The organism is Corynebacterium callunae, assembly GCF_046592015.1.
In the GTDB taxonomy this organism is placed as follows: Bacteria; Actinomycetota; Actinomycetes; order Mycobacteriales; family Mycobacteriaceae; genus Corynebacterium; species Corynebacterium callunae_A.
Map to the genome: position 1 here is coordinate 114,170 of NZ_JAWVOB010000005.1, position 102,334 is coordinate 216,503.

A 102,334-nucleotide genomic window follows, 5' to 3' on the forward strand; every position below is an offset into this window, starting at 1 on the left:
TCTTTCAGGGCTAGACTGTGAAGAAGTTATCGACACCCGAAGGGATCTTGGTTTATGCCTTTTCCAGCGCTGCTTATTCCGCTTATTTTTTGGACGGCGATTGCTGCTTTGTCTTCGTGGGCGGTGAGCCGTGCGCTGCCGCTGCGCGCGAGCAACACCATTGAAATCAACGCGCCGGCAGCCAAGGTCTGGGAGCTGATTAGCAATCCGCAGCGCGCCTCGGAATGGAATGAGCACATTGTGTATGCGCGCCCCAAGGAGAAGGTGGCGGCTGGTTCGCGGGTGATTATGAAGGCAAGGCACCCTGAGGCACCGCATTTGAGCGCGCGTTTGCGACCGCGGATTGAGATTTTTGAGCCCAATAGGGAGCTCAGTTGGACTGCCAAGATTATTGCGCCGTGGGTGCTGGCCGTAACCGATACCACTACTCTGCACGAAATTGATGAAAATCGCACAGAGGTCACCCAGACCATGGGGTTTAGTGGCTTCCTTTCCCCTGGCGTGCCGTTTTTGACGAGCATCGAGAAGCTCAAAGAGAGCTCAAATAAGAAACTAAAGGCCCTGCTGGAAACTTAAGCCCTTGCACAAACATATCGATTAACGATAGATTCATGCCTTGAAACGACAAGTGAAAGGCTTTTTAATGCACCCTCGCATTCTGCTCATCCTGCGCCTAATATTTGGGTTCGCCTTTATCGGCATCGCGGTCCTACAGTGCCTGCTGCTCCTCAAAATCTTCACAGATTCCCGCACCGGCGGCGAAATCTCTCCCCTGCCTCTAATTGTGCTGGCCACCTTGCTGGTTATCTGCATGGGCCTGGTGGAGTTTATTATTTTCTGCCTTTTTAAACTGCTCAAGCTGGTGGCTACAGATGAGATCTTCAATAAACAAGCCATCGCTTGGGTCGATCGCATCACCATAGTAATCGCCGCGGGCGCAATCCTGCTGCTGCCGATGTCTTATATCGTCGCCGAGGTTGATGACGCCCCCGGTGCCATCATCATCGCCCTTGTGCTCGCCATGCTGATCATGGGCGTGGCCTTGCTGGTCAATATCATGCGCGCGCTGCTCGCCCGCGCAATTGGCTTTTCGATAGAACTTGAGGCGGTCATCTAATGGCCATCATCGTTGATATTGATGTCATGCTCGCCCGCCGCAAAATGGGCGTAGGCGAACTTGCTCAGGCAATTGGCATTACTCCGGCTAATTTATCGGTATTAAAAAATGGCCGTGCCAAGGCGATTCGTTTTAGCACCTTGGAGGCCATTTGCCGGGAGCTTCATTGCCAGCCGGGAGATATTTTGCGCTTTGAGGAAGAGTAGCCAGACGCTGCGGGTTTGCGTCGAAAAGCAGAAAAGGCGCCCCGGAAGGCGCCTTGGTTGGTGTTACTCCGCTGCCTGGTATGGAGTCTGCGCGCGGGCTGCACGCAGGCGGAACAAGGTGGATTCCTTGCCCAGAAGCTCCATGGACTCAAATAGTGGAGGGGAAATTGCCTCGCCGGAAATACCCATGCGCAGGGCACCGAAGGCCACGCGAGGCTTTAAGCCGAGATCATCAATAAGCGCCTTGTGCAGGGCTGCCTCGATGTTTGTGGTGGTCCACTCCTCCACTGCCTCCAGCGCTGCAATGCCGGCGTCAAGTGGCTCAATGGCGGTTTCCTTGAGGTTCTTTTTGGCGGCCTTCTCGTTAAGCACCAGATCTTCATCGGCAATAACTAGGAACTTCAGCAGGTCCCAGGCCTCACTGAGCACCTTGATGCGGGTCTGCACCAGCTCAGCGGCGATGGCGAACTTCTCAGCTGGGTAATCCGCTGGGAACTCGGTGTACTCAGTCATGTAGGCGCGCAGACGCTGCTCAAAATCAGCTGGCTCCAGCAGGCGGATGTGATCCGCGTTGATGGACTCCAGCTTCTTCTGGTCAAAGCGTGCAGGGTTGCCCAGGACGTCAGCCACGTCGAAGTTAGCTACCAGCTCATCAACTCCGAAGACATCCTGATCGGCGGACAGGGACCAACCCAGCAGTGCCAGGTAGTTCAGCATGCCCTCAGGGATAATGCCGTTATCGCGGTGGTTAAACAGGCTGGACTGAGGATCGCGCTTGGAAAGCTTCTTATTGCCCTCGCCCATCACGAATGGCAGGTGACCAAACTGTGGGGTGACCTTGGCAACGCCGATGCGCTTAAGCGCCTCGTAGAGGGCCAGCTGACGTGGGGTGGAAGGAAGCAGATCCTCGCCGCGGAGCACGTAGTTAATCTCCATGAGGGCGTCATCTACTGGGTTAACCAGGGTGTACAAAGGCTCCCCGTTGGAGCGGGCAACCACAAAGTCAGGCTGGGTGAAAGACTTAAACTCCACTTCGCCGCGGACGAGGTCATTCCACTTCCAGTCCTGGTCCGGCATGCGCAGACGCCAAACTGGCTTGCGACCCTCAGCCTCAAAAGCTGCGACCTGCTCCTCGGTGAGATCGCGGTCGAAGTTGTCATAACCCAGCTTTGGATCGCGGCCAGCGGCCTTGTGACGCTCCTCAACTTCCTCAGCGGTGGAATATGCAGGGTAGACCTCGCCGGCGTCGATAAGCTTCTTCAGCACATCCTGGTAGATGTCCTTGCGCTGGGACTGGCGGTAGGGCTCATGCGGGCCGCCCACTTCCACGCCCTCATCCCAGTTGATTCCCAACCAACGCAGGGAATCAATGATGGCAGCGTAGGACTCCTCGGAATCGCGAGCAGCATCAGTATCTTCAATGCGGAAAATCAGCTTGCCACCGGTGTGGCGGGCATATGCCCAGTTGAAAAGTGCGGTGCGCACAAGTCCAACGTGTGGGGTGCCGGTGGGCGACGGGCAGAAACGAACACGAACATCAGTCATGCAGGCTATGGTAATCCCCCTAACCTTTAGCCCGCGCGTTTACCCCTTATGCGGTGGGATTAAAATGGGTCTACATGTCTGTCCACCGCGATCCCGCCGCCCCGCCAACAGCACCAGATTTCCTGCTTTCCCGAGGTCACGGCTCTATTCGCACCCAAGGTTCAGTGGAAACCTTCACCGACGCCTGGGCTGCGGTTTCTGCTTTAAAGGAAGGGCGCGTGCCACTCGTTGTGGGCGCCCTGCCTTTTGATCGCGATAAGGCGGCGGCCTTGACGGTTCCCAAAACCGTCATCCGCGAAGAGGGACCGCTGGAGCCCCACTCCTATTACCGATTCGGGCCGGGCTCAACCTTGCACGCCGAGGTTGCGGGGGTTGACCCCTCACCGCTTGAGCATTTACGACGAGTAAACGCCGCGATTGCCACCATTAAGAAAACTCCCCTGCAAAAGGTTGTTTTGGCACGCGCAGTGGACATCAAATTCGAACCACCTGTCGATCCTTTGCTGCTGGCTGCCCGCCTGATTGATAACTCCCACAATAAAGATGGCTTTATTGCCGATCTCTCCCCTGCTGGCGAGGAATTTTCCGGGCATATGCTGGTTGGTTCCTCCCCGGAGGTGTTGATCAAGCGCCAGGGCTCTACTGTCAGCGCCTATCCCCTCGCCGGTTCCGCACCGCGCCTGAACGATCCTTTACGAGACCTCGAGCAAGGCCAGAGTTTGCTTTCCAGCACCAAGAACCTAGAAGAACACAGCTATGTGGTTAATCATCTGCGCGCTGTTTTAGAGCCCATCTGTTCCCGCGTTGATGTGCTGGACACGCCAGAACTGACCAAGACCAATGAGATGTGGCACCTGGCGACACCTGTGGTTGGCACCCTCAAAGATCCTGCTATGAACGCCCTGGAGCTGGCGCTTTTGGTGCACCCCACCCCAGCGATTTGTGGAACTCCCACCGATGCCGCCGAGGGCTTAATCAAAACTGCCGAATCCCCCCGTAACTTCTATGCCGGTGCTGTGGGCTGGTGCGATTCTACTGGCGACGGCGAATACATGGTGGCGATCCGCTGCGCCGAAGTTTCTGGCGATGGCACCCACGCCCGCGCCTGGGCTGGCGGTGGCATTGTTGCCGATTCCGACGCCCAAGAAGAATTCGACGAAACCACCGCAAAACTGCGAACGATTATGCGGTCCTTGGGGCTTTAATTAGCTTGGGTGTGCGAGAACCTACAAGCAGGCTTTGTTAGGGACGGTTTTTGTAGGCTAAGGGACAAAAATGGGTGCTCATGTGTGCCTGAGCGAGCGCGCTGAGATAGTTCAAGCTTGAAATTGTAGATTCTGGCACACAACCCCTATGGGTGATACGGAAAACCTCCGCCTATGGCCACGTTGCCGCCGACAATCCCTCTCGGAAGAGCCAAGTGTGCCAGAACCTACAAGCACACACCCCAAGGATCGGTTTTTGTAGACTCACGGACAAAAGTGGCCCCTGATCCGTGCCAGAACCTACAGAACACGTGTTCTTAAAGCAATTCTTGTAGGCTCAGGGACAGATCGTGAATAAAACCCTCCCCCACGCCAAAAGTGCAAGAAAAAACGACGCCCCAGAAAGCCGTTTAAGGCGTTAAAGGGGCGTCATTAAGGTAAAAGTGTGGAAGCGCTATTTCGCCTTCACAGCAAGCAACACAATATCAACATGATGATGAGCACCAGCACCACTTTTTAAGTCACGCTCGAAAGCATCGAGAACCTCCACCTTAAAAGCAGAGCTCAAATGCGCACCAAGCCAACGAGTAGTCATCATGGACTCAGACTCAAAGTCATGATGGGTCACAAAGAGTGTGCCACCAGGAGCAACAAGACCTTCCAACTGCGCAAGAGAGGTTTCATTAGCTGGGATCTGTCCATAAGAGCAGGTCACCAAATCAAACTGGCGGCCAGACTCAATCGCAAACTCAGTGAAAGACACATCAAGCACTTCCGCCGAGAGCGAGTTGGCGTCGACAAGCTCTTTGGTGCGTGCTACGGCGGTGGGGGCAAAGTCAATGCCCGTTACCTGCCAGCCCTGTTGCGCCAGGTAGACAACGTCCGCGCCCTCGCCACAACCGATATCCAGCGCGGTGCCGGTGGCTTTGACCGAGCCGAAGTGGCGCACCAGGGCCTGGTTGGGGTTGCCACTCCAGACCTGATCGGCGGCGGTGTAGCGCTGCTCCATCATGTCTGGGGTGACGTCATCATAGGGGCTGCCTGCGGAATGGGAATGCACTTAAGCGTTCACAATCGGATTGCCCAGCTTACCGATGCCTGGGATTTCGATCTCGATGTAGTCGCCGTCGGCCATTGCTTCGGTGCCGGCTGGGGAGCCGGTGGCGATGACGTCGCCTGGGAGCAGGGTCATGGAGGCGGTGATGAACTCGATGATCTCGCCCATCTTCATGATCATCTGGGAGGAGTTAGAGTCCTGCTTGAGCTCGGTGACGCCGTCGTGGGTCAGGCGGGCCTTGATGGGGAGATCGTCAAGGTCGATGGAGTTGATGTCGGTCTGGATCCAAGGTCCGATGGGGCCGAAGGTGTCGATGCCCTTGGCGCGCGCCCACTGGCCATCGGCGAACTGCAGGTCACGGGAGGAAACATCGTTGATGATGGTAAAGCCCAAAACCACGGACTTCCAGTCAGCAGACTTGACATTCTTGCAGGGCTTGCCGATAACAACAGCCAATTCGCCTTCGAATTCAACCTTGGTGGCAAAGGAAGGGATACGGATTGGTGATTCCGGGCCGGTCACAGATGTTGGGGGCTTGAGGAACAGAGTTGGAGGCAGGTGCTCCGCAGACTTCTGAAAAACCTCGGCTACGTGGTCGGCATAGTTGCGGCCAATGGCGACAACCTTGCTGGGCAGCATTGGTGCGAGCAGGCGCACATCCTTTAGTGGCCATTCTTTACCGGTGAACTTTGGTTCGGTGAAGGGAGTACCTTCGATCTCACGCGCGGTGAGGTTGGCTACATCATCCCCTTCGCCGTCGATGGTGCAAAAACACATTCCCTCAGGGGTGGCAATTCTTCCAAAACGCATGGAGCCAATGTTACGCGGTGGGGTTCAGCCCTTGCACCTTGGGAACCCCTTCGAAGCCCCTTCCCCACGGCTTTTCCCACGTCATCGGCAACCTAGTTGGCCAATGAGCACCAGCACCACCCAGCGCATTGTGCTTTGCCCCCTTAAAACACCTAGCTGGAGATATCACGCAATACCTGCGCCCTCCCCTGCCTCGTTTGCGCCAAATACAACTCCGCGCAGGCCAGCGCATCGGTGAGCGCATGGTGGTTTGAATAATTGGGCAGCCCATATCTGCTGCGAACCCGGGCCAGACGCAGGTCCTCGCCACGCGGATAAGTGGACATATTTTCCATATGTTTGCGCTCCATGGCAAAGGTATCCACAATCGGCACCTGCAGTGGCGCGCCAAAAATCTGCTCACAAGCCGCGGAAATAAAGTCCTTTTCAATCGCTGCAAAATGCGCCAAAAGTGCGCGCCCCTGCAGCGCTGCGAGCAGCGTGGAAATAGCCTCCTCCAGGGAGATCCCAGCCGCGATTTCATCATCGGTAAGCTGATGAATCACCGCCGATGACCCTACTGAAAACCCCTCGCTACCACGGATTACACAATATCCCGCGCCACGCAAATCAATCTCCAGGCCATTTACCGGCACCCACCCAATAGAAACAATCTGATGTTCCTTAGGCTTCAGCCCCGTGGTCTCCACATCCACCGCCAAAAGTGGCAGGCTTTTTAGGCTTGTCGACGCCTCGGGGCAGGGTTGTTGGTAAAACTCCTGCAATGCGCCAGTGACGCGCCTAATTTTTCTTTTGGATTTCTGGGCGCCAAACATTAGATCGTCCGCACTGGGTATTTGGTGGCAAGCGCGGTTTGCATGGACTTAATAATTCCAAAGGCATCCCGCAGATGCTCGCGATCCATCTTGCTCAAGGTCTTGGGGTCAATATGGTAATTAGGCTCTTCCCCAGCCTTAAGCAGCGTGGACTGGTGCTGGAAGGTGATGGAATTGAGGAAGTCAAAGGCATCCAATAAGTCCTGCGCACCCTGCTTGGACACTTGCCCAAGACCTGCTGCTGCCATGAGGCGTTCCCGGGTTCCAATCGCAGCATTGCCGGAGGCCAGGGAGTACAGCCGCGCCATTTGCACAATGCCCGCAGTTCCGCCCTTTTTCACATTCAGCGTGGATCCATATTCACCCGATCGCTCCACCACCAAGCCGCGGAAGAATCCCAGCGGTGGGTCGCGGCGAGCAGCCAGCGTGGCCAGGTGCGCATGCAGGCGACGAGCGCCCTGAGCCATATCGACGGCTGCTTGGTGGACTTCCGTGGCCATGGAGACCTCGCCAAAGATGCCACGGAAATCAAAAAAGGTTTGGGCATGCAGCAGCGCATCAGGTTCCGGCGCGGTAATCCACTGGTGGAAGGTGTTAATCCACTCGGACTTTGTCATGCGCCACTGCGGATTACTGGCCATCATATCACCGGGGCATAGCACCTGACCTGCACTATCAAGGCCAGTGCACACAAAATTTGCCAGCTGCGCAAAGTAGGCTCCGTGCTGGGCTTCATCAAAACTATCGTCTAGCACAATGGCATTATCTTGATCAGAGGCCAGGCCCATTTCCTTGCGGCCTTGGGATCCAACCACGGCAAAGCAATATGGAATGGGAGCGGGTCCAAATTTTTGCTCGCCCAATTGCAGCAGGCGCCTGGCCAGGGAATCAGCCGCCACGGTAATAAGGCTGCTGATTTCTTGGGCGGATGCTCCCCTGTCTACAAATCGAGATGCCACCTCGGATGCCGATTTAAAGGTATCGGCAAGTTCCTCCACGGTGTTTTTGCGCGAGAGATCAGCGGTGAGATAAATCGGATCATGGCGCAGCAAACGCATAATATCGGCGGCAGTGACAATGCCAGTGATCTTGCCAGCATCCACAATGGGTAGGTGGTGAATCCGCAGTTCAGCCATCAAAAGCATAGCCTCAAAAGCGAGGTCATCAGAGGTGGCGCAGCGTGGATTGGCTGTCATGATCTCACTAACAGGCAGCTCCACATCGAGGTTGTGGGCTACTACCCTGCTGCGCATATCGCGGTCGGTAACAATGCCGTGGAGATCACCGTCAATATGGACCAGCAGCGAGGAGACGCCAAATTTATCCATCTTCAGGGCTGCATCACGGATGCTGGTATCGGGCTCGCAGCTAATTGGCTCAGCGATTTTAAATTCGCCCAATTTACTGCGCAGAACTTTGGTGCTGGATTCTTGCCGCAATTGATCCGCTGCTGCGCGGATGCGTTTAGACCAACTGGAAAAATAGCGCTTGAGCTCAGGATTCCTGGTGGCAAGTGCGCTAAATTCGGCGCGGTCCAAAAACAGCACCAGGCTATCTTCAACCGCCACCATGCTATAGCGCGCGATGGGATCATGCCCCATGGTGGAATGGCCAAAACAGCGGCCGGCATCGCGGCGGTCCAACAGCACGCCTTCTTCCTCCAGCACATCGATAGCGCCAGAACGGATAACACCCATGCGATCATTGGGCTTGCCGAGGGCAATAATTTCTTCCCCGCGGCGGAAGTACTGCATGGTCATTTTTGCTGGCAGCTGCTCAAGTTCATCCTTGGGCAGCTGCGCAAAGGGTTCAAAACTGGCTAGAAAATCCTGGATCTCCTCGAGTTCAACCGACATAGCTCAACCATAAAATATCCAGAACCCCTCCGGGCGGTTTTGGACAGAGAAAATCCCGCCACGCGGCCTTTCTCAGGCAACGCAGCGGGAAGCTCTCAAAAACCCTTAAGCCTGCAGTGCAGCTGCGATACGATCGCCTACTGCAGTGGTGGAAATTGGCGCAGTGTTATCGCGCTGTGCCACGTCTTCTGCAACTGCCTTTTCAATGCGGACAGCATTGTCCTCATCACCAAGGTGGCGCAGCAACATGGCTGCGGAAAGGATCGCTGCGGTTGGGTCAGCAATGCCCTTGCCTGCGATATCAGGTGCAGAACCATGAACTGGCTCAAACATGGAGGGGTTGGTGCCGGTGGCGTCGATATTGCCAGAGGCTGCCAGGCCAATACCGCCAGAGATAGCACCAGCTTCATCGGTGAGGATATCGCCGAAGAGGTTATCGGTAACAATCACGTCGAAGCGGGAAGGATCTGTGACCAGGTAAATGGTGGCTGCGTCAATGTGGCAGTAGTCAACGGCTATCTCTGGGTATTCGGTTGCTACCTCGTTGACGGTGCGCTGCCATAGGCCACCGCCGTGAACCAATACGTTGGTCTTGTGTACGAGGGTGAGCTTCTTGGAGCGGGACTGTGCCAGCTCAAAGGCGTAGCGGATCACGCGCTCTGCGCCATAGCGGGTGTTAACGGAGGTCTCATTGGCGATTTCATGAGGGGTGCCAACGCGGATTGCGCCGCCGTTTCCGGTGTATGCGCCTTCGGTTCCTTCGCGGACAACTACAAAGTCAATTTTGCCAGGGTTACGCAGTGGGGACTCGACGCCGTCGTAAAGCTTTGAAGGGCGCAGGTTGACGTGGTGGTCAAGCGCAAAACGCATCTTCAGCAGCAGCCCACGCTCGAGAACTCCTGGGGGAACGGAATCTGGTGCGCCAATGGCACCGAGCAAAATGGCGTCGTGCTCGCGCAGGGATTCGAGGTCTGCGTCGGTAAGCAACTCGCCGTTTTTTAGGTAGCGGCGGGCCCCGAGGTCGTAGTCGGTGGTCTCAATGTCGTCGCGGACAACGTTGAGGACTTTAAGGGCTTCAGCGGTAACCTCTGGGCCAATTCCATCGCCACCAATAACAGCAAGTTTCATTTTGCGGGATTCCTTTCTCACTATATGAACTTATTTAGTGTAGCGGATCACGGCGGACACTCAACGAAAATACGCCCAAAACTCCCCCAAAATACACCCTGAACTGCCCCTATCCCCCATTCAAAAAATGAAATAATCCTCACCAGCACGCAAAAACCGCCTCCCCCGCGGTTTCAAAAGAAGCCACAGAGAAGACGGTTAAGCAGCACTAGAAATTAATCCAGGCTGATGAGGAAGGAGGTAGCGCCGAGTTCTTCGTTGATCTCTGCGATAATTGCTTCAGGAACCTCGGACTCAACGCGCAGGATAAGAACTGCGCCGTCGCCCTTTTCAGCCTGGGTCAAAGCAGCAGCGACGATGTTGATGCCAGCTGCACCCAGCTTGGTGCCAACGGTACCCAGTGCGCCAGGAGCGTCGGTGTACTGGAGGAAGAGGTTCAGGCCCTCAGCGCGCAGATCAAGTCCACGGCCGTTGATGCGGGTGATCTTCTCAACGCGGTCGAGGCCGGTGAGTGCACCAACAACAGTAGCGGAGGTGCCTTCGCCGGTGATGACCTTGACCTGCAGCACGGAGCGGTGGGTCACGGACTCGGAGTTGGTCTTAACGGTAACTTCCAGGCCACGCTCTTCAGCGATGCGAGGTGCGTTAACGAAGGTGACGGATTCTTCGATGATGCCGGAGAAGAGGCCACGTACAGCGGACAATCCTAGTGCGTCAACCTTTTCGGTGGAGAGCTCGCCACGAGCCTCAACCTCAATGGCAACAGGTGCGGTATCAACAAGCTTGCCTGCGAGCAGACCCAGCTTGGCAGCAAGGCCGAGCCATACGGAAACTTCTTCGCCCACGCGACCACCGGAAACGTTCACTGCATCTGCAACGAACTCGCCAGCCAGTGCCTTGAGAACGGAGTCAGCAACGTCGGTACCAGCACGGTCCTGAGCTTCTTCGGTGGATGCACCCAGGTGAGGGGTAACAACGACCTGTGGCAGCTTGAATAGTGGGGAGTCGGTGCAAGGCTCGGTTGCATAAACGTCGAAGCCAGCGCCACGGATGTGGCCAGCCTCGATAGCGTCTGCCAATGCCTGCTCATCAACAAGGCCGCCACGTGCAGCGTTGATGATGATCTGGCCCTTCTTGGACTTAGCCAACAGCTCAGCATTGAACATGCCGGCAGTTTCCTTGGTCTTTGGAAGGTGAATAGTGACAAAGTCAGAGCGGCCCATGAGCTCTTCAAGCTCTACCAACTCAACGCCGAGCTGTGCAGCGCGGGCTGGGTTTGCGTATGGGTCATAAGCGATGATCTCGGTCTCGAATGCAGCAAGGCGCTGTGCAAAGAGCTGACCGATGTGGCCGAAGCCGACGATACCGATGGTCTTGCCGAAGATCTCAACACCATTGAAGGAGGAGCGCTTCCATTCGCCCTGGCGCAGGGTTGCGTCAGCAGCTGGAATCTGGCGTGCGGTGGAAAGCAGCAAGGAAATTGCGTGCTCACATGCGGAGTGGATGTTGGAGGTTGGTGCATTGGCAACCATGACGCCTGCTTCAGTTGCAGCAGGGATGTCAACGTTATCCAGGCCCACGCCTGCACGGCCGACAATCTTCAAGTTTGGGGCAGCGGCGATGACTTCTGCATCAACCGTGGTGGCAGAACGCACGAGGAGTGCGTCGGCTTCCTTGACTGCTTCAAGCAGTGCGGGGCGGTTTGGTCCGTCAACCCAACGGACTTCTACTGCATCTCCCAGCGCGTCAACAGTGGACTGCGCTAGCTTGTCGGCGATGAGGACTACCGGACGGCCATTCTGGCTCACAAGTTTCTCCTGGAAAAACTAGGAATGTCCGCCTGCAACAGGCACGACCGCGTCGGCTGCAGACGTGTCCACGCCGGGTTTTGGCGTGCGACTAGGGTTCATTCTAAACCCACTTCTAGGACTTGAGGCACCTTCACCCCATTTTCATGGGGTGGGATACACCCCCATTTGTGTCTCACCAGGCAGATTTCTGCTGTTCTTTGCCTGGTTTTAAAGCAACCCACTAAATGCCACGGCAGCAAGAAAGGGCCTTGAATTTATTTCAAGGCCCTCATCTCACACCTGGCACCCAACCGGAAAATCGGCCGCGCACACTGCGCACTACGCAGCGTGGCCGCGTCGACAAGCGTTACAGGCGTTTCAAGCGTTAAAAATTATTGATAAGACACAAACCATGGACGCGGATTAACCTCTTCATAGGTTTGCTGCGGGGTGAAGGTGGGGAAATCCTCGTCATAGAAATTCTTCCACGCCATGAAGTAATTGGGGCTTAGGCCCGCGCGCATGAGGTCCCAGGTGGCATATTTATCGCCTGCCATACCGTGTCCATCAGCGTGCAGTACAAAGGCCAGCTCGGCATAGTCGGTCTTAATGTTTTCACGATCCGGCAGCATCTGGGTTTGGAATTGGTGCAGCACCAGGGCCTTTTGCGGGAGCTGATTGGCCTCGGTAAGGTCTGCCAGCCACTGCGCGGTCTCATTAATTTCCGCAGCCGTCGCCGAACCCACGCGGGTCATCGGCTGCTCATCTGGGCCAATCTTCCACTCTGGATCAAGGGCCAATCCCACATTGGGGCGCTTCAGCAGATCCTCATAAAGCTTGGCCTGTTCCAAGAAGCTGGCGCGTCCAGGCTGCAGGTCAATCACGGCATAGCCGCCGGCCTCGGTAATGGCATCGATATAGCCAGTGAGCTCCTCGGCTGCGAATTCATTGGAGAAGTTGCCATCATCACCGGGGAATTCCGAGGCCACAGTAGCGATAACCTCAAAAGCTGGAATCACTGGCTGTTCTTCAAATTCCTGATATTGCGCAGCCATGTCTTTGACGCGGGCAACGGCCTCAGTTGGGGGCTGCTCCCCCATTGCGCCCAAGGCAGGACCGGAAGGATGCCCATAAAGAGCCACCATGCGGCGTCCTGGGAACACCAATCCGCCGCCACCGGGCAGCTCAGTGGTGATGGTTTCACCGCGCACAATTTTCTCCGACAGCAGCTCACTGCTGCCGAATTGATCACCCAGTGCCAGCAAAGGCTTATCGGAAAGCCCGGCCACCATGTTCATGGTGTCGGTATTAAGCCGCGGATCTGGGTAGTCCATAAAACGAACCTCAGCGCCATAGGCACGCGCGGTTGCAACAGCAGAAATGCCACTTTCAGGGCTGGCAATTACAACCGGCGCCATCTCCCCATCGCGCTTGGTCTGCACCGGGAAAGCCTCTACCTTCTCAGCAGAAGTATCCGCGGGCATCTTTTCCCAGGCTGGCACCAACAAGGTTTGCTCTTCCGGAACCAACTGTGCGGTCGCGCGGGTGACCTCGGAAATATCGACGACAGTTTTCTCCTCAAATTGCAGGGAGGTTAATTCCGCCAGTGCCTGCTCGGTGCCCGGATCTTGAATCACCGTTGTCACCTTTTCCAGGCTATTTTCATCAAATCCAGGCAGCGCATTGCCCACCAGCAGCACCGTCGTTGCACCCAGGCGCTCAATTTCCGCAATCACCGCAGCATCATCAGAGCCCGGCGCATGTAGCACCGGCGCATGTGCAACCACACCAATCGACGCCGCGCGCAGCTCCTGCGAAATTCCAGCACCTGCCACCACGACCGTTTCCGAGGAATCAAAAAACATCTTGCTCGTTTCAATTCCCGAATAACCCGGATCGCTAATCACGGTTGGTGTCTGCGGAAAATTCTCCGACACCACGCGCGCAAGGTTCTCAGTTTTTGCCTCGCGGTAGGGAGAATTATCTTCAACCGTGCTTGTCGACGCCGCCTCGGTCTCGGCTGGTTGCTGTTGTTCGGCGGAGGAACAGGAAACCAGGCCTAACACCAGGGCCGCTGAAGCGGCCACTGAAATCAGGTGGCGTACGGGAGTCTTTTGGAGTGCCAAGTGCTCGTCCTTCGTCGTGGTGGTTTTTATTTCTAGAACCGTCCGGCAATGGTAGCCGGTGGCAGGTTCTTAAACCTCCACCGTATCCTCAAAGGCATCGGGGCCGTCATGTCCCCCCGCTAAATCAGCTTCATCAACATCTCTAACCACTGGTTTGCCAATGGCTTCTTCCACCATTTTGATGAAATTGATGCGCCTATCAGCAAAGAAGCTGGTGGTATCGGAATTGTGCAGATCCTCGGCCTTGAGCAGGTGCGTATTGAGCATCTGATCAAATTCCTCATCTCCCATCAAGGACTTCGACTGCACGCGGGAGAGATAACGAGAAGGTGGAGTATCGCCAATAACCACCTCGGTGCGGCGTCCCATGGGAGTGCGGTTGAGTACAGATTCTGCGAGCACCGGATCAATACCGCGTTCTGCACACCACTTGGTGGGGAAAATCTGGTGGAAGCTGCACCCCAGTTCTTCAAAAGTCCAGCGATCGAATTGCTGGCCGGTGCGCCAGTCACGTGCACCGCGGCCCATCAGCAGCGCAAAAATTCCCTTCCACACGCCGGTGTCGGCGGTGGCACTGAGGAATCGCGATTCATGGAATTGGCAATCGCGGATCGTTTTTGGTGCCTCAACATCTTCGGCAGCACCTTGACGAATCCACGCCGTCACCTGATCGGTATCACGACCCGCACGTGCGATAATCGCTGGAGATCCATAAAGCTCACCCAGCACGCCACTCCAGAACCACTGGTTGAGGCGATCCCAGGAGCGAGTATTGGCCAATTCTTCGGATGTAAGCAGCGTCAAAATAACAGCTAGTGGCACAATTTGCGCAGTATAAGGCACCTGATCGACGCTCAAAATGCAGCGCTGGCGCAAAAACTCCGCAGCCTCATCAAAGCCATTGCGGATTTCTTCTGCTGCTGGAATGTACTCATCAAGGGTGAGGTTCAAAATATCTTCGCGATATCCAGAAGCACTTCCCTTGCGAGCACTAACCAATAGCGCAACAGCAGTTAAGAATTCAGTGCGGCCAATGCCGTCGAGAGCTGAGTGCTGGCGCAGGCGCTTTTCGGTGTGAGTCCACTCTTCGCGCAAGGAAAATTCGTTGTCGCGGGATTCATCGGCCGCAAAAACTGCAGTGAGTAGATCAAAGACATCCATTTGTAGACCAGAGGTATTGGCCTGGGCAAAGATGGAGCCCACTCCTCCCTTGGCGGTTTCACGATCCAGGCGGATCATGGGGATGTCATAGCTGACCAGAGTTTTAATAATCTGAGACTGGAATTTCTTGGCATGATCGCGGGCCTGTGGTCCTGCGAGATCGGCGAGGTCAAAAAGGATATCGGTGCCTTTATCGCCCAACAGCATGGAGATGGGCAAGCAACCATTGCGGAGGGCTGAATCAAGATCAGTGATGCCACCTTCGACGGTGGGGCCAAAGTGGGACATGATTTGACCATTTTCACCTACGGAGAACACTGCCTCATCGGGCATAACCGGAGATTCAATAGCCTTGGCAACATTGACGTAGAACTTGCGGATAACCTTTTTTGAACGGAAATCAACGGTATTGACAAATCCTTCGCCACTGAAGCAATGATAAAGAGTGGTGAGGCGCTGTTGTCCGTCGAGAAGCAAAAGGCCTGGGTCTAGGCCGGTATCAGGCGCGCCGGCCAGTGCGCGGGGCCGGAACCGCATCTCTTCGCCGCGGGTGTCGAGCGCCATGAGCACGCCGACGGGAAAACCGCGTAGAACAGTGATTATTAGGCTGCGGATGCGATCAACATCCCAGGCATAGTCCCGCTGGAAATCGGGAAGTTGAATATCGCCACGGTCGATGCGGGCGAAAAGGTCATTTAGCGCATAGCTTGGTGTGGAAAACCCCATAGGTCACACTCTATATCAGCACACACTCTCGTGACCGCTATGTTCGGCACTCTCTAGCTGAATGGTGGAATGATTGATTCCAAGTTTGGATAATTCCGCTTCTGCCCGATCCAACACTCCGCAGCTATAAACATTTTTCTCGGAGGTTTCCACCACTAAGTGGCAGGTAGCAAGGATTTCTTTGCCGTCAATGGTCCAAATATGAAGATCGTGGACATCGGCAACGCCGTCTACAGCCTTAAGTGCTGCTGTTACTTGTGCAGGCTCCGCATCGGTGGGAACGCGTTCCAAGAGAATATTAATAGCCTCTTTAAGCAAACCGAAGGCGCGCGGAATAATAATTGCGGCGATCACGATAGAGGCAACCGTATCGGCGGGCATCCAACCGGTGTAGCGAATGACCAACCCAGCAATGATGACGGCCACTGAGCCCAACATGTCACTAAGCACATGGAGGAATGCGCCACGCATATTAATATTGCCGTCTTGGTGGCGCATGAGGATCAGAGCTGACACTGCATTGGTGATAAAGCCAATTATTGCAACGATCAACATGACGCCGGTTTGGATTTCTACATCCCCACCCAAGCGCATGAGAGCCTCAACCACAATCCACACCGAGAGCGCTGCCACCACCACGGCGTTAGTCATGGCAGCGAGCACCTCTACCCTCTTAAAACCGTAGGTAGCGCGGTCGGTGGGAGCTTTGCGGCCAATGAGCATCGCCACAGCGGCAATAATCAATCCGGTGGAGTCTGAGAGCATATGCATCGCATCTGCCAGCAAGGCAAGCGAGCCAGAGATAAGGCCGGCGCTAAGTTCTGCCAAAAAGATGACAGTGGTAAGTGCGAGGACACCGAGCAGGGCTTTAAGAGAATTGGGGGCGTGGCTGTGACCCGCTACCCCGTGGTCGTGATCGTGGCCATCACTGTGGTTGTGGCTATGGCCGTGATCATCGTGGTGTGCATGCCCATGCTCGAGGGTGTCCTCATGCTTTTTCATATCTCTAGCTAAGCACAGTTTAGTGCTTATTGAAACCTTATTGAAAATAAAACATTTGGGTTGGAGCTTTTGGGGGCCACCTGAAGGGCAACTGGGGTCTTTTGGGGGTAAACAAAAACCACAGGTGTCAGCTGACGCTTGCCAGCTGACACCTGTGGTGGCAGTTTTTAAACCCTATTTAGAAGGGTTAATTATGCGGTTTCAGCGCGAGCATCAACCTTGACCCAGCTCATGAGGTCGCGGAGCTTAGCGCCGGTCTCTTCGATTGGGTGGTTGTTGTAGGAAGCGCGCAGATCCTCGAGCTCCTTGTTGCCACCTTCAACGTTAGCGATGAGGCGCTTGGTGAAGGTGCCGTCCTGGATATCGGTAAGGATGTCCTTCATGCGAGACTTAGTGTCTGCATCGATGACGCGTGGGCCGGAGAGGTAGCCACCGAACTCAGCGGTGTCGGAAACAGAGTAGTTCATGTTGCCGATGCCACCCTCGAACATAAGGTCAACGATGAGCTTGAGCTCGTGCAGAACCTCGAAGTATGCCATCTCTGGCTCGTAGCCAGCTTCGGTAAGAACCTCAAAGCCGGTCTTAACGAGTTCCTCGGTGCCACCGCAAAGAACAGCTTGCTCGCCGAAGAGGTCGGTAACAGTCTCAGCCTCGAAGGTGGTTGGGATAACGCCTGCGCGTGCGCCACCGATTGCGGAAGCGTAGGACAGTGCCAAAGCCTGGCCCTGGCCGGTTGGGTCCTGATCAACTGCGATCAAGCAAGGAACACCCTTGCCGTCAATGAACTGACGACGAACGAGGTGGCCTGGGCCCTTTGGTGCAACCATGCCGACGATGATGTTGTCAGCTGGCTTGATCAGGTCGAAGTGGATGTTCAGACCGTGGCCGAAGAAGAGTGCGTCACCTTCGTTGAGGTTTGGCTCAATGTCGTTGGTGAAGATTTCTGCCTGTGAGGTATCAGGAGCCAAGATCATGATGACGTCTGCCCAAGCAGCTGCGTCAGCGGTGGTCTTAACTTCGAAGCCGGCTTCCTTTGCCTTCTCTGCGGACTTGGAGCCCTCACGCAGACCGATAACAACCTCAACGCCGGAATCGCGCAGGTTCTGGGAGTGTGCGTGGCCCTGGGAGCCATAGCCAATAATGGCAACCTTGCGGCCCTGGATCAGGGAGAGGTCAGCGTCAGCATCATAAAGCAGTTCAATAGCCATGGGAGAAAATCTCGCCTTTCGTGAAAAATTGGTGAAAAGTAGCCTGTATTACTTCACTTTCGTGAGTGAACCCGAAAGTGAAGGCGTTGACACAGACAACTACATTATTGTTTCTACCACACACATGCGCTGAAACCATGTTTAGCCCATCACATTTATGCAGTATTTAGGGTATAAATTACGGTCTAGATTTTTGCTGGTGCCATGGTCTTTGGACCACGGTTCAGTGCGATCTGACCAGATTGGATCAATTCGCGGATGCCAAAAGGCTCCATGACGTCAAGCAAAGCGCGCAGCTTGCCTGGGGTGCCGGTGGCTTCAATAACCACGGAGTCTGGTGCGACGTCCACAACGCGAGCACGGAAGATGCTGGCGGCGTCGACAATTTGCGGACGGTTGGTGCTGTCCGCAGAGACCTTAACCAGCATGATTGCGCGGGCAATGGTGGTCTCATCATCTAGTCGAACGACTTTAAGCACTGGAATCAGCTTGTTGAGCTGCTTGGTGATCTGCTCGATGTTGAGCTCGTCGGCGTCAACCACAACAGTAATACGGTTGATGCCATCAGTTTCAGTTTTTGCTGAAACCAGGGAAACGAGGTTGAATGCGCGACGGGTGAACATACCCGAAACGCGGGAAATAATGCCGTCTACGTCCTGTACCAGAACGGACAGGATGTGGCGAGTGATGTCAGTGGTGGCCATCTTGAGCGCTCCTTAAATTCCGGTCGACTTTACTGCGGCGTCGATACCGTCGACGGCTTCATGGATGTCTGCAGGATCTTCTGCAGCGGACTCATCACCATCGAAAAATGGGCGCAGTCCTCGGGCATATTGGATTTCAGTGTTGGAGGCACCTGCAGAGACCATGGGCCATACTTGTGCGTCTTCTCCCACGATGAAGTCAATAACCACTGGTCGGTCGTTGATTTCACGGGCTTTTTGAATCGCAGGCAATACTTCTTCCGCTTTGGTGACGCGGATGGCAACACAGCCCAGACCCTCGGATAGGGTCACAAAATCGGGCATGTACTCGCCCTGATTACGCAGTTTAGTGTTTGAGTAACGGCTTTCATAAAACAGGGTCTGCCATTGGCGAACCATGCCCAGGTTTCCGTTGTTAATCAGCGCAACCTTGATAGGCATTCCCTCGACTGCAGAGGTGGTCAATTCCTGGTTGGTCATCTGGAAGCAGCCATCACCATCGATAGCCCAGACTTCCTTGTCAGGAGCGCCTGCCTTAGCACCCAGAGCTGCCGGAACGGCATAACCCATGGTGCCCAGACCGCCGGAGTTCAGCCAGGTACGAGGCTTTTCAAAGTCCAGGAACTGAGCAGCCCACATCTGGTGCTGGCCCACGCCGGCACAGTAAATTGCATCCGGTCCAACTTCCTTGGACAAGGTCTCGATAACAAACTGTGGGGACAGCATGCCGTCTGGCTGCTCGTCGTATCCGCGTGGGAAACGGCTACGCAGATCCTTGAGGTAGTTAACCCACTCGGAGATGTCCTCATTGGCAGAGGTCTTTGCCTTGTAGGTCTCCAGCAACTTGGACAGAACCTCGCGGGCATCGCCCACGATTGGAACCTCAACCTGCTTGATCTTGCCAATTTCGGCAGGGTCAATATCGGCGTGAACGATCTTGGCATCAGGAGCGAAGGTATCAACATCGCCGGTGACACGATCATCAAAACGGGAACCAATAGCAATGAGCAGATCGCTGCGCTGGAGAGCTCCAACTGCAGAAACGGTGCCGTGCATGCCAGGCATACCCATATGAAGGTCATGAGAATCTGGGAAGGATCCCAAAGCCATCAAGGTGGTGACAACAGGAATGCCGGTGTACTCAGCAAATGCCAGCAGTTCAGCGTGGGCATTAGCCTTGATAACGCCGCCGCCAACATAAAGAACTGGCTTCTTGGATTCACCGATCAGCTTTACTGCCTGCTCGATCTGGCGTGCATGCGGGGTGGTAACTGGGCGGTAACCTGGGAGATCAATAACTGGAGGCCAAACAAAGTCGAGCTCTGCGGTCTGAACATCCTTAGGAATATCAACCAAAACTGGTCCCGGACGGCCGGAGCTTGCCAGGTGGAAAGCCTCGGCAAGGGCCTGTGGGATGTCATTAGGGTTGGTAACCATGAAGTTGTGCTTGGTCACTGGCATGGTGATGCCGCGGATATCTGCTTCCTGGAAAGCATCAGTTCCCAGCAGCTTGCTGCCGACCTGGCCGGTAATAGCAACCAAAGGAACGGAGTCCAGGTTGGCATCAGCAATTGGGGTAACCAAGTTGGTTGCACCTGGGCCGGAGGTGGCAATACACACACCCACACGTCCGGTTACTTGGGAATAGCCGGTAGCGGCGTGACCTGCACCTTGCTCATGACGAACCAGGACGTGACGCACCTTGGTCGAGGAGTAAAGGGGGTCATAGAGAGGTAGCACTGCGCCACCTGGAATGCCGAATACGATTTCAGCATTAAGCTCCTCGAGCGATCGAACAATTGCCTGTGCGCCTGTCATCCGTTCCGGGGCTCCGGAACGACCACGGTTTGCAACCGTAGCGGGAGTGGGCTGTTGAGAAGCTGCCACGTTCACGACTAGTTGGCTCCTTTTCATAGAAGGATTTTCAGGGTTGCTCTCCCCTGCGGGAAAACAACCTTCTTAAATTGTTCCGACGCGGATGCGTGTGCACGCAGTGCGACAGATGTCTGTTGCGATGTTGAACACTTGGGTCATGTCCAACAAGAAAGCCCTCGATGCAACACTGTGGTGAGTGTTGTCGAGGGCGCTTGACGAGACGACTTGAAAGGCCGCTACGGCAGGCGCCGAGGGGTCACTAGTACAAGTCGAATAATGGTCATGTCGTGTAATGCTACACACACCAACCCATGCGTGCCAGTTTAAGCACAATTTTATGCGCCCCCTGCTTCCCCCCATTAACCACGCGCCAACCACGTGCCAACCACGACCAAAACAAGCACCCTAAAACCCAGTGAAATTCAGTGAGCTCACAAAGTCTCAACAGCAATCCCCTACGCACCGACGCTACTGTGGTGGCCATGCCCATTCCCGTGCTCTATTTACTTTCACAGTTTTGGTCCTGGGTTGTTGAAACCGGACTAGATCTCGCACTGCTTTTGGTGTTGGCATTTCTTATTCCGCGCATCGGCAGATTTTCCATGCGCGTTATCAAGCACCGAATTGAAAATAATGCAGATCCCGATACCACCAAGAATCAATTAGCCTTTGCCGGCGTGGGCGTTTATATCGCCCAAATCATTGCGTTTTTTATTCTGGTTGTCTCTGCACTGCAGCAACTGGGGTTCTCCCTCGCCGGCGCTGCGATCCCTGCCACCGTGGCTTCGGCAGCCATTGGTCTTGGCGCACAATCCATCATCGCGGACTTCCTCGCTGGATTTTTTATCCTTACGGAAAAGCAATTTGGTGTGGGCGACTGGGTGCGTTTTGAAGGCAATGGCATTGTTGTTGAAGGCACCGTCATTGAGATCACTATGCGCGCTACCCGCATCCGCACCATCAGCCAGGAAACGGTGATTATTCCCAATTCCACGGCCAAGGTGTGCATTAACAACTCCAATAACTGGTCCCGTGCAGTGGTGGTTATTCCGATCCCGATGCTGGGTTCGGAGAATATTTCCGAGGTCATTAGCCGTTCGGAGAAGGCCACCCGCCGCGCGCTGGCACAAGAAGATATTGCGCCGGAAGTTCTCGGCGAATTGGACGTGCACCCGGCAATTGACGTGACTCCCCCGACTGTTGTGGGTATGCCGTGGATGGTTACCATGCGCTTTTTGGTGCAGGTCACCGCCGGTAATCAGTGGCTGGTGGAGCGCGCCATCCGCACCCAAATCATCGCCGAATTCTGGTCTGAATACGGCTCGGCCACCACCACCTCCGGCACCCTCATCGATTCCCTCAACGTCGAGCATGAGGACCCCTACTACCGCGCCCAAAAACGCCCGCTTGTCGACGAAAAACTGGCGCGAACTAACGCTCAACCAAAAGCAGCTGCAGATAGCAGCGTGGTGTCCATGGCGGCCAGCTCAAAGGATGATCCAGATCCCGCAAAAGAGGTGTTAAGCCCCGGAAATCCAGAGAAATCCCTTGACTTGGAAGTTTCCCAGCCGGATCTCGCACCGGAAAAAGATGAGGATAAGGAAGAAAAAGATGGCTCAGTAAACGGCTTCTTCCGCACCGATTTTTACCCAAAGCGTTGGCAGAAAATCCTTTCCATTGGCGGTCGAGTGCGCATGACCACCTCAATTCTGCTGTGTATACTGGGCTTCCTCCTTTTGTTTAAGGGACTCACTGTGCAGACAGATCCGGAATGGCAGGGTTCTAGTGGATGGTTAGCCCCGGATGTGGCAACCACCACCCAGAGCTCTACTGTTGCCCCCACGACTGCTCCTACCACCAGCTCCGTGACACCGTCACAGGAAAGCGTCGAAACGCGCCCTGATACCTTTACCCCTGAGACCAGCACCTTTGGCACCTACTCGGAGGAGCCAACCCCCGCGGAGCAAAGCTCTGCGGCGCCAAGTACTGCGTCTACGCCACAGCAAACTACCGCTGCGCCAACTGCCCAGCAGTCCACCGCAAGTACGCCAACGCAGCAGCAAGCAACCCCTACGTCCACCCAGTAGGACGTTGATTGTTGGAACGTCCCATTTTTTGACTAGTATTGGAAACTATGAGTTCAGACGCAGGAAAGAGCACCGAGGCTAAAAACCCAGCAACCGCGGTGGAGCTTTCAGAAAAATTCCACCCCGAACGCACCCATATCCTCGGCGCAGTTGTCCTCGGACTGATCTCACTTTTGGTCATTGGAGCCGCTCCGCAGTACCTGTTCTGGCTCCTGGCCTTTCCAATTATTTTTATCTATTGGGTTCTGAAATCTGCCACCATCGTGGATGAATCCGGCATCAGCGCGCAGTATGCATTCAAGGGCAATAAGTTTGTGGCCTGGAAGGATTTTGCTGGCATTGGCTTCAAGGGCGCACGAACCTTTGCGCGCACCACCGCTGGCCAGGAAATCACCCTGCCAGGTGTCACTTTTAACTCCCTACCCCGTTTGCAAAAGGCCTCTTATGGTCGCATTCCTGATGCGCTTACTGCCGGTTTGGAAGCCCAGGATGGCAAAGTTGTGGTTGTTCATGAAGATGGTTATTCCGTCCTTTTGACCAAGGAGGAGTACCTGGAACGCCAGGCAGCACTTGGTAAAGAGGTGCAAATCAACTTTGATGAAGAATCCACTGCAAATAATGGGAATACTTTTAAAGCATCCGCCGTTGAGGAGGCTGGGGAGATCCCAAACCCAGCTAACCAGTCTCGTGCAGATGTTGCAGACACCTCACGCCGTGATAACCCCACATCACAAGCAGATTAGTAGCACAAAGAGTTGATTGCCCCGCCCGAACCAAAGGGCGCTAGCGCACACCAACCCCCAGAGCCTGTGACACACAAGTGAGCTCTGTTTTACCCCACCCGCCGCTCTTTCGAGCTGAAATGAAAAGCGCATCATGATTCCTCTTCGTTCAAAAGTCACCACTGTCGGTCGCAATGCAGCTGGAGCCCGTGCCCTATGGCGCGCCACCGGCACCAAAGAAAACGAATTTGGCAAGCCAATCGTTGCCATTGTGAACTCCTACACCCAGTTTGTTCCAGGTCACGTCCACCTCAAGGACGTAGGAGACATTGTTGCTGACGCTGTGCGCAAGGCAGGTGGCGTTCCCAAGGAATTTAATACCATCGCTGTTGATGATGGCATCGCCATGGGACACGGTGGCATGCTGTACTCCCTGCCTTCCCGCGAAATCATTGCTGACTCCGTGGAATACATGGTCAATGCACACACTGCTGACGCAATGGTGTGTATCTCCAACTGTGACAAGATCACCCCGGGCATGCTTAACGCTGCCATGCGCCTGAACATCCCTGTTGTGTTTGTTTCCGGTGGCCCTATGGAAGCCGGCAAGGCTGTTGTTGTTGATGGCGTTGCCCACGCACCAACTGACCTCATCACCGCAATCTCTGCTTCTGCAAATGACGCCGTTGATGATGCTGGCCTGGCTGCGGTTGAGCAGTCTGCCTGCCCTACCTGTGGTTCTTGCTCCGGTATGTTCACCGCAAACTCCATGAACTGCCTCACCGAGGCCCTTGGTCTTTCCCTGCCAGGTAATGGTTCCACCTTGGCTACCCACGCTGCGCGCCGCGCCCTCTTTGAGAAGGCTGGCGAAACCGTTGTTGAGCTGTGCAAGCGCTACTACGGTGAAGAAGACGAGTCTGTTCTTCCACGTGGCATTGCCACCAAGCAGGCTTTTGAAAACGCAATGGCCCTGGATATGGCAATGGGTGGCTCCACCAACACCATCTTGCACATCCTGGCTGCAGCTCAGGAAGGCGAGGTTGACTTTGACCTCAAGGACATCGACGCCCTGTCCAAGCGTGTTCCTTGCCTGTCCAAGGTTGCTCCAAACTCCGATTACCACATGGAAGATGTTCACCGCGCCGGTGGCATCCCAGCTCTGCTTGGTGAACTCAACCGTGGCGGACTGCTTAACAAGGATGTTCACTCCGTTCACTCCAACGATCTAGATAGCTGGCTTGAAGAGTGGGATATTCGCTCCGGCAAGGCTTCTGCGGAAGCAATTGAGCTCTTTCACGCTGCTCCCGGTGGTATCCGCACCACCCAGGCTTTCTCCACCGAAAACCGTTGGGATGAGCTGGATACCGACGCTGCCAAGGGTTGTATCCGCGACGTCGGGCACGCTTATACCGCTGATGGTGGTTTGGTCATTCTACGCGGCAATGTTGCTCCCGATGGAGCTGTGATCAAGGCTGCTGGTATCGACGAAGAGCTGTGGCACTTCTCCGGACCTGCACGCGTTGTGGAAAGCCAGGAAGAAGCCGTTTCTGTCATCTTGAATAAGACCATTCAGGCTGGCGAGGTTCTGGTTGTCCGCTACGAGGGACCTTCAGGTGGACCAGGTATGCAGGAAATGCTGCACCCAACTGCCTTCCTCAAAGGCTCCGGCCTGGGCAAGAAGTGCGCGCTGATCACCGACGGCCGTTTCTCCGGCGGTTCCTCTGGACTGTCCATCGGCCACATCTCCCCTGAGGCTGCTCACGGCGGTGTCATCGGCCTGATCGAAAATGGCGATATCGTCACCATCGACGTTCACAACCGTCAGCTTGAGGTTGAGGTTTCCGAGGAAGAATTGCAGCGCCGTCGCGATGCCATGAATGCCTCCGAGAAGCCTTGGCAGCCAGTTAACCGTAATCGCGTTGTCTCCAAGGCCCTGCGCGCTTATGCCAAGATGGCTACCTCTGCCGATAAGGGTGCTGTCCGCCAGGTAGATTAATCCCCTGCCCTAAAATTAAGAGCGCCTCCCACACACCGTTTGCGGTGCGTGGGAGGCGCTTTGGGCTTAAGAGTGCTTTTCGACGGATGCCTGAGGCTATTTTTGGTGGCTTTTAAGTCAGCTGCTAAACCAGCGTTTAAGCGGTGCCACTTACATGCTCGGCATAATACAAAGACTGTGCAACCAGTGCCTTGACGTGCGCATCGCTCGCGGAATAGTACACAAAGGTGCCTTCCCTCCTACTGTTTACCAGTCCGGCAAGGCGCAGTTTAGCTAAATGCTGGCTCACCGCAGTAGGAAGTGCTCCCACGTGTTCTGCTAAAGCATTAACGCTTAACTCCTCATGAAAAAGGGCCCACAAAATCCTCACTCGCGTAGCATCTGCGAGCATTCTAAAGGTTTCTGCTGCGATTTGTGAGTGTTCCTCATCTGGAATTGGGTTCACCAATTTTTCATGCATGTATCTATCTTAGCCCTTAAGCCTTATCTGCATACTTGCGCAGGTATGATGGCAATCATGAATACCACAGCCGACTTACACCACCACGGCGGCCACGGCCATGACCACCATCATCATGACAACCACGAGGATCATCACGACCATGAGCACGGTGGCGGACTCGCAGCAAAAATCCTGCATAGCTTCACCCCACATAGCCATGACCATTTGGAGCAAACTGATCTTGACACCACTTTCGATGAGGCCAGTAGAATCGGCATTCGTGCAGCCTGGATCAGCCTCATCGGTATGGGAATCACCGCCATTGTGCAGCTAATTATTGTGTACCTAAGCGGTTCGGTAGCACTTCTCGCCGATACCATCCACACTTTGGGACACTTGGCCACTACCATCCCGCTGATCATCGCTTTCCACATCAGTAGGCGCCCAGCAACCCGTAATTACACCTATGGTTTTGGTCGTGCCGAGGACCTGGTAGGCCTTGTTATTGGTGCTGCGATTGCGGTTTCTGTTGCCATCATTTTGTGGGAATCACTTATTGCCCTTAGCCATCCGCGCGATCTCAGCCACAGCTGGTGGGTTATTGCGGCTGCAATTGTTGGTGCGATAGGCAACGAAGCTGTGGCAATGTATCGCATCCGCGCTGGCAAACGAATTGGTTCTGCGGCGCTGGTGGCCGAGGGATATCACGCTCGCGCCGATGCACTAACTTCCCTAGCCGTAATTCTTGGCGTGCTGGGATCAATGGCTGGCTTGCATTGGATTGACCCACTTATCGGTCTCTTTATCGCCTTTGCCATTACTGCCGTGCTTTATTCCTCAATGCGCACAGTGCTGCGCCGTTTGATGGATGGCGTGGAAGATTCCGTGCTGGACAATATTGACCGCGCACTGCATTCCTTCGCGCCTGGATTAAAGGTCAATTCCATTCGCGCACGGTGGAGCGGTCATCAGCTCCTTGCCGATATTGAACTCCCCTGCGATACCCCAGCAAATACAGTGATGCTTAGCGACCACCTCTATCGCACCGTGCCTCACCTCTTTGAGGTGCGTATCTCCAAAGACCTCCCCCATGTCTAAAAAGAAAAATCCGGCGTGATCATTTTTTAAGGATCACGCCGGATTTTTTGCCTTGCTGCAGCTTCGAATTACATCAAAGAACTGGAGTTAAGTGGGTTGATACCTGCACCAAACCACCACAGTAGGCCAGCGAGAACAATGCCCACAACCACAAAGATCCAGGAGCTCACCAGCGGACGGCGTGCCCAACCACGGCCAGAATCCAAGGAAATCTTGCCCGGGCCAGTAAACTGCAAACCAATAACCACCAGAGTGAGAATCAGCGCGAGCATAATTGGTTCATCCAAATTGCCCCAACCACCTTCATGAATATTGACCTGGTGCAAGGTGGTAAAGGAGGTCGCAACGGTTGCCACAGCTGCAGCTACCGGAGTCATCAGACCCAGCAGCAAGAACACACCAGCGGCCAGCTCAATAGAAGGCAGCAAAATAGCCAGGATTTCAGGCCACTGATAGGTGGCAAATTCAGCTTCCAACCCGGCCAAACCTTCAGATCCACCCAAGGTGAAGAAGGTAAATACGCCGCGCACAATCAAATACAAACCAATGACGACGCGAATAATCAAAAGACCAAAGTCAAGGGTGCCACGGCGTGCATCCTCAATAATGGTGGGCTGTTCCTCAAGTGGCTGCTCTGCTACGGGCGCAGCCACAACGGGCGCAAAATCAGTATCCGCATAGGATTCCTGTGGTGCCGTATAGGCTTCCTCGCGCGCAATTTGGCGCGTGGGCTGCGGGGTCACTGTTGTTGGCGCATCAGAGGCCAGAGGACTGCTTGTCGACGCGCCCCCGGTGGCAGGGGTCGGCGCTACTGGCGCCAGCGGGGTGGACTGCGCTACTTCAGGACGCTCAAATGCAGAGGTCTCGGTATTATCCTGAGGGCTGCGGGGCGAGATGTTCTGCGGTGCTGCGCGACCAGTGCGGTCATACAGCTTATCGGAGGCGTTGGTGGAATTCGCCGTTGGTGATCCCCCACGGTAGGTAGGGATCACGGAATCATCATCTAGGTCACTGAGATCTGCCGAATCAAACTTAGGGTCGGAATTTCGCGAGTTGTCAGTCATGGTGCCCAGAATATGCGAAGTTAAGCCACGGGGGTGGATATTAACTCGGCGCGCCGGAATGCCGGCAGGAAAATTCGGATTTTCTTAAGCGGTACAGGTATCCAATTGGGTGCGCAGTGCGGTTTGCTCAGCGTCTGTTACCCACAGTCCATAGCGGGCTTTCACCGTGATAATAGATTTTGCATAATCACAACGCACAGCTTTGTTTGGTGGCAGCCAGGTTGCTGCATCTCCGGCGCCTTTTTGCTGGTTTAGCTCACCGTTTACAGCCCGGAGGTTATCTGGATCATTGGCAAAATTCCAGCGAGTTTGTTCATCCCACTGCTGCGCTCCCTTAGCCCACGCATCTGCGAGAGCAACAACGTGATCAATTTGTACCTCGCCTGAACGCGGTCCGCGGACAAAATCCATCACAGTTCCGGAATATGGATCATTCAAGGTTCCAGAAACCACTACGCAATCATTGGTTCCTGGGCGAATTTCGGTGTTTACAAGATCGCGGCGCAGGATGTCATTACGGGTGTCACAACCATTGTGGCCAAATTCCACATCAACATCATCGGTCCAAGCTTGGCCAAAATTATCGCGATCATATCCAGTAGACGGCGCACGGCCTTTAACATCCAAGGTTGCCAGCAGGGCGTAAAAATCTTTAGCCACTGCCCGTGCAGTACTCGTTGACACAGTTGTGGTGCTCTGCACAGTTGTGGTTGGCGCAGAGCTGCTGGTCGGAGCCGTCGTAGATGAGCGTGCCGTGCTCGTTTCCATGGTGCTTGTTTTTGTATTTGAGCTACTGCTCGTCGTCGACGGCGCTGCAGCTTCAGGGGTTGGTTCTGCTGCCCCATTTAAAAAGAATGCAACCAGCGCTATACCCACCACTACCAGCGTGATCGCTCCAGAGATAAGTGATTTTATCTTGCGGGTGGAGTGCGGTTTATTTAAATCTTCAAAACTAGAAATGCCTTTTGCCATGATGAGGGGTTACTTTAGCAATCAACTGGGACTCCCCTTCCTTTGGGAGTCGAAAACTCGTTCCCTTGCTAAGTTAGCGCCCTTCCCCTAAGGTTGTTGATATATCATATAAATCTTCAAGGAGGACTGACCATGGCTAAAGACACTTCCAATTGGGCCGGAGCCCCACAAAACGCCTCACCAGATGGCGAGTTTGTGCGCGATACCAATTACATCACCGACCGCATTGTCGCGGACGTTCCCGAAGGATCCGCCCCCGTCGCCCAATCTGATGGAACCTTCCATTGGCCTGTTGAGGCTGGACGTTACCGTCTCGTCGCAGCGCGCGCTTGTCCTTGGGCCCACCGCACTGTTATCACCCGACGTTTGCTCGGCCTAGAAAACGTCATTTCCCTCGGGCTTGCAGGTCCTACCCACGATGTTCGCTCCTGGACCTTTGATCTTGATCCTGGCGAAGTTGATCCCGTTTTGCAGATCCCACGTTTACAGGAGGCGTATCTCAACCGCTTCCCTGATTACCCACGTGGCATCACCGTTCCTGCCATTGTTGAGGAATCCTCCAAGAAGGTTGTCACCAATGACTACCCTTTCATCACCATTGACTTCAACCTCCAGTGGAAGAAATTCCACCGCGAGGGCGCTCCAGATCTCTACCCCGAGGAGCTGCGCGAGGAGATGGCGCCAGTGATGAAGCGCATCTTCACCGAGGTCAACAATGGCGTCTACCGCACCGGCTTTGCCGGCAGCCAGGAAGCCCACAACGAGGCATATGAGCGCCTCTGGGTTGCGCTGGACTGGCTGGAAGAACGCTTGTCGACGCGCCGCTACCTGATGGGCGACCACATCACCGAGGCTGATATTCGCCTTTACCCCACCCTGGTGCGTTTCGACGCCGTCTACCACGGCCACTTCAAGTGTGGACGCAATAAGATCACGGAGATGCCTAATCTGTGGGGCTATTTGCGTGACCTTTTCCAGACCCCAGGTTTTGGTGACACCACCGACTTCACCGAAATCAAGCAGCACTATTACATCACACACGCCGAGATCAACCCCACCCAGATCGTGCCAGTTGGCCCTGATCTCAGCGGCTTTAGCACCCCACACGGCCGTGAAAAGCTCGGCGGTTCACCTTTCGCTCCTGGCGTTACCCTGCCTGGACCAATCCCAGCCGGTGAAGAAGTTAAAAACCCAGAGCCTTTCCAAAAGTAATTAGGCTCTTAAACCACCTTTGGCAGCGTTGACAACAACCTCGGTAAGTCTAGCTAAAGACCTTGACTCCAGGCGCCAACGCTGCCAATACATGGGTGTATCAACAAAATTTTCATCCAATAACACCACGTCACCGGACTGTAGCATCGGCGCGGCTTGAGCCTCTGGCAATAGCCCCCAGCCCAATCCCAAACGTACCGCTTCCCCAAATCCTTCTGCTGAGGGCACAATTGATATGCGTCTGCGCGGAATTGGGCCTTTTACCCGGCCGATCAAGTCTCCATCTTGGAGCACATCCTTAGGGCCAAATCTCAACACTGGCATCGCAGCCCAGTCCAATCCGACTTCAGTGCGATAGGTATCGCGAAAAGTAGGCGTAGCTACAGGCAGATGACGCATCACACCCAGACGCACGGATTCGCATCCCGCCACGGGCTTTTCTTCAGTTGTCACCGCTCCCAGTACATCTCCACGCCTGAGCAAAGAAAGTGTATGGGCTTCATCCTCAATACGTAGTGATAATGTCGCCCCACCCCAGCTTCCCACCTCGGCAAAAACTGGTGAAAACCAAGTTGATAGAGAGTCCGCATTAATGGCGATGGTGAGTGGAATCTCCGCCAGCCGTCCCGATAGTTGCGCTTTGGTTTCTGCTTGTAACAATGCCATTTTGCGAGCTGCTTGGACGAGCACTTCCCCAGCATCAGTTGCTTTGGCAGGTTGTGACCTTGAAACCAGTACTCGACCCACGAAGTGCTCCAGCGCTTTAATACGCTGGCTCACTGCAGAGGGTGAAATCGACAGCGCCAATGACGCGCCTTCAAAGCTGCCTTCATCCACAATGGCCAGCAGGGTTTCTAGGTGCAAAGGGTTCATGAAGCAATTCTAAACCATGTTAAGAACCAATCATTTTACTTAACTTCGATTCTGAGTGACTATATCTGCATGGAAATCTTCATGACAGGTCTGCTTTTGGGAGCCAGTCTGTTGCTGGCAATCGGTCCGCAGAATGTACTGGTGATTAAACAAGGAATTAAACGCGAGGGCATCACTGCAGTAATTATTGTGTGTCTCTTATCCGACATCGTGCTTTTTAGCGCGGGCACTTTAGGCGTGGGCTTATTGTCCAATACCGCCCCGATTGTGCTGGATATTTTGCGCTGGTGTGGCATTGCTTATTTGCTGTGGTTCGCGGTCTTGGCTGCCAAGGATGCACTCCAGGCAAAAGATGATGCCACCACGATTATTGAAGAGACTGAACCTACTGTCCCTGAAGATTTCCCCACCGCAGGTGGGGGCGGTTCGGCGGTGGCCACTGATACCCGTCGCCGATTAAAGATCGACAGTAAGCAGGGATCCGTCGACAATCGTCCGGTGTGGATAAAGCCCATGTTGATGGCCATTGTGCTGACCTGGCTCAACCCCAATGCCTATTTGGATTCTTTTGTTTTTATTGGCGGCGTGGGTGCGCAATATGGTGAGACTGGGCGCTGGATTTTTGCGGCCGGCGCCTTTGCAGCCAGCCTCATTTGGTTCCCGGCGGTGGGTTATGGGGCGGCTGCGCTATCGCGCCCATTGTCCAGCCCCAAGGTCTGGCGCTGGATCAATGTGGGTGTGGCGCTGGTGCTTTCAGGACTTGCCCTCAAGCTGATTTTGATGGGTTAAACCCCTATTCAGCACGGGTTTTGGACTCGGTCGCCCGCGCCCACAGGTTAATACCGGCGTCGTGCGCAATCTCATCAATAGCCTCAAGCTCGGCATCGCTGAAGGTCAGGTTCTGCAAAGAATCAAGGCTATTGTCCAACTGTGGCACCGAAGATGCGCCGATGAGCGCACTGGTTACGGTATCGGCACCGTATTCGCCCTGTTCACGCAGGACCCAGGCCAATGCCATTTGAGCTAGGGTCTGACCACGTTCCTGAGCAATATCATTGAGACGGCGGACCATATCAATATTTTCCACGCTCAACATGCCCTCGGAAAGGGACTTTCCTTGGGAGGCGCGGGAACCCTCAGGAATGCCGTTGAGGTATTTATCAGTCAGCAATCCCTGCGCCAGCGGTGAAAAGGCAATCACACCAAGGCCATTATTAGCGGCAGTTTCCAGCAGGGATTCGCCGTCGTCACCAGGCTCCTCCACCCAGCGGTTAACCAAGGAGTAGCTGGGCTGGTGGATAAGCAGTGGGCAGCCTTCCTCCGCCATAAACTCTGCAGCTTCTGCCGTGAGTTCTGGGCCATAGGAGGAAATGCCAACGTAGAGAGCTTTGCCGGAGGCGACGATATCGCGCAGGGCGTAGAGGGTTTCCTCCAGCGGAGTATCTGGGTCTGGACGGTGGTGGTAGAAAATATCCACATAGTCCACGCCGAGGCGCTTAAGGGACTGGTCTAGGGAGCTCACCAAATATTTGCGGGAGCCGCCAAATCCATAGGGGCCAGGCCACATATCCCAGCCCGCCTTGGAAGAAATGATCAGTTCATCGCGGTGGTTTTTGAGGTCTTCTTGGAGAATGCGGCCAAAGTTGATTTCTGCAGATCCGGCGGGTGGACCGTAGTTATTGGCCAGGTCAAAGTGGGTTACTCCCCTGTCAAAAGCGCGGTGGATGATTGCGCGCTGGGTTTCCAAGGATTTGTCATCGCCGAAGTTGTGCCACAGGCCGAGGGAAATTGCCGGCAGTTTAAGCCCGGAGTTTCCGACCTTACGATAAAGCATTGAGTCATAGCGGTTGTCCGCAGGTTGATAAGCCATATGCCCCATTGTGCTCGGAAAATGTGCCCAATGCCAGAAAAACACCCCAGTTGGCTAAAAAGCCAGCTGGGGTGTTCTTTTTAGGAAGAAGTCTTACTTGATAAGACCAAAGCCGCCGGTCCAGGAGATCTTCTCGGAACCTGCAAGGGTGAGCTGCAGGAATCCAACAGCCTCCAGCTCGTGAGCGCGCTTGAGGGAACCTGCGTCAAGTGCGTCCAGGCCACCAGCGTTAACGTCGGTGATCAGAGCGGACTTAGCAGCCTCATTGTCACCTGCAACCAAAACGGTGGTGGTGAGGTCGCCTACCTTGCCGGTAGCCAAGGTAGCAGCAAAGTTGGTGTTGAAAGCCTTAAGAACGCGGGACTCAGGAAGTTGAGCCTGGATCTCTGCGGTTGCGGAGGAACCAACTGGTACTACGAGAGAATCGAAGGTCTCGAAGTTCAGTGGGTTGGTGATGTCGATAACGGTCTTGCCTGCAAGAGCAGCATTGTGGTTAGCGATAATGTCGTCTACTGCTGGGTAAGGAACAGCCAAGATAACAACGTCACCATTAATGGTGGCAGTAGCGGACTCTGCGGAGTCGATGTGCTCTACGGTTGCGCCGCCCTTGGTCAAAACGCCTGCAATAGCGGTTGCCATGTTGCCCTTGCCGAAAATGGTGTAGTTGGTCATGATTTTTGTCTCCTTATGAGTTTGAGTTTGAGATGGGGTCATTGCTGGGGAAACTTCTTTGTTTCCGAACAATTTGTTCAGCAGCTCTTTGATCATGCTCATTAGCGTAAGCCTAAATACTTTCCATGTCAAGTAATTATTTTGAAGTTAGATTTCAGCACTTCAGAGGTGGTCAAACACGATCCGGGAAAAAGCCTCCCAAGAGCACACTGCACTCCCAAAAGGAAAACTCCCTTAACTTGGTTTCTGCCCCTCGCCTTAACGAGCTAAAAGAAATTTGGCAGTCTCGGCTTCCAATTCAACTTCGCATAATCGCCGAAAATGACACTCCCCCACTGACTCCAGGAGCCATTTTTAAGCCCACCCCACACGCCCTTCATAGAAGGACTAGAAATATCACTTTTAAAGCCCGACAAAAGCCTCAAACGCACTTATTTGCCGTTTAAAAGCACTGGTAATCTCAAAATAAACTAAATATCAAAATAGATTCGTCACTTAGACGAAACTTTTAATGACGATCCAGCACCTCCTGCCCCAGTGCCCAAAAATCTCCTTCGATTTACCCAATCCGGTGACCTCGAAACGGTTCAAAAAAGTAGGCCAAAAATGATGAATAAAATTAGGTGGCAAGGTTGCCCAGAGGGCCAAAAGAAACGAAGAAACTACTTAATGCGAGTTCCCCTCCCTGATTGTGGCCCGCTGCTACTTAACCCGAAATGCGTCATAAGTAAAACAAAAGGTGCTTCCCATATGGGAAGCACCTTTTGGCGGGCGAGGTTAACGCTGTGCCACGCAGCGGATTTTAGAGCAGCTTCTCAGCCTAAAAACTTAGGCGAGCTTCTTGGCAATCAACTGATTTACCTGTGCAGGATCGGCCTTACCGCGGGTTGCCTTCATAACAGCACCCACAATCGCACCGGTCACTTTGGTGTTGCCGGCACGGTACTTCTCTACGATGTCAGGGTTTGCAGCCAAAGCATCATCAACGGCCTTTTCAATAGCTCCGTCATCGCGGACAACCTCGAGGCCACGAGCTGCAACAACTGCATCTACATCGCCTTCGCCAGCAATAACGCCATCGATAGCCTGACGTGCCAGCTTATTGGTGAGCTTGCCTTCAGAAACCAAGGCCACCACGCGGGCGACATGGCTGGGGCTAATTCCGAGGGCGTCCAATTCCACGCCAGCCTCATTGGCCTTTTGGGAAATGTAGGAAACCCACCAGGCGCGAGCCTCATCAGGAGTGGTGCCAGCCTCAACAGTCTCAATGATCAAATCAAGCGCATTGGCATTGATAAGGTCACGCATTTCAGCGTCGGACAGCTTCCATTCTTCCTGGATACGTGCACGGCGCACCCAAGGCAACTCTGGCAAAGTAGCACGGATTTCTTCCACCCACTCGCGCGGAGCAATCACTGGAGGCAGGTCAGGATCGTTGAAGTAACGGTAATCCTCTGCGGTCTCCTTTGGACGACCCTTAGAGGTAGAACCATCGGTTTCCTGGTAGTGGCGGGTTTCCTGATCGATAACTCCACCATTGTCCAGCACCTGAGCCTGGCGCTGCATTTCGAAGTAAATAGCCTGCTCAACAGACTTCAGGGAGTTAATGTTCTTGGTTTCGGTACGAGTACCAAACTCCTGCTGGCCGATTGGGCGCAGCGAAAGGTTTGCGTCGACACGCATAGAACCTTGATCCAAGCGGCCGTCAGATACCCCAAGGGCCTTAACCAGGTCACGCAGCGCAGAGACATAAGCCTTGGCGATCTCAGGTGCGCGGGCACCGGCGCCTTCAATTGGCTTGGTCACGATCTCAATAAGTGGAATGCCGGCACGGTTGCAGTCCACCAAAGAAGCGGTTGCGCCGTGAATACGGCCGGAAGTGCCACCCAGGTGGGTGAGCTTTCCGGTGTCTTCCTCCATGTGTGCGCGTTCGATCTCTACCCGCCACTCGGTGCCATCTTCAAGCACGACATCAAGGTAGCCATCATAAGCAATAGGCTCGTCATACTGGGAGATCTGGTAGTTCTTTGGCTGGTCTGGGTAGAAATAATTCTTGCGTGCAAAGCGAGAGGATTCAGCGATGCTGCAGTTCAGCGCCAAACCAATCTTGATAGCCCATTCCACACCCTTGGCATTAACCACAGGCAAAGCGCCTGGAAGGCCCAAGGAAACTGGATCGACGTTGCTATTAGGTTCAGCGCCGAAGTTAGCAGAAGATGCTGAGAACATCTTGGTCTCAGTGCCCAACTCGACGTGGACCTCAAGACCCATAACGGGGTCATACTTCTCTAGAACTTCATCGAAGTCCATCAGATCATAAAAGGCTGCAGTCATGGGTTATTATTCTAGCCCTCATTACTCAGCAATGTGGACATGGGGTGGACAGAAAAATAGCACTCCCCCAAGAAAACGGGAAGTGCCATCTCACCCACCTGCCTCAGGGCTAGGTGTTCAGTGCCTTGTGCTTATCGACGCCTAGCGGTTGCTGGCCGCTGCTTTTTCGGCGGCCCGTTTATCCACGGTACGACAAATAGCTGCCAAAATAGCGCCTGAAAGGTTATGCCACACCGAGAAGATGGCGCCTGGAAGTGCTGACATTGGAGACATATACTGCGCTGCCAAGCCTGCAGCCAGGCCGGAGTTTTGCATTCCTACTTCAATGGCCATGGTGCGGCGGGAAGCAGCTGGCTGACCTGTGAATTTACCAGCCAAATAACCCAGCCCATAGCCCAAACCATTGTGAATAATCACCGCAACCAGCACCAAAAGGCCTGCCTCAACGATCTTTTCGCGAGATCCGGCAACCACAATGGCCACAATCATAGAAATTGCGAGCACCGAAACCCAGGGCAAAAGGCCAAGGATCTTGGTCACCAGATTAGGGAAGATCATGCGGATAACCAGGCCGCCAATAACTGGAACCAACACCATCTTCACAATGGACAGGGCCATGGCACCGCCATCAAGAGGCATGTATTGACCAGCTAGCCACAGGGTGAGCATTGGAGTTAGCACTGGAGCAATTAGCGTGGAAATAGAGGTCATGGTGACGGACAAAGCAACATCACCGCGTGCCAGATAGGACACCACGTTGGAGGACGTTCCGCCGGGCGCACAGCCAACGAGGATCACACCAGCAGCGATTTCTGCAGGCAGTTGCATAATCCACACCACAAAGACGGCCAACAGAGGCATGATGACATATTGCGCTACAACGCCAATAAGTACTGGCAATGGCCTTTTCAGCACGAGTGTAAAGTCAACTGGTTTGAGGGTTAATCCCATGGCAAACATGACGATGCCCAAAAGTGGATTGACCCATGAAGATAGGTTCAGCACTGCATCTGAGGCGCTAAAACCAATGATTCCGCCAATGATGACCAATACGGGGAAACCCAACGCTGCGATATATGCGGCTTTATCGTCGGATTTGGTGGGGCTCACTTGTGTCGTTGTACTCAAGTTCTTATCCGATCAAAGCTTTGTTCGTGCACCTGCACGAAAATGTGGAAAATAATTCAGTTCTCACTATTTGAGACGATTTCTATTTTTCATCTCAATATTTACTTAGAATATGGTGAAAGTCCCCTATTTACAAAAAAGAACCGGCTTCTCCCCCATTTTCACCCCGTGTACACGGAGATAGAGGGAAAAGCCGGTTGAGATCAACAGGAAAGTTTTTAAGCTGCTTTAGCTGGCGTCAAAAAATGCTGCTTCATTAGGCATTGTTGGCACCTGCAAGCGACGGTACAAGCGTTCAATCAAAGTAAGCTTGACTGCTGGCCACTCATCATTGGTGATGGAATAGATCACGGTATCGCGCACAGTTCCATCGGGATGAATCTTATGTTTACGCAGTACACCGTCCTGCTTTGCACCCAAACGCTCGATAGCAGCGCGGGAACGGTGATTATGCCAGTTGGTGCGAAATTCCACAGCATTAACGCCCAAGATTTCAAAGGCGCGTTCCAACTGCAGGAATTTCGTGGCTGGATTAATTCCAGTGCCATGGACGTGCGCAGACATCCAGGTGCGACCGATTTCTAGACGTTTATTTGCATGGTCAAGTGTATGGAAGGAGGTCATTCCAACAGCACGGCCAGTAGCAGTTGAAATGATCGCCCAAGGAGCACACAGTCCATCAGCCTGCTCTGCCAAACGACGGTCAATTTCCTCTGCCATGCCCTCTGGGGTAGGTAGAGCGACGAACCAATGGCGCCACAATTCTTGTGAGGCGACAGCTTCTTGGAGATCTGCAGTCCACTGATGTGACAGTGGCTCCAGAATCACCGCGTCGTTCGCCAGACGCGGGTTTTCAGCGAATTGCATGAGATGAATATAGTCGTAGAATTGACATTTGTCCTATTTTAGATATAAGCAAACTACAAAGCTATTAAATTCACTCTTTTTAAAATGCTTTTCGACGCAAAAACGCCGCACTCCCCGCATCACTTTGGGGGGCACGGCGTTGGGGCGTCGACAAGCTACTTTAGAAGGAGACCCCAGCTTTGAAAATCGCGTTTGCGTACGGGGTCGTTTCCCCAGTTCTTACGACAAATGCGCAGTTAGAAATTCGTTCCTTTAGCTCTTCATGTGAAATTTCTTCCGCCTCAGTGTGCAAAAGTTCTCGAATGGCAGCGGGCGTTTGCTCAGCAATAAAAACGCCCTCCACCACGACCTCATTTAGGATCGCAGCAACCACCTGCGCGAAGCTCGGGATCCCAAATACGAGAGCGAGATCAATAACCTCGACATGCTCTGGAATAGGTAATCCACAGTCAGCAATGGCCCAGGTATCAGTGTGCCCTAAGCGCGCAATTGCATAGCTTAAATCAGGATTGAGAATGCCAGACTTTTTCACTGCCCCTACTTAAAATCTGCGACATTGTCGAGCTTGACAGTAACAACCTCAACTGGGACATCGGTCTGTGCGTCCTCACCACGGAGGAGCTTGGCAGCCTCTTCCACAGCCTTGGCACCCAGTTCCTCAGGCTGCTGTGCAATGGTTGCCAACATGCGACCATCTTCCACTGCTTTAAGGCCATCAGAGGTTCCATCGAAGCCCACAACCATTACATCCTTACCTGCACGGTCGCCTAGAGACTCAATCGCGCCAAGTGCCATTTCATCATTTTCTGCGAAAATGGCCTTCACGTTTGGATGCGCTTGTAACAAGTTGGTAGCTACATCGAGGCCTTCTGCACGATCAAAATTGGCAGTTTGCTTCGCAGCAACAGTAATGCCGCTATGCTTTGCAATTTCTTCCTCAAAGCCCTTACCACGGTCGCGAGATGCTGAGGAACCGGCAATACCCTGCAAAATGATGATCTCGCCGGTACCACCAATTGCCTCTGCCAGTGCTGCTGCAGCCTGTGCTCCACCCGCTACATTATCGGAGGCAACGAAGGAAGCAATTTCTCCGCCATTTGAAGAACGATCCACCGCAACGACTGGAATATCGGCCTGATTCAAAGCCTCCACGGAAGGAACCACTGCATCCGAATCAGTGGGGTTGACGATAACCACGCCAGCTCCGGTGGTCACAGCATTATTGAGCTGGTTAGCCTGTGTTGCAGCATCATCCGACGCATCCTGAACGTTGAGGGTCACGCCAAGTTCATCTGCCTTTTCCTGTGCTCCATCACGCAATTGCACGAAGAAAGGGTTGGTTTGAGTTGAGAGAGCCAAGGTGATGGAACCTTCGGTGGCTCCGCCTTCTGCAGAGGTGTCTGAGGACTCACGGTTGCAGGCAGCAACGCTGAAAGCAAGAGCTACAGAAGTGGTCAGGGCAAGGATCTTACGGGTGTTCATGAGATAGGTGTCCTTTCAGAGACGGGTAGAAAATACTATTTGGAAGTCTTATTACGAATAACGTCAAAACCGACGGCAATGGCGATCACACAACCGATAACAATCTGTTGCCAGAACGAGGAAACATTCAAAATGTTCAAGCCATTTCTGATAACTGCCAACAAGATTGCGCCGATAAGTGTGCCTGTTGCTTTACCGGAACCACCTGCTAAGGAGGCGCCTCCGATAACTACCGCAGCGATGGCATCGAGCTCATATCCAACACCTGCTTGTGGCTGTGCGGATGATAAGCGACCTGTCATCACCAACCCGGCCAGCGCTGCATACACTCCGGCTAGGGCATAGACCATTACCAAAATGCGCTTTACGGGAAGGCCAGAGAGGCGAGCTGCTTCCATGTTTCCGCCAATTGCGTACATGGAGCGCCCCAGCACAGTGCGGCTAAGAATGAACCAACACACGATTCCGGCCAGTGCCATCATCAAGATGGGCATGGGAATTCCAAAGTAGGTGCGTCCTAAGGCATTAACTGCAGGAGCACTTGGAATTGGTGAGCCCTGGGAGATAACCAAGGTAATACCGCGGGCGATGGACATCATCGCCAAAGTAGCGATGAATGCCGGGAGTTTTCCGTAGGCAATGGAGATTCCCGAAATTGCACCGGCCAACAAACCAATCAGAAGGCCGATGATGAGCGTAATCCAGCCTGGAAGACCGACTTCTGAAAAGAAATAGGCAGAGGTCATGGCTCCTAATGCAGCCACCGATCCCACAGAGAGATCAATACCGGCGGTAACGATTACGAAAGTCATACCGAAAGCCAAAATAGCCACGGTGGCGGACTGAATTCCGATATTAATTAGGTTTGGTACGGTAAGAAAGTGTGGGGTGGCAATAAAAAGTCCTACGCAAAGGACAATTAGTCCAACGAGCGCTCCGTTATTGAGCATCCACTGCCCGATCCCTGAGCTTGCGAATCCTTTGGATTTTGGCCCTGGGGCCGGTGTCTTCTCTGAGGTCTTAATTGAGTGGGAACTAGTTTCAGCAGTGCTCACTTTTCCTCCTTTTGGGCGTCTATTCTTGCTGCGGCTTCTGCGGTAATTGAGTCGTCGATCTGGGAAACGGCCAATGCCATCACATCGTCTTGGGTAGTGCCTTGAACGGGTAATTCGCCAGCAATTCGGCCACCCGACATCACTAAGATGCGGTCTGCCATTCCTAGTACTTCTGGGAGCTCCGACGACACCATTAACACTGCCCCGCCTCTGGCTGTGACTTCATTAATGATGTTGTAGATCTCAACTTTGGCTCCGACATCAACTCCGCGCGTCGGCTCATCGAGTAACAAGACCTTGGAACCTGCAAGTACCCAACGGCCAAAAACAGCTTTTTGTTGGTTACCTCCGGATAAGTCTCGGATGGGCTGTTTAATATCCGCCATTCGGATTCTGAGCTTGTTTGCAACGTCTGTTGCCCGCTCGAGTTGGCCTTTTCGGTTAACTAAACCCAACTTTGACGTGCTCGCCATCGTTGCCAAACCCAAATTCTCTGCGACCGAGGATCCTAAAACCAAGCCTTGAGCTTTACGATCCTCAGGAATATGGCCGATACCATGCCGAATTGCATCTGAGATATCGCCCGCTCGGATTTTCTCTCCTGCAACGAGAACTTCGCCCGAGTCGATTGGATCTACTCCGGCAATCGAACGTACTACTTCAGTGCGACCAGCACCGACCAAGCCTGCTAGGCCGACAACCTCTCCTGCTCTTACCTTCAGCGAAATATCGCTAAACCTACCGGCTGCATTCAAATTTCGAAGTTCTAGCAGGGTCTCACCGAGTTCAGGTTGAACGCGAGGATATTGATTTTCAATACTTCTACCCACCATCAGACGCACAAGTTCATCTTCATCGGTGGTCGCGGGTAGTTCTGCAATAAACTGGCCATCCCGAAGCACCGATACGGTGTCACCAATGCGCGCAATTTCATCTAGGTGATGCGAAATGAACACCATTGCGACGCCCTTAGCCTTAAGATCGTCAACAACTTTAAATAGCTGATCAATTTCACGTCCGGTAAGTGCAGCAGTCGGCTCATCCAAGATCAGGATCCGGGCATTCATAGAGAGCGCCTTGGCAATTTCCACCATCTGCTGACGGGCAATGCCCAAGCCACCAACCTCAGCATTGATATCTACATCAACCCCGATCAAATCGAGGGCAGCCTGTGCCTCTCTTCGCAAATGCTTAAAATTTACTAATCCAAATCTTCTTGGGGTGCGACCCAACATGACGTTTTCAGCCACTGTCATGGAGGGAACGAGATTAAGTTCTTGGTGGATGGTGGCAATACCCAAGGCTTCCGCGGCTCTCGTATCAGGCAAGGTAACCGGTCTACCATCAACTAAGATTCGGCCTCCGTCTGGTTGATAAACACCAGACATCATCTTGATCAGGGTCGATTTGCCGGCTCCGTTTTCGCCAAGCAAAGCTAAAACTTTGCCAGGACGAACGTCAATACTTACTTCATTGATTACATTTACTGGACCAAAGGATTTTGAAACCTTATCCAATTGCAAAACGGGTTTGGGATCAACCGCATGAATAAATTCGCTAATCCTACTATTTACAAAACGTTCTTGTTCCTGTGCCATCTTTAACCCGCCTCCTTCTCTTTATTCCTCTTCTTGCTGGCCTTTCGGTTTTTCTCAAAGGCTTTTAGAGAAACCGCGGTGGAACCATGTATTTCCAGACTGGTTGGCAAAAGAACGGACTCTTGCGCTTTTTCTCCATCTATAAGCTTTTGCAAAATGTCGAAAGCGATTTTTCCCATTTCTTGAACATGCTGGTCGATAATGGTTAAAGGAGGGTTTTGCAGACGGAAGGTGGGATTATTATCAAAGCCAATTAACTGAATTTCTTTACCTATTTTGAGATTCAATTCATGGATGGCATGAAGAGCTCCAATCGTCATCATGGAATCGCCAGCAATAATTGCCGAAGCACCTTGTTGGAGAAGAATCTTTGTGCCCTCATAACCTGAAGCTTGACGATAACCGCCGTAGTAAACGCTCGATCCAGTTATGTCTCGTGTTATGCACAACTTCTCAAAAGTGTCTAAGCGCTGCCTGCCTGTTGAGGTATCTTGAGGGCCAGCCAAATACCCCAACTGCACTTCGGCGGCGCACAATAGGTCAAATGCTTGAGTCATTCCTGGCACTGGGTCCGAGGTAACCGAAGGAATCGAAGTTTCTTCAAAGGAGCGGTCAACCAAAACAATTGGTACTCCCCTTGAAGAGAGCTCCACTACCTTTTCCTTTGACTGGATATGCGGAACGACAATAATCCCATCCAGGCGCTGATCATCCATAATGTCCAACGTCTGACTAAGAATCTCCGGATTCTCTTCCGAATTGGACAAAATTGTGGATACGCCCACTTGTCGGGCGACGGTCTGAATCGCAGCGGCGAGGGAAGAAAAATACGGATTCTGAATATCCGGAATAATCACGCCGATGGTGTCTGTTCGAGATTTTCGCAAAGCACGAGCTTGAGCATTTGGACGGTAGTTAAGCTTTTCAGCTACTTCTATCACCCGCTGCCGGGTGGATTCCGGAATGCTTGCATTGTTAGCTAGAGCCCGAGAAACTGTGCTCACTGAAAGCTCAGTGACTCTCGCAATGTCCTTTAACGTTGTTGCTCGTTTCCTTGTCGGAGGCAAAGCGCGAGATGAGGGAATCTCAGAAGCCATCTTTTCACCACCTTTCTTTCACCGCATTGAAGGCTAGTTGCTCAGAATGCAATCGATTGCATTGTGTTTCATTGAAGATAACCCGTCACTACAACCCAAGTCAAGTCACTTGGATCACATTTTCTTATCACTTTGGTTTCAGGCACAAAAATCCGGCTCTCCCACTCGCAGTGGAAAAGCCGGATTCTAGGTGTGGCCTGCTGTTTTAAATTTTATCCAAACATTGCTTGGGCAGTCACCCAACGCTCCATTGGAACCTGCTTGAGGGTGCCAACGGCATCCTCAAAGGAAATCATCTCAATGCGCTCACCCTTGAGTGCCACCACCTTGTCAAAGTCACCCTCATGGCAGGCGCGAGCTGCACGCACACCATAACGAGTAGCCAAGACGCGGTCAAAGGCAGTTGGGGTGCCGCCACGCTGAATGTGGCCGAGTACCGTGGTGCGGACATCGTGGCCCAAACGTCCGTGGATTTCATCGGCAATCTGCTGGCCGATACCGGTGAAGGTCTTGTGACCAAACTGGTCAACATGGCCTTCACGTAACTCCATGGTTCCTTCCTTGGGAAGTGCACCTTCGGCCACGACGATAATGCCGTACTTCTCGCCCATTTGGAATCTACGCTCCATGGCCTTGCAGATCTCTGAAATATCAAATGGAACTTCAGGGATAACAGTGTAGTGAGCACCACCAGCCATGCCGGCGTGCAGGGCAATCCAACCAACGTGGCGGCCCATAACCTCAACGATCATCACGCGGTTGTGGGATTCTGCGGTGGTGTGCAAACGGTCAACGGCGTCAGTTGCAACTGCTACTGCGGTATCAAAACCGAAGGTGAAGTCGGTGCCATTAACGTCATTATCAATGGTCTTTGGCACGCCAACGACGGGGATTCCATTATCGGAAAGCCACTTTGCACCCTTGAGGGTGCCTTCGCCACCAATTGGGATGAGGGCGTCAATGCCTGCATCCTCAAGATTTGCCTTAACCTGGTCAATTCCAGCCTTGAACTTATCTGGGTGGAGGCGGCCAGTGCCCAAGATAGTGCCACCGCGGAGAAGGATACGGTCAATTCCTTCATCGTCATAAAGCTGGACGCGGCGGTCGGCCAATAAGCCTTCCCAACCATCTTGATAACCCACTACGGTGGATCCGAATTCATTGCTTGCAGTGCGGACAATTCCTCGGATTACTGCATTAAGTCCGGGGCAGTCGCCGCCTGACGTGAGAGTGGCAATTCGCATGTCTCCCATATTAAACCCATCACAGGCTGCCTGCCGGAACAATCACATAAAAAGGTGACACCAGAACTGTGAAAAAAACCATATTTACAGCTTAGAGACTATTTTTCCGGCATTTAACTGCAGTTTTTGATTAGAAAATAGTATGTCTGATCAGACATGAGGTACAGGCCACAACTTTTATTCGGGCATGAGATGGCACAAATCTGGGACGAAGTCCTAAACTGGCATGCCATGGAACTGAAACTCAAAGATGCACAAAAGGTCAGCACTGCAACCGTCGTGGCAGCAGGTCTCATTGGCGGTTGGCTCACTGCTCGTGAATCCGGAATCCGTCCTCTGGGCACCATTCCTTTGGTTGCTTCCGGCGCCTTGGCAGCACGCACTTGGAATGAAAAGAAGGGACCAGCTGTCACCGCTGGCCTCCTTGCCACCTACGTTGGCGCTTTTGGGCTTTCCCACCCACTAGCTAAGAAGGTTGGCGCCTGGCCTGCAGTAATCATTGCTACTGCAGGTGCCGCTGCTACCGCCTTTGTCGTTTCCGACGCTCACTAATTAAGACTCTAAAGCTGCTCGTTCCGCTGCCTCATTTTCTTCATTAAATTGACGCTTGGTTATTTGCCACTGATCCTCAGTCATGCCCAGGCGCCAATAACCAGAAATTGAGGCATCTTCTTTTGCCACCTGGCCGTCAACAAAGAGGAAACGGCGAGTTTCTTTCACCATTTCTGCAACGCCGTGGATAAACCACGAAGTCTTCTTTTCGGGATATCCGCCTGCGCGGACGGCGTCGATAAGCTTGGTGCCGTGGGTGGCACCATCGCGGGGCACCCAGACCACCTCAATTGCTGGGCCGCTGGGGGCGTCGAAAAGCGCCTGCTTATTGGCAATTTCTACATATGCTGTGGCGGTGGTACCCGCTGGCAATTGTTCCAATGCGGCAAAAATTGCAGGGGCTGCGGCCTCATCGCCGGCCAGAACAAAGTGCTCATAGGAGTCTTCTGGTTTCCAGCCACCACCAGGGCCGGCAAAGCCGAGCTGATCGCCGATCTGCGCGCGCTGTGCCCACGGTCCCGCCAGTCCGGTATCGCCGTGAGCCACAAAATCCACCTCAAATTCCCCGCTTGCGCTATCAAAGGTACGCAGAGTGTAGGTGCGAGTGACGGGATGTTTCTCACGCGGGACGGTCTCGCGGATGGTTGCCAGATCAAAAGGCCAGCTATAATCGGCTGCTTCAGGAATAAAGAAAAGCTTGATGTAGTGATCGCTAAAGGGCAGCTCCACTCCGATCATCTCGGGGCTGGCAAACTTCAGGCGAATGAGATCTGGGGAGATCTGCTGCTTAGCCAGCACAGTTGCCTGCTTGGCCTTCATATTTTTGCGCCCGCGTGGGGGCTGTCCTGCTGCTCCTGCCGTTCCGGCTGTTCCGGCTGCCCCGGTGGGCACTGACGTTTCTGGCTGGCTCATAAATTCCTCATTTTCGATATATCTTTAAGTACGGTGAAGGCAAGCCTAACAAAACTTATCCGCCAGCGCACCTAAAAATTTCTCTTGAGGTTTCAACCCCACATGTAGCCTCGCGTGCTGCCCCAAATGCAGCCGCTACATGCATGCACCTGGAAATACCCTGGAGATAGGAAAAGCCCAGCTCCCTCACCCTTTAACAGTGGAGGAAACTGGGCGCACCGAGCCTCAGAGGCTCGGTCCTTTTAAAGCTGGTTGTTACTTCTGGCCAGCCTCGAATGCTGCACCAACGCGGTACAAACGATCATCGTGGAAGGCAGGAGCCATGAGCTGCAGGCCAACCGGCAGACCGGAATCGGAAGCCAAACCAGCAGGCAGGGACATACCAGCTAGACCAGCCAGGTTCAGTGGCAAGGTGAAGAGGTCAAAGTTGTACATCTCCAGCGGATCGGTAACCTTCTCACCCAACTTGAAGGCGGTGGTTGGGGTTGCTGGGGAAACCAAGATATCTACCTGCTCATATGCCTTGGCAAAGTCCTGTGCAATCAAAGAACGCACACGCTGTGCCTGGAGGTAATAAGCGTCGTAGTAACCCACGGACAATGCGTAGGTACCCAGAATGATGCGCCGCTTAACCTCAGGACCAAAGCCCTGAGCGCGGGTAAGAGCCATAACCTCATCGGCAGAGTGGGTTCCATCATCGCCAACGCGCAGGCCATAACGCATACCATCAAAACGTGCCAGGTTGGAGGAAACCTCACAAGGCAGAATCAGGTAGTAAGCGCCCATGGCATCGTCAAAGTGAGGGCAGTCAACTTCGATGATTTCTGCACCCTGGGAGCGCATTTGCTCCACCGATACGTGGAAAGCCTCAAGTACACCTGGCTGGAAACCTTCGCGGTCAAATTGCTTGACCACACCAACCTTGACACCCTTGAGGTCACCATTGGCGCCCTCACGTGCAGCAGCAACCACAGGTGCGACTGGACGCTTGACGCTGGTGGCATCAAAAGCGTCATAACCTGCAATAACTTCGTGCAGCAGGGCGGTATCCAGCACGTTGCGGGCAGTTGGGCCACCCTGATCCAAAGAGGATGCACAAGCGATCAGGCCATAACGGGAAACGGTGCCATAGGTTGGCTTCACACCAACGGTGTTGGTCAACGCTGCAGGCTGGCGGATAGATCCACCGGTATCGGTACCAATTGCCAATGGAGCCTCACCAGCAGCCAAAGCAGCAGAGGAACCGCCGCCGGAACCACCCGCAGTGCGCTCCAAATCCCATGGGTTGTGGGTGGGGCCATAAGCTGAGTTCTCCGTAGAGGAACCCATGGCAAACTCATCCATATTGGTCTTACCCAAAATTGGAATGCCAGCTTCACGGATCTTCTTGGTCACCGTAGCGTCATAAGGGCTCATGTAGCCCTCAAGCATCTTGGATGCAGCCGTGGTCGGCGCATCAGTGGTGGTAAAAACATCCTTCAGCGCCAAAGGCACACCAGCAAGCGCCGAGGCAGGTGCCTCACCAGCATCAAGGCGCTTATCGACGTCGTCAGCCGCCGCGAGCGCAGCCTCTGCACCGACGTGCAGGAAGGCGTGAATATCGGTATCAACTGCAGCGATGCGGTCAAGGTGCGCCTGGGTAACCTCACGGGAGGTGACCTCGCGGGAGTGGATCAGACCAGCAAGCTCTGCTGCGGTCTTAGTAGTCAGCTCATTTTCGGAGCCAGTTACGAGGTATTTATTGCTCATAATTAATTAGTCACCCTCGCCCAAAATCTGCGGAACCATAAAACGTCCATCTTCAACTGCTGGTGCCTGATCGAGGGCTTGCTCAGCATTCAAGGTCTTCTTAACAACATCTTCACGCATAGTGGTGGTGATGCTATGGGGATGGCTCATCGGCTCAACGCCAGCGGCATCGACATTTTGCACTGCGGAAACATAACCGACAATGTCATCGATCTGTCCGGCAAATTGCTGTAGCTCTTCTTCACTGAGCGCCAGACGGGACAGTTTGGCAAGGTGAGCGACCTGGTCGCGCGAAATCTCAGGCACTTGGTTTCTGATCCTCTTCGCTAGTCACAATGGATATAATCTCTACTTTTACGCCCCGTCTTGAAAAAGGTGGGCGCAACTGTTGGTTAATCTTACTGCACCCGGCGGACACAGACTGGTGTGGGTCGAATCAGTGGGTATCAAACCTTGAACAAAAGGCTCGACGTGCAACCTTATGCTCTATTACGGTGGTACTGTCGAACCCTAAAGGTGAGAAGGGCTACCTTTAAACTTCACCATCCTGACCTTGATAGCCCTCCGATTTTAGAAGGAAGCGATTCCATTGTCTTTCCTTATTCGCGTTCTGTTGTCTGACACTCCCGGTAGCTTGGCAGTCCTTGCAGAAGCACTTGGGGTGGTTGAGGCCAATATTCAGTCCGTGGATGTGGTGGAACACTTCCCTAATGGCACGGTAATGGATGATCTTGTGATCACCATTCCCCGCACGGTTATGGCAGATACCATCATTACCGCTGCTGAAGAGGTTGATGGCGTGGAAGTTGATTCCATCCGCCCCTTCTCCGGCACCGTTGACCGCCGAGGCCAAATTCAGATGCTGGCCTCTGTTGCTGCCCACCGTCACAACACCAAAAAGGCCCTTGAAGATCTAGTCAACGTGATCCCCCGCACCATGACTGCTGGCTGGGCGATTATTATTGACCTTAAAGGCCCCATCACCCGCATTGCAGCTTCCCAAGCAGCCCCTGAAGACGATGGCACCGTACCTGAAAATATTGTGCTCACCGAGGCGCGCTTGCTAAACAACTCCCACGAGACTTGGGTACCAGAGCCTTGGACCTTGCTTGATTCTTCTCTAGCCATTGCCCCCATTGGCAAGCATGGTCTGGCTTTGATTGTGGGACGCCCCGGTGGTCCTGATTTCCTGGCGAGCGAAGTTCAGCACCTGGGCAACATTGGCGAGATTATCGGCGCCATCCTGGATTAAGCATGAATATCGCATCCTTGGGTGCGTAACCATTCCCGTGCCGCACGTTCTGGAAAAGCAGTGAGCTGATCAGGAACGATGGGATCTTCCCCGAAGGTCTCGCCGGTGCGGGTTTTGTTTTGCGCAACTGTAAGCATCACCCGTGCACCATCCGGCATTTCAAAGGTCATATTGGCGGTAGCAAAACCAGCGGTGGGCAGTCCAAAGGTTTTGCTCTGGTCTAGACCCCGAAAGGACAAGAGTGTTGCTTCCCCTGAGCTGGCTGTTTTTTCGTCGATTAGCAGCGCCGTGGGAACCCTAAATTTGCCCTGAGCGCTGGCTTTAGTTGGGGTTCCTCCCCCACTTACGGCATTGCCCTTGATGGTCACGGGGCTATCGCCCCCACTTGAGCTAAACCAAAGTACCTCACCATCGGGCAGGAGAGCTGATACCCCAGCTAGCATGGGACCGAGGTCGCCACCGGTATTTTCCCGCAAATCGACGATCACCCCGCAGGCTCCGCCCTGAATGGACTTCACCAAAGGTTCGGCAGCTGCATTGGCATATTCTTGCCCATCCCACTGCTGATCCGTAGGTGGCAGTGTGAGCGTAGCAATTCCTTCTTGAGTGGTGACCTCCGGTAAAGGTGCCGACTGCCGTTCAGGGGAAATCCGACCGGGGACAATAAGTGCCGAATGTTTACCGCCAGCAGTTTTGAGGACAGCATCAATAATTGGATAGGTATCGGCTACGGTATCCACATATTCCAGCTCTGTCTCAGCTTTTGCGCGGGCGGTGGCAAATTCCGGCGTGGCGACATAAAGCCCTTGGCGCTCTGCGATCTCAAAAACAGATTCCGCATATCGCTGAGGCGAAGGTGGCAAAAGGTAGATGGGTCGGCCAAAAATCATGGCACCATAAACAGGTCCGAAAACCCAGACCAGGCTAAACCCCGCAAAACCAACTGTGGCCAGGATCCCGAGCTGCACCATTCTCACTTTGTTCATTGCTGACGAGCTCCTTAAATCCTTAGTTAATTACTAAGAATATGGATTTAAGGAGTTGAAGTCATATAGAAATACAAAGTTAGGGATTTCCCCTACCCCCGTTATATGCGTTCAGGGTTATTCCTGAGGGCCATTTTCCAAAAGCTGGACAAAGCCTTCCTCATCGAGGATTTTGATCCCCAATTCTTCCGCCTTGGTAGCCTTGGAACCGGCGTTTTCGCCCACCACCACATAATCAGTCTTTTTAGACACCGAACCTGAAGCCTTACCGCCCCGGGAAATAATGGCTTCTTTTACCGAATCGCGGGTAAAGCCTTCCAAACCTCCGGTGACCACGATGGTTAAGCCAGCCAGAGTTTGTTCTGCTTGTTCACCGGCTTCCTCTTCCATGGTGACACCAGCTGCAGCCCAGGTACCAACGATATTGCGATGCCAATCCACCTCGAACCACTCTTTGAAGGACTGCGCAATAATGGCGCCTACTCCCTCAGTTTCTGCAAGCTCCTCCAAGGGTGCGTCGACAAGCGCCTTGATGGAGCGGTAGCGGCCGGCAAGGGCGCGCGCGGCGGTGGGGCCCACGTGCCTAATTGATAGTGAAACCAGTACGCGCCAGAGGTCGGTGTTTTTAGATTCTTGCAGGTTGCGCAGGAGTTTTTTGCCGGAGGCATTCACCTTTCCGGCTTTGGTGGTGTACACCGAGGACTTGAGCAGGTCTTCCTCGGTGAGGTCAAAAATGCCGGATTCATCAACAAGAATGCCACTGCGGATAAGATCTTCTGCGCCCTTCTCACCCAACGCTTCAATATCAAAAGCGCCACGACCAGCCAAATAGGTCAAGCGCGTAGTGAGCTGACCGGGGCAGCTTTGACTATTGGGGCAACGCCAATCCACATCATCTGCTTTTGCCGGAGCCAAGGTGGTGCCACATTCTGGGCACTGGCTGGGGAAGACAAACTCGCGTTCGCTGCCATCGCGCAATTCCACCACCGGACCCAGAACTTCTGGGATGACCTCGCCGGCTTTTCGAATAACCACGGTATCGCCAATAAGCACGCCTTTGCGCTTAACTTCGCTTTGATTGTGCAAAGTTGCCATGGACACGGTGGAACCGGCCACAAAAACTGGCTCCATCACAGCAAAAGGCGTCACTCTTCCGGTTCGGCCCACGCCCACCTGAATATCAAGCAGCTTGGTGGTGACTTCCTCCGGTGGGTACTTATAGGCTATGGCCCAGCGGGGAGCTCGACTGGTGGCGCCAAGTTCGCGCTGGGAGGCAATATCATCCACCTTGATCACCAGGCCGTCCATTTCATGCAGGGCAGCATGGCGGTGATCGGCCCAATATTTCACCTTCTCCACGACAGTTTCCGGATCAGTGACGGCCTCGGTATAAGGCGAGGTGGGCAGACCCCAAGCCGAGAGCGCCAAATAGGCATCGTGCTGGGAAGCCGGGCTAAAGCCTTCGGTGAAACCAATGCCATGGCTAATCATCCGCAGGCGACGCTTTTTGACGTCTTCAGTGTTCTTTTGACGCAAGGAACCTGCGGCAGCATTTCGCGGGTTGGCAAAAGGCTTGCCACCTTCAGCAATGCGCTGGGCATTGACCTCGGAGAAATCTTCCACGGGAATAAACACCTCGCCGCGGATTTCCAGCACAGCTGGCAGCGGATAATCTGCAGTTGCTTTAAGCTCATGCGGAATATCCTCAATAACCCGGGCATTAGCGGTAATATCCTCGCCGATTCGACCATCACCACGGGTGGCGGCGCGCTCGAGCACGCCATTGCGGTAAACCAGGTCAATGGAAAGTCCATCAATTTTTAGCTCGGTGAGATATTGCTTTGCTGGGGTTCTGCTCAACCAATCGCGCAGTTCTTGTTCATCAAAAACATTGTCGAGGCTGAGCATTCTTTCCAAGTGGGTGACATTATCAAAGCTGGATTGCTCAGCAATGGGCGCGCCTACCTCTTTGGTGGGGCTATCTGGAACGGCGAGTTCAGGATAATCCTTTTCCAATTGTTGCAGCTGTTTAAAGAGGGCATCAAAGTCGGCGTCGGTGATCTCTGGCTGCTGGTTGTAATAAAGGTCGCGGTGATAGCGAACCTTTTCAGCGAGGTCATTCCAGGTTCTGCGCAATTGAGCATTATCTTCAGTCACGGCTCCCGATTCTAATACCTGCGCGGACATGAATGATTCTGGCTCCCCATCAAGCCCCGGGGGCACCCGCTGTCCGGTGCGTTGATTAGGGTTGGAGTCTATGAACACACCACATGCTTCTCATTCCACTCTCCCCTCCTTTGATCCCAGCAATATGCTCTCCTTTGACTTGGAGACCACCTCGGCCCAACCTTTTGAGGCGCGCATTGTTACCTCCGCATTAGTAAGCATCACCAAAGCAGGTGCGCAGCCTGTTGAGATGTTGGCTGATCCCGGCGTAGAAATCCCTGCCAGCGCCACCGCCATCCACGGCATTACCACCGAATACGCCCGCGAGCACGGCCTCCCGCATGATAAAGTCTTGGCCGAAACCATCACCTCCCTGCAAAAGGGTTGGCAACAAGGTCAAGCCGTGATCATTTATAACGCGCCCTATGACCTCACCGTACTGCGCAGCCAGCAGCCTTCCTTTACAGTTGATGGCCTAGTTTATGATCCTTTCACCATCGATAAAATCAAAGATCCCTACCGCAAAGGCAAGCGCACCTTAAGTGATCTTTGCGCGCACTATGAGGTACAAATTGGCAGTGCTCACGAGGCCACCGCAGATGCCCTGGCAGCAGCGCGCATTGCCTGGAAGCAGATCAGGATTTGGCCAGAACTTGCCACCATGAGCGGTGAGGAATTAATGGAGCTGCAAGCAGTAGGTTATTACGAATCCCAGATTGGCCTGCGCAATTACTTCATTGGTCAAGGCCGCGATGGAGCCAGCGTGAATACTTCCTGGCCGGTTCAAACCCAGGGCGACTAACCTCGCCTTTCAGAAAAACTAGAGCTCGGATAATTCCTAAAAGATTGGCACATTGTGGCTAAAGACCATCTAGAACCACCTATTGTCCAGGGTGGCAAGAGCTACCCGGCGATGCCCCTGCCGGAAAAAGATGCGTGGCCAGCACTAATTGCGCTGTGCGTAGGATTTTTTATGATTCTGCTGGACCAAACCATCGTTGCGGTCTCTACTCCTGCGCTCCAAGCAGACATGGGTGCCTCCTATAACGAGGTCATCTGGGTCACCTCAATCTATTTGCTCACCTTTGCCGTCCCCCTGCTGGTCACCGGACGCTTGGGCGATAAATACGGGCCTAAAAACGTCTATGCCGCCGGCATGGCGCTTTTTACCTTAAGTTCACTGGCCTGCGGGCTTGCGCCTGATATGTTGACGCTGATTATTGCCCGCGGATTCCAAGGCTTTGGCGCAGCGCTGCTTACCCCTCAAACAATGGCCACAATCAACCGCATTTTTGCCCGGGAACGCCGTGGCGCTGCATTGGGAATCTGGGGCACAACAGCGGGGCTTGCGTCCTTGGCGGGGCCACTCCTGGGAGGTGTGATCACCGAGAACTGGGGTTGGCAGTGGGTCTTCTTTATCAACGTTCCTATTGGAGTGCTCTCCATCTGGGCGGTGTTGAAGTTTGTTCCAGCCTTCCCACCTCATACCAGGCCTCTTGATCTGCTTTCGATTCTTTTATCGGTGGGTGCAGTATTCTTGCTGGTCTTTGCCCTTCAAGAGGGCGAAAACGCCCATTGGGCGCCGTGGATTTGGCTCATGTTACTGGCCTCTGTGTCGCTATTTATCTGGTTTATTAAACAGCAAAGCATCATTGAAAAGGCAGGCCAGGATCCGCTTATTCCGCTAGGGATTTTTAGAATCCGTAACTTCAGCTTGGGCAATATCTGTATTGCTGCCATGGGTTTTACCGTGGCTGGAACCCCACTGCCGATGATGATGTATTTCCAGCAGGTACACGGTATGGATCCCATGCACGCAGGCATGATGATCATTCCGCAGGCAGCAACCGCAGCGATCCTCTCACCCTTTGTGGGCAAATTGGTTGATCGCTCCAACCCCAATATTTTGGCAGCGTTCGGCTTTGGCACCGTAGCGCTCTCTATTTTGGGCCTGGCCCTAGTGATGATCTTCGAGCTGCATATCGCCTGGGCATTGGTTGCGCTGTTCTTCTTAGGTGTGGGCAATGCCTTTGTCTGGGCACCAAACTCCACCTCCACTATGCGCGATCTAGCACCGCAAATGATGGGCGCAGGATCTGGAGTGTTTAACACCACCCGTCAGATTGGCTGTGTCATTGGTGCTGCTGCCATCGGCGCAGTTCTACAAACCCGCCTTGCTGCGGGTGAAACCGGTGCTGCCTTTGGCCAGGCAATCTTGCTGGCAGTCGGAGTGTTGGTGATTGGCGTTATTGCCTCACTGTTGGCAGAAGGCGCAAATAAGCACGCCCCAAAAGCTAAAGGCTAAAAGCTAAAGACCTAAAGGTCGCCCGCGTCTTTTTCCAACATCTCAGAGACCACCCGCGCCATGCGGTACGCAGGTGTTGCATCGGAGGTTTGCCCCTCCAGCAGCGCACTGCGCGGGTGAATGTCAATATCACTAAGCAAATGGCTGCGGCTTAGGCCAATTTCATCAAAGAATTTAGCAATGGCTACCGCCTTAGCCCGTGGATTTTCCAAAAGCTCATCCACCACATCCGAAGGATCAGTCACACCCATACCCAGTCGCACACCAGAGGCAAGAGTTTCACCAAAGTCATCAAGATGGGCAGCTCCTCGGACCTGCTCCATCGATACCTGAACAGTTCCGGCTCCTGCTCCACGGGCTACTTCCCAGGATGGGTTTTGTCCGGTGAGGTTGAGATAGCTTACGCCGCCAAGAGCAGAAAATACTTGGTGCAGGCGTTCATTGATATCCGGGATGCGGACGGCTGCGATGGTATCAAAGGTGGATGTGCCCTCGAGTTTTCCGTCGATAAGCGTTGCTAGGTCAGGCTCATCAATTTGTACCTGAACTTCGGCGCGGAACCGCCGCGCTACTTCGCTTTTATGGGCGTTGATGCCTTCGATCAGTGCCTCGGTGAGGTCCCGCATGGCGCCGCGGTCGGTTAGCACGCGGTGGCCATTGCTGAGCTCAATGCGTGCGCCAAGGGTCCACGGGCCTGCAACCTGCACTTTGATCGTGTCCAGGGAGGTGCCCCAGACTTCCTCACAGGTATCTAGGTCACCTTTGAGAAAGTCCAGTGTGCGGTGGCTTAGTCTGCTTGGTCGGGTGCTCATCACCCAGGAACGCGGACCGCGCGCCACATTGAGGGTGTCAAGCAGACCAATACTGCGGCCAATTTGATCGGCGCCTAGTCCGCGCGCCGGCAATTGTGGCAGGTGCAGCAGCTGGCCGGTTTCACCCTCAATAATGTTGGCGGCTTCAAAAACCGAGGTTCCAGGTAGCTCGCCGAGACCATACGCAGACATAGTTTTTTAGGACTCCGTGGCGCAGATAGTGCCGGAGCCGAGCACAATATCGCCCCCGGGGTCTGGCAGGTAGAGCACGGCAGCTTGGCCACGGGCAACGCCAGATAGCGGCTCCTTGAGCTTGAGCACCATGAAATCACCGTCGCGATCGACGCTGGCATCACAGGCAACTACCCCACCATGTGCACGCACCTGAACCTCGCAGGCAATCTCACCGTCCATAGCTGGGTGCAGGAACTTGAGGCGATCAGCGTGGATGGTTGACACATTGAGGTTTTCGCGGCTTCCGACGGTGACGGTACCGGTAGCAGCGTTAATGTCAGTGACATAGCGTGGGCGACCATCAGCAGCAGGAGCCTTAATATCAAGTCCCTTGCGTTGACCAATGGTGAATTCATGCACTCCGGCATGCTCGCGCAACTTAGTGCCTTCCTGGTCAACAATCATGCCAGGGCGCATACCAATGTGCTTGCCCAAGAAGGCCTGGGTATTGCCATCGGGAATAAAGCAAATGTCATAGGAATCAGGCTTCTTCGCCACAGAGAAACCAGACGCAGCTGCCTCTTCGCGGATCTTCGGCTTGACGGTATCTCCAACTGGGAACATGCAGTGCTCAATTTCATGAGCGCCCAGCACACCCAACACATAGGACTGATCCTTGTTGGGGTCCACACCGCGACGCAGGTAGCCATCGCCACCATCTGCAGGCTGAGTCAAGCGTGCGTAGTGACCGGTGACCACAGCATCAAAACCAAGGGCAATACCGCGCTCTAGCAAGGCTGCAAACTTGATCTTCTCATTACAACGCAGGCAGGGATTAGGGGTTTCACCGATGGCATAGGACTCGATGAAGTTATCGATAACATCTTCTTTAAAACGATCGGAGAAATCCCAGACATAAAAAGGGATGCCAAGCTTATCGCACACGCGGCGAGCATCGGCGGAATCCTCCAAGGAACAACAGCCCCTGGAAGATTCGCGAACCGTCTGCGGATCCTGCGATAGCGCGAGATGCACGCCGATCACCTCATGACCAGCCGCCACCGCACGCGCTGCTGCCACAGCGGAATCAACGCCTCCACTCATTGCTGCAAGAACCCGCATGATCTCCCCTCTTCAAAAAATAAATAAAATAATGGGCCTGAAACCAGGCTCCTCATTTTAGTAACAACAACGTAGCCTAATCCTGTGTTCCCAAAATCCCGAATTTTTTAAATTTTTACGCTTTTCGACGCCCCGAGCCACCGCGCCTCCCGCAGCGCGGTGCCCTGCACCCTGGAGGACGCGCGGACGGGAGTGTGGGAGCTCTAAAAGATCTAATCACCCCGGGAAGTTCTAAAAGTTCTAAACTCGATATAAGCTTCTAAAAGATCTAAAACTTACTAGCCCTCCTTAAGGAAGGTGCTTTCCATGGCAGCTCGCAATCCTTTCCGCCCCACCTTCGGCGTCTCACCCACAGTCTTGGCCGGACGCGATTCCCTCCTGCAGTCTTTCCGCCTTGGTTTGGCAGAAGGCCCGGGCAGCCCCTTCCGCGCCCTCCTTATCTCAGGATCTCGCGGCATGGGCAAAACGGTACTGCTTAATGAGTTCGAAGATGCCACCGCCTCCCAAGGCTGGATTACTTTACGCGCCTACCCAGATGCTTCCATGGTGGATGCTCTTATTAACTCAGCCATCCCGACCGCATTGCAGCAGCTTGATGGCCCACAGTCCAAACGCATGCTCAGCAGTGTCTCCATTCCAGGCATTGCCACAGTGACTGCCATTGCTGATCCTTATAAAAAGGATCCCACCCCAACACTTATTTACCGGTTGCGTGAACTTGGCAGCATGCTTCAAAAACGGGGCTCCGGTATCCTCATCACCCTTGATGAACTCCAAAGTGCGCAGGTAGATCAACTCCACGTGCTAGCCACTGCCGTCCAGGATCTGCTCCGCGATGATTTTGATATCGCGCTGGTGGCAGCAGGCCTGCCAGAGGGAATTGATCGCCTGCTCCAGCATGAGGGCACCACCTTTATTCGTCGCGCGGAACGCATCCTGCTCAGCCCGGTTGAACATGCCGATTCCGTGCATATGTTTATTGACACCACCGCCGAAGGTGGCAAGCAGATGTCCATGGAGGCTGCCGAACTAGCGGCAACAATCAGCAATGGATATCCCTATTCCATGCAGCTCACCGGCTCTTTGGCCTGGGCCCAAAGCAACCTGAACAACACCGAGCTTATTGCTGCCCGCGAGGTTGAAGCCGTGCGCACAGAGGTAATCCGCCGCATGGGCATGCAGGTGCACGAACCAAGCCTGCATCAGGTGCCAGATGGTGAACTCACCATTCTGTATGCCATTGCCCAATTATCACAAGATGGCGAGATGGTATCTACTGGAGATATCGCAAACCTCATGAATGTCAAGCCCAACGCCTTGTCCATGCAACGTAAGCAGCTGCTTAGACGCGGGCTTATTCAAGTTCCTAAATATGGCTATCTCAATTTCACCCTGCCCTATATGCGCGAACATTTACTGAGCAACGCCCACCACCGCCCCATTACCTAAGCCAGCAGCCCCCATAAACAACTACAGACAATCCCAGAAAGCACACAGTGGCCCGCAAAAAACACGCCCCCGAACAGTCCAACTCTTCCACCACCTCCGGTCCCGTTGCCGGCACCTATGAGGGTGAATACTCGGTCATCGAGCTAGAGGCTGATTCCTATACCACCGATGGCTGGCTAATCAGCATTAATGGAGTTCCTAGCTCCCATATTGTGCTGGGCCAACCGCAGGCGCTGGAGTTTGAATATATGCGGTGGATTGCCACGGGCGCCCGCGCCTTTATTGACGCCCACCTCGATGCCTCAAAGCTGCGCATCACTCACCTCGGCGGAGGCGCCTGCACTATGGCGCGGTATTTTGCGGATGTCTACCCACAATCACGAAACACCGTGGTGGAATTGGATGCGGAATTAGCTCGCCTGGCTCGCGAATGGTTTGATATTCCCCGCGCTCCCCGCGTGAAGATTCGGGTGGACGATGCCCGCGCAGTTGCCGAATCATTTACCCCTGGAAGCCGCGATGTCATTATTCGCGATGTGTTTGCCGGAGCTGTCACCCCGGAAAACTTCACCACCGTGGAGTTTTTTGAGCATTGCCAACGCGGTCTGGCCACAGGCGGGCTTTATATTGCCAATTGTGGCGATCACTCCGATCTGCGCGGGGCAAAGACTGAGCTGGCCGGCATGATGGAGGTTTTCCAGCATGTTGCTGTCATTGCTGATCCCCCGATGCTTAAAGGTCGTCGCTACGGCAATATCATCCTCCTGGGTTCAGATACTGAATTCTTTAGCTCCACCAGCACCGAAGCCTCTGCGATCACCCGCGAGCTGCTCGGTGGTGGCGTTCCAGCGCAGTATAAGGATGAGAGCTGGGTGCGGAAATTTGCCTCCGGCGCCCATCCCCGCCACGATGAACCCGCTACTCCCCAAACGCCGAGTGATACTCCACAATACCCTGCGGAAACTCCGGGGCAGCCAAACGTGCAGCCATAAAATACTCGGGCGGCGCCTGCGGATAGACCAAACCTGGCACCACCTCAAAGCCAAAACGTCGATAATATCCAGGGCCCCCTACGACCACGACGCCGCTTGCACCATCGGCCCGCAGCTGATCCAGTGCATAACCCATCAGGGCAAAACCCACACCTTGCTGCTGCTTATCCGGGCGCACACTTACCGGCCCAATCCCGAACCAGCCCTGCGCGCCACCGCCGATCAGCACCTCAGAGGCTGCGATATGGCCAATAATCTCGCCATTTTCCTCGGCCACCGCGGAGAGGCTCAGCGCCTGTGCAGCGCGAAGCTTGTCGACGATTTCCTGTTCCGTACCAGCAGCATGATCAATTCCGGCAAAGGCCGCCTCGGTGACCTCATAAATTGTCCTAAAATCGCGCGATTCTTCAGCCCGAATGTGGAAGGTGCTCATATTCGACAAGAATAGCAACATCAATGAAACCGGCACGAACGCTCCGTTTTTGCCTATTTTGCCCACAACTTAGACAAAATACATCAATATCGGCATGATCGTGCCGATTTACCCTTGTTTAAATTCTAAAACACGAATAAACTTAAAAAACGGCACGATCGTGCCGGAGAAGTTGTGAGGATGACCATGTCCGCGGAAGAAATTGGCCAGGCGATTCTGCAGGGCCGCAAAGAACTAAATCTTCGACAAGCTGAGCTGGCCGAGCTTGCCGAGGTATCAGAACGCTTTATTCGAGATGTCGAAAAGGGGAAGACAACGGTCCGTTTGGACAAAGTTATTGATGTTTTAAGCATCTTAGGCTTGGAAATCACCATTAGACTCCATGATCCATTGAGGCACCAACAGTGAACCCCATTGCAGATATTTGGTTCAAAGACATCTTGGCTGCTCATTTCACTCGAGTGAATAATGAGACCATTTTTTCCTATACCGAGGAGTATTTGAGCAGCGATCAGCCACCTATAGCTACGTCACTGCCACTTACTTCTGAACCGGTGATCACTCGTGCTGGCGCCCTGCCCCCATTTTTTGCAGGTTTACTTCCCGAAGGGCGACGATTAAGCGCGCTGAGAAGAAGTATTAAGACTTCTGCAGATGATGAGCTTTCTTTCCTTTTGGCAGTTGGTTCCGATCCTGTAGGAGCTGTGTCAATATTCCCACACGGCGAAAAACCTCACTCAGCGCAGGCAATGGTCACGATTGATAAAGACCTCAACTTCGCCAGCGCACTCAATGAATCTGGAATCGCCGACCCAGTTGCACTTGCAGGTGCACAGGATAAGGCTTCCGCTCGAACCATCGCAGTGCCTTTGGCAGGTGATGCGATCCTTAAGGTTTCACCACCTGAGTATCCCTATTTGGTCGAGAATGAAGCGGCTTGTTATGGGCTCCTCCACAACAACAAGTTGCGCATAAAGTTTTCACACGTAAAGGTGCTCCACGATAAAAATGGACTTTCGGGGTTGTTAGTTCACCGCTTTGACCGCACTCCTCAAGGAAAAATACCGGTTGAAGATGCTGCCCAAGTGTTGGGCATCTGGCCAGCCGATAAGTACAACGTGAGCTATGAAGAAATCGCCGAGGCTTTGGGAAAAGTGTGTACTACTCCAAGATTGGCGATGCGAAATCTAGCTTTCCAGATTGCATTTGCGTGGCTCAGCGGAAACGGAGACCTGCACGCCAAAAACATTTCAATTCTAAATGCTGGGCGCGGTTTTGAAATCAGTCCCATTTATGACATCCCCTGCACCGCGATTCATGGGGATACTTCAATGGCTTTAGAAATCCAAGGATCCAAGCAAAATCTCAGCCAAAAGAAGTTTCTGAGTTTTTGTGCCGCCATTGGCCTGCCCCCAAAATCAGCCCTGACCATAGCCAATGCTGCTTTGCAAGCTACAGAACCCGCAGCACAAAAAATCACAGAGGCGGGAAACTTTCAGCAACGCGAGATTCGAGACCTCAAGCGCATTCTTAGCTTCCGCCGACGTTCATGGGGTGCCTAAGAAAGTTGGCGCCCCACTTGTTTAAAAAGCCATGCCAGCGGTACGAGCTCGGGATACTACATCTGCAATAACATTAAGAACCGCAGTAATAGATTCTTCGGTGGTATTGCGTCCCAAAGTGAAGCGAATAGCGCCGCGCGCATCTGCTTCGGTGATGCCCATTGCCAGCAGCACGTGGCTAGCGCGGTTAACGCCATTGGAACATGCAGAACCAGTGGAAGCCTCAATGCGCAGGGAATCCAAGAGCATAATCAGGCTATCGCCTTCGGCACCTGGGAAAGAAAGATGCAGGTGTCCAGGCAGGCTTGGTTCGGTGGTATGGACCATCACGTTGTCGATCTGCGCCAGGATTCCGTCGAGAAGCGTGGCCTTTAGGCCCCGCAAACGTTGATCCTCCGCTTCGATCTCGCTCACTGCCTCGCGCAATGCGGCTGCGGTAGCGGCCGCACCGGCAACGTCTAGGGTGCCCGGGCGGATGCCACGCTCCTGGCCACCGCCGTGCAGCACGGCAGAAGGCGCAGGTGAACGCTTGGCCAGCAGCAAGCCAACGCCGCGGGGTCCGCCGAATTTATGCGCAGACGCGGCCAGCGTGGTCACGCCCAGCTGGTCAAAATTGACCGGCAGGTGGCCAACAACTTGCACCGCATCAATGTGGGTCGGCGTGCCAGTGGCCTGAGCTGCGGCAATGAACTCAGATACCGGCTGAATGGCACCAGTTTCATTATTTGCCCACATCATGGCTGCCACGGCTGCAGGTTCTTGTAAAAGCTCAAAGGAGGATACGCGACCATCAGCGCCGATGGGCAATAAGTCCACCTGTGCGCCTTCGACACCCAAGGCTTTTACCGTTTCCAGCACCGCCGGGTGCTCAATCGCGGTGGAAACCACGCGGTTGAGCGACGAAGACTGGAAAAGTCCCCTAACTGCCAAATTGTCTGCTTCAGTGCCCGACGCGGTGAAAATAACCTCGATTGGCTCGCAGCCCAATAGTGATGCGATTTCTTCACGGGCGGAATCTGCCACACTGCGCGCTCGGCGGCCGGAGCCATATTGGCTGGCGGGGTTGAGCGATTGGGCATATTCCATCCACGTGGCAGCAGCCACCTCACGCATAGGTGTGGTGGCTGCATGGTCCATATAAAAAGTGTTCAAAGCTCCTACTTGCGCTTGTTGATCTCCTCGATCAGTTGCGGAGCAATCTCGAAGAGGTCACCCACAACGCCGAGGTCGGCGATCTGGAAGATTGGTGCATCCTCATCATTATTGATAACAATGACCTTCTTGGCGGTCTGCATTCCGGAGATGTGCTGGATTGCGCCAGACACACCCAAACCGATGTACAGGTCTGGAGATACCGTAACACCGGTTTGTCCCACCTGATATTCGCCCGGGTAATAGCCGAGGTCAACAGCGTCACGGGTAGCTCCCACAGCACCGCCGAGGGCGTCTGCTAGTGGTTCCACAATGCTGCGGAAGTTTTCTTCGCTGCCCACGCCACGACCGCCGGCAATAACAACCTTGGCCTGTGGCAATTCTGGGCGGGCACTCTGTGCTGCCTCCTTGAAGGAGCTAACAGTAACATCCTTGGCGGTTGCAGCTGGGAGCTCCAGCTGAGCCAGGGTGCCAGCAGCTGCCTGTGCTTGGCCATCGACGGCACCTGCACGCAGGGTGTACAGCGGTGCATCGCCACCCACTGCGGCAGAAACCTGGATGGTATCGCCGAAGATGGACTGCTGCGCGGTGCGATCGGCATTAATGCCAACAACGTCACAAAGCACGCCGGAAGCCAAACGGGCAGCGAGACGACCAGCGATCTCATTGCCACGAGCATTAGCCGCAATGACGATGGGAGCTGGGTTATTGGCTGCCAAAATGTGCAGAGCGTCAACTGCTGGCAGGATCAGGCGGCTTGATGCACCGGCGACGGTAGCGGCAACAACAGTTGCTGCACCCATTGCGCCGAGCTCAGGAGCAAGTGCTTCTGCGCTGCCTGGCTCGCCCACCACAACTGCGGTGACCTCGCCAAAAACGCGGGCTGCGGTAATAAGTCCAAGGGTTGTTGGTTCGACGCGGCCATCTAGCTGCTCGACCAGAACATAAGAAGTAGACATGTAGTGGTTCTCCTTTAGAAAGTGCTAGATGAGGTTTTCAGCGGCGAGGTAATCGGCGATCTTGGCTGCTGCGCCTGCAGAGCCAATAACATCACCCTGGCTGCGCTCTGGACGATCAGCAGCATCGGTGACGGCGGTAGCAGCGTGTGCCAGGCCAACCTGCTCTGGGGCAACGCCAATTTCAGCCAAGCCCAGCTGCTTAATTTCAGCCTTTTTAGCAGCCATAATGCCCTTGAAGTTAGGGAAACGTGGCTTATCGGCCTTATCAGAGATGGAGATAATGGCAGGCAAGGTTGCTTCCAACTCATAAACACCGTGGTTGTCGATGCGGGTGGCTGTGACGGTGGTGCCAGCAACAGAAACAGCAGAAAGGTTGGTTAGTGCTGGAACCTGGCGGTATTCTGCCAAAACTCCTGGCAGTGCGCCCATAGCACCATCGGAGGAAGCAGATCCTGCCACGATGAGGCTGACATCTGGGATGGTGTTGATGGCGTTGTTCAAAGCCCATGCGGTACCCAGCAGGTCGGAGCCTGCGAGGGCGTCGTCGGAAAGCTGAATTGCCTCATCAGCACCCATGGATAAGGCCTTGCGCAGTGCCTCATCGGCGCCGGCTGCACCAGCACTGAGAGCTACCACGCGGTAGTCAGCGTCAGGGTTTGACTCCTTAAGACGCAGAGCCTGCTCGAGTGCAAACTCATTGATCTCATCGAGTACCCGATCCACGTTTGCACGATCCAGGGTGAAATCAGCTTCTAGGGTCCGCTTGGACCAGGTATCTGGAACATTTTTCACCAGAACCACGATTGTGGACATCCACACTCACCTTCCAATAAGTCTTTTTTGAGAAAAAGATTTTAAGTTTCCACCCATGGTACGCCCGCGGAAAATGCCCACGGTGCACCTGGTTTTAGCCAATCCTAATACAGACTGCATTGTCTATTTCTTACAGACTAGTTAATCCAGCCCAGGTTTTACAATGTGGCAGCGCTACTAAATTCACGGGGTCCACAAATTAGCGCAACTCCCCTACTGCCAATGCGGGTAACCACCACCGCAAAAGGTGCCGAGCCCTTTAATTGCAGCTTCTTGCGCAGTTGATCTGGATCCACATCCACCCCGCGAACCAAAATCTCTACCGAGCCAGCCTTCAGGGCAGCCAGTGCCGATTTCAACTTCTTCAGCGGGACTTCTTCCAGGAATCTAAAACCGCTGGTTCCCTCTGGAATTCTATTGCCAGTGAGGTAGGCAATACGATCATCGAGCATCCACAGGCCTTCCCTGATGGCATAGTGGCGAACTAGTCCTGCGCGCACAATTGCGCCATCGGGATCGATAATAAAATCTCCGGGCTCCCTTGCCAGGGACTCCCCACCGCCATCTTCGAGCAGATCATTTAGGCAATCGAGGTGATCTCCACGAATCACCACTGCTTCGCGGGTCTCCCCTTGCGCCAGCTGCGGGCTATATAGGCAGGCTTCTTTGACGCCGCCGTCTACACTAGCCAGGCTCACCAAGCCCTGCCATCCAGAAAAGTCCACCCCAGGGGCACATTTAACGGCAATTGGCGTGCTAGACCAGGTTTCAAGCAGGCTCGGCAGTGGAGGCAAAAGTTGGGCGGGGTCAGTGATGCGACGGCCATTGTTGCGACGCGCCGGATCAGCGATGATCACATCGGCTCCGGTTGTTGCCGGGACCAGCGCATCTGCCTGCAGTAGCTCTGGCTTGCCGCCTGAAGCTGCCGAAGAGGGGTGCAGGCTCAGATTAAATTGCGCCATAAGCAGGCGTGGCATATCGATATCAGAACCTAGATAATGCAAACCAGCATCAAGGACAGCATGCCCCTCTGTACCAATTGAGCAGGTGACATCGTGTACTAAAACACCTTCGCCCAGGGCTTCTTTGAGGCGACGAGCACGCTCAGCAGAAACTGCCATGGGAGTAGTTTGCTGCGCTGAATCATGGCATAGCAACCACTCCTGTGGCAGCTTGCCAGCCACACTTCGGCGGGCACCAGCAAGCTCGGCTACTGCACGGCCTTGGTCCCCAAAGGTGTCCCGCAGGGCAGCAATGTCCGAGATCATTGACTTCTTACTTAAAGCCAGGTCAGCGGTGGCTGCGGTAATCTGCGGGGCATTGTCTGTGAGGAAGTGCACCTCAGCTACATCAAAACTCAAATGGGCACTCCCGGCTCATAGAAAAATTAATTAAAACTAGAAACGCTCAAAACGCGGAGTTTCATAAAACTCGCGATAACGCTCATTGTCCACTGCATCATCAACTACTGGGCTCATATCAAAATCAACGATGGCCTGCAGTAATTCTGCGGTGGAGTGGAAATTGCTCAGCTCGTAAAGCGAAGCCCAGGTGGAAATAACCAAGCGCAGCAACCCGGCGCGCCAACCGTCGAGCAGAAGGCTAGGCGGGAAATAGCCAGTGGAGGATGCTTCCATGGTGTTGCCATCAGCGTATTGGCCTTCAGGTTCCACGGCGACGAAGGTGAAGGTATCAAAACGTGCAGCGGCGCCTTCTGGGCTAGCCCACCTCGCAAAAGGCACAATGAGATCACTGCGCACCACCAGGTTTTCCCTGATGAGCATTTCGGTCAGAGACATCTCATGGCTTTCCAATAGCGGCCGGTAATCATGGTACTGGCTGGCGTTTTGGACAAGTTTGCCGGTTTCGCCGTGTTCGGCAAGCAGTGTTCCAGCTTCTTCAAAGAGTTCGCGGATAGCGGCGAAGATGAGGGCATGGGCGATTTCCGGGGTGGTGTTGAGCCTTTTAGCCCATTCCTCTGCGGTGGGTCCTTTCCAGAACTTCATGTGGTTGTAGTCAGGAAAGTCCCGGGGATCTACGCCGCCACCGGGAAATACAGTTGCGCGCGGGAAATGTGGCATTGAGGAGACACGTTCTTGAACGTAAACCTCAATGTCTGGTTGTCCGTCGATAATCCCGTCGCGCACCAGCATTACGGTTGCGGCTAGTTTTCTGCCACCAACACCCTGCATCACCATGCGCTGTCCCCTGACTTTCTTGGCTTGAGCCACGTGTATTACTCGTGTTTGCCTTAATAATGAGCCATTTTAGGCGCGGTGGCTTCGTGCCGTGCGCACGCGCCTGGCAAAGTAGCGTTCTCCAATGCGATCCACCTGGATAGGTTGGTGGAATGCCTTAGACAGGTTTTCATTGGTAAGCACAGAGTTGATAAGTCCCTGGGCTACAATTTCGCCCTCATCGAGCAGCAGTGCGTGGGTGAAGCCGGCGGGGATTTCTTCCACGTGGTGGGTGATCATAACGATGGCGGGGGCATCGGGGTCCATGGCTAGTTCGCCAAGGTAGGCCACCAAGTCTTCACGTCCACCCAGATCCATACCGGCAGTGGGTTCATCGAGGATGAGGAGTTCTGGGTTGGTCATCAGTGCGCGGGCAACCAACACGCGCTTGCGCTCACCTTCAGAGAGGGTGCCCCAGTTGCGGTCGGCCAGGTGCATGGCGCCGACCTGTTCCAAAATGGTGGTTGCTTGGCCGAAGTCCATTTCATCATAGTCTTCGCGCCAGCGCCCCAAGATGGCATAACCTGCGGAAATAACGAGGTCTGCCACTTTTTCCTCGGGCGGAATGCGGTTGCCGAGGGCGGAGGAGCTAACGCCGATCATGGCGCGGAGATCGCGCATATCGGTTTTGCCAATTCTTTCACCCATAATGCGGGCCACACCGCCGGAGGGAAATTCCTCGGCCGCAGCCATGCGGATGAGGGTGGTTTTACCCGCACCATTGGGTCCAATAATGACCCAACGCTCGTCTAATTCGACCTGCCAATCGACAGGGCCGACCAAGTTTCGACCATCACGCTTAAACACCACACCCTTGAAGTCAATGAGGAGGTCTTCGTTATATTCCTCTTCAATAGGGGTGTGGGCTGCTGCTGCGGGGTTATTGGAAGTATTAGTCACGTCTTCTATCTTGGCTGATTTCTCTGCTTCCGTGTGGAACTGACACAGCTCCGTTAAACTTTTGGGAGGGTTTGCGCCGGTGGAACTACCCCCGGTAGCTGCCTTCGAGTTTTTAAGTAATGCAACCTGCAGCACTTCATACCGCGTTTTGAGGAGAAAACTGTGACTGGCCGTCTCGGAATCGATGATGTTCGTCCCCAGCTCTTAGATGGAAACCCAGCAAAGGCTGTGGTCGGGGAAATTGTTCCCGTATCTGCAGTGGTGTGGCGTGAAGGCCACGATGCTATTGCTGCGACCTTGAACGTGCAGGGTCCTGAGGATTCAGCAATTGCAGCCGAGCCCATCCAGATTCCGATGCGTCCAACTCCTAATAATCAGGACCAGGCCAATGCCTTTTTTGTCCCTGATGTGCCTGGTTTGTGGACTTTCCGTGTGGATGCATGGTCGGATCCCATGGCCACCTGGCGCCATGCGGTGACCACCAAAATTGAGGCTGGTCAGTCCCCGGAAGAACTTTATAATGACCTCGAGCACGGCGCACAGCTTTTTGAGGCTGCGGCAATTAACCTGCCGAAGGCCGAAAGAATAACGCTTCTCGACGTCGCCTCTGTGCTCAGGCGTGGCGGTGATCTGCGCGCGCGCATCGCCCCAGCGCTATCGGCGCCGGTCTTGCAGTTGTTGGAGCTTAACCCCCTGCGTGAGTTACTCACCCGCGGCGCTAACTTGCAGGTCGCAGTGGAGCGTCGAGAAGCGTTGGTGAACTCCTGGTATGAGTTGTTCCCCCGCTCAACCGGTGGTTGGGACCACACTGGCACCCCAGTGCACGGCACCTTTGCCACCACTGCGGCGTCTTTGGACCGCGTGGCACGCATGGGCTTTGATACCGTCTACTTCCCTCCTATTCACCCCATCGGTGAGGTTAACCGCAAGGGCCGCAACAACACCTTGACCCCAGAGCCACATGATGTGGGCTCTCCTTGGGCCATCGGCTCCAAGCATGGTGGCCATGATGCCTTCCACCCAGAATTGGGCACCGAGGAAGATTTCAAGGCACTGATTGCGCGTGCTCGGGAATTGAACCTGGAAATCGCGTTGGACCTGGCCCTGCAGGCTGCTCCTGATCACCCTTGGGCTCAGGAGCACCAGGACTTCTTCACCGTGCTGGCCGATGGCACTATTGCCTATGCTGAAAACCCACCTAAGAAGTACCAAGATATTTATCCCCTGAACTTTGATAATGCGCCGGAGAAGATTTACCAGGAAATCTACCGCGTAGTGAAGTTCTGGGTGGATCTGGGTGTGACAACATTCCGCGTGGATAACCCACACACCAAGCCTGCGAATTTCTGGCAATGGTTAATCGCCAAGATCCATGAGAGCAACCCTGAGGTTATTTTCTTGGCCGAGGCTTTCACTCGCCCGGCGCGCCTTTATGGCCTGGCTAAGATTGGCTTCTCCCAGTCCTACTCCTACTTCACCTGGAAGGTGTCCAAGGAAGAGCTCACCGAGTTTGGCAATGAAATTGCGCGCATGTCCGATGTGGCACGCCCCAACCTCTTTGTGAACACCCCAGATATCCTGCATGAATCCTTGCAGCATGGGGGACGCGCCATGTTTGCTATCCGCGCTGCCCTAGCTGCTACCTTGTCCCCGCTCTGGGGTGTGTACTCCGGCTATGAGCTCTTTGAGCACGAAGCTGTTAAGCCTGGTTCTGAGGAATACTTGGACTCTGAGAAGTATGAACTCCGTCCGCGCGATTTTGAAGGCGCTTTGCGACGTGGCGATTCCTTGGAAGAGTACATCGGACTGCTTAATAAGATCCGTCGTTCCAACCCTGCCTTGCAACAGCTGCGCAATCTGCACTTCCATGAGGCAGACAATGACCAAATCATTGCTTACTCCAAGGTTGATGCACTTACTGGCAATACCGTTTTGGTGGTTGTGAACCTGGATCCACGTAGTGCCCGCGAGGCCACCGTGCACCTGGATATGGCTGCTTTGGGTCTGGACAAGGGCGCGCAATTTGAAGTCCGCGATGCCATCACTGGTGCTCGTTACCTCTGGGGCGAGAGCAACTTTGTCCGCTTGGAGCCATTGCGCGATGTAGCCCATATCTTCGTGTTGCCTGAGCTTCCAGCTGCACGCCGTGAGCCAGTAGCCTGGCGCCAGATTGAGGAATACCGCGCCTAAAGTCCCACCTTCCTGGGGGCGGGTTTCTCATAACCGCCCCCAGCTGTGTGAACTCCGGTACTTTCGAACGTAGACCTTAAATTTTTTAGAGTTTCCCCCGTTAAAAGGACTTTTATCTATGACTGTTGATCCCGCTAGCCACTTGCAAATTCCTGCGGATGACCTGGTCCGACTGCAACACTGCAGCCACCACGATCCCCATGGTTTTTATGGCTGGCATGCGCTGGCTAATGGGTCTGTGGTGCGCACCCGCCAAATCGGCGCGGAAAAGGTGGAGTTGCTCGTTGACGGCACCAGCTTCGACATGATTGCCCTTAGTGATGACATCTTTGCGGTGGAGCTGGAATACCGCGAATCCGTGGACTACCGTCTGCGCATTACCTGGCCTGGTCAAGCTCCACAGATTAAAGCAGACCCCTACTTCTTCCTGCCGACCCTGGGCGAACTTGATATCTACCTCATTTCCGAGGGCCGCCATGAGCGCCTCTGGGAGGTATTGGGCTCTCATATCAAGACCTATGAAACTCCTTTGGGAACAGTCTCTGGCACCGCCTTTTCGGTGTGGGCACCCAATGCCATTGGTGTAGCCGTAGTTGGTGGTTTTAACGGCTGGAATGCTTCCCAGCACCCCATGCGCTCCATGGGTGGTTCTGGACTCTGGGAACTCTTTATTCCGGGCATTGGTGCTGGCGAAGTGTATAAATTTGCTATCCAAACCAAGGCCGGTCACCGCCGCGATAAGGCCGATCCGATGGCCCGAGCTGCCGAAATTCCACCGGCAACCGGCTCCATTGTGGTCGATTCCACCTATGAGTGGAAGGATGCCCAGTGGCTGGAGCAGCGTGCTAGCAGCGATCCTGCCAACTCCCCCATGAGTGTGTATGAAGTGCACCTGGGTTCTTGGCGTTGGGGCCGCACCTACGCGGACCTTGCCACTGAACTGGTGGACTATGTGGCAGATCTTGGTTATACCCACGTGGAATTTATGCCTGTTTCCGAGCACCCCTTCGGCGGATCTTGGGGCTATCAGGTATCCGGCTACTATGCACCCACCTCTAGGTGGGGTACCGCCGATGAATTCCGCGCCCTTGTTGATGCCTTCCACGCCCGTGGCATTGGCGTCATTATGGACTGGGTGCCAGCGCACTTCCCCAAGGATGACTGGGCTCTTGCCCGCTTTGATGGCGAAGCTCTTTATGAGCACCCTGACTGGCGCCGCGGTGAACAAAAAGACTGGGGCACCTATGTCTTTGACTTCGGCCGCAATGAGGTCCGCAACTTCCTGGTAGCTAATGCACTGTACTGGATTGATGAATTCCACATCGATGGCCTGCGCGTGGATGCTGTTGCCTCCATGTTGTACTTGGACTACTCCCGCGAAGCTGGCGAGTGGGAGCCCAATATCTTTGGTGGCCGTGAAAACCTTGAAGCTGTGCAGTTCCTGCAGGAAATGAACGCCACCCTGCTGCGCCTGCACCCGGGAGCACTGACCATTGCTGAGGAATCCACCTCCTGGCCCGGAGTTACTGCTCCTACCTGGGATGGTGGCTTAGGCTTCTCCCTCAAGTGGAATATGGGCTGGATGAATGACACCTTGGAGTACTTCTCCAAGGATCCTATTCACCGCGCATTCCACCACAATGAGCTTACCTTCTCCCTAGTTTATGCCTTCTCTGAGCGCTTTGTACTGCCGATCTCCCATGATGAGGTAGTACACGGCAAGGGATCCTTGTGGACCAGAATGCCAGGTGATACCTGGAATAAAGCCGCAGGTCTACGTACCCTCTTGGCTTATATGTGGGCACACCCAGGCAAGAAGTTGCTGTTTATGGGCCAAGAGATCGGCCAGACCGATGAGTGGTCCGAGGCCAAGGGTTTGCCATGGGAATTGGTTGATGGCTGGCAGGGCGAGTACCACGAGGCGATTCGTGAGTTGCTGCGCGAGCTCAACCACACCTATACCTCAGCGCCTGCCCTGCACACCCAAGACTTCCAGGGTGAAGGCTTTACCTGGAATAAGGCTGATGATGCTGCCAATAATATTTTGGCCTTCACCCGCTTTGGTACCGATGATTCCCAGATGCTTTGTGTGTTTAACTTTTCTGGCACCCCGCAAAAGGATTACGTTTTGGGCGTTCCAGCTGGTGGTACCTGGAAACGAGTTCTCAATACCGATGAGGCCAAGTACTACGGTGCTGATAATACGCTGGCTGCCTCCCTTACAGCCTCCGATACCGGTTGGGATGGATTCCCTCACTCCCTCAAGCTGGATATTCCGGCCATGAGTGCGCAGTACTACTCCTGGGAAGGCTAAACCCCAGAGAGCCCTGAAAGCACTAACAAACTAAGAAAGGGGTGCCTAGCACAGAATCACTGTGCGGGGCACCCCTCTTTGTAGCCTTAAGCTGTTTATTTAGCTTTCAAAGCGACGGTCCACAATGGTGTCAAAATCGAAGTACTCCAGGAGACCAGCGCTAACAAAGGATCCGATAAGCGCATTTTGGTAGGTATTAACCTCATCATCAAGTGGCACCTGCAGACGCAAGCTGCGGGTATTTAGCTTGGAGGCCTCGGGGTCAAAGCCTGATTCCTGGGCGTAGATTTCAGCCCACTCGTCTTTATTGTCCTGAGCCCAGACATAGGCCTCGGCTACGCGATCGAGAAGATCATCAAGGGCAGCTTCCTTGGCTGGGTCAGCCAAAGCCTCATCACTTGCAACACCAAAGCCATAACCGGCAGAAACACCAGCGGCGTTGACCAAAATCTTGGCACCTTCAAGCTCTGCCTGCGCGGTATATGGATCCCACACTGCCCAGGCATCTACCTGACCATTTTGGAAGGCGGCCTTGGCATCAGAGGGCTGCAGCAGGTTCAGCTCTACTTCATCAACACTGACTCCGGCCTTCTCCAGCTGCAAGATCAGGTGTCCATGGGCACTGGAACCACGTGCAACGGCAACCTTCTTGCCTTTAAGGTCTGCCACGCTGGAAATGGTGGAATCTGGGGAGATCAAAATGGCATCGCCAAGCGCCTGGTTGTTATAGGCAGCTACCACCTTGGTGTTGGTTGGTCCACCAATAATTGGAGGGGTATTTCCGGTGATGGCGAAGTCAATTTGACCGGCATTTAGGGCTTCAATCTGTGGCGGGCCGGAGGTAAAAGATGACCACTCAATGTCATAAGGCAGATCATCTAGTTCGCCAGAGGCAGCCAGAACTTGCTCGGTGCCGGCAATCTGATCTCCCACCTTAAGCGTCACATTAGAGAGATCCACGCTGCCATCGGCATTGGTTTGGGTCTCACTAGATGCTGAGGAGCAGGAGCTAACACCCAAGCCGAGGGCGACCAGAGCGGTGGCGAAGATAATCTTGTGCTTTTTCATTGGTTTAAAGATTCCTTAAATACATTTAATGAGGTTTAGGCGGGAGTGGTAATTTCGAGCCATTCCAAAAGCTGTGCGGTATGAGCACCAAAGCTGGGATGGGCACGGCGGGTGTGCTTTGGTCCTGGAATATTGACCTGCAGGGTGTGGGTGATTTCGCCTTCATCAAGCAAAATGACGTGATCGGCAAGGGCTACGGCCTCAGCTACATCGTGGGTAACCAGCAGCACACCTAGGTTGCGGGCAGCCACAGTGCGCAACAACAGTTCCTGCGCGGTGAGGCGAGTTAGTGCGTCAAGAGCACCAAAGGGTTCATCAAGCAGCAACAATTGTGGCTCGGAGATAAGCGCGCGGGCGAGGGACACTCGCTGGGCTTGGCCACCGCTTAAGGTCAGTGGCCAGGCATCATCAGAATCTGGAAGGTTTACTTCCTGCAACAAGGCACTTGCCTGCTGGCGGGCTTCCTCCCAAGACAAGGGGCTGCGGTTGAGCCCAAAGGCCACATTTTCTACCACCGTTTTCCACGGCAAGAGGCGGGGTTCTTGGAAAGCCACAGCGGGATTACCAGCAACTTCAACGGTGCCACTATGCGCACCAGAGAGTCCGGCCAAAACGCGCAGGATGGTGGATTTTCCGGAACCGGAGCGGCCGATTAGTGCTACGACCTCGCCAGGAGCGATGTTAAAGTCAATGCCGCGCAGCACTTCTTTGGAGCCATAGGACTTGCGCAGGTTATGTACTCGAGCAGCAGATTTAAGTTGGGTGGGGGCGGAAAGTGTGGAAGTCATTGTTTTCTACTTTGCGGAATCGGTGGTGCGGTAACGGAAGGTGTGGCGTTCCCAAGCACGAATGAGTGCTTCTGAAAGGAGGCCGAGGGTGGCATAAACAATCAGGCCGAAGATGACGAGGTCGGTGCGGTAGAAATCACGGGCGTTGTTAATCAGGAAGCCCAGTCCTTCGCGAGCATTAACCTGTTCAGCAACAATCAGGGAGAGCCACGCTGCAGCACTTGCCTGACGCAGACCTACAAAAAGCTGCGGGGCGGCGGAAGGAATAACGATATTGCGCAGATTTTGGCGGACACTAAAGCCCATAACCTGGCCAGCTTCTAGCAGCTTGGGATCAATTTGGCGGAATCCGCTGGCAGTGTTGAGGTACAGCGGGAACAGCACACCGAGGCTAATAATGAGCACCTTGGGTAGTTCGCCAATGCCGAACCAGATAATAAAGAGCGGGACCAAACCCAGGTGCGGCAGTGCGCGCGCGGCCTGCAGCAGTGGGTCGATGGCGGTATCGGCCAGGCGTGACATTCCGGTAAGCACGCCGAGACTAATTCCGACAATCGCGCCAATCAAAAATCCGATGATGACGCGCTGCCCAGACACCAGCAAAGCGTCGACAAGCTTGCCGTTAGCCAGCACCTCCCAGCCTGCGCCGGCAATGGTGACCGGCGCGGGCAGGACGCGCTCGGAGATCAGCCCGAGCATCGAACCCAGCTGCCACAGCACCAGCAGTACCAGCGGCGAAATTAGGCGGGTGGGCACGGCCACTTTAGGCCGAGGGCGAGTTGCGAGTGCAGTCATGAGAGGTCCTTTAAAGATGCTTGTCGACGCGAGCTTGGCGGGGGTAATTCGCCGCGGTTAGTCCACCGCGGCCAGCGCGCGGGCGGGTGTTTGCTGTGGGGCTGGGTGGTTTTTAACTGCTACGCCACGGCGCAACAGTTCTGGGATAACGCCTTCACCGAAGTAGAAGGCCTCTTCCAAGTTGGGGTATCCGGAGAGCACGAAGTTGTCTAGGCCAAGTGCTGCATATTCTTGGATGCGATCGGCAACCTCGCTATGTGAACCAACAAGTGCGGTACCAGCGCCACCGCGCAGTAGACCCACACCAGCCCAGACATTGGGATAAACCTCAAGATCACGCGCTGCGGTGCGAGCGTTAAAGATCTGGCCCTTGCCGTGCAGCTCAGCCATGCGACGCTGTCCCTCTGAAGCGGAGCTTGCAAAACCAGCCTGTGCCTTTGCTACCTGCTCTGGAGTGACATGGGCGATGAGCTTTTCAGCCACATCCCATGCTTCCTCAGCGGTGTCGCGGCTAATCACATGGAAGCGGATGCCGTGGGACACGGTGCGATTGTGCTTTTCAGCAAGGCCGTTAATCCAGTTGATCTTCTCCCCTACCTGCACTGGCAATTCACCCCAGGTGAGGTAGGTATCTGCAAATTGGGAGGCAACCGTGCCGGCTGCTGCGGAGGAGCCACCGAACAACACTGGTGGGATGACCTCTGGAGGATTAACCAGATGTGCATTCTCTACCTGCAGGTGTTTGCCCTTAAAGTTAACGGTCTCGCCGCGCCACAGGTTGGTGACGATGTCCAAGAACTCGCCACAGCGCTCATAACGTTCTTCCTTATTGAGGAAGTCTCCATAAGCGCGCTGTTCCGCATCCTCACCGCCGGTGACCACGTTAATGAGCAGGCGGTTATTGGATAGACGCTGGAAGGTGGATGCCATCTGAGCGGAGAGGGTTGGTCCGATTTGACCGGGACGCAAAGCGACCAAGAACTTCAGCTTATCGGTGGCGTCAATGAGGGAAGCATCGGTGATCCAGGCATCCTCGCACCAAGTGCCGGTGGGAGTAAGCACAGATTCAAAACCATTGGTCTCTGCTGCCAAGGCCATTTGCTTGAGGTAAATATGGCTTAAAGGACGGGAGGTGCCAGTTTTTTCAGCACCGTGGCCGCCGCCGATAATGCCGCGGGAATCGCCGGAAGTGGATAGGAACCAGTGGAATGTCAACGTCATGACACAATATAAACAGACTACATAGTCTACTAGTAAGAGTTTCAACCAAGCTGGAAAAAAGTATCTCTAGCAGTTACTCTCACCTATCATTGGGGATATATAGACAAATCTGTCTATATTAGTCAAGGTGAAAAATAAACCGCCCTGTACGGAAAACGTGCAGGGCGGTCTAGTGTGCTGAGAGTTAGAACAGGGCGCTGGCCATCTGTCCACGTGCAGTCAGCACGCGAGGATCAGTGGCCTCAAACATGCCAAAGAGCTCGAGTAGACGGTCTTTAACCGCTGCTTTTTCATCGCCAGCAGTAGCCATCAATAACGCAATTAGGCGGTCAAAGGCCTTTTCTGGTGCGCCATTAACCACGGCAGTATCGGCGGCGGCAAAAGCCTTTTCCACTGAGGTGGGATCAGCATCTGCAGCGGCGATCACCTCCTCTCCCGGAGCCACAGTGCTCAAACGCGCCAAGAGCTTTGCCGTATCACGTGCCTGCTTGGCATCGGCGTTCTTGGGCTCTTCTGCCAAAATGGCATCATAAACTGCGATAGCTTCCTCAAATGCACCGCGATTAAGTGCATCGGTGGCAGCCTCAAAACGTGGATCCTCTGGCTCTTCCGCTGGAGCATCCACATCGGTGTCCGGCAATCCCTCTAATTGTGGGCCTACCGCTTGAGTAATGGAGCTCACCCACTCTGCGAGTGCCTCAGCTGGTTGTCCGCCCTGAAAGTCAGCCAAGGGGCGGCCTGCAGCAATAGCAATAACGGTGGGCAGCCCTTGAATTCCAAAGACCTGCGCTACATCGGCATCAGTATCGGCATTAACATAGCCAAAAATAAACTTCCGGCCAGAGTTGGCAGCAAGGGCTGTGAAATCCGCCTTGAGCTGCTCAGAATCAGGGCTACGCGGAGTGCCGATCAACACAACAACTGGGACCTGGGTGGAGCGTCGTAAGACCTCATTTTCCAGATTGTCCATGGTGACATCAATAGCGGTGGCAATGCCACCGGTAGCAGGGCCTTGTTCATGCGCTTTTTGACGCGCCTCGGCACGAGCTTTTACTTCACCTAGATCAATAGCGCCACTAACAAAACGATGTGGTGTAGTCACCTTAAAATCACGCTTTCTACTTCATTGCGGTTAATGTCCACAATCCTAGTGATCGGCAGCTAGACGTTCCTCCACTGCCTGAACTTTCCGGGTGAGCTGTCCGGTGTGGCCGGGGCGAATATCTGCCTTAATTACCAAGGAGGTACGCGGTGCCACCTTGGAAACAGCCTCAGTGGCCTCTTTAATGACGGCAAAAACCTCATCCCACTCCCCTTCAATGAGGGTGAACATGGCATTGGTTTCATTGGGAAGGCCGGAGGCCCGAACCACGCGGATTGCTTCAGTGACAGCATCAGCCATCTCTGCATCGGGATTATCAGTAACTGCGGGGGCAACAGAAAAGGCAACAATCATAGCTGCCACCCTACCCCTTTAGCGACGATCCCAGCACGGTTTATGCCAATGCCGGCGATCATCTTCGCGCCCACCAGTTTCCTTAGGCCACGCCACGATATGCGCTACTCCCGGTGGAATATTCTGGTTGCAACCAGGACAGATATAGAACTTTTTTGCCGCTGCCGAACCAATTTGGCGCACCAAATAAGGCTCGTCAAAAGACCAACTTGGCCCCTCTTGGGTTTGGGTCCCCCAATAGGCTGCTCCATCTGGAGGCAGACTATGTGAGGGCTGAATATTTGTGCGCTTATTTCGACGTGGCATGAGGGTCTCTAGAAAAGCGTGAGCTCATTAGATTCGATGCCGCGCAGGGCCTGATAGTCCAGGGTGACGCACTTAATGCCACGATCTTCCGCCAAGGTCTTAGCCTGTGGCTTAATCTCCTGGGCCGCAAAGATACCCATGACAGGCTTGAGTAGCTCATCGCGGTTGAGCAATTCCAAATAACGGCTCAACTGCTCAACACCATCAATGCCACCACGGCGCTTGATTTCCACGGCAACAGTTTGACCATCGGCATTGCGACACAAAATATCCACTGGTCCAATAGCTGTGGGATACTCACGGCGGATTAGAGTGTAGCCCTCGCCAAGGGTGGTGATATGTTCAGCCAGGAGCTGCTGGAGGTGATCCTCTACGCCGTCTTTTACGAGGCCGGGATCGGTGCCGAGCTCAAAATTCTGCTCAGAGTGAATCTGCTCCACGGTGATGCGAAGCTGTTCTCCCTTTTTGTTTTCCACCACCCATAGAAGCTCTCCGGTGGCCTCGCCGTCTACGTCCATAATGGGAGTTTCTATAAGGCTGCACGGCGGTGTCATCCAGTTAAGAGGCTTATATGCACGGTCATCGGCATGGATGGATACAGATCCATCTGCTTTAACCATTAAAAGGCGATCGGCCACGGGAAGGTGAGCTTCCAGGCGGCCGACATAATCAACTGAACAACGGGCGATCACAAGACGCATGCACCCACCATAACAAGGTTGGGAGATTATTTACCCTTTTGGGTGCCCTTGTTGCCAAAGCGGAAGCGCTGGAAATCCTCAGCGCTAACGGAATGTTCGGAGCGAGCATCAGGAGCAGCTTCCAGCCAGGCGGTAAAAGCCATCTCCCCATGTGCGTCGAGAGCTAGCTCAATTTCCTCATTTTTGGACTTGATATGAATAACTCTTGAGCCTTCAAACATAAAAACCGCCTCTTCGGCAGTAGGCTCCCTGCGATCAAGGAGAGATACCGAAAGGCGGTTGAAAATGAGGTCAGCCATAGGAGAAAGAGAACGCAGCTTAAAGTACTCAAGATCATTGGCATTATAGCGCAAAGTGCCATGGCGCCAGCCGTGTACACCGGTTTGCGGCAAATGGCGCAAAATGACAGTGGTGCCACGGGAACGCAGGGTGAAAAAGCGCCAACCTGCCAGCACAACAGCGAGAACCGCGATGATCACCAAGGCCCAGGTAATAAATTCCACGGTGTCTTAAGTCCTCCCTGTCGAAAGAAAAACGATTTCTCACGATCCTACCCACAATGTTTCAGAGAGCGAAAATTGTCACAACGGGGGTGAAAGTTATCAAGGTTCAGTAATTGTCTGCTCACCTCCCTACCCCCTTGCGGGGTGGTGTGGGAAGGCTGGTGGGAGGCGTCGAGAAGCGCTTAAAAATGGAAAATCGCCCTAGTAGAAAAAATCTACTAGGGCGATTAACAGCTAAACGGAGGTTTAGAGACCTTCGTTGCTGCGGCGGACCGCGCGCAGCCCAGCCTCGGCATGTGCCTTGACTAGCTCGTCGTCCGAATTAAGGTCTGCCTCGGCGGATGCGGTATCAACCTCATTCGCCCAGACGGCGAAGTCCGCGAGGATCGTCACCTTTGCCTTGGATACGGAGAGGAATCCACCCGATACGCCAGCGACAAGCTTGTCACCATTGATCGGCTGGATGGTCACAACACCATTCTCGACCAATTGGCCGAGAAGTGGCTCGTGATCGGGCAGCACGCCGATCTCACCTTCGGTGGTCTGAGCAGTCACAATGCTGGCCTGACCCGACCAGAGCATGCGCTCCACAGACACCAGTTCAACGGTGATTTCAGCCATGTGTCTCTACCTTACTTTCCGGTCAGCTTCTTGTACGCAGCTTCGACGTCGTCCAAACCACCGAGGCCGTTGAAGGCCTGCTCTGGGTAGTGGTCGAAATCGCCGTTGCAGATGCGCTCGAAAGCGTCGATGGTGTCGGTCAGTGGCACATAAGAACCTGGAAGACCGGTGAACTTTTCTGCAACGAAGAAGTTCTGGCCGAGGAAGCGCTCGATACGACGGGCGCGAGCAACGGTGATCTTGTCCTCTTCAGACAGTTCGTCCATACCGAGGATGGCGATGATGTCCTGGAGTTCCTTGTTCTTCTGCAGAATGCCGATGACACGCTGAGAAACCTCGTAGTGACGCTCGCCCACAATGGAAGGCTCGAGAATACGAGAGGTAGAGGTCAGCGGGTTCACTGCAGGGTAAATACCCTTGGAAGCAATGGAGCGGTCAAGCTCGGTGGTTGCATCCAAGTGAGCGAAGGTGGTCGCTGGTGCTGGGTCGGTGTAGTCGTCGGCAGGAACGTAAACGGCCTGCAGAGAGGTAATAGAACGACCCTTGGTGGAGGTAATACGCTCCTGGAGCACACCCATTTCATCAGCCAAGGTTGGCTGGTAACCCACGGCGGAAGGCATACGACCCAGAAGGGTGGAAACCTCAGAACCTGCCTGGGTGAAACGGAAGATGTTGTCGATGAACAACAGCACGTCCTGGTTCTGAACATCGCGGAAGTACTCAGCCATGGTCAGGCCGGACAGTGCCACGCGCATACGGACTCCTGGTGGCTCATCCATCTGGCCGAAGACCAGTGCGGTGTCCTGCAAAACGCCCATCTCTTCCATTTCGAGGAAGAGGTCGGTGCCTTCACGGGTACGCTCACCAACGCCTGCGAATACGGAAGTACCGGAGAATTCGCGAGCGATACGGGTGATCATTTCCTGGATAAGAACGGTCTTACCCACACCTGCACCACCGAAGAGACCAATCTTGCCGCCCTTAACGTAAGGGGTCAAAAGGTCAATAACCTTGATGCCGGTTTCCAGGATCTCGGTCTTACCCTCGAGCTGATCGAATGATGGTGGCTCGCGGTGGATGCCCCAACGCTCGATGTCTGGGTTGGTGTTGAGGGAAACATCGTCCAGGCAATCGCCCAGAGCGTTGAATACGTGACCCTTAACAACATCGCCGACTGGAACGGAGATTGGCTTACCGGTATCGGTTACGGCAGCACCGCGGACAAGTCCGTCGGTAGGAGCCATAGCGATGGTACGGATGAGGTTGTCGCCGAGGTGCTGTGCAACCTCGAGAACGACGGTCTTCTTGACTGATTCGAGGGTGACCTCGACAGTCAGTGCGTTGTACAGTGCTGGCAGCTCGCCGCGGGGGAACTCCACGTCGACGACCGCGCCAATGACACGCACGACACGGCCGGCAGTAGCTGCCTGCTGTGCGTTCTGCTCTTCAAGAGCTGTAGTCATAATCTAGTCACTTTCTCCGCTGTCGGCGAGCGCACCAGCGCCACCGACAATCTCTGTGATTTCCTGGGTGATCTGTGCCTGACGTGCCTGGTTGGCCACACGGGACAGGTCCTTGACCAATGCCGTTGCGTTATCAGTAGCAGATTTCATCGCGTTTCGACGTGAAGCGGACTCTGCAGCTGCGGCCTCCAAGAAGATGGAGAACAGCCGACGCGAGATGTACTGCGGAAGCAGTGCCTCAAGCAAAGTGTCAGCATCCGGTTCGAAGTCGTAGTCTGGCTCGACATCGCCGGAGGAGGACAACAGATCCTCGCCTTTTTCGAAAATTTTGTCTTCAATAACTGGCTCGATTGGCAGCAGCTGGTGCACTACTGGATTCTGAGTCAGCATTGAGACGAACTCGGTGTAGACCACGTGAACCTGGTCGAAGCCCTGGATATCCTGGCCTTCTGCCACGTTCAAGCCCTCGCGCCATGCGGCCTTGCCATCAGAGGTGGCAGTAAAGCCATCAATGAGGTGTCGGCGCACGTTGTGGGTAGCGTTCCAGTCTGGATCCTGTGAGAATCCAGTCCAGGCGCCCGCAACGGCATCTTCGCGGAACTTGTAGTAGTCCACACCCTTTTTTCCGGTGACATAGCGAACCACGTCGTAGCCGCGCTCAGCGAGGAGCTTTTCCAGCTCCGCAGCCTTCTTCAGCACGTTGTGGTTGTAGCCGCCGGCCATGCCGCGGTCAGAGGTGACCACTAGCACGGCGGCTCGTTTGCCGCCTTCACGCTCACGCAGCATGGGGTGATCGAGGGAGCTTGCTGACGCGAGACGCTCCAGCACACGCTGGATTTCCTCGGCGTACGGTGCAGCTGCCGCGACGCGACCCTGTGCCTTGGTGATGCGAGAGGTGGCGATGAGCTCCTGAGCCTTGGTGATCTTCTTGGTTGAGTTAACCGAACGAATTCGGTCACGCAATTCACGAATTGTTGCCATGGTTCACACGCCTCCCTTCAGTTGCTTGGACAGTCATAGAGTGTAGGCTCGCTGCCTTTACTTCTTGCTGACCTTGCGGGAAACGGAAAGCTGGTTCTTCTGAACCTGGCTTGCGTCAAGTGCCTCTACCTCAGGCTCATTGATAACTGGGGTGCCATCAGTGGTCTGGAAAGAGCCCTTGAAGTCCTCAGTTGCCTTGAGCAGAGATTCCTTGGACTCATCAGACAGCTGAGCGCCGCCTGCGATCTGCTCATAAACCTGAGCAGCGTTGGATCCGAGGTACTCGTGCAGTTCGGTTTCGAAACGACGCACGTCTTCGACGGGGACGTTGTCGAATGCGCCTTCGCCAGCGAGCCACAGAGAAATGATCTGGTACTCAACGGACTGAGGAGCGTTCTCAGCCTGGATCAGCAGCTGAACGAGGCGCTGGCCACGCTCGAGCTGTGCCTTGGAGGCAGCGTCCAGGTCAGATGCGAAGGTAGCGAAAGCTTCCAGATCGCGGTAAGCAGCCAAGTCCAGACGGAGTGAACCGGCAACCTTCTTCATGCCCTTGGTCTGAGCTGCGCCACCGACACGGGAGACGGAAACACCGACGTTAATAGCCGGGCGAACGCCACGGTTGAACAGATCGGACTCAAGGAATACCTGACCGTCGGTAATGGAAATTACGTTGGTAGGAATGAAGGCGGAAACGTCATTTGCCTTGGTCTCAATGATTGGCAGTGCAGTAATGGAACCTGCGCCTAGATCATCAGACAGCTTTGCAGCGCGCTCCAGCAGACGGGAGTGCAGGTAGAAGACGTCACCTGGGTATGCTTCGCGGCCTGGTGGGCGACGCAGCAAGAGGGAGATGGCACGGTATGCCTCTGCCTGCTTGGTGAGATCATCGTAGATAACCAGGACGTGGTTGCCCTGATACATCCAGTGCTGTGCGAGAGCAGCGCCAGCGAATGGTGCAAGCCACTTAAAGCCAGCAGCATCGGAGGCAGGAGCAGCCACAATGGTGGTGTACTCAAGAGCGCCCTGCTCTTCAAGGGTCTTACGCAGGGCTGCAATGGTGGAGCCCTTTTGGCCGATTGCGACGTAGATGCAGCGAACCTGCTTGGTCTTGTCGCCGGTCTCCCAGTTAGCCTTCTGGTTAAGGATGGTGTCGATGCAGACTGCGGTCTTACCGGTCTTACGGTCACCAATGATCAGCTGGCGCTGACCACGGCCGATCGGAGTCATTGCGTCGATAGCCTTGATACCGGTAGCCATAGGCTCTTCGACAGGCTGACGCTGCAGCACGGTTGGTGCCTGCAGCTCGAGGACGCGGTCCTCTTCAGCTACGATTTCGCCCAAACCATCGATTGGCTTGCCCAGAGGGTCGATTACGCGACCGAGGAAGTTATCACCGACGGGGATAGACAGTACGTCTCCCGTACGGCGAACCTGGTCGCCTTGTTTGATTAGCTCGTAGTTACCCAGGATTACGACGCCGATGGAATCGGTGTCGAGGTTCTGTGCGACGCCGATGACGCCGCCCGGGAATTCGAGGAGCTCATTCGCCATTACAGACGGAAGGCCCGAAACCTGGGCAATACCGTCAGCGGCCGAAATAACCACGCCGACCTCCTCACGGGAGGCCTCCGCGGAGTAGCTCGAGGTGTAGTTCGCAATCGCGCTACGGATCTCATCGGAGGAGATCGTCAGCTCCGCCATGTTCTTCCTGCTCTCGGTTGTTTCTTCCAGCATTACTAAATTTGTCAATTCGTCGTGTCTTTAAGCGAAGGTTGCACGAAGGCGCTCGAGCTTACCCGAGGTGCTTCCGTCAATTACTTCGTCTCCGACGCGGATGATCATTCCACCGAGGAGGCTGGTATCAACCTCGGAGTGGATGCTCATCGCACGACCATAAATACGTCCCAGCTTTTCGGCTAATGCCTGCTGCTGTCCCTCATGCAGTTCAACCGCAGAGACAACATATGCCACGGAGCGACCTTGTAGCTCAGCTACGTTGGCTGCCAAAGCGGCGATGTCATCAATTGGGTTGTGCTCGGGGCGACCAATAACCTGCAGTGCCAATGCCTCGGTAACAGCAGTTACCTTGCCATAGAGCACCTTAGCTAGCAGTTCGCGGCGAGTTGCAGCTTCCTGAGTGCGATCGGAAAGCAACTGAGTGAGCTTGCCTTCGCGATCCAAGATGCGGCTTAGTCGGAACAGTTCGTCTTCAACCTGGCCGAGGAGACCCTGCTGCTCAGCTGAGCGAAGCAGGGCACGACGGCCAAGTCGGACGAGTCCAGCACGGAACTCGCGTGGGGTGGACCAAGTCTGCTCAGCGGCGTCCTTGAGGACCTCGAGAACAGATGGGCTCACCTTTCCACCGAACACGGCCTCAATGAGGCCGACGCGGCTTTGCACGTCCTTGGAGGAATCAGCCACAGCCACACGCAGAGCGCGGTCGCCGTCAAGAATCTCAACGACGTCGAACAGCTCGTTTCCAGCCTGGGCGGCTACTGCCACGGTGTTATCTGCTGCAAGAGCAGTGTCCAAATCGGACGATACCTTTGCCAGTGCCTCACGGCTCGCTGCGTGCATGTCGCCTACTTTCCGGTTGGTGCCACAGAGTCGAGGTCTGCAAGGAAGCGATCAATCGTGCCAGAGCGCTTTACGTTATCGGAGAGCTGATCTCCAAGAAGGTGCTCGGCAAGGTTGATAGAGTTCTGGCCCATTTCGCGGCGCAGTTCGCTAACGACCTGCTCGCGCTGTGCCAGAAGCTGCTTCGTTCCGGACTCGATGATGCGGTTGCTCTCTTCGTTGGCCTTTTCCTTCAGTTCTGCCTCGATCTGCTTGCCGCGCTCGCGCGCCTGCTCACGGATCTCTGCAGCCTCGGTACGGGCCTCAGCGAGCTGTGCGTTGTACTTTTCAAGGGCAGCCTTCGCCTCGGCCTGTGCGGCCTCGGCACGCTGAATGCCTCCCTTGATCCGGTCCTCACGCTCGGTCAGGACCTCCTGGAACTTCGGAAGAACAAACTTCCAGAAGACAAACAGGATGATCAAAAACGGGATGAGGGACCAGACGATGTCATAAGCCTTAGGCAGCAGAATTGAGTTGCCACTTTCCCAAGGAAGGGACTCTGCGTTTGCATGCGCAAGGTAGTAAATGGGATTCGCCATGGTTTACCAGCTTTCGGTTAAGTTAGCTGATTAGAACAGGAAGCCAGCAACGAGGCCGATCAGTGCCAGGGCCTCAACGAAGGCGATGCCCAGGAACATGGTGGTACGGAGCTGTCCGGCCATCTCAGGCTGGCGTGCCATGCCCTCGAGTGCCTTACCAACCAAGATGCCGATGCCGAGGCCTGGGCCGATGGTTGCGATGCCGTAGCCGACAGCGCCAAGGCCGGTGATGGTGGACTCGGTTGCGTCCTGAGCCAGGATGATCTCGTTCATGAGGTGTCGTTCCCTTTCTGGTGCCCGAATGTCGGGCGTGAAGTGTTTAGTGGGGTTATTCAGTTGACCGTGTGGTCCGCTCGGCTGTGCACTCCCCTATATGAAGGCAGTGCCTAGTCGACCTTTATTTGTTCATCTAGTGAGAATCCGCATGCAGTGAAAGCTCAATGTAGACAGCAACCAGCAGAGCGAAGATATATGCCTGCAGGAAGATGACGATGAGCTCGTACAAGGTGAAGAGGACTGCCAGGATGATAGTAACGCCAGACATTGCAGTCCAACCGTTCATCTGCCAGAAGAAGAAGTTCGTGGCGGAGTACAGCAGGACCAGAATCAAGTGGCCGGCAAGGAAGTTAGCCATCAAACGAAGCGCCAGAGTAACTGGCCTCAAGATGAAAGTAGAGAAGAACTCAATTGGGACAACCAGCACGTGAAGTGCAGGTGGAATGTTCGGAATCACTACAGATGACTTCACGTATTTAGCAAAACCATAACGCTTAGAACCCGCGTAGATGAAGGCAATGTAGCCTGCAACAGCCATGACGATTGGGAAACCAATACGTGCATTTGGCGAGATATTAAGGCCAGGAATGATGGTCGTGAGGTTCATCAAGAGGGCAGCAAAGAAGATGGTGGCGATAATCGGTAGGAACCGACGGCCTTCCTTCTTTCCAAGGATGTCCTCGGCGATGTGAATACGAACAAAATCGAGCGCATACTCTGCAAAATTCTGGACACCATGCGGAATAAGCTTGGGCTTACGCAGGGCCAAAAGGAAGAAGATCACAATGATTGCCGTCATAAGCAGACGGATCAACATGATGCGATCAAGTGCGAACCAACCATTGGCGAAATCGGTGAACAACATGTCCACGACGCCGCCATCTTCGGTTACGTGCCCCGGGAAAAATTCGTCGTCCAAATTCGGGCTGTGAAATTCACCCTTCATGGACAGTGTTGTAACGCTCAGCGTTCTCTCCCGTGTTCGGGCCGTGCACTCTTTTTATGCACGGTGCGATGGACGTCTGAAAAACTCGCTGTAATCGCCACGGACTCCGTCGCACATCAGCGCAACGATCACAGGGGACGTGCTCCGCAAAACCCCCTGCGGCTTAGTGTCTGCTGCCTTGGGAGGTTTATCGGTTCAACCCGCGTTATAGATTAACAGGTGTTTTTAGCTTTTATCCAAGCGGGGCGGGGGCAAAACCTTCTTCCCACTACTTAGTTCGAAGAAATAGCGTGTGAGCGGGAAGGATAAGTAGGTGTTAGGTGTGTCACAAAGCCCGATTTGCGGGTAAACGGGGGTAGCTGATATGGCCAATCGCGAATTAGTTAAGCAGATTTTTGCCAGCAATTCATGGGCTAAAACCTAAAATCTACCTGCCCTTTTCTCAGCGGTCATCTGGAAAAGGGTACTTTGTTATGCAGTTTTAATCTCTTTCACTTTGACCCTGTGGTAACTGCCACATGAATTAAAAAGCTGCGGTACCCCTACTTCCCTACCCTCTAATGTGGTGTTAGCCAAAAATCCCGGGGGCTTTAAGCACCTAGCGCTTAAAGCCCCCGGGGTTCGTCGAGAAGCATTTTTAGCCCACGTAGGTGACCCTGGAGGTAATTACTCCCCACACCTCAGTAAGGAGAACAACCAAGAGAGCAATCACCACAGTGACAAAAAGGGCCACATTGTCATAGAAGGTCATATCTTTAATGACTGCCAAGACGATGACCAAAATGACGATTTTGAGCAACCAACTTCCCAACACCACGGCTCCGGTGGTGGTGACATTGGAGTTTGCGGTCACCAAAACGCTCAGCGCGGTCAAGAGCACAAAACCACCGCCAACAGCAGCGCCAATGAGCACTCCCCACACCCCAGGCAATCCGCGGGTAGTTCCCCAAATGGCTAGGGAAACAATAGTAAGGACCACCAGCGCGATGGTTCCGAACTTCACTGCTCGCTGCAGTGGCCGGCGATGATCATCATATTGGGAGATCTGAAAAGGTGAATCCGCAGACTCTGGCGTGGGCTGCGCGTTGGAATTCTGAGGCTGTTGGTTAGTCACGTGGAGGAATCCTACCGGGGTTTGGTGAAAAGTCTTAAAAGAATCAGGTCAGCGATTGGAACCAAGCTAAGGAACTAAAGCAAGGGACCAGCACAGGGCGCTAATGCAGCAGGTTAAGGTTCGACTCGGCCTGCATGCCTGGGCATCTGATTCCGACTGCGCCACTCTGGAATCGCGGTGAACACCACCGCGAGCACTAGTCCAATAACGGTGAGTCCGGTGGCCAAAAGCGGAGGCACAATAGAAAAACTTACCGCACCAAAAGCAACCACAGTTACCCACATATAAAGCACGAGGACAACACGACGGTGGGTGTGGCCAATGGCCAGCAGTCGGTGATGCAGGTGCATCTTATCGGGAGCAAATGGGGATTTTCCCCTACCCACCCTTCGAATCACGGCCATAATCAAGTCCAGCAGCGGTATGGCAACGGCAGCCAGCACCACAATGATTGGCGACATCAGCGCAATGATATCCACGGTGCCGTAGAGGCTCATATTGATTTTTCCGGAGGCTGAAGTCGACGCCGCCGCCAATAAAAGACCAATCAACATAGAGCCAGAATCACCCATAAAAATGCGTGAAGGTTCGAAGTTGTGGGGCAAAAATCCGGCACAAATTCCCACCAAAGCCGCGGCAATAATAGCGGGAGGATAGGCCGATACAGCACCATTTTGGTCAAAAAGAATAGTGAGGGAAAAAACTAAAATTGCAGCGCCTGCAATCATGCCCACGCCAGCAGAAAGGCCATCAAGTCCATCGACGAAGTTGAGGGCGTTAATGAGCGCGACGGTAAACACTGTTGTCAATATTGTGGACTGGACTTGGTCAATAAGGAGCGTGGTTCCGCCGCCAAAGGGGATATATAAAATTGTCCAGGTCAAGCCCAATAAGCTCATGGCAACAGCGCCAACTATTTGGCCTATCAGCTTGGTTAAAGCATCCAGATCAAAAAGATCATCTAGGGCGCCCACCACCACAATGACAAAGCCTGCCCAAATGACAGCATTCATCTCTGGAGTGATGGGCATAAAGCCTCTTGTCAAGGCTGGAAGCTGGTCCGCAAGGAATACCGCACCCAAAAATCCACTAAACATAGCCACTCCGCCGAGACGGGGTTTGGGCATGACGTGGACATCCCTATCGCGGATCTCATTGAGGCGGCCACTTTTGACCATGAGCATCCTGATAATTCCGGTGCTTAGGTAGGTAATCGCCGCTGCGACCAGGATTACTAGTCCTAGTTCACGCAGCGGAATTCCCGCAAAACCGACTCCCATATTTAGCGCAAGCTCTCTGCCGTCACTCCTAGAACTTCGCCGACGCGCTCAGCGCTGATTGCTCCTTCGCGCAGAATCTTGGGGTGATCGCCGGAGATATCAACAATGGTGGATGGCTTGCCGATGGCGCACTCGCCACCGTCAAGGTAAACCGCAACATTTTGGTTGAGCTGCTGGCGCGCCTCGGTAACAGTGCTTGGAGGGGTCTGGCCAGAAATATTGGCAGAAGATACTGCCATGGGGCCGGTCTGACGCAGCAATTCAATAGCTACCGGGTGCAAAGGCATACGCAGCATCACGGTGCCGCGGGTATCGCCTAGGTTCCAGGGCAGGCTTGGAGCCTGAGGCACGATGATGGAAAGTCCGCCAGGCCAGAAGGCTTCTACCAGAGCCTTGGCCTGTGCAGAGTAGGACTGCACCAAACCTTGGATGGTATCCCAGCTGCCAACGAGCACTGGAACGGGCATATCTGGGCCGCGGTGTTTGGTGGCCAAGAGGTTTGCCACTGCCTGATTATTGAAGGCATCGGCACCCAAGCCATAAAGGGTATCGGTAGGAAGGACTACCAGCTGGCCAGCTTTAACAGCTTCAACTGCTGCTTTGAGTCCGGCAGCCCGAGCTTCTGGCTCTGCGCAATCATAAATTCTGCTCACGGTTTTCTCCTCAACTAAAAATCAACTATAAAAAAATAGGCAAATTCCACAGCCTATGCCCACGCAACCTAAGCGCCTTTAAAATCTCACGATCACAGCTTACTCGCTGTCACAAAACGGTCTCGGCCAGCAAGATCTTTGAGGACCTCAATGTTGCCAAAACCACCATGACTGCGGAAAACTTCCTGCACCTGGGCTGAGGTGGTGTCATCATGTTCTACCCCAACCACTCCCCCGGGTCGCAGCAAATTAAAAATCAAATGCACCATTTCCTCGATGACATCCATACCGGTTTCACCACTAAAAACGGCCATATGTGGGTCTTGATAAACCTCTGGTGAAAGCTCCAAAGTTTCTGGAACATAGGGTGGATTAGACACCACAATATTCACCGTGGAATGCAGAGAAGGCAAAAGCTGTGCATCTGTAACGTCCCCCTGGACCAGGTCAACCTCCGGTGCAAATTCCAAGAGGTTGCGCCGCGCCCAGGTTAAAGCCCCCGGATCGAGTTCCACCGCGGTGAGGTGGGCGTCGACAAGCTCATGGCCGATGTAGGCCGCCAGGGCACCGGAACCGGTGCACAGATCAACAATAACGGGCTTGTCGACGCCCCTCGCCTGCCGCACGGCCCAGTCAGCGAGGACTTCGGTTTCCGGGCGGGGAATAAAAACGCCTGGGCCCACGTGCAAATCCAGTAGTCCCATGGGCGCGGAGCCCAAAATATGCTGTAAGGGCTCGCGCTTGGCACGGCGGGCAATTGCCTCGGCAAACCCATCGGGCACCTCATCGCGTATATGGAGGGCCACGTCCAGGGGCCCGCAATCAAGGAGGTGTGCTGCAATCAAACGGGCGTCATTAAGTGGCGATGCCACCCCCGCCTTTTCAAGGGTGGAGGTGGCATCGCGCAGTGCTTCCCCGAGGGTGAGCATTTTTAGCCCTCGGCCTCGAGGCGAGCGGCACGCTCAGCGGCGCGCAAGGCGGTGAAAAGATCATCAAGTTCACCGTCAAGAACGGAGTCAAGGTTGTTGGCCTTAAATCCAATGCGGTGATCGCTGATGCGGTTTTCTGGCCAGTTGTAGGTACGGATGCGCTCGGAGCGGTCCATGGTGCGGATCTGAGCTGCACGTCCCTGAGCTGCTTCGGCTTCAATCTCTTCTTCTTTAAGAGCTTGCAAACGAGCAGCCAGCACCTGCATTGCACGTGCCTTGTTCTGGATCTGGGAGCGTTCCTTCTGACAGGTCACCACCAAACCGGTTGGCAAGTGGGTAATACGCACGGCGGAGTCAGTGGTGTTAACGCCCTGACCACCCTTACCGGAAGAACGGTAAACGTCGATACGCAGGTCCTTCTCATCAATCTCCACGTCCTCGATCTCATCGGGTTCTGGGTAAACCAAAACACCGGCGGCCGAGGTCTGAATGCGTCCCTGAGATTCAGTCACGGGCACACGCTGCACGCGGTGCACGCCACCTTCAAACTTGAACTGGCTCCAGGCACCATCGCGGGAAGGCTGACGGGAACGGATGGACAAGGTGATGTCCTTCACGCCGCCGAGGTCAGACTCAGCCGAGTCCAAAACTTCAATTACAAAGCCGTGCTTATCCGCAAATTTTTGGTACATGCGCAGCAGATCGCCCGCAAAAAGCGCAGCTTCTTCGCCGCCGGCACCGGCCTTGATTTCCATCACGATATCTTCACTATCGTGAGGATCGCGTGGTGCTAGCAGGTCAGCGAGCTTTTCTTCGAGCTCAACAACCTCTACGGACAAACGCTCAGCCTCAGCTTGGAACTCATGATCCTCATGAGCCATTTCCTTGGCTGCTTCTAAATCTTCTTGAGCAGCGGTGAGCTCGCGGTGCACATTGATAATGGGCTGCAACTCGGAGTAGCGCTTTCCTACCCTACGAGCAGCTGTTGGATCATTGTGCAGCTCGGGATCAGCCATTTGCTGCTCCAGGCCGTGGTATTCGGCCAGGATGTCATCTACTGCAGAAACCTGCGATGCCATTAGGAGTATTCCTCCTCTTTCTCAGTTCCTGCCATAGGTGCGCTGGAGGCAACCTGCATCAGGAATTCTGCATTGGACTTGGTCTTTTTCAACTGTTTAATCAACAGATCAATGGCCTGCTGGTTATCCAGCGCAGAGAGGATGCGGCGCAGCTTGTGCATAATGCGCGCCTCATCAGGGTTGAGCAAAAGCTCATCCTTACGGGTACCGGAAGGATTGACGTCAACAGCTGGGAATACACGACGCTCAGAGATCTTACGATCCAGCTTGAGCTCGGCATTGCCGGTGCCCTTGAATTCCTCGAAGATCACGGTATCGCCGGCGGAACCGGTTTCCACCATGGCGGTAGCGATGATGGTCAAAGAACCACCATTTTCGATATTGCGGGCAGCACCCAAGAAACGCTTTGGTGGATACAGGGCGTTGGAATCCACACCACCGGAAAGGATACGTCCGGAGGCAGGTGAGCTGTTGTTGTAGGCACGGCCCAAGCGGGTGATGGAGTCAAGTAAGACAACAACGTCTTGGCCTTGCTCTACCAAGCGCTTTGCGCGCTCAATGGCCAGCTCAGCCACTGCAGTGTGCTCTGATGGTGGACGGTCGAAGGTAGAGGAAATCACCTCGCCGTTAACCGAACGCTGCATATCGGTAACTTCTTCAGGACGCTCATCAACCAGCACAACCATGAGGTAGCACTCAGGGTTGTTGGTGGAAATAGCGTTGGCAATATTTTGCAAGATGGTGGTCTTGCCGGCCTTTGGTGGGGAAACAATCAGTGCACGCTGACCCTTACCAATAGGCATGATGAGATCGATGACACGAGTGGTCAAAATGCGTGGCTCAGTTTCCAAACGCAAACGCTGGTTTGGATACAAAGGAGTCAGCTTGCCAAAATCTGGACGGTTGCGAGCTTCTTCAGCAGGCAGGCCGTTTACGGTTTCCACGCGCACCAGGTTGTTGTACTTCTGGCGGTTGCGTCCACCGTGGTTGCTGTGGTTGAAGCTGCCCTGGTTCATACGAACCTGGCCGGTAATTGCATCGCCAGAGCGCAGGCCCATACGGCGAATCAGCTGGTTGTTTACAAAAACGTCTGATGGTGCGGCGTGATAACCGGTGGTACGCACAAAAGCGACGTTGGTATCAACGATATCCAGGATGCCGCCTACTGGCTGTAGCTGCTCTTCATGAGTAGTGCCGTTATCGGAGTCCTGGTTGTCGCGATCGCGGTTATCCCTATTGTCGCGGTTGTCGCGCATATCGCGGTCACGGCCACGACGGTTGCGGCGACCACGGCGACCACGACGATCATCATCATCCCCATTGCGATTATCACGGTCATTGCGCTCGCTGCGATCATTACGGTCACGGTTGTTGCGGTCGCGGTTGTTGCGTGGACGGCGCTCTTCGTTATTGTCCTCGCCGTTTTCTGCCTGGTTCTCCTGCTTTTCGACGCCTGCCTCTGCGGTAGCAGCGTCATCACGGGAGTTGCGGTAGTCACGGGAACCGCGATCATTGCGGTTGTTGCGGCGATTGCCGCGCTCACGGCGGTTGTCTTCGCGAGCTTCTTCACCGTTATTGTCTGCATTGGTTACTTGCTCAACAACAGCTGGAGTTTCAGTCTGCTGCTCACGCTCAACTACAGGCGTAGCAGTTGCTTCCTTGGCTGCCTGAGCCTCACGTGGCTCCCGTGGCTCACGTCCTTCACGGCCACCCTGGGACTGACCCTGATCCTGGGACTGACCCTGATCCTGGGTTTGACGCTGACGGTTGCGACGAGCCCGGCGCGCTGCGGAGCGGGATTCAAAACGGTTGTCTTGATCCTCGCTGTTGGCGTTGTCGGAGTTGTCAGCAGCGTTCTGAGTGTTTGTTTCAGCTGCAGGCTCTGCAGGTGCTGCGGGAGTCTCAATTGGGGTGGCAACTGGAATCTCGGCCTGCGCTGGGGTGTGCTCAGTATTTGCGGTGACATTGGTGGCGCTGACGCGACGGCGACCGCGGCGTGGTGCTGGGGTTTCAGATGCTTCTGTAGCCTCTGGCTGTGCAGCTTGCTCAACTGGTGCAGCAGCGGCAGGCGCAGCAGCTTTGGTGCTGCGACGGCCTCGGCTGCGCGGTGCAGGAGCAGTGGTTTCAGCATTTTCCACCGGGGTTGCAGCTACCGGAGCTGGAGTTTCAACCGGAGTCTCTGCTGGAGTTTCGGTCGCTGCGGGCGCGACAGCACGGGTGCTGGTGCGCTTTGTTGCCCTCTTTGGTGCTTCTGCTGCTGCGGTGGGTTTACCAGCGCGAGCTGCATTAATGGCGTTTAAGAGGTCGCCTTTGCGGAGTGCAGAGGTGCCCTTGAGGCCAAGGTCTGCCGCAATTTTGCGCAGATCAGGCAGTCGAAGGGAGGTCAGTTCTCCCTGATTCGCTGCGGTGTTGTCTGTGTCAGTCACAGATTTCCTTTCATTGCAGTTCAGGCCGTCTGAAGGGGATACCCGGGATTTGTCGGGATGGGACGTGTGGCCGAACGCGGCTTCTGTGTAGTTGAAAGTGTCATTGCACGATTGGGCTGAGCTGGTGGTTTGCCGCATTTTGCAGCTTTAAACACGCGCTCAACATTGTTTGCGCTATATGACACTGGAGGAAGCTAATACACCAGCACGCTGTGTTGGAGAGTACTTGTGGTGTTGTCTTCCAGACCAAGATGTGGCTGGGAAAAATATCCACAGCTCCGGGTGCTTTAAAGTTAATCCTCTACCCCGTCATGAGAGTCAGCCTCAAAAATGTGGGATCTCAGCAGGTAGTGCGGAGGATGTTGGTGTGCACCGGGAAGCATTGCCTCGGTCTTGATCGCCTATATTAGCGCATTGCAGCCCAACTGTCTCAATCGCCCTCTATCTATGTATTTGTCAGCCTAAAACCGCTGCCCTTTCTGAGGTTTTTGGCTAGGTTGCCCCCACACTGGCAAAAAGTTCAGGGGCAGCCCGCTATTGTTGAATACATGCTCAGCACGATGCAGGATGTTCCCCTTTCCCTCAGCAGAATCCTTGACTACGGTTCCACTGTGCATGGAGATACGCTCATTACTACCTGGGATGGTGGTGAGCAGGTCCAACAGACTTTTAGCGGAATCGGCGCCCGCGCCGCTGCTTTAGCCCATGCCCTCTATGATTCTTTGGGCATCACCGGTGATCAGCGCGTTGCTAGCCTGCTGTATAACTGCGCAGAACATATGGAAGTGATGTTCGCTGTTGCGTGTATGGGTGCGGTGTTTAATCCCCTCAACAAGCAGCTGATGAATGATCAGATTTCTTTTATTCTCAATCACTCTGAGGCTGAGGTTATTGTTGCTGATCCGCGCCTAGCCGAGCAGCTGGCCGAGGTTTTAGAAACCTGCCCCAAGGTCCGGGCTGTGGTCTTTATTGGTGATAATGATTTTTCAGCAGCAGCCAGCCTGCTGCCGGATACTGTTGAGACTTATTCCTATGAAGCCCTGCTAGATGGTCGTTCAACCTCCTATAATTGGCCGGTGCAAGATGAGCGCACCGCTGCCGCAATCTGCTATTCCACGGGTACTGCCGGTCCGCCCAAAGGCGTGATCTATTCCCATCGTTCCCTGTATTTACAGTCCATGAGCTTGCGTACCACCGACTCCCTGGCAGTGGAACATGGCGAGACCTTCCTGTGCTGTGTGCCTATTTATCACGTGCTCAGCTGGGGTGTACCAATTGCTGCTTTTATGTCTGGCACTCCCCTGGTTTTGCCTGGTGCTGATCTTTCCGCCCCTACCCTGGCCAAAATTATTTCCACCACGTTGCCTCGTGTAGCCCACGGTGTGCCAACCCTGTGGATTCAGTTGATGGTGCACTACCTCAAGAATCCTCCTGAGCGTATGTCTTTGCGTGAGCTTTATGTGGGTGGTTCTGCGGTTCCGCCAATTGTTATCACCATGTGGGAGCAGCGATATGGTGTGGATGTGGTGCACGTTTGGGGCATGACAGAAACCTCTACTGTGGGTACGGTTTCGCGTCCGCCTTCAGGTGTTTCTGGTGAAACCAGGTGGAGTTATCGAGTTTCTCAGGGTCGTTTCCCTGCCTCCTTGGAATACCGAGTGGTCAATGATGGCCAGGTCATGGCCTCTACTGACCGCAATGAAGGCGAAATCCAGGTGCGTGGCCCCTGGGTTACTGCAAGTTATTTCCATTCGCCTATGGAAGATGATGGCAAGTTGGCCCACACCTTCCGTGACGGTGAGGTTGATGATGCCCACGAACTCTTTACCGCAGATGGCTGGCTACGTACCGGCGATGTAGGTTCGGTAACCAGCGATGGCTTCCTAACAATTCAGGACCGCGCCCGCGATGTGATTCGTTCCGGTGGTGAGTGGATCTATTCCAGCCAGTTGGAAAACCTCATTATGGCCACTGATGAAGTGGTGGAATGTGCCGTTATTGGTTTCCCGGATGATAAGTGGGTGGAGCGCCCCTTGGCTGTGACCTTGCTCTATCCAGGTATTGAGCGCAGCCGCGAGACCGCTGAGAAGTTACGCGAGCAGCTTAAAGATCGTCTGCCCAACTGGATGCTGCCGGAATATTGGACCTTCGTAGATGAGATCGATAAGACCTCGGTGGGCAAGTTCGATAAAAAAGACCTGCGTATGCACTTGCGCGACGGTGATTTTGAGGTCATCAAGCTAAAGGGACCTGGCGAAAAATAAAAAGAAAACGCTTTTCGACGCCGCCTTGCAGGCGGAGCATGAGGATCTTTTACTTTTGGGTAGAATATTCCCTATGCCAGATTCTAAGGGACATGGACGTAGCTCCAGCCGCCGTGATGAAATTATCGACGCCTGTCTTGACGTGATTTGTGAATTTGGCGTAGCGAATACCACACATCGCAAGGTGGCAGAAGTAGCCGGAGTGGCATTGGGATCGATTACCTATCATTTCAAAGATCTCAATGAACTCATCGTCACCGCCTTTGAGAGATTTGTGGCTGACAATATCCGCTGGTGCGAAGAGAATTTTGCCGGTGTTGATTCCTTTGAATCGGCCACCGCTGCCCTGCTTCGGGTTTTCTCCGTAAGTGATCACACTATTATTCTCAGTGCTGAGCTCTACGCGCGTGCGCTCCATTCCCCCGAGGTAGCCGCAGTATTTTCACACTGGCTAGCCGAATATAACCGCATCTATTCAACCTATTTTGATGATGCTACTAGTCGTATGATCGATGCGCTGTGGCTGGGCTTAGTTCTAAATCGCAATTCAAGTACGCACGAGCATCCTGAAATCCTCACCGCCCAAGCCCTTGAGCGCATTGTATTACCCACAAGTTATATCGAATCCCAACAATAAAAAACCGAGTGCCTTGGCACTCGGTTTTTTATTTATGCGTGATTAACTTCGACCTTCACGCCCTCAGCTACTTCTAGCTCGAGCACGCGAATACCGGATTCACGGGCATCTTCTAGTACCTTGTCTGGCACTGGCTCAGTAGAGAGCACCATCACGGTGGGGCCTGCGCCGGAAAGATAGGCTGCATGTCCGCGGTTGCGAAGACGGTTGACCCATTCGGCGGTGACGGGCAAAACATCAGCGCGATAAGGCTGGTGCAGGCGATCGCGGGAACCCTCCCACAGCAACTCTGGGCGATCCTGCAAAGCAACGATCATCACCGCCACGCGGGAAACATTGAAGCGGGCGTCGATATGCGTTACCTCGGTGGGTAGGACTCGTCGCACAGCTTCGGTGGAAGCGTGGAAGTTAGGCACCAAGGCCGTGGCGCGGATGTCTTTATGGACCTTGATGGGCACGGCAGCGTATTGTGGCTGGCTCTTGCCATCAACGGACAAGGTGGTCCAGGAAACCACGGCACCACCGAGCACAGAGGCGGCAGCATTATCGGGGTGACCCTCAAAAGCTGAGGCCAGCTGCACAATCTGGTCCTGGCTCAGGGGGAAATCTGCCAAGCCATTTGCTGCAGAAACACCAGCAACGGCCGCAGCGGCAGAGGATCCCAAACCACGAGATTGCGGAATGTTATTGTGGCAGATCACCCGAAGGCCGGGAACTTCTACGTCGGCAGCGCGTAGACCTGCACGGATGGCCTTAACCACCAGGTGAGATCCATCGAGGGGAACCTCGCCTTGGCCTTCGCCAAAAACTTCTACTTCCAGGCCGGAGGGAATGATTTCCACTTCGACGGTGTCGTAGACAGAGAGTGCAAGGCCAAGAGTGTCAAAGCCGGGGCCGAGGTTCGCGGAGGAACCTGGCACGGTGACAGTAACCTTGCGGCCGACGTTGAGTTCAATAGCCATGGAGTAAAACTAGTCCCTTTCGAGGCGGATCACACTGTTAATAGCCTTAACAATTGGCTTGGCTTTAAGTAGTTCAACAGTGTGGCTGAGATCAGATTCCAATGCGGTGTGGGTGACCACGATGAGGCGGGCACCGTTTTCGTGCTCCTCTTGACGGATTGTACGCAGTGAAATTCCTTGCTCTGCAAAGAGGTTAGCCAATTCAGCCAAAACCCCAACGCGGTCTTCAACTTCCATGTCCAGGTGGTAGCGGGTTGGAGTATCGCCGAAGTCTGCGATCGGAAGGTTTGCATAGGTGGACTCGCCTGGAGCGCGACCACCAAATACCTTGTTGCGAGCCGCACCGACGACGTCGCCAAGCACAGCAGAGGCGGTAGGCGCACCACCGGCACCATTGCCGTAGAACATCAGCCGACCTGCAGCCTCTGCTTCTACGAAAATGGCGTTAAAAGATTTATTAACGGACGCCAAAGGATGAGAGGTGGGAAGCAGGGTTGGGTGCACGCGCGCAGAAATGGCCTGACGTCCTTCCTTATCGGTGATTTTCTCACAGATGGCAAGCAATTTAATGGTATGGCCGGCTTGCTTCGCGGCTTTAATATCAGCGGCACTGATATTGGTGATGCCCTCGCAGTGCACATCATCAGCGGTAACGCGGGTATGGAATGCGAGGGAAGCAAGAATTGCTGCCTTGGAGGCGGCGTCGTGGCCTTCGACATCGGCAGTAGGGTCAGCTTCGGCATAGCCCAGGCGCGTTGCTTCAGCGAGGGATTCCTCATAGCCTGCGCCGGTGGAATCCATGGCGTCGAGAATAAAGTTGGTGGTGCCATTGACAATGCCCATGACAGACTGGATCTGATCGCCTGCGAGGGAACGACGCAGCGGTCCCACAACCGGGATTGCGGCTGCTACTGCTGCCTCGAAGTAAAGGTCAACATTGGATTCTTCAGCGGCATCGGCCAGTTCTGCGGAATGTGCTGCCACCAGCGCTTTATTAGCGGTGACCACGGACTTTCCGGCCTTCAAGGCTGCTAAAACAACCTGGCGTGGGTAGTCGATGCCACCGATAACCTCGACAACAATGTCAACATCTTCGCGTTCGATCAGAGCAAAGGCGTCTTCGGTAAGAAGTTCGGGCGCCACGCCCTCACGAGGCTTTGAAGCATCAGATACGGCTACGCCACGAAGTTCCAGCGGGCCACCGATGCGATGTGCCAGCTCATCTGCGTATTCTGTCATCAAACGCATCACCTCAGAGCCAACGGTTCCGTAGCCAAGAAGAGCAATGCCGACTGGTGAGCCGGGGCCCTTGCCGGGGTTGAAGCTGGGGGCAGATGCTGAGGTCATGATTCTCCAAAATAATCGTGGTCGAGCTTTATCGTCCTAGTTCACTAAGCCACCCTACGTGGGATAGCACAATTGAAAAAGGATACTAAACCACTATAGACTAAGCTGTTCACTTTTGGAGGATAATTTCACACTTTCAATTCAAATAAGCACTCTTATTGCCAATTGTGTTTCTTTAGAGCTGCTCCGGGTGCCAATTCAGATGCCACATGTGACCACACGTTGGGACACTTTTCATAATTGCGAGGTCGACACCTGTTCCAAAATCTTAAGAATTTCTAAACTTAAGCACATTTAATACCTTTTTCTATTCTAATTCCTTAGGTTTCGGGTTAATATAACCATTATCCCAAAGTAAAATAAGTGAACTTCTGTACTACCTCTTCCAAAACCCCATGGAAATGGCAGCACGTAAGAAATAAATATTTGTTAGGAACTCCCATTTTGAGAATCCGAGCCATCGCCAGCACAATGCTGATTGCAAGCCTCTTTGCATCCACATTCCCATCTTTACCCCATGCTGGCGCTGCTCAAGTGGAAGTTAATAAAAATACTTGTGTTATTATTTTCTCCGCGGCGGAGCTTCAAGCCCTAGCCGTCAATTTTTCTCAAACCCCGTCCACCATGGACAGGCTTATTGAGAAATTCCCTGATCAAAAAGCCAATTTTGAGCTGGCACTTGCCGAGCTCTACGTCATGGTTGAAAACCGTAATTACAGTTCGGCACACTTAAGCGATCCTGCAGCTAGGGCTTATGCAAGTATTATTGCCGCTGCGGAAGCATCGGGAATTTTTCGTTCAGAGGCCGCACATTTAATTTATGCAGCCGTGTGGGATGAGTATTTCACCACTTGGCTGGAAAATGACGCTCAAACTTTAGCTGGCAGTCGCACCATCCCACAGCAAAAAGCAGCCACTCAAGTTTCTGATCTCCTTGGTTTTTATCCTGGAGCGGATTTTAGCGAGCTACTTGTTTCCGATCAGGTGTTCCCGCTCACTCAGGCGCGTATCGCTTCAACCTCCCAAACTCTGCAACGCCTTGCTAACCCCTATCAGGCCTGCGTTGATGGAATCAGCGGCGAAGTATTAGTTTCCCCTGTGGTCTCGCAGGCCAAAGCTGCGAGCGGAAGCTCCTTTGGCAGCAGCTAACCCCTGCGCTTTTCGACGAAAACCCCCATGGCGTACAGGCTTAATAAAAGGGGCAAGCTATTCGAACTTCTCCACCACGACGTCTTCGGAATCGGCGCGCTCTACTCTAAGGACACCAAAAGTTGAGCGCCCAGGTGGAAATACCCGCACCACCAGGGAATCTCCGTCTTGCAAGTTGGCTAGTTCATTAAGCAGTTTGTGATTAAGCACTTCTAAACGTGGATCTTGCACTGGCCCTTCAGTACTGGGAGAAAGATCGTCAACTAGGCGGACTTGTGCTCCCCTAATCCGTGCATCCCATACTGCAGTTGTAATGGCGGGGGTATCAAAAAGCGGGGATCTCAGCGCATCTCGCAGACGCAGCTCCATCAATAGTGCAGCTGATTTTTGGGCATTCTCATCTAGTCCCTGCCGAAGCATGAACCCTAAGCGCTGTGCCAACCACTGGCGGGTGTTGTTTACAAACTCTTCTTCAACTTCGGTGATTGCCCTTCGTGCTGTTTTTACACGTCCACTTGCTATGAGCATCGGCAAGCCAGAAGAAACCTGTTTAACCAGCATTGGCAAAATGGCACCCGGCAAAATAACGAATACCAAAGGCAAAGTGGTAGTCCATTGCAACAATGGCGACTGCCAGCCTAAAGCTCCAAATATTTCCCCAATAATGACACAGCCCAACCAGCTGCCAATGCCAATAACCGGCTGGTAGCGCACTGTTAGGTACAGACACATTAACAGGGCGATGGGAATGTACCAGTTAAACGGCCAACGCTGAATATCGCTGGCTTTTGAAGCGATAGCCAGGACGTAAAATCCCCAGATACACAGCATCACCAACACTGAATTGTCTAAGGAAAGCCGCTCTGTTTCGCCCCTAATTAGAATTGCTAGGCCTAATCCAGCTAGTGCTAACCCCGCCGCCCACAACAACTCATTGGTCGGTTGAACCCGGAGTGATATTCCAAGGAACACACACCACAATAAAAATGCTGGCAGTGGCCGGTAAAGCTCCGCAAAACCCATCGTTTCATACACAGATGGGATTTCATCAACCTCTGTGGTGCCTACATCCCTTAGCTCGACCCACTGCAAGATCACTTCAGTTCCTCGCCCCTTGGCAGACTTGATCTCCGCCTGACCACCAGGTAACTGATTGACCCTAGCCAAAATACTTAAGGGAATTCCTGCCCTATTAGCGGGGATATTGTCCGTGTGAAAACCTGGCCCATCATCTCGAATTCGAATGTCTATGCTTTCTTCTTCCCTATCAACCTGAATGCTTAAACCTGCGGATGAACCAGGGGCATGGATCGCAATATTTTTGGCAGCTTGCCGAGCAGCGTCAATAAGAGCGCTGCCGGCTTCCGCTGGAATATCAAAACTGGCCTGTTTAATTACATCTTCATCGAAGGCAATAGCTGGATATTCCTCCCGCACTGCAATCTGAATTCTCGAAATTACTTCGGATACAGGCCAGAATTGGTACACCAACTGTGGAGCATTAAGTGCATAGGACTCCCGCACATTTTCCACGCTAAATGGCAATATCCCTCGACGAAGTGCGTTTAATTGAGCCAATACCTTATCGTGAATGAAGGAAAGGAACCTCGATTCCAGTTCCACCAGCGCTTTTTGGGTGGCGAGAACCCGAGCATTTTTTATCGCTTGCTGGGAGCCATCATCAATTTTCTTCGCGGTTCTCAGCACCCGCATCACAATATAATTCAGTGGCAAAGTTGTTACCGCTGCATTTAGAGCCTCAATAAGCAGCGCAAATCCACCGCCATACCGATGATTCACAGCCGCAGAAAGCATGGAACCTACCAAAACACTAATGCTTATCGACGACCACCGTGGCCAGGCGGCAACGAGGATACCGGCGGGCAAGGCCGCATAGTCCCCCAGCATTAATTCGCTTAGATTGCTTTGCCCACTAAAGAGAATTTGGCCCGCATGTACCACGACCAAAACCAAATAAATTATCCCGGCGATACCCATTGTGGGCACAAAGGCTCGCTTTAGGTTTAAAACCCCCACTGCAAGTACGGCCACTGAGCTTCCGGCTAGCAGGGCCTCGGCCACACTGTCCATGCTGAAAATGCCCTGTTTGAGCAGCAAAATTAGCCACGACAATCCCCCACCAATGGCAATGATGCGACGCAAAGACGCCGTCGCTTGCCCCTTAGTTTCCAAATAGTCACTTGCTTTGGGAGCAACTTGGCTTAAATGGCGTCGAGGCAAGGGCTGGAAGAAGTCCGCATCAAGCCGACTACTTAGCAGCTTAGGATTCTTAGGCATCAGCTGGGCCGGCGATATAGCCATCTTCAAGCCCACGCAAATACAAGTCCGTCTTTGACGTGGTGGGACGTCCTGCAGCACAATATTTTTGCCGAATTCGGTTGATATAGTCCTGAACCGTATCAACGGAAAGATTCGTTATTCGAGCAACCCTTTTAGCTGATTCACCAGAGGCATAGAGCTCCAAAACCTGCAGCTGACGTGGTGAAAGGTCGACTGAATTTAGCAAGGGATCGGAATCGATAGCGCTTGCCCAATCAACATTGGCAAAGGTGTTGTTTTGATGCACCGTTAGTACAGCCTGAACAATTTCCTCATCAGTAGCTGTCTTGGAAACTACGCCCTGAACCCCAGCTTGCAAGGCTCGACGGATCAAGAATGGGCTATCAAGCGAAGAAAAGATAATGACTGCCAGACCCAGGGCTTGTAGGCGCTGCACATTATCAAAGGGATCAGAAGAATCCCCCATGCGGAGATCCAAAAGCGCCACTTGAGCCTTTTTCTCTCCTGCACCAGCGAGATAATCACATGCTGCTGGGATTCCAGAAACCGCCGCCACAAGTTCACATTCACCATCAGCGCTAAATAGCGTGTGCATTCCCAAGAGAGAAATTCGATGGTCATCAATTGCGATGATTTTCACAGCCATTTTCATAGGTTAAGCCAAATCCAGAATATTTTCTTTATATTTTAAGAAATTTGCTACTTCTGACACAGATGTAAAACAGGATTTCATAACTG

General features: G+C 53.9%; 92 protein-coding genes. 23 read left to right on the forward strand and 69 right to left on the reverse strand.

Going from position 1 to position 102,334, the window contains the following annotated elements; all coding sequences use genetic code 11:
- Positions 1–54 precede the first annotated feature (54 nt).
- The 3 genes from SFC07_RS07360 (at position 55) to SFC07_RS07370 (ending at position 1,323) form a co-directional block, all read left to right on the forward strand.
- On the forward strand, positions 55–576 hold the full coding sequence (locus SFC07_RS07360) for an SRPBCC family protein (protein WP_411207581.1): 522 nt from the start codon (positions 55–57) through the stop codon (positions 574–576).
- A gap of 67 nt (positions 577–643) precedes the next feature.
- On the forward strand, positions 644–1,117 hold the full coding sequence (locus tag SFC07_RS07365) for a DUF2975 domain-containing protein (RefSeq protein ID WP_411207582.1): 474 nt from the start codon (positions 644–646) through the stop codon (positions 1,115–1,117).
- Positions 1,117–1,323: a helix-turn-helix domain-containing protein gene (locus SFC07_RS07370; protein WP_411207583.1), complete on the forward strand. Its 207-nt coding sequence runs from the start codon at positions 1,117–1,119 to the stop codon at positions 1,321–1,323. Before SFC07_RS07365 ends, SFC07_RS07370 begins: the two co-directional genes overlap by 1 nt.
- A 63-nt stretch (positions 1,324–1,386) precedes the next feature.
- Here SFC07_RS07370 and gltX read toward each other — a convergent pair whose 3' ends face one another.
- Positions 1,387–2,868, reverse strand: coding sequence for a glutamate--tRNA ligase (gene gltX / locus SFC07_RS07375; RefSeq protein ID WP_411207584.1), 1,482 nt, complete (start codon positions 2,866–2,868; stop codon positions 1,387–1,389).
- A gap of 74 nt (positions 2,869–2,942) precedes the next feature.
- Here gltX and SFC07_RS07380 point away from each other — a divergent pair, with 74 nt between their 5' ends.
- Entirely contained in the window at positions 2,943–4,073 is a 1,131-nt protein-coding gene (locus SFC07_RS07380; RefSeq protein ID WP_411207585.1) for an isochorismate synthase MenF, read from the forward strand.
- 454 nt (positions 4,074–4,527) lie between these two features.
- Here the strand turns inward: SFC07_RS07380 and SFC07_RS07385 are convergent, their stop codons facing one another.
- The 12 genes from SFC07_RS07385 to SFC07_RS07440 form a co-directional block, all read right to left on the reverse strand.
- On the reverse strand, positions 4,528–5,082 hold the full coding sequence (locus tag SFC07_RS07385; protein ID WP_411207670.1) for a class I SAM-dependent methyltransferase: 555 nt from the start codon (positions 5,080–5,082) through the stop codon (positions 4,528–4,530).
- Positions 5,083–5,133: 51 nt separating this feature from the next.
- The gene (locus tag SFC07_RS07390) at positions 5,134–5,940 is read right to left on the reverse strand and encodes a fumarylacetoacetate hydrolase family protein (RefSeq protein ID WP_411207586.1); all 807 of its coding nucleotides are present in this window, start codon (positions 5,938–5,940) and stop codon (positions 5,134–5,136) included.
- 152 nt (positions 5,941–6,092) lie between these two features.
- Positions 6,093–6,755, reverse strand: coding sequence for an exonuclease domain-containing protein (locus tag SFC07_RS07395; protein ID WP_411207587.1), 663 nt, complete (start codon positions 6,753–6,755; stop codon positions 6,093–6,095).
- Positions 6,755–8,611 (reverse strand): DUF294 nucleotidyltransferase-like domain-containing protein, encoded by a 1,857-nt coding sequence (locus tag SFC07_RS07400; RefSeq protein ID WP_411207588.1) that lies wholly within the window; start codon positions 8,609–8,611, stop codon positions 6,755–6,757. The genes SFC07_RS07395 and SFC07_RS07400 overlap by 1 nt, the downstream gene beginning before the upstream one ends.
- 105 nt (positions 8,612–8,716) lie before the next feature.
- Positions 8,717–9,739 carry a 3-isopropylmalate dehydrogenase gene (locus tag SFC07_RS07405; protein WP_411207589.1) on the reverse strand — a complete coding sequence of 341 codons (1,023 nt, stop codon included), beginning with the start codon at positions 9,737–9,739 and terminating at the stop codon, positions 8,717–8,719.
- A 215-nt stretch (positions 9,740–9,954) separates the two neighbouring features.
- Complete coding sequence (gene serA / locus SFC07_RS07410) at positions 9,955–11,547, reverse strand: phosphoglycerate dehydrogenase (protein ID WP_411207590.1); 1,593 nt, start codon at positions 11,545–11,547, stop codon at positions 9,955–9,957.
- A 374-nt stretch (positions 11,548–11,921) separates the two neighbouring features.
- The gene (locus tag SFC07_RS07415) at positions 11,922–13,655 is read right to left on the reverse strand and encodes an MBL fold metallo-hydrolase (RefSeq protein WP_411207591.1); all 1,734 of its coding nucleotides are present in this window, start codon (positions 13,653–13,655) and stop codon (positions 11,922–11,924) included.
- Positions 13,656–13,724: 69 nt separating this feature from the next.
- Positions 13,725–15,542, reverse strand: coding sequence for a DUF262 domain-containing protein (locus SFC07_RS07420; protein ID WP_411207592.1), 1,818 nt, complete (start codon positions 15,540–15,542; stop codon positions 13,725–13,727).
- Positions 15,543–15,557: 15 nt separating this feature from the next.
- Positions 15,558–16,544, reverse strand: coding sequence for a cation diffusion facilitator family transporter (locus SFC07_RS07425; protein ID WP_411207593.1), 987 nt, complete (start codon positions 16,542–16,544; stop codon positions 15,558–15,560).
- A 191-nt stretch (positions 16,545–16,735) separates the two neighbouring features.
- Entirely contained in the window at positions 16,736–17,752 is a 1,017-nt protein-coding gene (ilvC, locus tag SFC07_RS07430) for a ketol-acid reductoisomerase (protein WP_411207594.1), read from the reverse strand.
- Between the two features lie 185 nt (positions 17,753–17,937).
- The gene (gene ilvN, locus SFC07_RS07435; RefSeq protein WP_411207595.1) at positions 17,938–18,456 is read right to left on the reverse strand and encodes an acetolactate synthase small subunit; all 519 of its coding nucleotides are present in this window, start codon (positions 18,454–18,456) and stop codon (positions 17,938–17,940) included.
- Between the two features lie 12 nt (positions 18,457–18,468).
- On the reverse strand, positions 18,469–20,349 hold the full coding sequence (locus SFC07_RS07440; protein WP_411207596.1) for an acetolactate synthase large subunit: 1,881 nt from the start codon (positions 20,347–20,349) through the stop codon (positions 18,469–18,471).
- A 464-nt stretch (positions 20,350–20,813) separates the two neighbouring features.
- Here SFC07_RS07440 and SFC07_RS07445 point away from each other — a divergent pair, with 464 nt between their 5' ends.
- From SFC07_RS07445 to ilvD, 3 genes are all read left to right on the forward strand, one after another.
- The gene (locus SFC07_RS07445; protein WP_411207671.1) at positions 20,814–22,418 is read left to right on the forward strand and encodes a mechanosensitive ion channel domain-containing protein; all 1,605 of its coding nucleotides are present in this window, start codon (positions 20,814–20,816) and stop codon (positions 22,416–22,418) included.
- A 47-nt stretch (positions 22,419–22,465) separates the two neighbouring features.
- Positions 22,466–23,161, forward strand: a complete 696-nt coding sequence (locus SFC07_RS07450; protein ID WP_411207597.1) for a PH domain-containing protein — start codon at positions 22,466–22,468, stop codon at positions 23,159–23,161.
- 133 nt (positions 23,162–23,294) lie between these two features.
- Positions 23,295–25,136 carry a dihydroxy-acid dehydratase gene (ilvD, locus tag SFC07_RS07455; RefSeq protein ID WP_411207598.1) on the forward strand — a complete coding sequence of 614 codons (1,842 nt, stop codon included), beginning with the start codon at positions 23,295–23,297 and terminating at the stop codon, positions 25,134–25,136.
- A 136-nt stretch (positions 25,137–25,272) separates the two neighbouring features.
- Here ilvD and SFC07_RS07460 read toward each other — a convergent pair whose 3' ends face one another.
- A complete protein-coding gene (locus SFC07_RS07460) occupies positions 25,273–25,596 on the reverse strand; it encodes an ArsR/SmtB family transcription factor (protein ID WP_411207599.1) in 324 nt (107 codons plus the stop codon).
- Positions 25,597–25,653: 57 nt separating this feature from the next.
- Here SFC07_RS07460 and SFC07_RS07465 point away from each other — a divergent pair, with 57 nt between their 5' ends.
- Positions 25,654–26,676, forward strand: coding sequence for a cation diffusion facilitator family transporter (locus tag SFC07_RS07465; RefSeq protein WP_411207600.1), 1,023 nt, complete (start codon positions 25,654–25,656; stop codon positions 26,674–26,676).
- A gap of 68 nt (positions 26,677–26,744) precedes the next feature.
- Here SFC07_RS07465 and SFC07_RS07470 read toward each other — a convergent pair whose 3' ends face one another.
- Positions 26,745–27,740: a DoxX family membrane protein gene (locus SFC07_RS07470; protein ID WP_411207601.1), complete on the reverse strand. Its 996-nt coding sequence runs from the start codon at positions 27,738–27,740 to the stop codon at positions 26,745–26,747.
- Between the two features lie 84 nt (positions 27,741–27,824).
- Positions 27,825–28,712 carry an HNH endonuclease family protein gene (locus tag SFC07_RS07475; RefSeq protein ID WP_411207603.1) on the reverse strand — a complete coding sequence of 296 codons (888 nt, stop codon included), beginning with the start codon at positions 28,710–28,712 and terminating at the stop codon, positions 27,825–27,827.
- A 132-nt stretch (positions 28,713–28,844) separates the two neighbouring features.
- Between SFC07_RS07475 and SFC07_RS07480 the strand changes: the two genes are divergently transcribed.
- A complete protein-coding gene (locus SFC07_RS07480) occupies positions 28,845–29,924 on the forward strand; it encodes a glutathione S-transferase family protein (protein ID WP_411207604.1) in 1,080 nt (359 codons plus the stop codon).
- Here SFC07_RS07480 and SFC07_RS07485 read toward each other — a convergent pair whose 3' ends face one another.
- Complete coding sequence (locus tag SFC07_RS07485; RefSeq protein WP_411207605.1) at positions 29,925–30,797, reverse strand: LysR family transcriptional regulator ArgP; 873 nt, start codon at positions 30,795–30,797, stop codon at positions 29,925–29,927.
- Positions 30,798–30,866: 69 nt separating this feature from the next.
- Between SFC07_RS07485 and lysE the strand changes: the two genes are divergently transcribed.
- Complete coding sequence (lysE, locus tag SFC07_RS07490) at positions 30,867–31,586, forward strand: L-lysine exporter (RefSeq protein ID WP_411207606.1); 720 nt, start codon at positions 30,867–30,869, stop codon at positions 31,584–31,586.
- A 4-nt stretch (positions 31,587–31,590) separates the two neighbouring features.
- On the opposite strand, the gene mgrA is transcribed toward lysE, so the two are convergent.
- The 11 genes from mgrA to SFC07_RS07545 form a co-directional block, all read right to left on the reverse strand.
- On the reverse strand, positions 31,591–32,676 hold the full coding sequence (mgrA, locus tag SFC07_RS07495) for an L-glyceraldehyde 3-phosphate reductase (protein ID WP_411207673.1): 1,086 nt from the start codon (positions 32,674–32,676) through the stop codon (positions 31,591–31,593).
- Between the two features lie 84 nt (positions 32,677–32,760).
- The gene (locus SFC07_RS07500; RefSeq protein WP_411207674.1) at positions 32,761–33,339 is read right to left on the reverse strand and encodes an NADPH-dependent F420 reductase; all 579 of its coding nucleotides are present in this window, start codon (positions 33,337–33,339) and stop codon (positions 32,761–32,763) included.
- Between the two features lie 828 nt (positions 33,340–34,167).
- The gene (gene gatB / locus SFC07_RS07505) at positions 34,168–35,673 is read right to left on the reverse strand and encodes an Asp-tRNA(Asn)/Glu-tRNA(Gln) amidotransferase subunit GatB (protein ID WP_411207608.1); all 1,506 of its coding nucleotides are present in this window, start codon (positions 35,671–35,673) and stop codon (positions 34,168–34,170) included.
- Between the two features lie 141 nt (positions 35,674–35,814).
- Positions 35,815–36,783, reverse strand: coding sequence for a bile acid:sodium symporter family protein (locus tag SFC07_RS07510; RefSeq protein WP_411207609.1), 969 nt, complete (start codon positions 36,781–36,783; stop codon positions 35,815–35,817).
- Between the two features lie 246 nt (positions 36,784–37,029).
- Positions 37,030–37,668: a GNAT family N-acetyltransferase gene (locus SFC07_RS07515; RefSeq protein WP_411207611.1), complete on the reverse strand. Its 639-nt coding sequence runs from the start codon at positions 37,666–37,668 to the stop codon at positions 37,030–37,032.
- A gap of 160 nt (positions 37,669–37,828) precedes the next feature.
- Positions 37,829–38,200, reverse strand: a complete 372-nt coding sequence (gene rbsD, locus SFC07_RS07520) for a D-ribose pyranase (protein ID WP_411207612.1) — start codon at positions 38,198–38,200, stop codon at positions 37,829–37,831.
- Positions 38,201–38,205: 5 nt separating this feature from the next.
- Positions 38,206–39,150 carry a D-ribose ABC transporter substrate-binding protein gene (locus SFC07_RS07525; protein WP_411207613.1) on the reverse strand — a complete coding sequence of 315 codons (945 nt, stop codon included), beginning with the start codon at positions 39,148–39,150 and terminating at the stop codon, positions 38,206–38,208.
- Positions 39,151–39,185: 35 nt separating this feature from the next.
- Positions 39,186–40,100 (reverse strand): ABC transporter permease, encoded by a 915-nt coding sequence (locus SFC07_RS07530; protein WP_411207614.1) that lies wholly within the window; start codon positions 40,098–40,100, stop codon positions 39,186–39,188.
- Positions 40,101–40,201: 101 nt separating this feature from the next.
- Positions 40,202–41,803, reverse strand: coding sequence for a sugar ABC transporter ATP-binding protein (locus SFC07_RS07535; protein ID WP_411207615.1), 1,602 nt, complete (start codon positions 41,801–41,803; stop codon positions 40,202–40,204).
- 2 nt (positions 41,804–41,805) lie between these two features.
- Positions 41,806–42,900, reverse strand: coding sequence for a LacI family DNA-binding transcriptional regulator (locus tag SFC07_RS07540; protein ID WP_411207616.1), 1,095 nt, complete (start codon positions 42,898–42,900; stop codon positions 41,806–41,808).
- A 212-nt stretch (positions 42,901–43,112) separates the two neighbouring features.
- Entirely contained in the window at positions 43,113–44,144 is a 1,032-nt protein-coding gene (locus tag SFC07_RS07545; RefSeq protein WP_411207617.1) for a 6-phosphofructokinase, read from the reverse strand.
- Between the two features lie 231 nt (positions 44,145–44,375).
- On the opposite strand from SFC07_RS07545, the gene SFC07_RS07550 reads away from it, so the two are divergent.
- Positions 44,376–44,696, forward strand: coding sequence for a hypothetical protein (locus tag SFC07_RS07550; protein ID WP_411207618.1), 321 nt, complete (start codon positions 44,376–44,378; stop codon positions 44,694–44,696).
- On the opposite strand, the gene SFC07_RS07555 is transcribed toward SFC07_RS07550, so the two are convergent.
- The 3 genes from SFC07_RS07555 to gatC all read right to left on the reverse strand — a co-directional run bounded on the left by SFC07_RS07555 (position 44,697) and on the right by gatC (position 47,663).
- Entirely contained in the window at positions 44,697–45,515 is an 819-nt protein-coding gene (locus tag SFC07_RS07555; protein WP_411207675.1) for a siderophore-interacting protein, read from the reverse strand.
- Positions 45,516–45,863: 348 nt separating this feature from the next.
- Positions 45,864–47,357, reverse strand: coding sequence for an Asp-tRNA(Asn)/Glu-tRNA(Gln) amidotransferase subunit GatA (gatA, locus tag SFC07_RS07560; RefSeq protein ID WP_411207619.1), 1,494 nt, complete (start codon positions 47,355–47,357; stop codon positions 45,864–45,866).
- A gap of 6 nt (positions 47,358–47,363) precedes the next feature.
- Positions 47,364–47,663 carry an Asp-tRNA(Asn)/Glu-tRNA(Gln) amidotransferase subunit GatC gene (gatC, locus tag SFC07_RS07565; protein WP_015651030.1) on the reverse strand — a complete coding sequence of 100 codons (300 nt, stop codon included), beginning with the start codon at positions 47,661–47,663 and terminating at the stop codon, positions 47,364–47,366.
- 283 nt (positions 47,664–47,946) lie between these two features.
- Between gatC and SFC07_RS07570 the strand changes: the two genes are divergently transcribed.
- Positions 47,947–48,609: an amino acid-binding ACT domain protein gene (locus SFC07_RS07570; protein WP_411207620.1), complete on the forward strand. Its 663-nt coding sequence runs from the start codon at positions 47,947–47,949 to the stop codon at positions 48,607–48,609.
- Here the strand turns inward: SFC07_RS07570 and SFC07_RS07575 are convergent.
- Together SFC07_RS07575 and ligA are read right to left on the reverse strand one after the other, a co-directional pair.
- Positions 48,606–49,595 carry a S41 family peptidase gene (locus tag SFC07_RS07575; RefSeq protein ID WP_411207621.1) on the reverse strand — a complete coding sequence of 330 codons (990 nt, stop codon included), beginning with the start codon at positions 49,593–49,595 and terminating at the stop codon, positions 48,606–48,608. The genes SFC07_RS07570 and SFC07_RS07575 overlap by 4 nt on opposite strands.
- A 117-nt stretch (positions 49,596–49,712) precedes the next feature.
- Positions 49,713–51,752: an NAD-dependent DNA ligase LigA gene (gene ligA / locus SFC07_RS07580; protein ID WP_411207622.1), complete on the reverse strand. Its 2,040-nt coding sequence runs from the start codon at positions 51,750–51,752 to the stop codon at positions 49,713–49,715.
- 100 nt (positions 51,753–51,852) lie between these two features.
- Here ligA and SFC07_RS07585 point away from each other — a divergent pair, with 100 nt between their 5' ends.
- Positions 51,853–52,563, forward strand: a complete 711-nt coding sequence (locus tag SFC07_RS07585; RefSeq protein ID WP_411207623.1) for a 3'-5' exonuclease — start codon at positions 51,853–51,855, stop codon at positions 52,561–52,563.
- Between the two features lie 111 nt (positions 52,564–52,674).
- Positions 52,675–54,066, forward strand: coding sequence for a DHA2 family efflux MFS transporter permease subunit (locus SFC07_RS07590; protein ID WP_411207676.1), 1,392 nt, complete (start codon positions 52,675–52,677; stop codon positions 54,064–54,066).
- 11 nt (positions 54,067–54,077) lie between these two features.
- On the opposite strand, the gene SFC07_RS07595 is transcribed toward SFC07_RS07590, so the two are convergent.
- Positions 54,078–55,070, reverse strand: a complete 993-nt coding sequence (locus SFC07_RS07595; protein WP_411207624.1) for a hypothetical protein — start codon at positions 55,068–55,070, stop codon at positions 54,078–54,080.
- Between the two features lie 6 nt (positions 55,071–55,076).
- The gene (gene mnmA, locus SFC07_RS07600; RefSeq protein ID WP_411207625.1) at positions 55,077–56,174 is read right to left on the reverse strand and encodes a tRNA 2-thiouridine(34) synthase MnmA; all 1,098 of its coding nucleotides are present in this window, start codon (positions 56,172–56,174) and stop codon (positions 55,077–55,079) included.
- Between the two features lie 306 nt (positions 56,175–56,480).
- Here mnmA and SFC07_RS07605 point away from each other — a divergent pair, with 306 nt between their 5' ends.
- Both SFC07_RS07605 and SFC07_RS07610 read left to right on the forward strand, forming a co-directional pair.
- Positions 56,481–57,623 (forward strand): AAA family ATPase, encoded by a 1,143-nt coding sequence (locus SFC07_RS07605; protein WP_411207626.1) that lies wholly within the window; start codon positions 56,481–56,483, stop codon positions 57,621–57,623.
- Positions 57,624–57,670: 47 nt separating this feature from the next.
- Positions 57,671–58,615 carry a spermidine synthase gene (locus tag SFC07_RS07610; RefSeq protein WP_411207627.1) on the forward strand — a complete coding sequence of 315 codons (945 nt, stop codon included), beginning with the start codon at positions 57,671–57,673 and terminating at the stop codon, positions 58,613–58,615.
- Here SFC07_RS07610 and SFC07_RS07615 read toward each other — a convergent pair.
- Positions 58,542–59,048: a GNAT family N-acetyltransferase gene (locus tag SFC07_RS07615; RefSeq protein ID WP_411207628.1), complete on the reverse strand. Its 507-nt coding sequence runs from the start codon at positions 59,046–59,048 to the stop codon at positions 58,542–58,544. The two genes, SFC07_RS07610 and SFC07_RS07615, sit on opposite strands and share 74 nt — an antisense overlap.
- Positions 59,049–59,234: 186 nt before the next feature.
- Between SFC07_RS07615 and SFC07_RS07620 the strand changes: the two genes are divergently transcribed.
- A complete protein-coding gene (locus tag SFC07_RS07620; RefSeq protein ID WP_411207629.1) occupies positions 59,235–59,456 on the forward strand; it encodes a helix-turn-helix transcriptional regulator in 222 nt (73 codons plus the stop codon).
- Positions 59,453–60,610 (forward strand): type II toxin-antitoxin system HipA family toxin, encoded by a 1,158-nt coding sequence (locus tag SFC07_RS07625; protein ID WP_411207630.1) that lies wholly within the window; start codon positions 59,453–59,455, stop codon positions 60,608–60,610. Before SFC07_RS07620 ends, SFC07_RS07625 begins: the two co-directional genes overlap by 4 nt.
- A gap of 21 nt (positions 60,611–60,631) precedes the next feature.
- Here SFC07_RS07625 and SFC07_RS07630 read toward each other — a convergent pair whose 3' ends face one another.
- The 6 genes from SFC07_RS07630 to SFC07_RS07655 form a co-directional block, all read right to left on the reverse strand.
- Positions 60,632–61,762 carry a cysteine desulfurase family protein gene (locus SFC07_RS07630; protein WP_411207631.1) on the reverse strand — a complete coding sequence of 377 codons (1,131 nt, stop codon included), beginning with the start codon at positions 61,760–61,762 and terminating at the stop codon, positions 60,632–60,634.
- 5 nt (positions 61,763–61,767) lie between these two features.
- Positions 61,768–62,721: an electron transfer flavoprotein subunit alpha/FixB family protein gene (locus tag SFC07_RS07635; RefSeq protein WP_411207632.1), complete on the reverse strand. Its 954-nt coding sequence runs from the start codon at positions 62,719–62,721 to the stop codon at positions 61,768–61,770.
- A 24-nt stretch (positions 62,722–62,745) separates the two neighbouring features.
- Positions 62,746–63,534, reverse strand: coding sequence for an electron transfer flavoprotein subunit beta/FixA family protein (locus SFC07_RS07640; protein ID WP_411207633.1), 789 nt, complete (start codon positions 63,532–63,534; stop codon positions 62,746–62,748).
- Between the two features lie 158 nt (positions 63,535–63,692).
- A complete protein-coding gene (locus SFC07_RS07645; protein ID WP_411207634.1) occupies positions 63,693–64,895 on the reverse strand; it encodes a THUMP-like domain-containing protein in 1,203 nt (400 codons plus the stop codon).
- Positions 64,896–64,931: 36 nt separating this feature from the next.
- Positions 64,932–65,732, reverse strand: a complete 801-nt coding sequence (locus tag SFC07_RS07650) for an NUDIX hydrolase (protein WP_411207677.1) — start codon at positions 65,730–65,732, stop codon at positions 64,932–64,934.
- Positions 65,733–65,801: 69 nt separating this feature from the next.
- Positions 65,802–66,680 (reverse strand): ABC transporter ATP-binding protein, encoded by an 879-nt coding sequence (locus SFC07_RS07655; RefSeq protein ID WP_411207678.1) that lies wholly within the window; start codon positions 66,678–66,680, stop codon positions 65,802–65,804.
- A gap of 153 nt (positions 66,681–66,833) precedes the next feature.
- Between SFC07_RS07655 and SFC07_RS07660 the strand changes: the two genes are divergently transcribed.
- Together SFC07_RS07660 and glgB are read left to right on the forward strand one after the other, a co-directional pair.
- Positions 66,834–68,861, forward strand: coding sequence for an alpha-1,4-glucan--maltose-1-phosphate maltosyltransferase (locus SFC07_RS07660; protein ID WP_411207635.1), 2,028 nt, complete (start codon positions 66,834–66,836; stop codon positions 68,859–68,861).
- A 118-nt stretch (positions 68,862–68,979) separates the two neighbouring features.
- Positions 68,980–71,175, forward strand: coding sequence for a 1,4-alpha-glucan branching protein GlgB (gene glgB, locus SFC07_RS07665; protein ID WP_411207636.1), 2,196 nt, complete (start codon positions 68,980–68,982; stop codon positions 71,173–71,175).
- Between the two features lie 99 nt (positions 71,176–71,274).
- Here the strand turns inward: glgB and SFC07_RS07670 are convergent, their stop codons facing one another.
- The 23 genes from SFC07_RS07670 to rho all read right to left on the reverse strand — a co-directional run bounded on the left by SFC07_RS07670 (position 71,275) and on the right by rho (position 92,936).
- Positions 71,275–72,243 (reverse strand): ABC transporter substrate-binding protein, encoded by a 969-nt coding sequence (locus SFC07_RS07670; protein WP_411207637.1) that lies wholly within the window; start codon positions 72,241–72,243, stop codon positions 71,275–71,277.
- 35 nt (positions 72,244–72,278) lie between these two features.
- The gene (locus SFC07_RS07675) at positions 72,279–73,031 is read right to left on the reverse strand and encodes an ABC transporter ATP-binding protein (RefSeq protein WP_411207638.1); all 753 of its coding nucleotides are present in this window, start codon (positions 73,029–73,031) and stop codon (positions 72,279–72,281) included.
- A gap of 6 nt (positions 73,032–73,037) precedes the next feature.
- Positions 73,038–73,826, reverse strand: a complete 789-nt coding sequence (locus tag SFC07_RS07680; protein WP_411207639.1) for an ABC transporter permease — start codon at positions 73,824–73,826, stop codon at positions 73,038–73,040.
- Between the two features lie 57 nt (positions 73,827–73,883).
- Positions 73,884–75,047, reverse strand: a complete 1,164-nt coding sequence (locus tag SFC07_RS07685) for an LLM class flavin-dependent oxidoreductase (RefSeq protein WP_411207640.1) — start codon at positions 75,045–75,047, stop codon at positions 73,884–73,886.
- Positions 75,048–75,231: 184 nt separating this feature from the next.
- Positions 75,232–76,149: a tetratricopeptide repeat protein gene (locus SFC07_RS07690; protein WP_411207641.1), complete on the reverse strand. Its 918-nt coding sequence runs from the start codon at positions 76,147–76,149 to the stop codon at positions 75,232–75,234.
- A 45-nt stretch (positions 76,150–76,194) separates the two neighbouring features.
- Positions 76,195–76,503 (reverse strand): MTH1187 family thiamine-binding protein, encoded by a 309-nt coding sequence (locus SFC07_RS07695; protein WP_411207642.1) that lies wholly within the window; start codon positions 76,501–76,503, stop codon positions 76,195–76,197.
- An 18-nt stretch (positions 76,504–76,521) separates the two neighbouring features.
- The gene (locus SFC07_RS07700) at positions 76,522–76,809 is read right to left on the reverse strand and encodes a hypothetical protein (RefSeq protein ID WP_411207643.1); all 288 of its coding nucleotides are present in this window, start codon (positions 76,807–76,809) and stop codon (positions 76,522–76,524) included.
- An 8-nt stretch (positions 76,810–76,817) separates the two neighbouring features.
- The gene (nucS, locus tag SFC07_RS07705; RefSeq protein WP_411207644.1) at positions 76,818–77,510 is read right to left on the reverse strand and encodes an endonuclease NucS; all 693 of its coding nucleotides are present in this window, start codon (positions 77,508–77,510) and stop codon (positions 76,818–76,820) included.
- A 26-nt stretch (positions 77,511–77,536) separates the two neighbouring features.
- Positions 77,537–78,013, reverse strand: a complete 477-nt coding sequence (locus tag SFC07_RS07710; RefSeq protein ID WP_411207645.1) for a DUF2550 domain-containing protein — start codon at positions 78,011–78,013, stop codon at positions 77,537–77,539.
- 246 nt (positions 78,014–78,259) lie between these two features.
- Positions 78,260–78,634, reverse strand: a complete 375-nt coding sequence (locus tag SFC07_RS07715; RefSeq protein WP_411207646.1) for a F0F1 ATP synthase subunit epsilon — start codon at positions 78,632–78,634, stop codon at positions 78,260–78,262.
- An 11-nt stretch (positions 78,635–78,645) separates the two neighbouring features.
- Positions 78,646–80,097: a F0F1 ATP synthase subunit beta gene (atpD, locus tag SFC07_RS07720; RefSeq protein WP_411207647.1), complete on the reverse strand. Its 1,452-nt coding sequence runs from the start codon at positions 80,095–80,097 to the stop codon at positions 78,646–78,648.
- A 3-nt stretch (positions 80,098–80,100) separates the two neighbouring features.
- The gene (locus tag SFC07_RS07725; RefSeq protein WP_411207648.1) at positions 80,101–81,078 is read right to left on the reverse strand and encodes a F0F1 ATP synthase subunit gamma; all 978 of its coding nucleotides are present in this window, start codon (positions 81,076–81,078) and stop codon (positions 80,101–80,103) included.
- Between the two features lie 57 nt (positions 81,079–81,135).
- Positions 81,136–82,779, reverse strand: coding sequence for a F0F1 ATP synthase subunit alpha (gene atpA, locus SFC07_RS07730; RefSeq protein ID WP_411207679.1), 1,644 nt, complete (start codon positions 82,777–82,779; stop codon positions 81,136–81,138).
- A gap of 60 nt (positions 82,780–82,839) precedes the next feature.
- Positions 82,840–83,655, reverse strand: a complete 816-nt coding sequence (locus SFC07_RS07735) for a F0F1 ATP synthase subunit delta (protein WP_411207649.1) — start codon at positions 83,653–83,655, stop codon at positions 82,840–82,842.
- Positions 83,656–83,660: 5 nt separating this feature from the next.
- Positions 83,661–84,233, reverse strand: coding sequence for a F0F1 ATP synthase subunit B (locus SFC07_RS07740; RefSeq protein ID WP_411207650.1), 573 nt, complete (start codon positions 84,231–84,233; stop codon positions 83,661–83,663).
- A 30-nt stretch (positions 84,234–84,263) separates the two neighbouring features.
- Positions 84,264–84,506: an ATP synthase F0 subunit C gene (locus SFC07_RS07745; protein ID WP_003854855.1), complete on the reverse strand. Its 243-nt coding sequence runs from the start codon at positions 84,504–84,506 to the stop codon at positions 84,264–84,266.
- A 136-nt stretch (positions 84,507–84,642) separates the two neighbouring features.
- Entirely contained in the window at positions 84,643–85,455 is an 813-nt protein-coding gene (atpB, locus tag SFC07_RS07750) for a F0F1 ATP synthase subunit A (protein WP_411207651.1), read from the reverse strand.
- A gap of 637 nt (positions 85,456–86,092) precedes the next feature.
- Positions 86,093–86,500, reverse strand: coding sequence for a hypothetical protein (locus tag SFC07_RS07755; RefSeq protein ID WP_411207680.1), 408 nt, complete (start codon positions 86,498–86,500; stop codon positions 86,093–86,095).
- 182 nt (positions 86,501–86,682) lie between these two features.
- Positions 86,683–87,849 carry an MraY family glycosyltransferase gene (locus SFC07_RS07760; protein ID WP_411207652.1) on the reverse strand — a complete coding sequence of 389 codons (1,167 nt, stop codon included), beginning with the start codon at positions 87,847–87,849 and terminating at the stop codon, positions 86,683–86,685.
- 2 nt (positions 87,850–87,851) lie between these two features.
- Positions 87,852–88,502, reverse strand: coding sequence for an L-threonylcarbamoyladenylate synthase (locus SFC07_RS07765; RefSeq protein WP_411207654.1), 651 nt, complete (start codon positions 88,500–88,502; stop codon positions 87,852–87,854).
- Between the two features lie 92 nt (positions 88,503–88,594).
- On the reverse strand, positions 88,595–89,431 hold the full coding sequence (gene prmC / locus SFC07_RS07770; RefSeq protein WP_411207655.1) for a peptide chain release factor N(5)-glutamine methyltransferase: 837 nt from the start codon (positions 89,429–89,431) through the stop codon (positions 88,595–88,597).
- 2 nt (positions 89,432–89,433) lie between these two features.
- Positions 89,434–90,510 (reverse strand): peptide chain release factor 1, encoded by a 1,077-nt coding sequence (gene prfA / locus SFC07_RS07775; protein WP_411207656.1) that lies wholly within the window; start codon positions 90,508–90,510, stop codon positions 89,434–89,436.
- Complete coding sequence (rho, locus tag SFC07_RS07780; protein ID WP_411207657.1) at positions 90,510–92,936, reverse strand: transcription termination factor Rho; 2,427 nt, start codon at positions 92,934–92,936, stop codon at positions 90,510–90,512. Before rho ends, prfA begins: the two co-directional genes overlap by 1 nt.
- A gap of 548 nt (positions 92,937–93,484) precedes the next feature.
- Between rho and SFC07_RS07785 the strand changes: the two genes are divergently transcribed.
- Positions 93,485–95,200: a long-chain fatty-acid--CoA ligase gene (locus SFC07_RS07785; RefSeq protein WP_411207658.1), complete on the forward strand. Its 1,716-nt coding sequence runs from the start codon at positions 93,485–93,487 to the stop codon at positions 95,198–95,200.
- A 73-nt stretch (positions 95,201–95,273) separates the two neighbouring features.
- Entirely contained in the window at positions 95,274–95,837 is a 564-nt protein-coding gene (locus SFC07_RS07790) for a TetR/AcrR family transcriptional regulator (RefSeq protein ID WP_411207659.1), read from the forward strand.
- A gap of 32 nt (positions 95,838–95,869) precedes the next feature.
- On the opposite strand, the gene thrB is transcribed toward SFC07_RS07790, so the two are convergent.
- On the reverse strand, positions 95,870–96,799 hold the full coding sequence (gene thrB, locus SFC07_RS07795; protein ID WP_411207660.1) for a homoserine kinase: 930 nt from the start codon (positions 96,797–96,799) through the stop codon (positions 95,870–95,872).
- A 9-nt stretch (positions 96,800–96,808) separates the two neighbouring features.
- Positions 96,809–98,146, reverse strand: coding sequence for a homoserine dehydrogenase (locus tag SFC07_RS07800; protein ID WP_411207661.1), 1,338 nt, complete (start codon positions 98,144–98,146; stop codon positions 96,809–96,811).
- Between the two features lie 471 nt (positions 98,147–98,617).
- Here SFC07_RS07800 and SFC07_RS07805 point away from each other — a divergent pair, with 471 nt between their 5' ends.
- Complete coding sequence (locus tag SFC07_RS07805; protein ID WP_411207662.1) at positions 98,618–99,295, forward strand: hypothetical protein; 678 nt, start codon at positions 98,618–98,620, stop codon at positions 99,293–99,295.
- A gap of 57 nt (positions 99,296–99,352) precedes the next feature.
- Here the strand turns inward: SFC07_RS07805 and SFC07_RS07810 are convergent, their stop codons facing one another.
- Positions 99,353–101,617 carry an ATP-binding protein gene (locus SFC07_RS07810; RefSeq protein ID WP_411207663.1) on the reverse strand — a complete coding sequence of 755 codons (2,265 nt, stop codon included), beginning with the start codon at positions 101,615–101,617 and terminating at the stop codon, positions 99,353–99,355.
- On the reverse strand, positions 101,586–102,242 hold the full coding sequence (locus SFC07_RS07815; RefSeq protein WP_411207664.1) for a response regulator: 657 nt from the start codon (positions 102,240–102,242) through the stop codon (positions 101,586–101,588). The genes SFC07_RS07810 and SFC07_RS07815 overlap by 32 nt, the downstream gene beginning before the upstream one ends.
- Between the last annotated feature and the right edge of the window lie 92 nt (positions 102,243–102,334).

Bases quoted from the DNA above. Each gene is read 5' to 3' on its own strand.
- SFC07_RS07790 (WP_411207659.1), top strand. From the start codon at position 95,274: ATGCCAGATTCTAAGGGACATGGACGTAGCTCCAGCCGCCGTGATGAA.
- SFC07_RS07685 (WP_411207640.1), bottom strand. From the start codon at position 75,047: ATGACGTTGACATTCCACTGGTTCCTATCCACTTCCGGCGATTCCCGC.
- SFC07_RS07650 (WP_411207677.1), bottom strand. From the start codon at position 65,732: ATGGTGATGCAGGGTGTTGGTGGCAGAAAACTAGCCGCAACCGTAATG.
- SFC07_RS07575 (WP_411207621.1), bottom strand. From the start codon at position 49,595: ATGAACAAAGTGAGAATGGTGCAGCTCGGGATCCTGGCCACAGTTGGT.
- SFC07_RS07640 (WP_411207633.1), bottom strand. From the start codon at position 63,534: ATGTCCACAATCGTGGTTCTGGTGAAAAATGTTCCAGATACCTGGTCC.
- SFC07_RS07545 (WP_411207617.1), bottom strand. From the start codon at position 44,144: ATGCGAATTGCCACTCTCACGTCAGGCGGCGACTGCCCCGGACTTAAT.
- SFC07_RS07760 (WP_411207652.1), bottom strand. From the start codon at position 87,849: ATGGGAGTCGGTTTTGCGGGAATTCCGCTGCGTGAACTAGGACTAGTA.
- SFC07_RS07810 (WP_411207663.1), bottom strand. From the start codon at position 101,617: ATGGCTATATCGCCGGCCCAGCTGATGCCTAAGAATCCTAAGCTGCTA.
- mgrA (WP_411207673.1), bottom strand. From the start codon at position 32,676: ATGGGGCATATGGCTTATCAACCTGCGGACAACCGCTATGACTCAATG.
- SFC07_RS07475 (WP_411207603.1), bottom strand. From the start codon at position 28,712: ATGGCAAAAGGCATTTCTAGTTTTGAAGATTTAAATAAACCGCACTCC.
- SFC07_RS07530 (WP_411207614.1), bottom strand. From the start codon at position 40,100: ATGCTCAATAACGGAGCGCTCGTTGGACTAATTGTCCTTTGCGTAGGA.
- SFC07_RS07700 (WP_411207643.1), bottom strand. From the start codon at position 76,809: ATGCCACGTCGAAATAAGCGCACAAATATTCAGCCCTCACATAGTCTG.
- SFC07_RS07395 (WP_411207587.1), bottom strand. From the start codon at position 6,755: ATGTTTGGCGCCCAGAAATCCAAAAGAAAAATTAGGCGCGTCACTGGC.
- SFC07_RS07365 (WP_411207582.1), top strand. From the start codon at position 644: ATGCACCCTCGCATTCTGCTCATCCTGCGCCTAATATTTGGGTTCGCC.
- SFC07_RS07815 (WP_411207664.1), bottom strand. From the start codon at position 102,242: ATGGCTGTGAAAATCATCGCAATTGATGACCATCGAATTTCTCTCTTG.
- gatB (WP_411207608.1), bottom strand. From the start codon at position 35,673: ATGACTGCAGCCTTTTATGATCTGATGGACTTCGATGAAGTTCTAGAG.
- SFC07_RS07425 (WP_411207593.1), bottom strand. From the start codon at position 16,544: ATGAAAAAGCATGAGGACACCCTCGAGCATGGGCATGCACACCACGAT.
- gatA (WP_411207619.1), bottom strand. From the start codon at position 47,357: ATGAGCAATAAATACCTCGTAACTGGCTCCGAAAATGAGCTGACTACT.
- SFC07_RS07450 (WP_411207597.1), top strand. From the start codon at position 22,466: ATGAGTTCAGACGCAGGAAAGAGCACCGAGGCTAAAAACCCAGCAACC.
- SFC07_RS07465 (WP_411207600.1), top strand. From the start codon at position 25,654: ATGAATACCACAGCCGACTTACACCACCACGGCGGCCACGGCCATGAC.
- SFC07_RS07740 (WP_411207650.1), bottom strand. From the start codon at position 84,233: ATGGCGAATCCCATTTACTACCTTGCGCATGCAAACGCAGAGTCCCTT.
- SFC07_RS07460 (WP_411207599.1), bottom strand. From the start codon at position 25,596: ATGCATGAAAAATTGGTGAACCCAATTCCAGATGAGGAACACTCACAA.
- SFC07_RS07480 (WP_411207604.1), top strand. From the start codon at position 28,845: ATGGCTAAAGACACTTCCAATTGGGCCGGAGCCCCACAAAACGCCTCA.
- SFC07_RS07500 (WP_411207674.1), bottom strand. From the start codon at position 33,339: ATGACCAACTACACCATTTTCGGCAAGGGCAACATGGCAACCGCTATT.
- atpB (WP_411207651.1), bottom strand. From the start codon at position 85,455: ATGAAGGGTGAATTTCACAGCCCGAATTTGGACGACGAATTTTTCCCG.
- thrB (WP_411207660.1), bottom strand. From the start codon at position 96,799: ATGGCTATTGAACTCAACGTCGGCCGCAAGGTTACTGTCACCGTGCCA.
- SFC07_RS07535 (WP_411207615.1), bottom strand. From the start codon at position 41,803: ATGGCACAGGAACAAGAACGTTTTGTAAATAGTAGGATTAGCGAATTT.
- nucS (WP_411207644.1), bottom strand. From the start codon at position 77,510: ATGCGTCTTGTGATCGCCCGTTGTTCAGTTGATTATGTCGGCCGCCTG.
- SFC07_RS07805 (WP_411207662.1), top strand. From the start codon at position 98,618: ATGCTGATTGCAAGCCTCTTTGCATCCACATTCCCATCTTTACCCCAT.
- SFC07_RS07360 (WP_411207581.1), top strand. From the start codon at position 55: ATGCCTTTTCCAGCGCTGCTTATTCCGCTTATTTTTTGGACGGCGATT.
- SFC07_RS07515 (WP_411207611.1), bottom strand. From the start codon at position 37,668: ATGCAATTCGCTGAAAACCCGCGTCTGGCGAACGACGCGGTGATTCTG.
- SFC07_RS07745 (WP_003854855.1), bottom strand. From the start codon at position 84,506: ATGAACGAGATCATCCTGGCTCAGGACGCAACCGAGTCCACCATCACC.
- ilvN (WP_411207595.1), bottom strand. From the start codon at position 18,456: ATGGCCACCACTGACATCACTCGCCACATCCTGTCCGTTCTGGTACAG.
- SFC07_RS07590 (WP_411207676.1), top strand. From the start codon at position 52,675: ATGCCCCTGCCGGAAAAAGATGCGTGGCCAGCACTAATTGCGCTGTGC.
- SFC07_RS07400 (WP_411207588.1), bottom strand. From the start codon at position 8,611: ATGTCGGTTGAACTCGAGGAGATCCAGGATTTTCTAGCCAGTTTTGAA.
- ilvC (WP_411207594.1), bottom strand. From the start codon at position 17,752: ATGGCTATTGAACTGCTTTATGATGCTGACGCTGACCTCTCCCTGATC.
- SFC07_RS07670 (WP_411207637.1), bottom strand. From the start codon at position 72,243: ATGAAAAAGCACAAGATTATCTTCGCCACCGCTCTGGTCGCCCTCGGC.
- prfA (WP_411207656.1), bottom strand. From the start codon at position 90,510: ATGGCATCGCAGGTTTCTGCAGTAGATGACATCCTGGCCGAATACCAC.
- SFC07_RS07725 (WP_411207648.1), bottom strand. From the start codon at position 81,078: ATGGCAACAATTCGTGAATTGCGTGACCGAATTCGTTCGGTTAACTCA.
- atpA (WP_411207679.1), bottom strand. From the start codon at position 82,779: ATGGCGGAGCTGACGATCTCCTCCGATGAGATCCGTAGCGCGATTGCG.
- gltX (WP_411207584.1), bottom strand. From the start codon at position 2,868: ATGACTGATGTTCGTGTTCGTTTCTGCCCGTCGCCCACCGGCACCCCA.
- SFC07_RS07595 (WP_411207624.1), bottom strand. From the start codon at position 55,070: ATGTCTGCGTATGGTCTCGGCGAGCTACCTGGAACCTCGGTTTTTGAA.
- SFC07_RS07555 (WP_411207675.1), bottom strand. From the start codon at position 45,515: ATGAAGGCCAAGCAGGCAACTGTGCTGGCTAAGCAGCAGATCTCCCCA.
- SFC07_RS07735 (WP_411207649.1), bottom strand. From the start codon at position 83,655: ATGCACGCAGCGAGCCGTGAGGCACTGGCAAAGGTATCGTCCGATTTG.
- lysE (WP_411207606.1), top strand. From the start codon at position 30,867: ATGGAAATCTTCATGACAGGTCTGCTTTTGGGAGCCAGTCTGTTGCTG.
- SFC07_RS07550 (WP_411207618.1), top strand. From the start codon at position 44,376: ATGGAACTGAAACTCAAAGATGCACAAAAGGTCAGCACTGCAACCGTC.
- SFC07_RS07605 (WP_411207626.1), top strand. From the start codon at position 56,481: ATGGCAGCTCGCAATCCTTTCCGCCCCACCTTCGGCGTCTCACCCACA.
- atpD (WP_411207647.1), bottom strand. From the start codon at position 80,097: ATGACTACAGCTCTTGAAGAGCAGAACGCACAGCAGGCAGCTACTGCC.
- SFC07_RS07615 (WP_411207628.1), bottom strand. From the start codon at position 59,048: ATGAGCACCTTCCACATTCGGGCTGAAGAATCGCGCGATTTTAGGACA.
- SFC07_RS07485 (WP_411207605.1), bottom strand. From the start codon at position 30,797: ATGAACCCTTTGCACCTAGAAACCCTGCTGGCCATTGTGGATGAAGGC.
- mnmA (WP_411207625.1), bottom strand. From the start codon at position 56,174: ATGCGGGTTCTTGCAGCAATGAGTGGAGGCGTTGATTCCGCTGTGGCA.
- SFC07_RS07675 (WP_411207638.1), bottom strand. From the start codon at position 73,031: ATGACTTCCACACTTTCCGCCCCCACCCAACTTAAATCTGCTGCTCGA.
- SFC07_RS07715 (WP_411207646.1), bottom strand. From the start codon at position 78,634: ATGGCTGAAATCACCGTTGAACTGGTGTCTGTGGAGCGCATGCTCTGG.
- SFC07_RS07800 (WP_411207661.1), bottom strand. From the start codon at position 98,146: ATGACCTCAGCATCTGCCCCCAGCTTCAACCCCGGCAAGGGCCCCGGC.
- SFC07_RS07390 (WP_411207586.1), bottom strand. From the start codon at position 5,940: ATGCGTTTTGGAAGAATTGCCACCCCTGAGGGAATGTGTTTTTGCACC.
- SFC07_RS07695 (WP_411207642.1), bottom strand. From the start codon at position 76,503: ATGATTGTTGCCTTTTCTGTTGCCCCCGCAGTTACTGATAATCCCGAT.
- prmC (WP_411207655.1), bottom strand. From the start codon at position 89,431: ATGCTCACCCTCGGGGAAGCACTGCGCGATGCCACCTCCACCCTTGAA.
- SFC07_RS07445 (WP_411207671.1), top strand. From the start codon at position 20,814: ATGCCCATTCCCGTGCTCTATTTACTTTCACAGTTTTGGTCCTGGGTT.
- glgB (WP_411207636.1), top strand. From the start codon at position 68,980: ATGACTGTTGATCCCGCTAGCCACTTGCAAATTCCTGCGGATGACCTG.
- SFC07_RS07470 (WP_411207601.1), bottom strand. From the start codon at position 27,740: ATGACTGACAACTCGCGAAATTCCGACCCTAAGTTTGATTCGGCAGAT.
- SFC07_RS07585 (WP_411207623.1), top strand. From the start codon at position 51,853: ATGAACACACCACATGCTTCTCATTCCACTCTCCCCTCCTTTGATCCC.
- SFC07_RS07635 (WP_411207632.1), bottom strand. From the start codon at position 62,721: ATGTCTACTTCTTATGTTCTGGTCGAGCAGCTAGATGGCCGCGTCGAA.
- SFC07_RS07405 (WP_411207589.1), bottom strand. From the start codon at position 9,739: ATGAAACTTGCTGTTATTGGTGGCGATGGAATTGGCCCAGAGGTTACC.
- SFC07_RS07380 (WP_411207585.1), top strand. From the start codon at position 2,943: ATGTCTGTCCACCGCGATCCCGCCGCCCCGCCAACAGCACCAGATTTC.
- SFC07_RS07385 (WP_411207670.1), bottom strand. From the start codon at position 5,082: ATGGAGCAGCGCTACACCGCCGCCGATCAGGTCTGGAGTGGCAACCCC.
- SFC07_RS07620 (WP_411207629.1), top strand. From the start codon at position 59,235: ATGTCCGCGGAAGAAATTGGCCAGGCGATTCTGCAGGGCCGCAAAGAA.
- SFC07_RS07525 (WP_411207613.1), bottom strand. From the start codon at position 39,150: ATGAACACCCGTAAGATCCTTGCCCTGACCACTTCTGTAGCTCTTGCT.
- SFC07_RS07420 (WP_411207592.1), bottom strand. From the start codon at position 15,542: ATGGGGTTTTCCACACCAAGCTATGCGCTAAATGACCTTTTCGCCCGC.
- SFC07_RS07370 (WP_411207583.1), top strand. From the start codon at position 1,117: ATGGCCATCATCGTTGATATTGATGTCATGCTCGCCCGCCGCAAAATG.
- ilvD (WP_411207598.1), top strand. From the start codon at position 23,295: ATGATTCCTCTTCGTTCAAAAGTCACCACTGTCGGTCGCAATGCAGCT.
- SFC07_RS07785 (WP_411207658.1), top strand. From the start codon at position 93,485: ATGCTCAGCACGATGCAGGATGTTCCCCTTTCCCTCAGCAGAATCCTT.
- SFC07_RS07680 (WP_411207639.1), bottom strand. From the start codon at position 73,826: ATGACTGCACTCGCAACTCGCCCTCGGCCTAAAGTGGCCGTGCCCACC.
- SFC07_RS07540 (WP_411207616.1), bottom strand. From the start codon at position 42,900: ATGGCTTCTGAGATTCCCTCATCTCGCGCTTTGCCTCCGACAAGGAAA.